This is a genomic window from Shewanella ulleungensis (assembly GCF_014648315.1).
Taxonomy (GTDB): domain Bacteria; phylum Pseudomonadota; class Gammaproteobacteria; order Enterobacterales; family Shewanellaceae; genus Shewanella; species Shewanella ulleungensis.
On sequence record NZ_BMQW01000008.1, the window covers coordinates 115,343 to 199,316 of the forward strand.

Sequence of the window (83,974 nt, forward strand, 5' to 3'; positions counted from 1 at the left end):
CTTGTTGTATATGCCCACCACGTTGCCCAGCGTAAGTGCAGGTAAAGCGGCTGAAATTTTACAGCAAACAGACAGGTTAATTAAAACTATACCAGAGGTTAAACGAGTATTTGGTAAAGTCGGCCGAGCACAAACCGCCACCGATCCTGCACCATTAACCATGCTCGAAACCACCATTATGCTTAAACCCACAAGTGAATGGCGCCCTGGGGTAACCTTAGAAAGCATCATTGCAGATCTGCAAAAAACCGTGCGTATCCCAGGTATGACTAACGCCTGGGTACAACCGATTAAAACCCGAATTGATATGTTATCCACAGGGGTTAGAACCCCAGTAGGTATTAAAATTTCGGGCTCTAATGTAGAAGAGCTACAACGCATTGGCAGTGAAATTGAAGCCGTTGTCAGTAAATTACCCGGAACGCTATCAGCCTTTGCTCAACGCAGTAGCGGTGGGCGCTATATTGATATCACACCCGATCTCAAAAATGCTGCTCGCTATGGTATGACACTAAAAGACATTCAAGATGTGGTACAAATGGCCATTGGCGGTATGACCGTTGGTGAATCGATTCAAGGCCAGGAACGTTACCCAATTAATATTCGTTATCCACGAGAGCTACGCGATAACATCGAAAAATTGCGAGAGCTTCCAGTACTGACAAAAACCGGTAAATACTTACCCTTAAGCTATCTAGCTGAACTGACAATTAGCGATGGTGCACCAATGCTTGCCAGTGAGAATGGCCGCTTAATTTCATGGGTGTTTGTCGACTTGAAAGATATCTCTATTGGTGAATACATTGCAAAAGCCCAAACTGCGCTCGATGAACAAATTAGTTTACCTGCACGTTATAGCTACAGCTTTGCTGGCCAATATGAATATATGCAGCGGGTTGAAGCTAAAATGACCCTGGTGATCCCGCTTATGATTGCGGTAATTTTTATCTTGTTGATGATGACCTTTAACTCCATGACTCAAGCATTAGTGATTATGTTGAGCTTGCCTTTTTCACTTGTCGGCAGCGCTTGGTTACTCTACTCGCTCGAGTTTAATTTTTCGGTTGCTGTGTCTGTTGGTATGATAGCTCTGGCTGGTGTAGCCGCCGAGTTTGGGGTGGTCATGCAGGTGTACCTCAACAACAGCATTGCCGCTTACAAACGAGAAGACCGTTATCAAACTAAAGCCGACTTAACCGCTGCGCTTATCGAAGGTGCGGTAATGCGCATACGTCCAAAAGCCATGACGGTTGCCACCATCTTTTTTGGATTATTACCCATTATGTGGGGCAGCGGCACCGGTAACGATGTCATGCAAAAAATTGCAGCGCCAATGGTCGGCGGTATGGTCACTGCTCCCTTATTATCGCTATTTGTGATACCCGCGATTTATTTACTGGTTTATGGTCGACGACTGCCCGCATAATCATTGGCAGTATTGACGTTATAAACCAAAAATCCCAAACAATGCATTGTTTGGGATTTTTTATTATCACTTTATAACCTAGGATAGGCTGAGGATAGTTGAGGTTAGTTGCGCTTAAGTGACTCATTAAGTTGATCAGCTTCATCTTGTTTCTTCTTACGGCATGCAGCGATGTCATCAGGATGACCGTGTTTGCATGGATCACTAGCTAAAATCGCCATAGGTAGATTGAATATCATATAATCTGTATCATTTTTATTATCGTCTGCATTGCCAGCATTGCCTAAACGGTTAGGCGACGTGCCGCTACAGGCTGTTAAGACAAATAAACTAGACAAAATCAGACTCGATAAGAGGGTTGATTGAATAAACTGCTTTTTCATTATTGAGTTACCCTTTGTTTTTCACGCGCTAAACTCATCATCCTAAACATTCCCCACGCCATAATCGCGCCACCAATAACCAACATTGCATTAATGATCATTGGGTGAGCCAGCATAGGTAAAAAGCCTTCGTCAAAGCCGGCAAAAATGCCGTAAAGCCCCAGACCAAACAATAAGGTACCGGGAAAATCGATGATGGCCACCATCAGCATACTGCGGTTAATTCGTGCTAATGCTGTTTGTGTTGTTTCTTGAGTCATAAATTCATCCTTGGGTGTATTCCTTATGTAACGCTTATCACTCTGACATCGATTGTTAATTTGAGTTCAAATAGTAACCCGAACTCGGGATAATAAAGACTATGCTGCTGGGTCCAATAGCGAAATAATCGAAAAAAATCCGCCTTGAGGATCATTGAGTACCGAAAAACGTCCCACATTGGGGATATCAGTGGCAGGAACACACACTGTCGCGCCCAAGCTTTTGGCTTTAGCCACTGAGGCATCACAATCTTCAACGGCAAAATAGTTCATCCAATGCGAAGGTGCGTCGCCCCACTCTTCGGTCATCTCCATCATGCCACCTATCGCTTGCTCACCCACATACCATTCGGTGTACTCAAAATCGGCCATGTCTGCTAATTTCGTGTGATAGCCTAATACCTCACCATAAAACGTTTTAGCAGCATCACTATTTCGACACGCTAACTCAACCCAGCATAAGGTATTTGGCTCTTGAGCACGTTTAATACCAATATGATCTTGCCCCTGCCACAGTGCAAAGCGACTACCTTCGGGGTCGGTACATAACGCCATAGAGCCTGCATCACCAACGGCATGTGGCCCAGCTATCACTTGCCCGCCGCCTTTTTTGACTAACTCAGCCGTTACAGAGACATCATCAACAGCAAAGTATACTGTCCAGTGTGTCGGCAAGGATTTCATATTGTCTGGCATTGGATACATGGCACCAATATCATCACCATCTATTTGCAACATAGTGTAGTGACCTTCTGGCATAGGCATATCGTCTGCGTCCCAACCAAATAATGCCTGATAAAACGCTTTACCCGCATCCCAATCATGCGTTGCCAGTTCTAACCAGCATGGTTGCCCTTGTTGATATTGTTGTACTTTCATTATTGTTATCCTGTTGTCGCAATTGCTGCTCCGTCATGGTTATAAGTTAAGTTGATATCACCAAAAAAGCAAAAAGCCTTCAAAAGAAGGCTTTTTAAAAAATGCACTGTTCAAATTAGTTTATTTAAATACCGGTAAAATGTCAGCCATTGCTAGTAAGTGACAGGTTGCGGTAATAATACCAAACAACACAACAACCACGATTAATGGAGTACCACCGGGCACTTTAAAACCATTTGACTCCGGGTACAATTGACGCACTTTATAGGCTAACAAAGCCGGTACGATCACCGCCCAAACGGTTGCGGCTAATGCGGCAAAACCAATGGCAATAATAAAACCATTAGGAAATAATAAGCCCAAAATTGTTGGTGGAATAAAAGTCACCGCTGCGGTCTTAATTCGGCCTGAGCGTGAATCATCAAAACTAAATAAATCGGCAAGATAATCAAATAACCCTAAGGTAACCCCTAAAAACGATGACGCTACTGCCAAGTTAGCAAATAACGTCAGCATATTGTTCAGCCACTGGCTTGCCATTGCACCAGACAATGCCTCAACGAGTACTCCAATGTTACCGCCTTTAGCAATAACATCAGCAAATTCGCTGCGTGGAATATTTCCCATGGTCGCAATCAGCCAACATACATAGATAACCAGCGCGATACTGGTACCCACCACGATGGCTTTTACAATGGTATTAGCATCTTTACCATAATATTTAACTAAGCTAGGCACATTACCATGATAACCAAAACTGGCTAAACCAAAGGGGATAGCAGCAAATAAATACGGCAAGTAACGGCTTTCACCATCTGGCAATATTAGCTTAGTGCTGTCAATTTCAATCAATAGATTACCGATTGCCAAAAAGAAGGTAATCACCATACCGCCGAGCATGATGGTGGTAATACGGTCAACCGCTTTAGTGCTAATCAATACGATGAACGCTAACACTGCAGCAAACACTAAACCAGCAACGCTTTGAGGTAAGGTTACACCAAGCGCCGATAAGCTATGATTAACAATTGAACTGCCACCACTGATATAGGCGTAGGTCAAAATGTACAATACAAACGCAATGGATACGCCATTTATAACACGCCAGAATTGGCCTAAAGTTTCGCGGGTTAACGTGTCAAAGCTAGCACCTGGTTCAAAATGCAAATTAGCTTCAAGCAGAAGTAAACCCGACATTAACATGCAAAACCAAACACCTAATAGCATGGCTATCGAATAGCCAAACCACATTCCCGCCCCAACGACCGGCAATGAAAACATGCCCGCACCTACGGTTGTGCCGGCAATAATCATCGCGCCGCCCAATAAGGATTTACCTTGTGGACGGTGCTTGGCAGCATTCATATGGTTGGCCATTATTGTCCATGCTCCGCTTGCACACTATCAACAATGGTTTGTCTTACAGATGAGCTCAATAATTGGTTAGCATGGTCGCGAATTCGAATGACTTCAGAACGGTGCTCAACACTGCATAGATAACCTAACTCTTTAAGCTTAACGCTTAGAGTATTGTAGAGTTTCTTATCGTAAAACTCTGGTGCTGTAATACCATGCAATGCACCTAATCGCTGTGCTAAAAGGTGACTGTCAGTTTCTAGTTCTGAGCGCTCTAGATCAGGCTTTATTGCCAGTAAGTTAAAAATAATGGCATAACGCTGCAATGTTTCACTGATGGTTTCTGCTAGCAATAATAATTGTGCGGTGTAGTGAGGAGCCACTTCAAATTGTGTGTCACCACTGAGCAAACCCTGTTCAACCATAAAGTCTAAAATATTATCGATATGTTGTGGCAGGTCTTCTATACCCATGAATAATTCGGCTTTTAACAAAGGATAAAAATCCATCACAACTGCATGGATTTTGTCTCGCTCGCAAATATCATATTGGACCAAACAGCTCGCCACTAGAGACGGTACAGCCATTAAATGAATGATATTGTTTCGATAGTAACTCATGGTAATAGCGATTTTTTCATCTACTGAAATAATCTCACCAATGGCATCTTTTGTACTAACAAACTTATTCAGTGATAAACAATGATCAACAATAGTTTTACCATTCCCTTCTGCCACAGAAGCATAATTTGTATAGGGTACGGTTTTAAGCATTGCTAAATACAAATCTAATTGACGCTCTAACAAGCTACGCTCTAATGCGTTACGCTCAGATGCTAACAAGACTAAACTGGTTAATGTCACTGAACTCGCGGCTGCGGCACCGTTAATATTAGTCATCACACGATTAGCCAATAAATTAACTGATGGTGTAAACCAGGTTGGTTTTTGTTCAGGATCGTTAGCTACTTCTTCACGCCAATCTGGAGCCTGTTGATTTAAAAAGTTTTGTAGGTTAATTGGTTCGCCAAAATTTACGTATCCTTGACCAAAATTACCTAACTTACGAATGGCACCAAACAATTGCCAAACTGACTCTTTTTGCTTTTTCTTACCGCTTAACTCTTTATGATAAGTGGCAACTTCCATCACATGGTCATAACCTAAATATACAGGCACAAGCGTTACTGGACGCTCAATTCCGCGCAATACGCTATTGATGGTCATGGCTAACATGCCCGTTTTAGGCGCAAGTAAACGTCCGGTGCGAGAGCGACCACCTTCAGTGAAGTATTCAACCGAGTAACCTTTAGCAAATAACTGGTCTAAATACTCGCGAAACACCGCGGTGTATAGCTTGTTACCATTAAAGCTACGGCGAATGAAGAACGCACCGCCACGGCGGAACATTGGGCCAGCAGGCCAGAAATTAAGGTTGATCCCTGCTGCAATATGCGGTGGGACCATGCCCTGATAATACAAAATGTAAGAAAGTAGTAAGTAATCCATATGACTACGATGACACGGTACATATACAATTTCGTGACCATCATGGTGTAATTGACGGATCTGCTCTGCACCTTTGATATTGATACCACTGTATAACTTGTTCCATAACCAAGTAAGAAAGCGCTCTGCAATACGAATTAAACTGTCAGAATAATCTGTGGCAATTTCGTCCAAATATTCAATCGCTGTTTCGCGGGCTTTCTCAGGTGACACTTTCTTATTAATGGCTTCTTCTTCAATCGCTTTTTTGATTGAATCCGATTTAAGTAATGAAGCAAAAAACATTTGTCTGTTGGGCAACTGTGGACCCGTCATCACTTTACGTTGGCGGCTAAAGTGCACGCGAGCAACACGCGTTAATTTATGGGCAATACTTTTATCAAATCCATGTTCATCTGCCATGTAGCGTAAAGATAACGCATTAGAGAACTGGACAAAGTTATGTCGACCAAGAAATAAAATCATTAACCATTTTCGTAACCACGTTGGGCTTTCACGCTCCAACACTGCCGCTTTCATGCTGTCGTCTTCTTTACCGGGCGTGCGCCCCCAGTACAAACTCACTGGTACTAGCTGTATGTCCAGTTCAGGACGTTGACGGTGAAGAGCTAACAAACTGGTAAAGCTGTCGATAAACTTTTCGCCACTTTCACGCTTGCCAAAAAGTGGTTTTCGCCCTTCTAAACACACAATCCGGGGTACTTTTAGGCCATCAACGATGAGTGGGTCATATGGACTTGGCATCCCAAAGCCCTCAGTGATTTCGCTTAGTGCAGCGGCATCACTGATTGACTCTGTTTTCATGACATAAACCAATGGTTTATTCGGATCTAAATTAAGATCATCAAAAGGGTCATGTGGTACAACAATGGTTTGAACCATCCATTTTTGTACCCATTTTAATGCACGTAAAAATATTGAATTTGGTTTTGACATAGTTACTTTCGCAATATAAGCCACTGTAATATTGCTGCATAGGATACCAGAAACCACCCTTGATACACTATCTGGCTGTTTTATCTTTACTTTGTGAACCGCCTTGAACTCAACAACTTAATTAAAATCTAGAATTAAACCGATATAAAACATTAGGATAGGTAACAATGCCGTAACAAAAAACAAAAAACAGTTGGTTAATACTTGCGCGAACAAAAACACTGTATATAATGACAGTCACTGTATAAAAAGACAGGAATCATCATGAGACCGTTAACGCCGCGCCAAGCAGAAATTTTAGACTTAATTAAAAACAATATCGCCGAAACAGGTATGCCACCGACTCGCGCTGAAATTGCAAACCGTCTTGGCTTTAAAAGTGCAAATGCTGCCGAAGAGCATTTAAAAGCACTCGCCAAAAAAGGCTTTATCGAGATCATGCCTGGCACTTCGAGAGGTATTCGCCTGCCTCATGAAGAACAACAAGAAACAGGGTTGCCGCTTATTGGCCAAGTCGCTGCTGGTGAACCCATTTTAGCGCAAGAGCATGTAGAGCAATATTATCAAGTCGACCCAAACATGTTTAAACCCGCTGCCGATTTTTTACTACGAGTTCGTGGCGACAGTATGAAAGACATTGGCATTTTAGAAGGCGATTTACTTGCCGTTCACAAAATGCAGCAAGCACGAAATGGCCAGGTAGTTGTGGCCCGTGTTGAAGACGACGTTACAGTTAAACGTTTCGAGAAAAAAGGCAATGTTGTTTATTTGCATGCCGAGAACGAAGCATACAATCCTATAAAAGTAGACTTAAGTTGCCAAAGCCTAACCATTGAAGGGCTTGCCGTTGGTGTTATCCGTAATGGAGATTGGTTATGAACAAACTAATGGGCACTGCCCCGCGCCACCCAGGCTTATGGGTAGATTCAACAGAAGCAGAATTGCATGGCAATCAAACCATTCAAACATTAAAAAGCGTAACTCAAGGTGAGTCAGAATTAGGGCAACTCTGTAGCCAGTTAGCAAGTTTAAGCCGACAAGGGCGCTGGATAGTACTAATTAGCCCACCACATATTGGTTATAAACATATGCTTGCAAGTGCTGGCGTAAGAATGGACCGAATCTTATTAGTACACACTAAAGATGAAGTTGAAACTTTATGGGCAATGGAAAAAGCGTTAACCAGTGGCACTTCAAGCGCGGTAATTACCTGGACTAGCTCATTAGACGCCCGTGATAGCCGTCGTTTAGAAATTGTTGCAAAAAGTGCACGCGCTTTCGGTGTTGTGATTGAAGATGTGAACACTCACTTACCTGAAAAGCACCAAATAGTTAATCCAGTTATGCCATCTGCGACAAGTAATTTTTCAGCATTTCATTAAGCACGAACCCTTCAACACCAAGCCCTGCATCCAATTCAGGGCTTTTTTTTACCTTTTTTCAGCAAATTAGCTAACAAAGTGATCTTGATCAATGTTTGATCTACACGTAATGTTGTTAACAAGGATGAAACATTTTTTATCCTTAATCTGACGTTATTTGGCAGACACTATTGCCATCGATGGGAATACGTCAACATAGATTGATTAGTTCAGTCGTAGGTACAAGCGTGGTATTCAGCTAACAATAAAAACGTAGGCTGCCAGTTTACAACCACCAAGGTACTTTGAGGTCATCAAACTTTTTTGGGAACCGAAGAGTTTGCATAGAGCAGAGACTTACTGTGTGACTCTTCTTTGTAGTTGCTATTTGCAATTAGCAGAGGAGAAGTCTTGTGAAGCAATGGTGGTATTGTTTATTGGTTGTGCTGTTAGCACTTCCGCTAGGGGCAGCAGAAATGCCCCTCAACATGACTCAGGGCGTAACAGATATTAGTGGTAAGGTTTACGACCTCCACATGACCATTTTGTATATCTGTTGTGCTATTGGGTTAGTGGTGTTTGGGATCATGATTTACTCAATGATCTATCATCGCAAATCTAAAGGCGCTGTCGCGGCCAATTTTCACGAAAGTACCAAAGTGGAAATAGCCTGGACAGTCATCCCGTTTATCATATTGATTGCTATGGCCATTCCGGCTACTAAAACTCTAATAGCAATGGAAGATCCTAGCAATGCAGATCTGACTATTAAAATCACCGGATCGCAATGGAAATGGCATTACAGCTATTTCGACAAAGACATCGAGTTTTACAGCACACTCTCAACCCCAAGAGAACAGATTGATGGTGATCAAACCAAAGGTGAAAATTACCTACTTGAAGTAGATAAGCCACTGGTACTGCCAATTAATCGTAAAGTGCGTTTTTTAATGACCTCTGACGACGTTATCCATTCTTGGTGGGTTCCCGCATTTGCGGTTAAAAAAGATGCTAATCCAGGTTTTATTAACGAAGCATGGACACGTATTGATAAACCCGGCATCTATCGCGGTCAATGTGCTGAACTGTGCGGAAAAGATCATGGCTTTATGCCCATTGTGGTCAATGCGCTCTCTGAAGCGGATTTTGACAACTGGTTGATTGAGCAGAAACAGTTGGTTAAAACCGAAGCTGCAGAAGCTGCAGCGTCTATGTCGCAAACCTTATCTCTTGTAGATTTAAACCAACAAGGTGAACAAGTATATCTTGCGCGCTGCGCGGCTTGCCATCAGCCCAATGGCGCAGGTCTTCCTGGTGTATTTCCGTCTCTTATCGGTAGCCCTATTATTAAAGGTCCGGTAGAAGAGCACCTAAATATTGTTATCAACGGCAAGCCCGGCACAGCCATGCAAGCCTTTGCCAAGCAAATATCGGCTCAAGAAATTGCCGCAGTCATAACCTATGAGCGCAATGCATGGGGCAATGATAGTGGCGATGTAGTACAAGCAGCCGATGTTGGCAACTTCTCAAATAACAGTGCAATTTCGCCTAAGCCTGCTACAGAAGCAGCCGACACAGCAGCCATTAACAATGTCGCAGAAACGCTAACTGAAACAACGCCTCAAGCAGCCGAAGCTATAGGCAAGATTGTGACCCCAGAGGAATTACCCACACTCACCATGGAACAGCTTATGGCTGAAGGTGAGCAAGTTTATGCTGCCACTTGTGCTGCTTGCCACCAACCGACAGGCACAGGAATCCCAGGCGCTTTCCCTTCACTCATTGCCAGCCCAGTAGTAACAGGGCCGATAAGCGGGCATATCGATATTGTTATGCATGGTAAACCCGGCACAGCAATGCAGGCATTTAGTCGTCAACTCAGTCCACAACAAATGGCTGCTGTGATTACTTATGAACGCAATGCGTGGGGCAATAATTCTGGCGATGCAGTTCAACCTGCCGATGTCGCAAGCCATGGACAATAGGGGAAAACCAATGAGCACAACAACGCACGATACAATCGATACTGCGCATGATGAGCATCACCACGGTGCCCCTAAAGGGCTTATGCGCTGGGTTCTAACCACAAATCACAAAGACATTGGCTCCTTGTATTTATGGTTTAGTTTCATCATGTTTTTAACGGGTGGCGCAATGGCAATGGTCATCCGCGCAGAACTATTCCAACCTGGTTTACAACTAGTTGAACCAAACTTTTTTAACCAAATGACTACAGTTCATGGCCTGATAATGGTGTTTGGCGCTGTTATGCCTGCCTTTACAGGGTTAGCCAACTGGCTAATACCTATGATGATAGGCGCGCCAGATATGGCACTACCCCGCATGAATAATTGGAGTTTTTGGATTTTACCGTTTGCCTTCACCATGCTCCTTGGTTCGCTATTTATGGAAGGAGGTGGACCTAATTTCGGCTGGACATTCTACGCACCGTTATCGACGACTTACAGTCCAGATTCGACAGCATTGTTTGTTTTCTCCATCCATATCATGGGAATAAGCTCCATTATGGGAGCGATTAATGTAGTCGTTACTATCGTAAATATGCGTGCACCAGGTATGACATGGATGAAGTTACCGTTATTTGTATGGACCTGGTTAATTACTGCATTTTTATTGATAGCGGTAATGCCCGTACTCGCAGGCGCGGTAACGATGGTGTTAACCGACAAGTTTTTTGGTACCAGCTTTTTTGATGCGGCAGGTGGCGGCGACCCTGTCATGTTTCAGCATATCTTCTGGTTCTTTGGCCATCCAGAAGTGTACATCATGATTTTACCGTCTTTCGGCATTATTTCTGCGATTGTGCCAACCTTTAGCCGCAAGCCGCTATTTGGGTATTCTTCAATGGTGTATGCAACCGCAAGCATTGCTGTTTTGTCATTTTTGGTTTGGGCTCACCATATGTTTACCACGGGAATGCCTGTATTTGCCGAGCTGTTTTTCATGTACTGCACCATGCTTATTGCCGTGCCGACTGGGGTAAAAGTGTTTAACTGGGTTGCTACTATGTGGCGAGGCTCAATGACGTTTGAAACCCCTATGTTATTTGCCGTCGCCTTTATTATTCTCTTCACCATTGGTGGGTTTTCAGGGCTGATGCTTGCCATTACCCCTGCAGATTTCCAATACCATGACACCTACTTTGTGGTGGCTCACTTTCATTATGTGCTGGTGACAGGCGCCATCTTCTCCATTATGGCTGCTGCGTATTACTGGTTGCCCAAATGGACCGGAAATATGTATAGCGAAACCTTAGGACGTTGGCATTTTTGGTGTTCGGTTATCTCGGTTAATGTGCTGTTTTTCCCTATGCACTTTTTAGGCTTAGCAGGTATGCCGCGACGTATTCCAGACTATGCAATTCAGTTTGCAGATGTTAATCAAATAGTTTCAATTGGTGGATTTGCCTTTGGTTTATCGCAATTAATATTTCTGGCAGTGGTACTTAAGTGTATTAAAGGCGGCAAGCCCGCTGGGGATAATCCTTGGCAAGCGGCTGATGGTTTAGAATGGTCAATTCCAAGTCCAGCTCCTTATCATTCATTTACCACTCCACCGGAGATTAAATGATATGAGCCCAACGCCAAAATCAAACCGTAAATTACTCACCATGCTTATATTAGGCTCAGTCGGGATGTTTGGGTTTGGGTTTGCATTGGTACCGCTATATGACGTGCTGTGTGACACTTTGGGAATTAATGGAAAACCTCAAAATAGCGCCAGCACTTATGAAGCTGTGGTTGTTGATAAAAAGCGCACAATCACCATCGAATTTGTTACCCAAGTGCAGTCGGGTATGCAATGGGAATTTGCCCCTAAAGTGAATCACATTAGTGTGCACCCTGGCGAGCTTACCCACGCTAAATTCTTGGTTAAAAACCTCTCGTCAAAAAATATTATTGGCCAAGCGATCCCTTCGGTGTCGCCAGGTCAGGGCGCAGCATATTTTAATAAGACAGAATGTTTTTGCTTCAATCAACAGCCGCTTGCCGCATTAGCTAGCGCTGAACTCCCATTGATTTTTTACGTGGACCCAGACTTACCGGCGTCCATTAATACATTGACTCTCTCTTATACCCTTTACGATATCACTGACAAACTCGCGGTATCGGCAAAGCAAGGAGCAGCAAGATGACAACAAAGTATCAAACGTATTACGTCCCAGCTCAAAGCGGCTGGCCTATTATTGGCGCTATCGGCTTATTTTTAATCGCCTTCGGCGCGGGTAATTATATTCAACAATTAGCCACAGAAAAAACCTCTGGCGGTTACATTTTATTAGCCGGTATTGCTGTGATTATCTTTATGATATTTGGCTGGTTTAAAACCGTCATTGACGAGTCAATGGCAGGCTTATACTCGCCACAAATGGACCGGTCGTTTAGACAAGGGATGAGCTGGTTTATTTTCTCTGAAATTATGTTCTTTGGGGCTTTTTTTGGTGCGTTGTTTTACGCGCGAATGATATCAGTACCTTGGTTGGGCGGTGCATCAAATAACGCCATGACTCAAGAAGTTTTATGGCCTGCATTTGAGGCGGTATGGCCTTTAATCAAAACACCAGATGGCACTACAACAGAAGCTATGCCGTGGACCGGATTACCCCTAATTAACACGATTATTTTACTGACATCGTCTATAACACTGCATTTTTCCCACATTAGTTTAGAAAAAGGCAAGCGCAAACCATTAATTATTTGGCTGGGTTTAACGGTCATTTTAGGTGCGGCCTTTCTTGGATTGCAGGTAGAAGAATACAGCCATGCTTATCAGGAAATGGGACTCACTCTCACCTCTGGTGTTTATGGCAATACCTTCTTCTTGCTCACCGGCTTTCACGGTATGCACGTCACCATTGGCACCCTATTTTTGATTATTTTATTGCTCAGAATCATCAAAGGCCATTTTACCCCAGATAAGCATTTCGCCTTTCAAGCGGGGAGTTGGTATTGGCACTTTGTCGATGTGGTGTGGTTATGCTTATTCGTCTTTGTGTACGTGTTGTAATTACAGATTAATAAGGTCGGGAGTTGGGTTGAATATAACCCGACCCTAAGGCCACCAGCAGAATCAAGATCACTACCACAGAAAATAAAACGCGTCGGCCTAGATAGCGACTCATGGGTTGTTCATGCTGACCTTTAACCATAATAAACAATGCTCTACCTAGATTAAAAACTATGAATATAAGCAACGAGACTAAAACTAACTTAACAATTAATGGGGCTGTCACAGGCAATCCTTTGAGTAGTGTGAGTGTGTCTCGAGTGTTATTGGTTTTAATTACAGTGAGCGTGTTTTGGGTTTTGGTCAAGCTTGGGTTTTGGCAGTTGGCAAGAGCTGAGTATAAACATCAATGGCAAGCAACATTGGCCGAACGTCAGCAACAAGCGCCTCTAGATTATCAGCAGCTGCTAACATTAATTAAGCCCAATAAACCAGCAGACATAACACCTGAAACAGCCTTGCTGACGGGGTATCGTTTATCGGTAAAGGCAACGCCACTCCAGCAACCATTGTTACTGTTAGACAATCAAGTGTATCAAGGTCAGGTGGGATATTTAGCTTATCAAATATTTGAAGTAACGGCCGAAAATCCCTGGATTCTCGTAGAGTTAGGCTTTATCCCCGCGGGCAATGATCGTCAAGAGTTACCTGCTTTAGCAGCAATTTCGGCAGGACAATATGAATTAACGGGTCGAGTTTATCAAAAGCTGGCCAACCCTTTAAGCGATGAGCTCCACCCAGAAATACACGCAGACAAACCTATACGCTTTCAAAATATAAATATACCTGCCTTAGCATTGCTATTGAAACACGACATTGCCACAGCGGTATTGCAACCAGATAACGTACCGCAACACTCGTTACCTCAGCCATGGGTGCCTATCCCACTGTCTGCACAAAAACACCAAGGTTATGCCTTGCAGTGGTTCACCATGGCAGCGGTGTTTTTAGGGTTAATGGGGTGGATTGCATATAAACAATATCGTAATGATACGAGGAGATAGAATGAACTCCCAACCTAAAAAAAGTAATAACACATTAATCTTATTATTGGTTGTGTTTGTGTTACCTGTCGCGGCAGCCAAATTAGTACTGAGCCTTGAGCTGTATCAAGGTGGCGCGACGAATAAAGGCGCCTTGATGTCATCTAACATTAATTATTCAACCTTAGCCATGCCCAACCCCAAACCACACACGTGGCAAATGTTGTATCTATTGCCAGAGATCTGCGAGCAATCATGTCAAGACAGATTATACGTGTTGCATCAGAGCTATATCGCCCTAGGCAAAGACCGCGACAGAGTCAGCCCGATCATTTTAATCGGCAGTAACAGTGACATTAACTCGCTAAAAAAAATGGATATTTCTTTCCTGCAAGTACCCGTCAACAAAGCGCTAGCGGCATTATTGACCCAACAACAACTGGTGATTGTCGACCCACTGGGTAGCCTAATAATGCAATACAATGATGTGACAGGCCGTGATGCCAATATCGCTCAGGGCAAAGCCATGATTGCTGATTTGAGAAAAATGCTCAAGTTATCGAGGGTCGGCTAATGGCAATTCAAAGACTCATTAAGTTCACTTTAGTTTTTACCCTCGCGGTTATTTTAATGGGTGCCTATACTCGTTTATCGGACGCGGGCTTAGGTTGCCCTGATTGGCCAGGATGCTACGGGCATCTAGCAGTACCAAGTGCCAGCCATGACCTTGCTAGCATTGAACAACGTTTTCCAGATATGACCATCGAGCCAGAAAAAGCCTGGCTTGAAATGATTCATCGTTACATTGCTGGCACACTTGGATTAATGGTATTAGCCATTCTCATTATGTGTTTTAAGCAAGCCAATGCGCCTAAAAAGCTCCCCAGCTTTATTGCATTATTGATTATATTTCAGGCCGCACTTGGCATGTGGACCGTAACAATGAAACTCATGCCTATAGTCGTCATGGCACACCTTATTGGCGGTTTTAGCCTATTCGCCTTGCTCTTATTGCTGTATTTACGCCTTAAACCCCTGCGGATCCCCGGTGGCGATAGCCATGCACGCAAATTAATGCCCTTAGCGTTAGTGTGTTTAGGGGTGTTGATTATTCAGATAATGTTAGGCGGTTGGACATCATCAAACTATGCGGCACTGGCTTGCACCTCATTACCGATTTGCGAAGGTAACTGGGTTGATAACTTGCGTTTTGCCGATGCATTTTCACCCTTTCAAGGTGAACACCCCAGTTTTGAATTTGGCGTATTAGACTACCCGACACGGATGACCATTCATATTAGTCACCGTATTTGGGCGGTAGTCACAGCGATAATGCTTATTTGGCTCGCAATGAAATTACGTTTTTCACACTCACATATTATGCGTAATAGTGCTTATTTATTACTACTACTCGTTGTTATTCAAGTCGGCCTAGGGATAAGCAATGTGGTAATGAATTTACCACTGGGTATTGCCGTGTCCCATAACGCGGGGGCGGCATTATTGTTGCTCACTTTAGTCTTTATTAATTACGCTCTGTGGCGTAAAGCATAAACGAGGATTGACCATGACAAAACCTCTTACTCTAAGCCAACCACAACAGAAACTGACGATCTCTTGGCGTGCCTATTTTGAAATGACTAAACCCAAAGTAGTGGCATTAATGCTACTGACGGTCTTAGTAGGCATGTGTTTAGCCGTGCCTGGAGTTGTGCCTTTACAGCCCTTAGTCGCCGGAATGGCTGGTATTGCTATGATGGCGGGAGCTGCTGCTGCATTTAATCATTTAATCGATCGTAAAATTGATGGCTTAATGGCGCGCACTTATAACAGGCCGTTGCCTAAAGGCAAGATCTCGACAACCAAAGCGGCAGTATTTGCAATATCACTGGGAGTCATGGGTTTTGTCGTTCTATATACATTGGTTAATCCGCTTACCGCTTGGCTAACATTTGCCAGCCTTATTGGCTATGCACTGGTTTATACCGCTTACCTTAAGCGGGCTACCTCGCAAAATATTGTCATAGGCGGTTTAGCAGGGGCAATGCCTCCATTACTTGGCTGGACAGCCGTCACTAACGAGCTACATGGCTATGCATTATTGCTCGTTATCATCATCTTCACCTGGACCCCACCGCACTTTTGGGCGCTGGCAATTCATCGCCGTAAAGAATACGCTAAAGTTGACATTCCTATGTTGCCCGTGACCCATGGGGTAGAATTCACTAAAACCTGCATTTTGCTGTATACCATTTTATTGGCAATTGCATGCTTATTACCAGTATTAGTCGGCATGTGTGGGCCGGTTTATTTAGTGGGCTCAACCATCTTAAGTTGTGGGTTTATTTACAAGGCATGGCAGCTTAAATATTATGATTACCCAGGCTTAGCGATGAAAGTATTTACTTTCTCAATCTACCATTTAATGGTGTTATTTATTGTACTGTTGGTTGACCATTATTTTTGGGTTACCCCATAGAAAGGACATTTGTATTGAAAATACTCATTGCTGCAGCTTTATTACTGCTCACAATCGCCGGGATATTTGCCTTTAAAGCAACTCAAGATAAATCACTCGATTTGGCAACTAGTTATGTATTTGAGCAGCCAAGAGCATTAGCGCCTTTTACACTAGCAGACCAATATGGCAATCCATTTACCAACCAATCCTTACAAGGTAAATGGAGTTTGTTTTTTATTGGCTATACTGCCTGCCCTGATGTATGCCCTACCACCTTAAATAAATTAGCGGCGGCGTATCCTAAATTACAAAAGATATCAGATTCGTTTCAAGTGGTGTTTGTCTCTGCAGATCCTGAGCGAGATACCCAAACGAAACGTCTCGATTACATCAACTTTTTTAATAAAGAGTTTAAAGCTGTTAGTGCAGAACACAGTGCGTTGTTTCCATTTAGTCGCGATTTAGGTTTTGTCTACGCTATGGTTGGAGAAGATAGCGACTATCAAGTCGATCATAGTGCATCGTATGTATTAGTATCTCCTCGCGGAGAGAAAACAGCGGTATTTAAAACCAAGCCTACACCAGGTCAACTGCCACAAATTCTCAACAGCGAACTGATTAATGACGTTGACCAGATTGTTAGCAATTGGCGCTAGAACAGGAAAATGTAACTGGCAGTAATGGCGTTATTCTTGCGGCCATTTGCCGTCATCTTTTGGCCTTATCCACATTTGCGAAAACCAATAATAACCCGTGCGGGTTTTGCTTGGCACAGTGCAATTATAACGCGAACGACCAGGCGCCATATCAGCAGGAGCCTGAATACTAAAGGTATCTTCCTCTATCCATATCGGCTTTTTAGCACCTTGCCCTTGGATAAAACACATTAATTGATGTGGGTACAAGTCCGTGGTGTCCAGGGTGATAACCAACTTAGGCCTAAATTTGCCAGAGGTTAACACTGGCTCACTGATATTCTGCTTCAACACTGGCATCGGCAAGCTTGAAAACTTCACAGTTAAGCTCGATAAATCGGCATAAGCATTCGCTACCGGAAATCGTGGTAAAGCTGTAATAGACGAGTACTCTCCTGCTGCACCTGATTGCTGGCCGAAACCAACAAAACCGTGTTTTTCCAAAATGGCTTCTAATTGCGCAGTGTATTCACCATAAGGATATGCAAACATTTTCGCATTTTGGCCAGTTTGTTTAAGTAACTCAGCTTCCGTAGCTAAAATATTGCTTTCCACTCGGTCGTGCCATTGTTCCACAGTTTCTTTGGGTAAACGACGAATAAGATGTTCATGCCCCCAACTGTGATTTGCAATGGTTGCGCCTTGCTCGATTAAGGTATTGATATCTTGCCAGCTCATCATGCCTTCATAACCTGCAATAATAGGCGCGGGTGATATAAACACCGTAAATGGGAACTGATGCGATGCAAGAATAGGCGCAGCATTTGTGATGATGCTTTCATAGCCGTCATCAAAGGTAATCACAATACTATTACTGGCTATTGCCGTGTTATTCTTTAGCGCATCTACGGCATCAGCTAATGGCATCACCGTAAAGTGATTGTCAGCTAAATACTGCATCTGCTCTGCAAATTGTGCTGGAGTCACACTCGTGCTTTTGGGTGTGCTATCTGAAACATGATGATATTGTAAAATCACCACCGCTTGTGCGTTAAGGTGAAACAAACTAAAACAGATAACCATCAAGCCTAAAACTATTTTTTTAACCATGATTACTCATACCTATGTCAGTTAGCGCATTACTCTTAAATCGCCATAAACATCGTCAATTATTGGCATTAGCGACACCGATGATACTGTCGAATATCACTATCCCACTTTTAGGGTTAGTCGATACCGCAGTGATTGGCCATTTAGGTCAAGCTTACTATCTCGGTGGCGTTGCACTTGGCAGCACAATTATCACCTTGATGATTTGGTTGCTCGGCTTTTTACGTATGTCGACAACCGGACTCGTCGCACAAGCTTATGGTGCAGACGATAAAGTAACTCAACAACAATTGTTGTTACAAGGTTGTATCTTAGCATTAACCTTAGGGTTTGCCTGCGTTATGTTGCAGTCTCCCATCGTAAACTTTGCGCTAAGTCTCAGTGATGCCAGCGAACAAGTGATGCTTTATTGTCGTCAATATGTCGATATTCGCATCTGGTCACTGCCGTTCGCGTTAGTCAATTTGGTGTTATTAGGTTGGCTCCTCGGGCGTCAAGCCCCAAAAGCCGCCATGTGGCAGCTCATTATAGCTAATTGTATCAATATCATCCTCGATATTGTCTTTGTTATGGTATTTAAATGGGACGTAAGAGGTGCCGCGTTAGCTTCTGTTATCGCCGATATTTGTGCATTCTCTGTGGCGCTTATTATGGTTAAACGCCACCTTGTTAATATGGGTAACTTTGATTTAAAACGCAGCTTAAGCCAGCTAACATTACGCGGATACGGCCGATTATTGTCCCTCAATCGCGACATTTTCATTCGTAGTTTGTGCCTGCAAGCAGCGTTTAGTTTTATGACATTCTACGGCGCAGGATTAGGCGATAACATCATTGCTGCTAATGCGGTGTTGCTTAATCTGTTAATGCTGATCTCTTACGCACTTGATGGCATAGCTTATTATGCAGAAGCCGAAGTCGGCCGCGCATTTGGACAAAAAAATCCTAAACTGTTACATGATAGTGTTGTGCTCGCCTTTTGCTGGTCAGCAGCAACAGCGGTACTGTTTAGTTTGTTATTTTGGGGCGCGGGAGAATGGATAATTCAACTCCTAACCAATGTTGAAACCGTACAGCACAGTGCTAACCAGTACCTTATCTGGCTAATAGTCATGCCCATTTTAGCATTCGGCTGCTACCTATTCGACGGGGTTTATATTGGCGCAGCCCAAGGGCAAGTTATGCGCAATAGCATGATTGTCTCAACCTTTACGGTGTATTTCCCATGTTGGTATTTTTTGCAGACCTGGGGGAATAACAGCCTATGGGCGGCCATGTCAGTATTTATGCTAAGCCGAAGCATTACCTTAGGTTGGCACTATTATTATAAGCTTAGATACAGACTAGCTTCCGCATAATAATCATTGATGGCGACAATGCAAAAATGTAACATGCTGACAACATTTTGTTTTTTAAAACGGATTTTTAATGAAAAGGATTTTATGGCTTTTAGCCATTACATTTACTCACCTCTCAAATATTGCCCTAGCCGCCTCCCTACCTGTTGAAGCTTTTGCCAATCTCCCAGATGTGCGCTTTGTAACCTTATCGCCTGATGGCACAAAAGTCGCTTCATTAATCAGGGTGAGTACCCCCACACTCGACGGGCAAATGCTGAGTATTCGCGATATAAACAACAATAAAGATATTTTTCCTGTTCAAACCGACAATCAAAAGTTTGTGATTTTATCGCTCACATGGGCAAACAACGATATTGTCTTAATCAAAGCCAAATACCCTGCCACCCGCCGCGGCGTACCCACAACAGAAACACGCTTAATGAAATACAGCTTAAGCGACGATAAAATCTCTAGTGTGTTTTCTAAGCGGACCTTTTCCCGCTTCCAATTTGTGCCTCAAATACAATCGTCTATTGTCGATTATCTTGATAACGATCCAGACCATATTCTTATGCAAATAAGTGGCTTAGGCTCTAAGATGCAATATGAAAGCGTGATTAAAGTCAGCTTAAAAAGCGGTGGAATAAAAATAAAACAACACGCACAGAAGTACATTGAAAATTGGTTAACAGACAGGCAAAACCAGGTACGTATTGGTATTTATCGCGACGATACAAGCTACCGTATTTATGAGCAACAAGAAGCCGATGGCGACCTGCGCTTATTATGGGAGTTTGAAGCCTTAGGTGAAAATGCAATTTGGCCTATCGGCTTTGATCATGACCCAAACATCCTTTATGTCAGCGCTTACTATCAAGGGTTAAAAGCCATTTTTAAAGTGAATTTAACCGACCCAAATCTCTCCAAAGAACTGGTATTTCAAAACGAAAATTATGATGTTGAAGGTCAGCTAATTTATTCCAATTTAAAACAAAAAGTCATCGGTATTGATACCAATATTGAAGGTGAGTTTATCTTTTGGGACAACGACTACATCAAGCTCAACAATGGTTTGAACGACGTATTACCAGAATCACACAACGTCATTAATCAATTAAGCGACGATGAACGCCGTTACCTAGTTTATAGTACTGGCCCAATAGAATCTGGTACTTACTTTTATGGCGACAGAGACAAAAGAGAGCTGTATCCAATCGCTTATCGTTATAGTCAATTGCCGCCAGAAGTATTATCTAAACCTAAAAAGGTTAATTACACTACCCGTGACGGCTTGGCCATCGAAGCCTTTTTAACCACACCAAAAGACACGGAAGCGAAAAACCTCCCAACCATTATTTTTCCCCATGGCGGTCCGATTAGTTACGACTCCACCACGTTTGACTACTGGGCACAGTTTTTCGCTAATCGCGGCTATGCCGTCTTACAGATGAACTTTCGTGGGTCTGCTGGGTATGGTTATCAGTTTATGAACTCAGGATTAAAAAACTGGGGTCTTGAAATGCAAAATGACATTGAAGATGGTACTCATTGGTTAGTAAGTCAAGGTATTGCAGACCCTAAACGTATGTGCATTGTAGGCGCAAGCTATGGTGGCTATGCAGCATTAATGGGGGTAGCCAAAACGCCTGATTTGTACAAATGCGCGATCAGTATTGCAGGCGTGACAGATCTTGAGAGTTTAGTGAAGTCATCTCGTAACTACGACAACAGTAAAATTGTTAAAAAACAAATTGGCGATGATTATGATGACTTATACCAACGCTCACCAATAAGTAAAGCCGCCAGTATAAAAGTGCCTGTATTGTTAATCCACGGCACTAAAGATCGCGTCGTTAAAGTAGACCACAGCGAAGAAATGTACGATGAACTTAAAGGATTAAATAAACCAGTTAAGTACGTTGAACTTGAAAATGGCGACCATTTCCTCAGCAACAATGAACACCGCTTAACAACATTTGTTGAAATAGAGCGCTTCTTAACAACCCATATTGGGGTAAAATAACCTCAAGTAATGACAAGTAGGCCCTAAGATAAAAGAGAATATCATGACCCAAGAATTGATCATCACCGACCTTGAAATCGGCACGGGCAAAACGGCTGTAAAAGGCGCATTAATTACCACTCGCTATAGTGGATGCTTAGCTGATGGCACTCAATTTGATGCATCGGATGCTTTTCAATGTGTCATAGGTACAGGACGTGTGATTAAAGGCTGGGATCAAGGCATTATTGGCATGAATGTCGGCGGTAAAAGGCAATTATCAGTACCGGCACACCTCGCCTATGGCGAACGACAAATTGGTGACCGTATTCCAGCGAACTCAGATTTGTTTTTCGAAATCGAATTAATTGAAGTGCTGACTCGAGATGATTAATCAGTAATTGATTACTCCGATTAATACGAAATAAAAAACGCGACTCAAAAGGTCGCGTTTTTATTATACGATTAATATAAAGTATTAAGCGTAAGAATGTTCGCCATGCTGGTGATCTGTTACGTCACGCACACCGGTTAATTCACCAGGGAACATATCTAATAACTGCTTTTCAATACCATCTTTTAAGGTAATATCGACTTGTGAACAACCGTTACATCCACCGCCAAACTGCAATACAGCAACACCGGCTTCAGTAATTTCTACCAACATGATATTACCGCCGTGACTGGCAAGTTGTGGGTTAATTTCTGACTGAATAACATATTCAATACGTTCAACTAATGGTGCATCACCAGACACTTTACGCATTTTGGCGTTGGGTGCTTTTAACGTTAATTGTGAACCTAATTGATCTGTTACAAAATCGATGCTGGCATCATCTAAAAATGGTGCGCTTTTTTCGTCAACCATGGCGCTAAAGCCATTAAATGGTAACTCAACATCGTCAGCTTCTACCGCATCTGGTGGGCAGTAAGACACGCCACACTCAGCTTGTGCTGTGCCTGGACTTATAACGAAAACACGAATGTGAGTGCCTTCTGGCTGATCGGCCAATAATTTAACGAAATGGGCCTGAGCTGTATCGGAAATGGTGATCATGAAAACCTGCTCCCTCAGGGTATACCCGAGTAATTTAGTAAGAATTAGGCACATGATACTCTGTGTTGCATTTTCTTTGTAGTCTCGACACGCTTTGATCTTAAAAAAATGATCGAGCTCAAGGTTTTTTAACATTCAAAGCCGAGTTCAAGCCAACATGTTTATCCCGACCTTTTAAAATAGTTGATTGTTTTTGTTAGAGAATAATATTGTTATTACTCAAATCGATTTAATCTAATAGCCCCGGAGCTTCCGCACGAGCTAAACACCAAGTTTGTACATAAATAAATTGCTGACTAAATAACCTCGCAATTTCATCTACGGTGGTGCCAGTTGTGACCACATCGTCGATTAACGCAACCCGCTGATACGAAACATTACCGCTCAACTTAAACGCATTATGACAATTTTCACGGCGCTGCTTACCCGACAAATCGGCTTGGGGTACGGTATCAACCACTCTGGTTAAACAGGTGTCATCTAACGGAATATTAAGTGTCTTGCTTAGACGCTCCGCAATCAACCAAGCTTGATTAAAACCACGTTGACGCAAGCGATTTGGATGTAAAGGAACCGGAATTAGCACTTGAGGCGCACGAATGAGTTTATGCTCAATTAATTGATTAATACGTGTGGCAAGCTGTTGGGCAATAGCGTTAATGGGTGCACATTGTTGTTGATATTTAATTGCCGCAATCAATGGCCCTAACCCCTGGTGATAACTGCAAGGCGCAATAATCAACATAGGGGTATGTTTCAAGCATTTACCACAATAGGCTTGCAACAGTGGTATTTCGCGCCCACAGCCTAGACACACTTCATGCTGGTATAAGCTTGCGGCTAAGCACACCTGGCAAATTCCAGTCAGTACCTGGTTAGGAAATAACTGCTGATAATCAAGCTGCTCAATTCGATGCTGGCACAGCTGGCAACGGTTGGGTAAACTGCCAAGCAATGCCACATGAGCATGTTGATAAACAGACCTACTGTGTTTTAGCAAATCCATTATGTTTCGTTTAAATACAGACATAGGCTATTCATTCCATTAAATAGTCAAATACGAGGGGTTAACGTGAGCTTTCCTGCACTGCATATCGATACTGTTGGCACCCATGGGCCAGATTTAATCCTACTGCATGGTTGGGGGGTTAATAACGCCGTATTCAGCCCACTAAAAAACGCATTACACCAGTATAGAGTGCATTATGTTGATTTGCCGGGATTCGGTTTAAGCCCCAATATTGATGGTGATATCAACCAATGGGCTCAAGCACTCGCACAGCAATTGCCTAAACACGCTATTTGGATTGGCTGGTCTTTAGGTGGGCTAATTGCCAGCAAGGTAGCAATTGATTACCCTGATTCGGTCGCAACACTGGTGACTATTGCGTCATCTCCGTGCTTTATGGCTAGAGACGAATCAATAACCATGCCTGCTTGGCCGGGGATTTTACCCGCAGTATTAGCACAATTTTCAGCACAACTTAATCGTAATTTACCACGTACAGTTGAACGCTTTTTAGCGATTCAAGCCATGGGAAGCGATAACGCAAAAGCCGATATTAACCAAATAAAACAACTAGTACTCAGTAAACCCTTACCAAGTAGACTGGCACTCTCACAGGGTTTAACCATGTTGGAAGAAGTGGATATACGAGAGCGGCTGAGCCAAATAACGCAACCCTGGTTTCGGATGTGGGGCAAACTCGATGGATTAGTGCCTCGCAAAGTTATTCAGCAAATGCCACAAGCAGAAAACATTAACGACATATTGCTAAACAAAGCCTCACATGCACCGTTTATTTCACATCAAGATGATTTTTTGCACCACTTATTGCCTTGGATCATAAAATATCAGCAATAGCGCTTTAGCAATGTTCACTTTTTGGCTATAATTTAGCCACGGTTTAATCTCGTAGCGACCTATAATGATCATTACCACTCATTATCCGCAAGTCCCGCTAGCAACATCGAATGTTGCGACGGATCTTGCACGAGTGGACAATCAACAAAAACCGCCGATTATTCCACCGCAAGAACCCAGTAAAGGCCATGAAGAACGCGCGTTTAATCCACAAAATGAACGCGCACCAACATACGTTGTGGCAGAAAAAAAACAACAGCAAGACCAATCACAACGTCAGCAACAAAACTTAACCCAACAATCTGTCGACCCTAAGGCGTTATTGCAACAACCCACTCGCCAACAGGCGCAGCAAAAGCAAACGTTACGCGTAATTGCGAGCAACACACCTGCGCTGCAACGCAAAGACATTCAAGTAAAATCGCAGTCAACGCCAGTAAAAAACCAAACGGAATCTAAACCGCGCCAAACTGACAACATGACCAGCGCCAGCGCTCAGCAATTTGGTATGCGGATTGGCCAATTTTATCAGCAACAATCCGCGCCTAATCTCGAATCGCAATTACAAATATTAGCGTGACACTTTCTTTACATTTTTAGCGGAAACGAGTGTGTTCCTTCCTGTTTTAAATAGCATTTTGTTGTACGCCAAACTCCCCCACAACGCCCAACCCAAAGCCGTTTCAGCTTGTTTACTATCGAGTTCTTTAGGGATTAAATGCTCACTGGCAAAGTCATACGTAAAGCTTTCTGCTGGTAATTCTGGCTGTAAAATAGTGACCTGGTTACCCTCTAATAAGCCAAAGTTTTTGTCATATTGCATCATCGCCCGCCCCTTCCAATCGCTTGGAACCTGGGTTAAATCTCGACCTAACATTGGATAACTGTCAGACACGCCCATCAGCGACAATAATGTGGGTGCCATATCGATTTGGCTTGTCACCCGTGAGTCACGTTTAACGTCAATACCTTCGCCTAAAATCAGCCCTGGGATCCTAAAGCGAGAAACTGGCACTAAGTCTGAACCACTGACACGGCTGTCATGATCTGCCACAACTAAAAATATTGTGTCTTTCCAATACTCTGATTTTTTTGCTTTTTTGAAAAACTCGCCCACAGCATAATCGGCATATTTTACTGCGTTATGCATGGTGTATTGTGGTTGCTCATAAAGCTCAATCCGATTGTCTGGGAACTCAAATGGATCATGATTACTTGAGCTAAACACTAAACTAAAGAAAGGTTTACCTTGTTTATGCATTCGCGAAAACTCTTCATCAGCTCTGAATAACAAGTCTTCGTCTGACACTCCCCAAGACGCAATAAATGCAGGATTTTTATAATCACCTTGATCAACAATATTGGTGAAACCATTACCTAAAAAGAAACTGCGCATATTATCAAAATGACTTTCACCACCATAAATAAATTGGGTTTCATAACCATGTTGCTTTAATAAATCTGCAATCGTAAAAAAGCCTGTCTGACTCTTACCTAGCTTAACCACTGCTCGCGCTGGTGTTGGTGTAAAACCAGTAGTAATCGCTTCAATCCCTCGCACCGAGCGAGTACCTGTGGCGTAAAGGTTTTCAAAAAACCAGCCTTCCTGCGACAACTTATCGATATTGGGTGTTAACGGTAACCCACCTAAACTTCCCACAAAACGTGCCCCTAAACTCTCTTGTAAAATAATCACCAAGTTTTTAGGTTTACCACTATAACTGGCTTGATTAAACGACAATGATGGAATATCTGCTGAGGTAAATGCACTCATGGATCGGCCACTTTCACGGCGCACAATATCAATAATTTTATCGGCAGATAGTTTGCCATACACTTTTGAAGCATCTTCTTCGTTATTCATTTGCGAAATTGCAAACATTAATGAAAACGATGAATTAAGCACTAATGAATTGACTAATGGGTCATTGGAAAACGCCACTAACGAAGGGTTTAACGGGCGGTGTCCTAAAGATGAACGCGCGCCTAATAAAGTCACGACTATGACTAATATGGTTAATACAGGGCGCCAATACCATTTTGGGTATGTAATTTGTTGCGTTAAACGGCCACCGAGCCACCAACCACCAGCTAACGTACCAATTGTGATAAGTGAAGATAAAATAAGCTCAGCTTTGCGCCCAGCCCATAACATCGATAAGACTTCTTTTGGATATATCAGATATTCAACATATAAACGGTTTGGCCTAAAACCATATTCGGCGATAAAAGACGGCGTAGACACTTCTAAAAATACCAGTACCCATAAACCGAGCGTAAGCCACACACGTAAAATGACTAACCAGACACGGCCAACAATATGTTCACCCGAAAAAATAACAGTACCCAGTGCTGCAATGCCAAAAACCCAGCAGATAGAAGCAATATCAACCCGTAACCCCTGGCTTAAAATATAACCCCAACCTTGCGCATCGGTGACACGCTCGGCTTGCCATATCGACAAACCTATACGGCTTAAACTCATCACGATAAGCGAAATAATGCTAAAAGCGAAAATGGCTTTGAATAAACTGGGTGAGAAGTATTGTTTTTGTGGATTATGATTAACACCCACACCTGAGAAGCTAGTCGTCATTTAGACTCCATTATTATTATTTTTTATGCTCTTAACCAAATTTTGTGCGCAAAAAGCTAACCCTAAATAACAATGGTTATTAGGAAAATCTCATCAGCGACTATTAAAAAGGCAAAAACGTTAACAGTACCAACAACTTTATTTTTAACGGCAAAACAAGTTCATTTTTATCGTTAAAAAAGTCTACTGGGTAAATTTCAATATTTTTATGTATTTCAATTGCTAAAAAGAATGTGACCCTTTTTAACGATATACTCATAAAAAATTGGCACCAAAAGTAGTTAAACTTAAGACTTACGTTTAGGTAAAAAGTTCACTCTCAAGGCCGTTTTATTAACATTTATTTTACATTTGAGCTGGGGCTGGTTTTATTTTAAATACCATGGTTTGCGCCTATAAGTGACTTAATCTACATTGGGAATGTGAACAGTAAACTTAATCCGGTCTTCTGCCATTAACCCAAAACTAAATACAAAACCATTTACCTTGGCGATATTTTCCACAATCGCCAAGCCTAATCCATGACGCTCGGTATTAGTACGCGACTGTTCAGCCTGGAATAACGGTTGAGTTAGGCGCTCTAAATCATCGGTTTTTAAACTGGTTAGAAGTTGATTTTCTACACTCAGGGTTACGCCGTTAGCGTCACTGCTTAATCGAACGGTTATTACCGACTTTGGTGGACTGTAATACAACGCGTTATCAAATAAATTAGTAAGAATAAGATGTAATGAAAACTCATCGACCAAAACACTGCTATTACGCAGATAATTTTCCACCTGCATACGCTCAGTTATGGTGTTGTACTTAAATGTTAAGGCTTCAATAATTCGATCGACTAAATCGGTAACATCAAGCTGCTGTCGATGCAGATGCATATTTTCAGACGAAGCTTGCTGCAGCAGTAATAAGTTACTCACAATGGTCTTCATCCGCAGACTAATATTAAGCACATCTTGTTTATAAGTATCACCAATACGCTGATCATCCGGGTAGCGAATATAAATCTCACTTAAACTAATAAGCTCACTAATGGGTGTTTTCAGTTCATGGGCAATATCGGCGGTGATCCGCTTTTCAGTTTGCAAATATTGCTGGCTAATTTTAACGAACTTATTCAATTCATTACGTATCGGTTCAATCTCAAGATAACGCTCAGACTCAGTTGATAACGGAATATATTTTTGGGTGACATCAACACTTTTTAATGCGTTATTAAGTTCATTTAACGGCACTAAACCCCGAGATATCACCTTGACCACCGCCCAGCGCATCAACACAATTACCAGTAACAAACCAATGGCTAAACTGGAATCAATTATCACCAAAATTTGAGTTAAATCTTCAGAACTAATTGCCACGGTTAACCACATTGGCTCAACCGAGTACCCCACCACATTACGTAATGCATTTGGCACTTGAGGTTCAAAATATGACACCATTGCACGCCCTGAACGGCCGTCGGGTAATTCTACGTCAGCAAAAACAGCACTATTAATTGGTATGTCTTTTTTGAGTAAATCAATACCCGGAAAATGACCCAACGACTCCGAACGCTCAAATACGGCATCACCTTGCCATAGTTGAAAAAAGCTGGCTTTAGTTGAGGTGCCAAATTCAGGCATAAATTCGCCCGCAAAATCAAACTCAGTACCTTCAGGGGTTACTTTTACTAACGTTTTTAAATAATTAGATTTATCAGTGAGTGCATTATCAAACTCAACATCAACCCAATTATCGATACTGATATCAATCGCCAAAAATACAATAATTAAAATTGCTGTCACCACGTAGGTCATGGTGTTCATTAGTTTAGTCGTTAATGACTTCATGCTTGAACATCCACAAAATACCCAAAACCACGCTTATTTTTAATCGGTAACATTGCCCCTACAGCTTTGGCTTTTTTACGCACCGACGATAAATGCGCTTCAATCGTATTTTTAGATAAGTGATTAAACGATCCCACCACTGCCTCGCTGATTTGTTCAGGATTTAACACTTGTTTAGGGTTGTTAAATAAGTATTCCACTATCTTAAATTCGTTTTTAGTCAGATCGATAAAATGACCATTAACCCGCAAAGACTTATTGCTACTATCAAGCACAAAATCGGCGATGCTAATTGTTTTTGCTTGTTGATTTAACTCACCACGGCGCCCCATGGTAATTAATCGGGCCTGGAGCTCATCAAACGAAAATGGTTTGGTTAAATAGTCATCCGCGCCAGACAATAATCCGTTAACGCGGTCTTCCGCCTGAGATTTAGCCGATAAAATAATGACCTTAGCTTGATTACCTAGCTTACGGATACTTTTCAATAAGCTAATGCCATCGACATTAGGCAGCATTAAATCCAAAATAATAAAGTCATATTGATTGGTGAGCGCCATGCTCAAGCCTTCAGAACCGTCACCGGTTTCATCAACGGTATAACCCAAATGGTCTAACCCAACCCGAATACCACGGCGAAGTGCCTCAGAGTCTTCAATTAACAACACTTTCATTGAGCATCCTTTATCATTTTTATGCTTTATCCATGAAACTAACCACTATTTTGGCACATCGGTGTTCAGCCGTTACGAATAGTTTATGGCCATAAAACCGCCCACCAAATAATCGCAGCCATCAGCATGCTCACAAACACAAACGCTGATGAGATGTCCTTGGCCAAACCTGATAACGTATGAAACTCAAGGCCAATTCGATCGACAACGACCTCTATAGCAGTGTTAACCAGTTCGGCAAACAATACAAACAGTAGCGCTAAAACCAACATAGTAGTTTGTAGTGCTGTGATATTTGCCATACATGCAAACACTGTCAATGGCACAAACAGCATCAACTCTTGTTGAAAAGCCGCCTCGTTACGACACATCCACTTTAAGCCGTTAAAGGTATGTTTACAGGTATATAGTAAGCGCATTAGCCCTTGGCGCTTAACCACTATTTTAGGCGATTCAGTTGATTGAGCTTTATTTGCCGAGCTTGATGATGTCATGGAGCGTTCCTAATTCAATTTACAGTTGCTGGTGATATCTAATTTAGCATCACGCACCGAGGTATTTACGCCATAGAGGCCTAGCAAGCTGTGAAACAAGTTGTCGTGTGAGTAGCTTGCTGTTTGGGCATGCTCGGCAATACATTCACGGTCGACACCTTTTGCTTGGGTATAATCTTGCGGCAACCACATAAACCAAGGCACATGTGTTTGCTGGCTAGGCGCAATGCTGTAAGGCGTGCCGTGTAAGTACATGCCGCTTTCACCTAATGATTCACCATGATCAGAAAGGTAAACTAATGCCACGTTATATTTATCTTGATATTGCTCGAGTACCTTAATGGTTTGAGCCAACACAAAATCGGTATAGGCAATGGTATTGTCGTATACGTTGATGATCTCTTGGTCACTGCAATTTTCAATATCGCTGCGGCTACATGCTGGTGTAAATGATGCTTTATCCGCAGGGTAACGTTGCCAGTAAGTTGGCCCATGGCTGCCAATAGTATGTAACGCAATCAATTGGTTCGCTAACCCTTTACTCGACGTTGTACTAGCCAGAGCATCTTGTTGTAATTTTTGGTTCAGTTTTTCAACTAAAATCTCGTCGTAGCAACTTAAGCCATCACACAATGGGTTGTTTTCGCTAGGTGAAATATCAATTTTGTTAATCCGCGCGCCAACCGCTTTGTCGCCACCATCATTGTCAAACCAGGTCACTTCAACGCCTGCTGCTTTGATGACATCAAGCACATTATTTTGCGCATCGGCGGTTTCACGGTTGTAAGTGTTGTGCGTTAAATTTGAAAACATACAAGGCAGTGAATGCGCCGTAGCGGTGCCACACGACGACACATCTTGTAGCGCGATAATACCTAGGTTTTCAGTGTATGGGTTGGTATTACGCTGATAACCGTTATAAGCCATATTTTGTGCACGTGCGGTTTCGCCGACCACCAATACCATTAAGGTTGGTTTGTTATTGGCCGTTGGCACCAGTTGCGCATCGTCACCGATAGGGTTAAAGGTCAGTTTTTCTGTAAAATAGCGTTGCTTAACAAACTTAGCGGTATTGTAGATATGTGCCGGAATAATCATCTTGTTAAGGTACTTATTATTACGACCTACTGATGCGTAATCCTTGTAAAAAAACACAATCATTGCACCAATAACGGCCAAACCTAATACCACAAAGCCAACGCGACGAAATACGGTTTTAGCCACCGAAGCGCGATCAGTTACATTCGTGCTCAATAACCAAATCGATGGCAATACGCCAAACACCAACACATAACCTACTGAGTAGGCATTAATGTATGAGTATGCCTCGCCAGAGTTAGTCTCAAAAATATTTTCAATCATGCTGTAATCAATCATCACGTTGTACTTGAGCATCGCGTACATCGCCGCAGATGAGGTCAGCAGTAACACAACCATAACGGGCTTAAACACAAATCTAAACGTAAATAAACTGAAAATAACCATAAAGCAGCCACTGAGCAAAATAGCTGGAGAGAGCGAAAATAGCACATGGCCCTCTGTCGATAATTGGTAAATTTTACGAATAATAGGGAAGTTTAATACCAGGCCAAAATACACCGCAATAATGAGCGTCATCGCTTCATAACTGATGCTTTTGGGGGTAATGCGTGAAAGTGTTTGGGTTAATAATTTCAAAATTGCCACTCGCGTTAAACTCAACTGGCGCTGATATTCAACTAAAACACTTAAGATCCACTGAATAAAAACTGAATTATTGCTGACTGTAGAAGTTCAGTTTTCTAAGGCAATAAAAAAGCCCCTGCATAGCAATGCAAGGGCTTATTAATCAATAGCTTAATTCAGCTCAATCTTGTGTAAGCATAGGCAAATTATTTCTTAAGTTTGGCAAAGGCATCAGCAAAGGCATTACCCATCGCTGCATTCTGAGCGGGTTTTGCAGGTTTATTAGCCTGTTTTTGCGGTACTGCTGACTTAGGTTTACCACTATTAGGTTTACCACTAAATGAAGTCTTCTGTGAACCCGATTTTGCTTGGCCCATTTTGGCAGGTGTAGGCTTTTCATCAAGGCGCATACTTAAGGCAATGCGGCGACGCTCAACGTCCACTTCCATCACCTTCACTTTCACCACATCGCCAGCTTTCACCACGGTATGAGGGTCGCTAACAAACTTGTCGGTTAACGATGAAATATGCACTAAACCATCTTGATGCACACCCACATCGACAAAAGCACCAAAGTTAGTCACGTTAGTGACCACACCTTCTAAAATCATTTCAAGCTTGAGGTCTTTTAACTCCTCAACGCCGTCTTTAAAGTTAGCCGTTTTAAACTCACCACGCGGATCACGACCTGGCTTATCTAACTCAGCCAAAATATCGTTAATGGTTGGCACACCAAAAGTATCAGTGACAAAGTCAGCGGCATTGATGTCGCGCAATAAATCTGTGTTACCAATAAGCTGTGCAACCGGATGTTGTTTCGCTGCGGCAATGGCTTCAACTAAACTGTAAGCCTCAGGGTGAACCGATGATGCATCAAGCGGGTTGTCGCCATTGCGGATACGTAAAAAACCTGCTGCTTGCTCAAATGCCTTTGGCCCAACGCGCGGCACACTCAATACTTGCTTACGGTTAGTAAACTGGCCATTGGCGTCACGGTAATCAACAATGTTTTTCGCGAGGGTTTTATTTAACCCCGCTACTTGAGTCAATAACGGCGCAGACGCCATATTTAAATCCACACCCACACCGTTTACACAGTCTTCGACGACCGCTTCAAGTGACTGTGACAACATACTTTGGCTAACATCATGCTGATATTGACCGACACCAATCGCTTTAGGTTCAATTTTAACCAGTTCGGCTAAAGGGTCTTGTAAACGACGTGCAATCGATACGGCACCGCGAATAGACACATCTAAGTCAGGAAATTCATTAGCGGCAAACTCTGATGCTGAATAAACAGATGCACCCGCTTCGCTCACAATAACTTTAGTTAAATTAGGTTGCGATTCTTTTACTGCTGCAATGAGCTCACCAGTTAATTTATCTGTTTCACGCGAGCCTGTACCATTACCAATAGCAATAATCTCGACCTTATGCATCGCCACTAAGTTACTTAAGGTACGAATTGATTTATCCCATAAGTTTTGCGGTGCATGCGGAAAAATAGTGGTATGCGCGACCAGCTTGCCAGTGTTATCAACAATCGCTACTTTAACGCCTGTACGGATCCCAGGATCTAGGCCCATGGTGGCTTTCGCACCAGCTGGCGCCGCCATTAATAAATCACCCAAATTGCGAGCAAACACTTTAATGGCTTCTTCTTCAGCACTTTCGCGCATCTTAGAAATAAACTCAGTTTCCATTTGCAAGGCCACTTTAATTCGCCATGTTGAGGTCACTACAGTCTTTAACCAGGTATCCACACTAGAATCAGTTAACACTAACTTAAAATGATCGCTAATAATCACTTCGCAATAGCTGCCTTGGCTAGCTTCTGTGTCAGGATCGGCATTCATCGATAAACTGAGTACACCTTCATTGCGACCACGCAGCATGGCTAAGGCGCGGTGCGATGGGATTTTACTCATTAGCTCATTGTGTTCAAAATAGTCGCGGAACTTAGCGCCTTCTTTTTCTTTACCTTTCACCATACGGCTCTCAAGCACCGCTTGCTGGCTTAAGTGCTGGCGAACTTTACGTAATAGCTCTGCATCTTCAGCAAAACGTTCCATTAATATATAACGTGCACCGTCTAATACTGCTTTAGCATCGGCAAAACCGGCTTCTGGATTTAAAAACGCTTCAGCTTTACTGTCTATGTCCAATGTGCGGTCAGCTAATACGGCATCAACCAATGGTTCAATGCCCGCTTCAATTGCAATTTGACCTTTAGTACGGCGCTTAGGTTTATAAGGCAGATATAAATCTTCAAGGCGGGTTTTACTGTCGGCTTCATTAATGGCTTGAGCCAATGCAGGTGTTAGCTTTCCCTGTGCCTCAATACTCGACAACACCACCTGGCGGCGATCATGTAATTCACGCAAATAACCTAGGCGAGAAAACAAATTACGCAACTGAGTGTCATCTAAGCCACCGGTGGCTTCTTTACGGTAGCGGGCCACAAACGGTACTGTTGCACCATCATCTAAAAGCGCTATGGTCGCAGTGACCTGTTGCTCACGAACGTTAAGCTCTTGAGCGATAATCTGGGCAATATTATGCATAGTTGTTCGAATTCGGCATGGATTAAAATAAAATTATGCCAAAGATACCATAAAGACTACTAATTCGCTGCTAGTACGAAAAGCTTTATGATCCTTAGCAAAGAACAGACAATGCACAGCCTACATACTGATGATATGATTCACGCAAATACTGTCTTAAAAATGATACACAGATAAAAGAGTAGCAAAAGTGAAAACCAAGCTAATTACCCTCGAAGGTTACAACAAACTCAGACTTGAGCACGATTACTTGTGGAAAGAACAACGCCCTGAAATCACTAAAATTGTAACCTGGGCTGCCAGTCTTGGAGACCGCTCAGAAAACGCCGATTACACCTTCAACAAGCGTTTATTAAGGCAAATAGACCGTCGTGTTCGCTATTTACGCAAATTACTGCCCGACTTAAAAATTGTTTACTACGCACCAGAGCAAGAAGGCAAAGTCTTTTTTGGTGCCGTGGTTGAAATTGAAAACGATGCTGGCGACATCAAAACCTTTAAAATTGTCGGCCCAGAAGAAATCTACGACGAACGCAAAGATTACATCTCTATCGACTCCCCAATGGCGCGCGCACTTCTCAAAAAAGAAGTCGATGACGAAGCCGTCGTCAGCACACCTCAAGGCGATAAAACCTGGTACATTAATAAAATTACCTATACCAAAGACTAAAAGTACTTTAGTGTTCCCCAACCGATAACTGATAATTATCAGTTGGTTAAAAAAATTTTAAGTACTTACCATTAACACATCATTCCAGATGACTGCGTTTATCAAGATACTTTTATCGCTTTGCATTCCTAAATAGGTGTCAGTTTGAATAATACTAAAGGCAGTCTCTACATGGTGCTTGCAATGGCCGCTTTTGCCATTGAAGACATGCTGATTAAGTCCGCAGCGCAAACCACCTCTTTAGGCCAAATCCTAGCGCTATTTGGTCTCGGCGGCATGCTGGTTTTTATGCTGCTCGCATGGCGTAAAGGTCAAAAGATACTGCATCCTGCCATACTCACTGCGCCCATTTTAATTCGCGCAGTCTGCGAAGTGACTGGTCGCTTTACCTTTGCTTTAGCCATCACTCTCACCCCACTCTCTAGCGCCTCAGCAATATTACAAGCCACGCCGTTGATTGCCATGATAGGCGCGGCATTATTGTTTGGTGAACATGTTGGGATTAAACGATGGATTGCCGTACTGGTGGGGTTTATCGGAGTATTAATGATTATCCGCCCGGGACTTGCTGGGTTCGAAGCTAACTCACTATTCGCAGTCATCGCCACATTAGGCTTTGCCGGTCGCGATTTAGCCACTCGCGCAGCGCCGCCTGTGTTATCGAACATGCAACTTGGGGTATACGGATTTTTTGTATTAATCCCCGCAGGAATTGCCATCCAGCTATATCAAAATGAACCCGCACAACTCAATACCACAGCATCACTGCAAATCATCGGCGCAATTATTTTTGGTGTCGCAGCTTACAATGCCCTTACCATCGCCATGCGCGCTGGAGACGTGTCGGTCATCGCCCCCTTTCGCTACACCCGCTTATTATTTGCATTAGCGTTGGGTATATTCATATTCGGTGAAACACCCGACACCATGACGCTACTCGGCAGCCTACTCGTGGTGGTCAGCGGTGTTTACACGCTCAACCAAACACGTAAAAAGGTCACTTCGAGAGTGGTGAATAGTGAAGCTTAATGGGCCGTGTAAGATATGGACTATGGATATGAAGGCAGTGGTGCTTCATCTACGCCAGAGACTGACTCGTTTTGACAAAGCTTGTAATTACTTTCTCATCGTCCCGACGAGTTTAATGAAGTTGCATTTAATAACGTTGAAGTGAACCAGAGTAACATTTATCCAACTCTGGAGTCTGCGAAGCACCACGACGTTAGTCGCCGTCGGCCATAAAAGGCCTAAGCAACCATAATAATTCAACTTGCCTCTGCTTCGCTTAATATCCTTTATTGTTTACCGTTAAGCTTAATCGCCATTGTTCTCGAAAGTCTTTTTGGATACGTGAATGGATAAGCAGCGTTATCACCATCGCTAACAATCCACCCAGGCTGGCGAGTGCCATATCCTTATGCGCATCCCAAATATCACCCTGGGTACCTAAATACGCCATGCCAAGCTCGCCACCAAATACCTCTGCGGCGCCCCACTCCACTAACTCATATAACATCGATGTCGACATAATCAGGTTTAACGGCGTGAAATAGCTCCAAAAGCCTTTCACGGCAGCAATCTTGCAATACAGATCTCTCACTGGGTACGCCAGTAAAAAACCGTATGCGAAATGAATCAATCGATCAAAATTATTGCGATTCCAGCCCATATATTCATTAAGGCTAACGTTAAAATACGACAGTAGAAATTCATCATAGGGAACATTGGAATAAGTATAATATGAGCCGATTTCATGCAAGCTCATAAAGATAAATCTCAAGCTATAAGAAAGTCGCGATAATGGGCATTTTTTATAGGTAAACACCACAAAGATGACAGATAAAACAACTAATACATTCTCAAGCGCCCAATCGGCTCTGTTATAAGGATTGATAGAAATAACAATAAATTCAATAATAAAAATGATTGAAAGCAATAAAAAATATCGTTTATGTTCCATAGTATGTTGGCCATTGTGAATTAAAGATATTTTATGGCATGTAACGGCTTACTTGAGGCTTGCCTCTCAACATCACCGATTAAACACATCTGATGACCGATAGTCACGGATGAATACTGCTAGAAAACCATAAGCAACAAACACCTACGACTCACAGATTGAATTTATCACTGCGTCATTATTGATGATACGCTTTATTTTTATACAATAAACCCATACCGCAATATTTCAATGGCCAATGGTTTATTTAACACGACGTATCATCTCTGATTGTAAACAAGAATAAACCTTAACTCTTTACCTCAGTGTGGGGAAATGCCACGACCTTGTGGCCGCAACAAAAACAAAAGCTAACACCTGGATCCCGGCTCAAAAACATTGCCGGGAAGACGAATTTTATGAAGACAGGTTTAATGAAGTCGAATTTAGTGAAATTGAATGGAATTGAATGGAGTCAAAGTAACATTTGTCCATGCTCTGGAGTCTTCGAAGTGCGACGATGTAGCGCTAGTAGGTCTAAAATAACCGCAACCAAACCATAAACAAAAAGCCACTCCGACATACACTGCCGGAGTGGCTTTTTAGCTATCAGCTCTTAGCTGTCAGCTAATCCATTATGACTAACGTAATAGTAATAATGGGATTTTGCTTTTGCTGATCATTCTGGTGGTGTTGCTACCGACAAAAAACTCGCGAATACGCGAATGGCCGTAAGCACCCATAACCATTAGATCGATATTATGCTCGATTTGGTATGCTTCTAACGCCGCTTGAACTTCACCCTGACACACAGCAGTGCTTACGTTAAAATCTGCACTGCTTAAGGTGTCTGCTGCCGCAGCAAGCTCAGCACTGGCTTGAGTTTGATTGTCTGATACCATCACTAAATGACATGCTAGGCCTTTAAGCAACGGACTGGCTGCAACACGAGCAAGGGCTTTTTTAGCCGTTGCACTGGCGTCGTAAGCAAAGATAAAACGCTCAGGCGCGGTAAACTCTGCCATTACGACTAAAATCGGTTGCTTAATAGTACGGATAACACTCTCAATATGGCTACCAATCGGTTGGTCTTGGTGCTGTTCACCTTGACGTCCCATAACCACTAACCTTGCATTGGGCTCTTGTTCTAACAAGGTTTCAATTAAATCGCCGTGGCGTTGTAAAGTATCGACTGACACTGTCGCTTGTTGGTCAGAAACCCGCGTTTTAGCATCTTCGAGCATATATTTACCTTGCTCGAGTGCCAGTTTGCTTCTGCGCCCTTCAAGCTCAACCATTTCGTCGAGTAGGTGTTCACGCGTACCTAAACCAATGCTGCCAGATAAATTCAATTGTGTTGGATACACAGATTTATCTAATACATGTAACAAGGTCACTGGGGCTGTCATTTGAGTCGCAGCCCACACGCTGGCATCACAAACCGCTAAGGTGGCTTTTGAACCGTCGATACAAGCAATCACATTTGTCATTATTGTTCTCCTTTTGTGGTGTTGCTCAAGGTTAGTGACCAGACATCATTTTTTCGACTTCTTCAGGCTTATCGTGCACCCCAAATTTATCAACGATGGTCGCACTAGCTTCATTTAGGCCAATTAAATCAACCTCGGTGCCATCACGACGGAATTTAATCACCACTTTATCGAGTGCCGATACTGCGGTGATATCCCAAAAATGCGCTAATGATAAGTCGATAGTCACTTTATCAACCACTTCTTTAAAATCAAATGATTGGCTGAACTTGTCGGCAGAGGCAAAAAACACCTGACCAACGATTTGATAATGACGGCCAGTTTCAGCGGTAATCTCTGAACTTTTAACCACCATGAATCGGCCCACTTTATTGGCAAAAAATAATGAAGCCAATAACACCCCTACAAATACCCCAATCGCCAAGTTATGGGTAGCAACAACCACCACAACCGTGGCCACCATCACAAGGTTTGTCGACATTGGGTGATGTTTGAGGTTACGGATTGAATCCCAAGAGAAAGTACCGATAGACACCATGATCATTACCGCGACTAATGCCGCCATAGGAATAAGCTTTAACCATTCACCGAGGAATACGATTAAAATCAGCAAAAACATACCCGCTGCAAACGTTGATAAACGCCCACGACCACCCGATTTTACGTTGATAATCGATTGGCCAATCATGGCACAACCCGCCATGCCGCCCATTAAGCCTGCACCAATGTTGGCAATACCTTGACCTTTACACTCACGGTTTTTATCACTTTGAGTGTCGGTTAAATCATCCACAATGGTGGCTGTCATCATTGATTCAAGCAAACCAACAACCGCAAGGCCTGCTGAATATGGCAAGATGATCATGAGGGTTTCAAGGGTTAATGGCACTTCTGGCCATAGGAAGATTGGTAAAGTGTCGGGCAGTTGGCCCATGTCACCTACGGTACGCACATCAATGCCCATAAAGACTGCAAAAATGGTTAAACCAACAATACACACTAACGGTGACGGTAATGATTTACCAATAACCGGAATCAGTGGGAATAAGTAAATAATCCCAAGGCCTGTAGCGGTCATGGCGTACACATGCCAGGTCACGTCAATCAGCTCAGGCACTTGCGCCATAAAGATTAAAATCGCTAAGGCATTCACAAAGCCAGTCACCACCGAGCGCGACACAAAGCGCATTAAGTTACCCAGCTTTAAGTAGCCTGCTGCAATTTGGAATACACCGGTTAATAAGGTAGCAGCCAATAAGTACTCAAGGCCGTGCTCTTTTACTAAGGTCACCATTAACAGTGCCATTGCACCCGTTGCGGCAGAAATCATCCCTGGGCGGCCACCGGTAAATGCAATCACTACCGCAATACAGAACGAAGCATATAGCCCCACTTTAGGGTCTACACCTGCAATAATAGAAAAGGCAATCGCCTCTGGAATTAACGCCAGCGCAACCACAAGACCGGCTAATAGGTCTCCGCGAATGTTGGAGAACCATTCTTTTTTCATGGTTTGTATCATGTTATTCACTCTGTTTAAAATTCAGTCATTTATTTCAATAGTACGTGCTTATCCGAAACTGAAATATCGCCTACAGCTTCTAAGATGTTGATCCGTCATGCAACGAGATGCTATTAAATATGGGGTAAAGCAAAACAGCCACTACAGATGGATTGTAGCAATCCAATAAGGGAGGGTTTAACTAATGCGGCTTAGTTCATGCAAGATTTTACTTTGAATACACTGATGCACCTCAAAGCAGCGACAAAGAATATAGTTCAGCCCGTTGAAAGTCAAAATCTGTCAGTAAAATAGTCAACATTTCGCCTTTAGCGCCTGATTTAGTGACCCTTGTTACCAATATCGTTAGCGCTCGACTTGATACTCAAGCGAAGCGTTGATGACAGGAGTTACCTTTAAGTAGCTCACAGTTTTTTGAGCGCTTAATGTGCTAATGATCACGATTCTACCTTTATTAAGACCAAAAACAGTGAACAATTGGTTAAATTTGTAAATAAATAGCTTAATTTATGTGCTTTTTCAGGTTTATTTAATCTTTGCGCGGTTTTACTGACCTTAACTACTTTCAATTAATAGCCGCTTCTTGTTATTCTCCTGCCGTACAACAACTCGCAGTGTTTTAATGCGACTACCAATTCTTTTACGCTCAGGCGGAAACGTTTTTTGAATCCAACTCTTTGCCAAAATTTTGTTACGCAGCTAAGTCGCATAGCAAGATTGTCCAAACTGAGTAAAGCACATTTAACTTTGTGTTTCGGATTACTATTGCTGCAACCTTTAGCCGATGCCTTATCGATTTCGGTTGGTCACTTTATTGATATTAGTGAATTTATCGCTATAGCCGACAGCCTACTGGCTGAGTTTGTAGGCGCTGGATTGCTCAGCTTGATTATTCTTAACCCTATGGTTATTGAACAATTTTGGCGCTTGTTTCATCTCAATTCTAAATTTAGCAATCTGCTTGAACTCAGCGATGCGCTAAGTGCATTATCTCCTGTTATTCCTAAATCGTTAGACTATACGGCACATGGCTGCCGCGCCCCTCCTCGTTAATTTTCGTTTTAGCTCAACTCTGACAACAGGTTATTCATAACACGTTGATGTTATATCAACGTGATCAGCGATTGCTCATTTGAGCCTTGCTGAATGCCACCTGTTGCTTTCAATCTGTCACAGGTATCTCACTGGCAGCGTAGTAAGTTATTAAGGTTAGAGGAATCTTCCTTTGTTTATTCGAAAATTAAGTACAGCAATGCTGGCGGTTGGCGCATTAATGCTAGCCGGCTGCGAAGGCGGCGTGCTCGACCCTAAAGGGCAAGTCGGCATGGATGAGAAACATCTCATCATTGTGGCAACATTATTGATGCTGATCGTGGTGATTCCGGTTATTTTTATGACGCTCTATTTTGCGTGGAAATACCGTGACGGACGCGATCACGAAATTTATGCGCCTAAATGGGCTCATTCAAAAACCATCGAAATCGTGGTGTGGCTCATTCCGGTTGTGATTGTAATTGTGTTGGGTGTTATTACGTGGAACTCAACCCATAAACTCGACCCTTACAAGCCGCTTGACCACCACGCTAAACCGATTACCGTGCAAGTAGTATCACTCGACTGGAAATGGTTATTTATTTATCCAGAACAAGGCATTGCGTCAGTTAACGAATTGGCTTTCCCAGCCAATGTACCGGTTAACTTTAAAATCACTTCAGACACGGCAATGAACTCATTTTTCATCCCACAGCTAGGCAGCCAAATTTACTCAATGGCAGGCATGGCAACTAAGTTGCACCTTATTGCCAACGAACCTGGCACATTTAAAGGTATTTCAGCTAACTACAGCGGTGCTGGGTTTGCAGGTATGAAATTTAATGCCATCGCCACCCCAACAGCTGAAGACTTTGACGCATGGGTCGCCATGATTAAACAGCAAGAAACAACCTTGGATGTTGCGCAATATAAGCTACTGGCAAAAAAGAGCGAAAACAACCCTGTGCAGTACTTCGGCTCAGTGCAAAAAGGCATGTTTAATTACGTAGTAATGCAATACATGGACCCGAACTCAAACATGAAATCGATGGGCAGCATGGAAGATATGGACCACGATCAACACATGCAACATATGAAAGACATTGATGCTACACAACATTCTGAACACTCAATCCCAACACACTCAACCACAGAGCCGTCATCGACTGTTTCTGGGGAGGCGGAGTAATCATGTCATTTTTTGGAAAATTAACTCTCGAGTCCATTCCGTATCACGAACCCATTATTATGGTGACCCTTGCGGTTGTCGGCGTGATTGGATTGGTTATTGCTGCGCTCATTACAAAGCATCAAAAATGGGGCGTACTTTGGCACGACTGGCTCACGTCGGTTGACCACAAACGTCTTGGTATTATGTACATTCTGTTGGCATTAGTAATGCTTATCCGTGGTTTCTCTGACGCAATTATGATGCGAACCCAACAGGCGCTTGCCACTAATGGCGCTGCTGGATATTTACCACCAGAACATTACGACCAAATCTTCACAGCCCATGGCGTGATCATGATTATCTTTATGGCTATGCCATTTATGATTGGTTTAATGAACTTAATATTGCCGCTGCAAATTGGTGCCCGCGATGTGGCGTTCCCGTTTTTAAACAACTTAAGCTTTTGGCTCACCACATCTGGCGCGGTGTTAATTAATATTTCGCTTGGACTCGGTGAGTTTGCTAAAACGGGTTGGGTAGCATATCCACCATTATCTGAGCTGGCTTACAGCCCGGGAGTGGGGGTTGATTATTATATTTGGGCCTTGCAAATATCGGGCATAGGGACAACCTTAACTGGGGTTAACTTTATTGCCACGGTATTAAAAATGCGCGCCCCAGGCATGAAGCTAATGCAAATGCCGATTTTTACCTGGACCTGTACCTGGGCCAATATATTAATTGTCGCCTCGTTCCCCATTTTAACCGCGGTGTTAGGCCTATTAACCCTAGACCGTTACTTAGATTTCCACTTCTTTACTAATGATGGTGGCGGTAACGCCATGATGTACATCAACCTGTTTTGGGCCTGGGGACATCCTGAAGTATATATTCTGATTTTACCGGCATTTGGTATTTTCTCAGAAGTGATCTCAACCTTTACCTCAAAACGCCTGTTTGGCTACAGCTCAATGGTATGGGCCAGCGGCGCGATTTCTATCCTTGGTTTTATTGTTTGGTTACACCACTTTTTTACCATGGGCTCAAGCGCCAACGTCAATGCCTTCTTTGGGGTAATGACTATGGTAATTGCGGTGCCGACCGGGGTAAAACTGTTTAACTGGTTATTTACCATTTACCGTGGTCGTTTACGCATTACGGTTCCGGTATTGTGGACATTAGGCTTTATGGTCACCTTTACCATTGGCGGCATGACCGGCGTATTACTTGCGGTACCAGGGGCGGATTACGTATTACACAATAGCCTATTTTTGATTGCTCATTTCCATAACACCATTTTAGGTGGCGCAGTATTTGGGTACATGGCAGGCTTTGCGTTTTGGTTCCCTAAAGCGATGGGCTTCCACTTAAATGAGCGTTTAGGTAAAGCGTCATTCTGGTGTTGGCAGGTGGGTTTCTACGTGGCGTTTATGCCGCTGTACGTACTTGGATTCCTAGGGATGACACGTCGTATTAACCACACAGACAATCCAGCATGGAACTTCTGGATTTACTTTGCTGCGGTAGGTGCCTTTATCATTTTAGCCGGCATCATTTTACAGTTTGTTCAATTGTATGTGAGCTTTCGCGACCGTGAGCAAAACTTAGATACTACTGGCGACCCGTGGAATGGCCATACTTTAGAGTGGTCTACCTCGTCACCGCCGCAGTTTTATAACTTCGCAAAATTACCCCATGTCACAGACATTGATGCCTTTACCGATATGAAAGAAAAAGGCCAGGCGTATCAACGTGAGCAAGCTTATCAACCAATCCACATGCCTAAAAACACTGCCAGCGGTATTTTCATGGCGGCGTGTATAACCGCTGTTGGTTTTGCCGCTATTTGGCATATTTGGTGGTTAGCTATTGCTGGACTTGCCAGTGCATTTGTACTGTTTTTAGTGCGCGCTTACGACAACGATGTCGACTACTACGTGCAACCTGATGAAGTCACACGCATTGAACATGCACACCTAGATAACGTAGTGAGGGGCTAATTATGAGCATTGCTATCCAAGCAGATTTACATGTGGCTCATTCTGATGAACATGAGCACCACGACACTAGCGGTAATACCTTGTTCGGTTTTTGGATTTATCTGATGACCGACTGCATTTTGTTTGCCTCGGTTTTTGCCACCTACGCAGTATTGTTTATGAACACTGACGGCGGCGTATCGGGCAAAGATATTTTTGAACTCGACTTTGTACTTATCGAAACCGCCGCGCTATTGGTCAGTAGCATTACCTATGGCGTAGCAATGATTTGCGCTAAACACCAAAAGAAAGCGGCAACCTTAGGCTGGCTATTAATCACCTTTGCGTTAGGTTGTGTGTTTATTGGCATGGAAGTGTACGAATTCCACCACTTAATTGAACACGGTAACGGCCCTGATCGCAGCGCCTTTTTATCGGCCTTTTTTGCCCTAGTCGGTATGCATGGTTTACATGTCACCGCAGGCTTAATTTGGATGCTGATTATGATGGTTGAGGTATTAACAACCGGCTTAACCAATCGCAGCGTGACTCGTTTGAGCTGCTTAAGTTTGTTTTGGCACTTCTTAGACATCGTTTGGGTGTGTGTGTTTACCGTTGTTTATTTGTTAGGAGCCTTGTAATGAGCCATGCACATTCAAGCCATGATGTTGGCGATTTTGCAGCCAGCATCAAATCGTATGTTGTCGGTTTTGTATTGTCGGTAGTATTAACGGCTATTCCATTTTGGTCGGTGATGACACACCAGTTTGATCATGCAACCACCATATGGGTCGTAGTGATAACCGCAATAGTGCAAATTGTGGTGCACTTGAAATACTTCCTCCATTTAGATTTCTCTAAAGAAGGTAAGCTCAATACATTCTCATTCTTATTCACCGCCTTGATTATTGTCATGGTGGTGGGGCTGTCTGTGTGGATTATCTACGCAGCTAACGAATTGATGATGTAACCCAAAGCACTAATGAACAATCAAGGTCAACTTATGTCAGCACAATTAACCTCACGCTTACGAGGATATGTTCAGGTCACTAAACCTGGCATCATCATGGGCAATTTAATTTCTGTCGCGGGCGGTTTTTTACTCGCGGCTCAAGGTAATGTTGATTTGACCTTGATGTTTGCCACCATGATAGGTTTGTCTTTGGTGGTGGCGTCGGGTTGCACAATCAATAACTGTATTGATCGCGACATCGACGCCAAAATGCAGCGCACCTGTAAACGCGTTACCGTAACAGGTGAACTGTCCATTTCATCGGTATTGATGTTTGGGTTAGGCCTTGGCGCAATTGGATTTGCTATGTTGGCAATATTTACCAACAGCCTAGCAGTACTGTTTGCCGCCATTGGCTATGGGGTTTATGTCGGCGTGTATAGCCTGTACATGAAACGCAACTCGGTTTACGGCACCTTAGTGGGCAGTTTTTCGGGTGCTGTGCCACCGGTTGTGGGGTATTGCGCGGTTACCGGGCAAATGGACATGGGCGCAGGTATCTTGCTGCTGATGTTTAGCCTATGGCAAATGCCTCACTCGTATGCAATTGCCATTTTTCGCTTTGACGACTACGCCGCGGCTAACATCCCGGTGTTACCCGTAGCAGAAGGCATGGCTAAAGCCAAATTACATATTGTGTTATACATTGCCGTATTTGCCTTAGTGAGCGTGTTACTGCCATTAGCCGGATACACTGGCATCGCCTTTACTGCAGTCACTTGCGCCACCAGTTTTTGGTGGTTAGCTATGGCCCTTAAAGGCTATCGCCAGGACATCAATTTGCAGTCTTGGGCCAGGCAGGTATTTGGATTTTCTATTATCACCATTACCGCATTAAGCGTCACCATGGCATTAGATTTCCAGGTTGCAGCTCAAGCGCCACTGCTGACATTAGTACCTTAACCTGACACCCCTATTTGCTTTAACATAAAGCCCGTAAGCCTATGCTGCGGGCTTTTTATTTGCTTAATCAGCAATATTGACTAGGGTTAAAGCTCATTTAAATTACCGCATGATTAAAGCCACTCTAAAACATAAAAGGATATTATGTTTACCGCGTTAACAACACAATGGCTTACTTGCCTCATCAAACCTGCTTGTTGGTTATTGCGTTTATGTATGCTGTGCATAGCGTTACAACTGTCACTAGCGGCAACCGCTAGCGCGACATCGCAAACATTAGCCTCAAATGTTGAACCCGCCCTATTTGGTAATTGGATAATCGACACGCCTGAGCGGATTAGCTTATTACAGCTAAACCCAAACCAAAGCTACTTATACATTGAATTTAACTTGCTAGCACCACACCAAAGCGTGGCCGAATGGGGCCGACTCGCTATTGCGCCTAATGGCGTGCGCTTTATTGCCAGTTATACTAATAATCCACACGAGGGTTTCGTGGCTCACCACTTTACTCATCCCACACACCAAATGACACTCACAAAAAGCAACACGGACTTACTGCTCAATGTCGATAGCAATGCCGATAGCGTTACTGATAAACAATATCGTTATAACCGCAACACAACCCACCCCGTCTATGGCGTGTGGCACCAATTGTCGACTCCCGCGTTGAGTAGCTTAGTACTGCTAAACAACGGTTATTACGCCTCAGTGCACATTAACTTGCATCAGGATCCACATACCGATGCCCACATTACTCACCTACAATGGGGCCGCTTTGAACTACACTCACAACAACTCCATTTACAGCCTATTTTTAATAGTCATCCACAGCATATATCTTCATTGCCTCGCACCATTAACAGCACGATTTCTCAATCTAACAGACAGCTGGCACTATCATTTCAGTTAGACGGCAACACGAATGACATTGAAATAAATCGTCGATATGGGCATTAATACAAAGAAATGATGAGGCGAAATAAAATGAGGTTAAGCACGGCTTAACCTCATCAAAACTTAATAAGTTGTGTAACTGTTTGCATCGTCTAGCTGAGCTAAAATGGACTTCACTAAACTATCACGCGCCACCAAGTTAGGATCCATTGCAGCAAACTGCGCTAACATTGGCTCGGGTAAGTTGTCGAAAAAGATAATATATGGCTGGGTAAAGTCGAGTGTCGGCACAGCCTGTTTTAAAGACGTATTAGTCGCGCTAAAGTGACTACTATCTTTAACCCATTGTTGCATCACTTCTGCCCACAATGGTTGCTCACTTAGCTGGCTCAGGTAGGTTTCTGCATCTTGTTTACTTAAAAATTGTTCCGCTTTTACATCATAGATATATAACGCAGGAAACTGTGGCTTAGTCGTTTGCGTCGACACTTCAGAATAAAATGCCTCTTTTAAGTGATGACCTAAAGGCAATACATCTGCTGCACTTGCAAAACTACTTGTGACTAGCAATAAACCAGACAATAAAGTGGCATAGTTAATTTGCATCATTATGTCTCCAAGCGTTGCATGACGACATAAAATTAAGAAAGGTATAAGGCGACGAAATTTTTGCAGAGAACGGGAGTAACATAGCAAATCCTTTTGTAAGTACATAATAAATTGAGCTTATCGCCATTAAAGCTTATAGGCTGTTTTTTTTGTGTCAACAAAGAATTAGCTTATTTTTCAAACAAACAATAAGTGCTTTACTTACATGGTTTGATTAGATTAAATGGATAAAACGATATAAATGGAATTATAAAATGTTTGAAATCCCAAAGGATAAAAACCGTTTTACGCATATAAAAACGCTCTCAATTATTATCATTACGTGTTTATTACTAGGTTTAATTGCGTTATTTTTCGGTAAAAATGCCCTCTCCAACTCATCATCAAATTCGCCGAGTGCACTCACCGAAGCAAATCAACAGCCGATGCTCGTGACAGTTTCAGGCTATGGCAAGTTGGTTCCCAAAATCCAACGGGGGATCAATACCATCAGTAGTGGCCATATCGTCGAGGTACTGCAACAGCCCGGTAATGTCGTCAATGAGGGTGATGTGATCCTTAAGCTGAACAATCCTAAATTACTCCGGGCTATGGAAACCAGTGAACTGGCGTTACTCGAGGCGCAGTCTAATCTAACGTTAATTACAGCAGAGTCTCGCCAAGCATTAGATGATCAACAGGGAAAAATGCGCTTGGCTAAAGTGCGCTTAGCCTTAGCTCAAGCAGAGCTTAGCGCACATGAAAAGCTTAAACAAAATCAGGTTATTTCTGTTTTAGACCTGCATAAAGCTCAAGTTGCTTGGGAGCAAGAAAATGCTATTTTACAAATGGAAACCAGCCGCCTAGAAACCTTACAACAAACCCGTAAAGCAATTAATGACTCAGCACAGTACCGATTAGAAAAAGCGCAAAAACAACGAGAGCTACTGGTGTCTGAAGTCGATCAGTTAGCCATTAGTGCCAGTATGGATGGCATGCTAACAGAACTGGCTAACGACCTAGACATTGGAAGGTATTTAGACGAAGGGCAGATAGTCGGCATGATTGCTGACTTATCTCAATACTATGCCCGCATTAACATTACCGCCAATGATGCTGAGTTTGTAACCCCTGGCTTACCCGCTCGCGTTGCGATTAAAGGCATTGATATTGTCGGAAACGTTACCCGTGTGGAACCCACCGTCAATAATGGCAGCGTTGAAATTGATATTAGTTTTAACGGTGATTTACCCTCGTCGGTTAGACCTAATATTGATGTTAATGCCGTTATCGAAATTGCCTCACATCAAAAAACCTTAGTGATAAAACGCCCTATTGGCGTCATTAGGGGTCATCGCCAGTATCCATTATTTGTACTTAATGAAGAACTTGAACAATTTGAAATGCGTCAAGTTAGCATAGGTGACATTGCCGGGGAGCAAGCACAAGTTATCGCAGGGCTACATCAAGGAGAGCGTTTGTTATTGCAAGTACCGCCGCACCTGCAAAATAGCGTTCAATTTAGTCAGGGAGCACTACATGAATAATAACGTCATCACCTTATCTGGACTGAACAAATCATTTAAGCATCAATCAGGTGATAACCCAGTCTTAAAGCAAATTAACTTACAGATAAAAACTGGTGAAATGATTGCAATTTTGGGCGCGTCTGGCAGTGGTAAATCGACTTTGTTATCAATCCTTGGTTTACTAGATATAGCAGATACGGGTAATTACAAACTATGTAACCAAGACGTTAGCGCATTGTCAGCTTATCAACTCAGTCAATTACGTAACCAACATATTGGTTGGATATTTCAAAACTTTAATTTAATTGCAGACATGACTGTCGCTGAAAATCTAGCCGTGCCACTACGTTACAATACTGCCGTCAACTCAGCACAATACGCTGAACGCATCAACAATGTGCTGACGCTCGTTGGGTTAGCAGATCGAAGCTCTTTTTATCCAGATGAACTCTCTGGTGGACAACAACAGCGCGTTGCCATTGCGCGGGCACTCATCTGTGAACCTGACATTTTATTATGTGATGAACCCACGGGCAATTTAGACTCAAGCAATGCCGCAAAAATCATGTCCTTGTTAGGTGACTTGCACAAAAAAGGCAAGACCATTCTCATTATCACTCATGACAATACTGTCGCAGAGTGCTGCGAAAAAGCTTATAAAATGCATGATGGCGAGCTCTCACCTCTTGAAGATGAGGAATACAAACGTGCTGTTTGATCTAAAATATGGATGGAGAAAATGGCGAGGACAACGGGGCATTTGGGCCGTATTGATTGTCAGTTTATGCTTATTTTGCAGTTTAATTGGCTTTGTAACGAATCTACTTTGGTTATTAAGTAGTGATAGACCTCTGTGGGTAAGCCAAAAATCACCATTAGTGACCATCGCGAACCAAGATTTTAATGCTAATTTACAGCCTACATCTGAATTCGATATTGCCTTACTAAAGCAGTTATCGGTGGTGAAATCGGTAGCCAGTATCGCGATACAAACAGCCACTGTATCGGTTAACACAAAAGAAGTGCCAGGCTTACGTATAGGCTTTTATTCTGACACGTTACTGCCCGTGCTAGGCTTACCTAAACCGTTTACACAGCAAGGCTTTGAAGCCAAAAACGTCATCTTGTCGTCTCAATTCTGGCACCAGCACGCCAATTCAGGCGATATCTCTCTTCTATCGATGCATTATCTCAACCAAGCTTTGCCTATTGCTGGCGTGGCCCCTACATCAATGGATAAAATTGGCAATCTTCAAATAGACCTATGGTTACCTGACAGTTATTTACTGCTCGATGTGCCGCAAATGTTTGCTGATAATCCAACGCTCTATATCAATAGCAAAACCGATCGCTATGGTTTTGCATTATTACAACAAACCGTTCCAATTGCTCAATTGCAGCAAGCTTATTCAACCTTAAAAAAACAAACACCTCGCCCACAAGGTGGTTTTATCGACAGTCAGTTTACTTCATGGCTCATTGACGGGGTAGAACTGAAACCCGTTGAACGTGATATGTTACACAAACAAGCATGGATATTATTGATTCTTATCGCTTGTTTTGGCTTTATTGTGTTCAGCGGTATCGTATCAGCATATTTACAACATGGCATAGTGCGCCAATCTGAAATGCAACTAAAACTGGCTTTAGGAGGTGACAAAAAACAGCTAATAATCCAACTGTTTAACGAAAACATCCCAGCCTTTCTTGCGCTTATTATTGTCGCCCCTCTGCTCGGCTATGGCATTGGGCAATATGTTAGTCAAATTCCGGTTTATCTCAGTTATTTTGATGATGGTTTGTCATTTAACCTTGGTTTATGGACCGCTGCAGTGGCCATATCTATAACACTATATTGGCTATGCTCCCAAATTCCGATGCTCGGTATTATGACGACACAATTTAGTCGAGGTCGGCATGGACAAATTAGCAAGACACAAAAACGTATGGGGCAACTCACTTTAATTGCTCAACTCACAGTCATTATCAGCGTCATCATTTTGTGTTTGGTATTATCAGTTTCAGAGTGGAAAAAATACCAAAAAGTCAGCATCCCAACCGACCTATATAGTTATGAGCCCAAAGTCACCAGCCCATTATCACTCGCACTGACTGCCGAGCAAATCGAAGGTAAATGGCAAGTGGATGGTAAATCGATTGCGCTATCATCAGCGATGTTTACTGCTCTAGGGGAGCAAGATTTACAATATAAAACACTCAATAGCCCAGGGGCAACCAAGCCTGTAAACAGTCTTTATGTGTCTAGCAACTTTTTTGAGTTACTTGGAATAACAACACTTGCTCACACCAAACTAACCGCCACAGGCTTAATAATAAACAAAACAATGGCAATGCAACTCGCTGACGAACTAGGCTTTAACAATTGGCGAGATGTAAAAGGCACAACACTTAGCGTATCTGGATTTTATTACCAGAAACAACTCACCGTCCAAGGGATCATTGAAGATCAATTGCATTTTGGTCTTAATCAAAGCCCGACACCGGTTATGTACTTACATTTAAGCATATTTAATCCGTTGTTTGCTCACCGTATTGCGCCTGTTTTCTATAGCAGAACGGCCATACCAGAACTTACTGCATCACGAATAAATGAGTGGGCTTCGTTACAATCGCCTCATTTAACTTATGCTTTTGATGGCAGTCTAGCGCAACAAATTGTTAATACTAACTCTGCAGGTAAACTATTATTTATCACTTCGTTTGCAATGGCTGTGATGATAGGTTTACTGGTTATTTTTACCTTGTATTACCGCTTTCACTTCGCTGTTAAAGTGCAACAACTCAAATTGGCCATTTTGCTCGCTGTCGGAGGTCAAAAAAACACGTTAACGCTACAAATTATCAAGATGAACATACTGTTAATGTACATTGCGGTTTTATGTTCAGCGCTACTGATGTTCAGCGTTGATGAATACACTATTGACCTACTTGGGATGTCGATGTTGCAACCAATATTATGGTGTTGCGCCGTTATTTTTTGCACTTTATTAATAGTTGTTATTACCTTTTTGGCGACTAAACGCATATTACGCCACAGCATCAGTCGCTTATTACAAGGATAAATATACCTTCGATATCGACCACACCACTGATCATTTGCCGCTTTTTAAGCAATAAAGCGGTATTTACAGCTATTTAGTTACAATTTCTGCTGCAATCAGCTATTCAAATTCAAGTGATTACACTTCATACTGAACCATTGCTGGTATCAATTTAGTGTTTAAAGGATATTCCATGGGCCAAGAAACCTCTAAAATCCTCGTTGTCGATGACGACATGAGATTACGTTCATTATTAGAACGTTACCTGCTTGAACAAGGCTTTCAAGTACGTAGCGCTGCCAATGCTGAACAAATGGACCGATTACTTGAGCGCGAAAACTTTCACCTTTTAGTACTCGACTTGATGCTACCCGGTGAAGATGGCTTATCCATTTGCCGCCGTTTACGCCAGCAAGAAAACCCAATTCCTATTGTGATGCTCACCGCGAAAGGCGATGAGGTAGACCGTATTATTGGCCTTGAACTGGGCGCCGATGACTACTTACCTAAGCCCTTTAACCCACGTGAGTTATTAGCACGAATTAAAGCGGTAATGCGCCGCCAAACTGCTGAGGTGCCGGGCGCGCCTGCACAGCAAGAAGAAATGATTGAGTTTGGTGAGTTCTCGCTTAATTTGGCCACGCGTGAGATGTTTCATAACGAAGAAAGTATTGCCCTGACTAGTGGCGAATTTGCCGTATTAAAAGTCCTGGTTAACCACCCTCGAGAGCCATTATCGCGCGATAAGTTAATGAACCTCGCTCGCGGCCGAGACTACTCAGCCCTTGAGCGCTCTATTGATGTGCAAGTGTCACGTCTACGTCGTTTAATTGAAAAAGATGCCGCCAACCCGCGCTATATTCAAACGGTTTGGGGTTTAGGTTATGTGTTTGTACCCGACGGCACCACGCGTAAGTAATTCATGGAACTAAAGTTAAAATGGTGGCAACGCTTCTTACCGCGAAGCGCCTTTAGCCAAACGGTATTGCTGATTGGCAGTTTATTACTGATAAACCAATTAGTATCGTATTGGTCTGTCGCCGTTTACTTTATCAAACCCAGTTACGAGCAAATTAACCAACTGATTGCACGCCAAATAAACATATTATTTGTTGATGGTGTTGATGTGGGCCGCGAACATCTCACTATGGTTGACGCCTTAAATGCCAAGGTACGTGACGATGGCATGACGGTTTACAATCAAAAACAAGCCCAGGAGGCCGGACTCGGCCAAGCCACCTATTACAGTTTTTTATCTGAACAGATGTCAGTGTATTTGGGCGGTGAAGCAGAAGTACGCTTTTCTCAGGGCGAAAATCTCGACGTGTGGATTAAGCCACCGCAAGCTCCTACATTATGGATTAAAGTGCCGTTAACCGGCATTAACGAGTCTGACTTATCACCTTTAACCTTATATTTATTAGTGATCGGTGCGCTTAGTGTCGCCGGCGGCTGGTTATTTGCTCGCAGGCAAAACAGGCCACTAAAACGCTTACAAAAAGCCGCTGTTGCGGTATCTCAAGGCGACTTTCCGCCGACATTGCCGTTAAGCGGCTCAACTGAAATTGTTGAAGTAACTCATGCGTTTAATCAAATGGCGCATAGCATGAAGCAACTTGAACAAGACCGCGCCTTACTCATGGCAGGTATCTCGCACGACTTGCGCACGCCACTGACACGAATTCGGTTAGCGTCTGAAATGATGGTTGAAGAAGACCAATATTTAAAAGAAGGCATCGTTACCGACATTGAAGACATGGATGCCATTATTAACCAATTTATTGCCTATATTCGCAACGACCGTGAAGGTGTCCGCGAGCCCGATCAAATTAACCGTTTAATTCAAGAAATTAGTCAACAGGAATCTCACCGCGAAGAAACAATAGAGCTATCACTAGCCAACTGTCCAGACATTGCCATGAATAGCGTTGCGATTAAACGTGTATTGAGTAACCTGGTAGAAAATGCGTTTCGTTATGGAAATGGTTGGATCAAAATCAGCTCGTACCGCCAGGAAAAATCTGTCTGTTTTAGTGTCGAAGATAATGGCCCAGGCATTGATGAGTCTAAGATCGAACAGTTATTTCAACCATTCACTCAAGGCGACTCTGCTCGCGGCAGTGTAGGCTCAGGCCTAGGGCTGGCGATTATTAAGCGGATTATTGACCGACACCATGGCAAAGTAACACTGTCTAACCGCCCCGAGGGAGGATTAAAAGCTGAGGTTTGGCTGCCATTAATGGATACAAAGCTCGCTGATAATTAATATCGACAAGTACTGAACTGTCTAGATACCAAAACACTGAGCATTGCTGTTGAACCCTTACCAGTTTGTCAACCAATGACAACCGGGTAATGACCATACATTAAATTGCACTACTTACCGCTTAACGCAGCTTAACACTCCCCTCCTTTTTATCATTCATACAAAATACAACAAGACATTGATATAAAAGAAAATAATTCAAAACGCATGGTTGTAAAATATGCCCGACAGCACACGATAAACTGTAATATTAGTGCCATAAAATACTCACAATGGAAATTGTTTGAGTTTGATTAAATGAAAATATCAACCTTATCACTTGGTGCATCGGCGTTATTATTGATCCTCGCAGCCTCACTGGCTGCGACCGTGCTATGGAGTAATCAACAACGGCAAGCAAGTGAGCAACTCAATCAAAGTCTGCAGAGTATTCAACACACATTTCAATATGATATACGCCGTAATATCGACAATTATTTGCAAACGGGCCAAAGTAATTACCTAGAACAGGCTCGTGCAGACATTAGTAACATTACAAGCAACATCAATGTATTACAGCAAGCACATCCACAACTCGACAGCGCCTCGCTGACCCAATTAATGGTACAACTCACACAAGATTTAGACACAAAATATCGCGCAGCAGGTAAATTAGCCGGCAATCCACGGCAATTACTGGCTTATGCAGAATCAGAAATGCTTAGTCACAGCAAAAGCTTAAGTCGTTACGCGCAATCGGCGCCGCAAGATAATAGCGCGGCACAACAATATCTCACCCTGGGCACAGAATTGCCCAGCCTGGTGTATCAATTATCGCAGCTCACTCAAGCTTTATTAATTGAGAAAGATACCGGTGTTAGCAACAGCGTAAACTTCACCATTGATGCGTTAAACACCTGGCACGATCAATTACAGCAACTGCCTTTGCTCGGCATTTATCGCACCGAAGAAGTCGACGAGTTTGCCTTAGGTGATGACGAACCTGAGCAGATTGAAATTGGTGAGACACCCCGAGCAGAATTACTCAGTTTGACCCAACGCTATAGCAAAGAGGTCAGCAACACCGAAAGCATGCTTGAAGAGAATCAAACGGTCAAAAATGCGTTAATTAATGCCACCAGCCAGGTAGAGCAGCAACTCGTTACATTAGCTGAAACGCAAAAGCAAACAGACCAACAGTTAAAGCTCCGCTTACAGTGGTTACTGTATGGCATGGTTGGCGTGTTAGCACTATTTGCTGTCTGCTATCTTATTTTGCAGCAGCGCCGTGTAGTCACACCATTGAGGCACTTAAATCGTGCATTTTCCATGTTGAGCGAATCAAATCAGCGCGAACCTCTAGCAGTAACCAGCCAATGCGAAACTGGCCAAATTGCGACACATTTTAATCGCTTATTACAGCGGTTTGAACAAGAGGACGAGCAGCAAAAACACAATATGGCTGTCGTCTCTAAGTCACTACGCGACTTAGTCATTCAAATTAGCTCACTGTCAAATAGCACCCAAAAAACACAAACGGTAGTTCAACAAGCTCAAGGGCAAACAGCTGATTTAATTGAATTAGCCAACCAAGTAAACCAGTCGTCTAGTGAGTTAACAGACCAAGCTCAACAAACCATGACAGACATGTTAGCCAGCCAGCAAGAAGCTCAGGGCGTATTAACGGCAACCGAACATACATTGTCTACGGTCAACAAATGCAATCATTCACTTAATCAACTGAGTACCTCGGTGAATGATGCTGCTAAAATTGTTGATGTGATTGGTAATATTGCCGACCAAACTAACTTACTGGCATTAAACGCAGCCATTGAAGCTGCCAGAGCTGGCGAGCAAGGTCGCGGTTTTGCAGTTGTAGCTGATGAGGTGCGTAACTTATCTCATCGCACCCAGTTGTCACTCAAAGACATTATGGCAATATTAACTCAGCTAACCACATCGAATACTGCATTAAGCCACAGCGTAAATGACATAAGCGCTGCCTCTGAACAACAAAAAGTACGAGCTCAAAGTCTGCTGACTGTAGCCAAACAAGTGCAACAACAAGCCAGTGGCATGGCAAACAGTGCCAACCAGGGCAGCACACATGCTAAGCAGCAAGTCCACTATCTTGAAGAGTTTGTGTTAGCGATGGATAGCTTAATGCACCGAGCGAAAGATGCTTTTGAACAAAGCGAAACCATTGCGCTTGAGGTGAGTAACAGCGTCGATAATATTGAGCAAAACCTCGGGATAGGCGAAACCAAAGCGTAGACCTTTTATGTTTACCCATAAAAATGGACGCCACATTGGGCGCCCATTTTTATTCAATCTAATTATGAGTAGCGGTTTACAGCGCAGCCATTACTGCTTCTGCGGTGCTCACTTCAAATGATTTTGGTGCTTCAACATTTAATAATGTCACCACGCCGTTGTCGATAATCATCGCGTAACGTTGTGAACGCACGCCGCCAAAACCTGCGGTGTCCATTTCTAGACCAAGTGCTTTAGTAAAGCTTGCATCGCCGTCGGCTAACATCATTAACTCAGAGGCATTTTGCGCTTCGCCCCATGCTTTCATTACAAATGCATCGTTAACTGATACACAGGCAATAAGGTCAACACCTTTAGCTTTAAACTCGTCAGCTTGTACCACAAAGCCTGGTAAGTGAGCTTCTGAACAGGTTGGCGTAAATGCACCTGGTACAGCAAATAACACCACTTTTTTACCGGCAAATAATTCAGTTACATCGTGATTAACCATACCGTCTTTAGTCAGTTGGCTTAATGTAGCTTTTGGTAGAGATTGTCCTTTAGCGATCATAATCATATTTCCTTAAGGGTGAATAAATCGGTTATCTAGGGGCCAATATTTTACGGCAACCCACGTACAGAATGGATAATACTGACTCACACAAAATTGAGATCAACAGCCCAAGTAACATACCTATAGCAATGGCTTCGGGCTTTAATAAAATCACATGCGAATAATTTTTCCATACTTCAGCTTGAATGTCTGTTTGCGGTGCAAGGATCACTTGCTGATATGGGCTGTAACTGTGTTGACGAAAACGTGTTAATGCATCAGTTAACGCCACGTAACGTTGATAAATTGATTCAATGCTTTCACCACCCGCGCTGAAAACTGGATCATTATTTTGCCGATAATGGTGAATGAGCTTGCTGATATCGCCACCGAAAAAACGGTCGGCGTCGTGTTGAAATTCGGCCAAACTTTGCTTGGCTTCTAGCTGATGCGCTTCTAAGCGTTGGCCATATTGATCGACAAAACCAGGAACTTGAATACCAATCAATACGCCACAAACAAACAGCACTAAACGCAAGTAGTCCATTAAATGTTTAATCATGATGTCATCGGTTGAGATAGAGAAAATTAACAAGCGCCACAATATCACCAATCAGTTAACTACGCATCTTGTATAAACGGATGTTAATTTATTGCCGCTGATTACAGGGTTAATCTGGGTTGAATAAATTCAATAAATGCCGAGATCCTGCGTGCCACGGTGGATGACTTGTAATACATCGCATTAACTTGCTCGCGATCGGCGACATTAATTTTGTCGTGATTGAGCAAGCTAACTAATCGCCCAGCGGCTAAATCGTCGTTAATCATAAAGCCCGACAAACACGCAATACCATTACCGCTCAATGCCAGTTGGCGCAGCGTTTCACCATTACTGCTACTGATATTCGGCGTAATTTCCTCGCGGCCTTTTACCGGCCATTGGTTAAGCACTTTTGGCTCAGTAAAACCTAACAGCTCATGGTTACTTAGGTCGGCCACTTTTTGCGGCGCGCCTCGGTGGGCAATGTAGGCTGGTGAAGCAACGATGTGTAAGGCGCTTTTACCTAATGGCCTGGCATACAAGGTGGAGTCGTTTAATTTACCAATACGAATCGCCACATCAGTACGTTTTTCAAGTAAATCGACATAACCCTCGTTAGAGGTGAGTTCTAGCGTAATATCTGGATATGCTTGCCTAAAATCGTTCATGAGTGGCACTAACTGATGAAACACAAATGGGCTAGCGGCATCAACACGCAATCGCCCTTGCGGTAATTCACCTCGGCTCACTAGCTCATCTTCTGCCCGTTGTAATTGCAGTAAGCCCGTTCTCACTGACTCAACAAATTGCCTGCCTTCGTCGGTCAGCTCAATACGCCGAGTGGTACGGTTTAATATGGTCACCCCAAGTTGCTGCTCAATTTTACTCACAGCCCGCGACACGCGCGCCACCTGAATATTTAACGTATCCGCCGCCGCAGAAAAGCCGCCACTGTCGACCACAGTTAATAAAATATCAAGATCATCTGAGCGAGTCAGCATACACACCTCGGGTTAACGCACTGCTTAATTACATTCATTTTACACAAATATCATTTGTTAAAGACACTGTTTTTTACAACTAAATTACCGTGAATAATAGCCAGCATTAAGCAACACACATTCATCTTATTGAAATTGAGGAACACATCATGCCGTTAGCCCTACTCGCATTGACGCTAAGCGCCTTTGCCATCGGTACCACCGAATTTGTCATTGTGGGATTACTGCCCACCATGGCTCAAGACCTTAATGTTTCATTACCCTCAGCAGGCTTACTGGTTAGCTTGTATGCTCTAGGTGTTGCCATTGGTGCACCGGTATTAACGGCATTAACAGGTAAATGGAATCGTAAACACGTGTTATTAACCGTTATGGCACTATTTGTTGCAGGTAATGTATTGGCCTGGCAAGCCCCCGGCTATGAAACCTTAATTGTCGCGCGCATAATCACAGGCCTAGCCCATGGCGTGTTTTTCTCTATTGGCTCAACTATTGCGACTGGATTAGTGCCCAAAGAAAAAGCCGCTAGCGCTATAGCAATCATGTTTACTGGTTTAACAGTGGCATTGGTGACAGGCGTGCCATTGGGTACCTATATTGGCCAAACATTTGGTTGGCAAGCCACCTTTTTAACTGTGGCGCTGTTAGGTCTTATTGCACTGATAGGCAGTAGTTTATTGGTGCCAAACAATTTACAGCAACCTGCGGCCACTAAAATATCAGCTCAACTTAACGTGTTAACTCAACCACGCTTATTATTAGTGTATGCCATTACCGCATTGGGCTACGGTGGCACCTTTGTCGCGTTTACTTTTTTAGCGCCCATTTTAGAGCAAGTGTCTGGTTTTGAGTCTCACGCGATTGGTCTAATTATGTTGGTTTACGGCGTGTCGGTGGCTATCGGTAATATTTGGGGCGGTAAAATGGCCGACAAATTAGGCCCAATCAAAGCGCTGAGTATTATCTTTATCGGTTTAGCCGCTATTTTAGTGGTATTTAACTTTACTGCGGTTAACCCTATTGCAGCGGTTATCACCATTTTGGTGTGGGGCGCATTTGCATTTGGTAATGTACCGGGTTTACAAGTTTATGTGGTTAAACTAGCAGAAGAACATACACCTAATGCGGTGGATGTGGCATCTGGCCTTAACATTGCCGCGTTTAATGTGGGCATAGCATTAGGCGCATGGGGCGGCGGAATCATTGTTGAACAAGCTGGCTTAATGCATACCCCATGGGTCGGCGCGGTGATTGTATTATTGGCATTAGCGTTAACACGCTACAGTGGCTCACTAGACAATAAAACCAATAGCGCTGCGGTATCTCGGGCAGCGGCATAAGCTAGAGATCGTTCATTCAAGGGTATAAGTCTATGCCCTTGAGTGCTTCTAACTCAAGCCCCAATCAATGTTAGGCAAGTGTTCAATAAACCACTCAAATCCGCGGCCTTGATGCTCTTTATGCCAGGCAAGATACAAACTCTGGTTAGGTCGTGGAATTGAGCATTGTTTTTCAATCAACTCACCGCTATCAAAGTAACCTTGCACCATGTGCCGCGGTAAAAAACCAATCCCCAAACCTTGGCGCTGGGCAGCTATTTTGGTTTCCATGGTGTTCACTTTAATCACTTGCTTGCTTTTAAACAGACCACTGCTGCGGGTGGGTAACACTTGCGCCGTATCGGCTACCACCACCGAGGCATATTCTGTAAGCTTGTCGGCTTCTAATACACCATCGACAAATGCCAATGGATGATGTGGTGCTACCGCAAATACAAACTCGATCTCACCTATTTTATGGGTTTTAAATACACCTCGAGGTAACTCGCCAGAAGCGCCAATTACAATGTCGGCACGGCGACTGTGCAACGCATCCCAACCACCACCGACAGCTTCAACATCTATCGTAATGTCTACCGAATGTTCGAGCTGGTTAAATTGCTCTATTAACTCAAACAGCGGCGCTTGCGGGATCACCGTATCGCGCGACAACCTAATTTCGGCTTCCCAACCAGACTCTAACTGCTGCACGGAATCAATCAGCCGATTAGTCGCCAGTAAAATCTGACGTCCTTGCTCCAGCACAATTTTGCCTGCTGGAGTCAGTTGTGCTCTTTGCTTTGTGCGGTCAAATAAAGCTGTGCCCATATCGTCTTCAAGTTTTTTGATGGTATAGGTTAATGCTGATGGCACTCGATACAAGGATGACGCCGCAGCAGCAAAACTGCCCTTTCTCTCGATGGCGTCTAATGCGCGAAGAGCATCAATGGTAATGGCATGGTGCATGAATCAATCCTTATTCAAAAAATTTGAACTAACAACTCAGTTTATTCCGATTTTTTATTCAATCAAGTCTCAATATACTTATTATCAATCGCTGAGACAGGCTAAATCAGTCTTTATTAGCCATCATTGAATCATTTAAAAATATTGAGGATACATACCATGAAAGCTCTCATTAAACGCCTAACACACTCTACAGCAGGCTTTAGCACATTAGCATTACGCTTGCCTGTGGGGATTATATTTATGGCCCACGGCGCCCAGAAATTATTTGGCTGGTTTGGCGGTTACGGTCTGGAGGGAACCGGTCAATGGATGGCGTCAATGGGAATGGAGCCTGGTGTGTTAATGGCTTTTCTAGCGGGCAGTGCTGAATTTGTTGGCGGTCTCTTCATTCTACTGGGTTTACTGACTCGCCCAGCCGCTGCTGCACTTGCTTTTACCATGGTGATTGCCATTGCCAGTGTTCACCTAAGCAACGGTTTATTTATGTCTAACAACGGTTATGAGTATGCCTTGGCATTATTAGCGGTAAGCGTGTCACTGGCCTTATCTGGTTCAGGCAAACTGGCCATCGATAACGCGATTACGACTCGATTGACTAAGTAACCCGAGTTGCGATGAATACCAATCAGATTAGAACAAAGATCTGATTGGTATAAACATTTATATTGAGCTTTAGGAGAACATCATGATCACTTTACGTCCTGCAAACGAGCGTGGCACCGCCAACTTTGGTTGGTTAGACAGCAAGCACAGTTTCTCATTTGGCAGTTATTATGACCCACAGCATATGGGCTTTTCCGCCTTGCGAGTGATTAACGATGACACAGTAGCCCCCGGCGCAGGTTTTGCCACTCATGGTCATCGCGACATGGAAATTATTAGCTATGTGCTGCAAGGCTCAATTGCCCATAAAGACAGTGAAGGTAATGTTGAGATATTGCCCGCAGGAGAGTTCCAGCTGATGTCAGCGGGTAGCGGCATTAGCCACAGTGAATACAATGCATCTAAAATCGACCCATTGACCTTTTTACAGATTTGGATCCAGCCTAACACCTTAGGTAATGCACCGGGATATCAGCAAAAAAACTTTGGTCAAGCATTAGGGTTAACCACTATTGCCACGCCAACAGGTGAAAATGGCACCTTGCAGATCAAGCAGAATGCGACCTTGTCACAATTGATTTTAGCACCACATACAGAGCTGACTTACACGATTTCAGCTGGGCGAAAAGTCTATGTACATCAAGTTGCAGGTGGGCTGCAGATCGAATCTGAAATACTCGCGGGCGGTGATGGCGCTAAAATATCTGATCGTCAGACTATTACCTTAAAAAACACTCAAGACGACCAGTCTATTTCATTAATATTTGATTTACCTTAGCGCAAGAAAAATCTGTAGCCTGTGATAATAATATCGCAAGCTACAGTCTATTTATTACGCGTAAAACATCTAAGCTATTACGCATTTAAGTATTTAATTAATAAGTGGGTGGCAAATATTATCGGAGGAATTAACGTGCTTCTGATCTCTCAGCTTTAACGCACTACATACGCCAATAGCGGCCATTAAGCCCATCGCCACTTGCACGCCTATCACTGCGGTAAAACCGTTTTGCCACAGGGTAATAATCTGCTCAGAAAACATCAGCCAATCGGCCGTTAACGTCATTAATAATAGCGCGCTGGTGAGTAATAATAAGCGGCTAATATGACGTTTAATATTGCTAATGTTAATGCTTACTAACATGGTCACTAACAAAGTCACTACAAAGCAGGCAACAAGCCAATCTCCGCGGGCTGTTAAGGTTGCAGGCAGTAGTCTTTCGCATAAAAAGCCAACGGCTGTCGCCACAATAATACCACCACATCCGCCCATAGTTATGGCGCTTGCAATAGCAATGCTTCGCGGCGAAGCGTGACGTTGCGCGCGACGTTTATTAATCCACAACATATTACCTGCAACAATCATCGCGCTGATGGCCATGGCTAAAAGGAAATATAAAATACGTACATCCATACCGGCAAAATCACCAAAATGCAGCGTCACTAACACATCGCGTCCCTGACGAAATACGTTGTATTGTTCGGCATTGACCTTATCGACTACGGCACCATTAGCAATACGATAAGTCACTTCGTCACGTTGGCCGAAACGGGCTGTATCACTGCCGCGCACTTGTACTAGTGCGTTATCGGCGCCGTAATGATGAAAAATAACATTGCGCAATTCAAAATTGTCTTGCTGCCGCGTTTGTTCAATCAACTTAAAAGCATTATCCATCGCCATTGGAGTTTGGCTGCGAGGCTCAACGACTCGCTTAAAGCCTGCATCATTAAACAAAGCCTGTTGATCGCCTTGATAAATAAACATCGCAAACGCCAATTGAAACACAATGGCTAAATTAAGCACTAAACCGCTCAAGGCATACATTAAGGTAAACGGCAGCGTCATGACGCCCACCACAGTATGTAAATCTAATAGATTATCGCGCCGCTGCTTATCAACTCTGTACTGAAAAAAGTGCTTGAACAGTTTACGTGCATGAATAAATACCCCTGAGACCAGGGCAAACAAAAAGACTAATGTAACAATTCCGATGAGATAGCTTCCGCCGGGTAAATGTAGGTTGTAATGCAGTCGATAAATAAATTGCGATAGTAAAAAGTCATCTTTGCCAGCAACGGTTTCACCGGTTTTAGGATCGACCAAAATAGCCAAAGACTGACGACCGTTTTCGGCTAAATCATCAACAATCTCCATATAGAAAATATAATAAGGTACAAGTTCAGTGGGCATGTTAATCCGAAAACGCCCATTTTGATCAACCGGATATTCAGCCTGCTTTTGTTCGACTAAGGTTGCAAGTGGTAAATCTTGTTGACTACTTTGCACTGGGTGATGTGGCGTAATGGCCCACTGTGCGACTTCATCATGGAACAGCGTAATTGCACCTGCCCAAAATACGATAAACAATAATGGCGAAATGATCAGTCCAAGCCAGCTGTGAGCTTCGACGAGGTTTTTAATCACTTTATGTGGGGAGTGAGCGCGAGGATTCATTGAAGACTTCATTAATAAACAGGAATATAAAACAACAACACATTGGCAACGGCAGTTACGGCAAACCATTTACCACATACAATACTGGCGGCTTTAGCGGTATTGCGACTGTAGCAATACGCCATCACCGTAACCCATAAGCAAAAGCCAAGCAGCATGCCAATCAACAGTTTTGTATCTACACCCAACGGCAATAAACGAAACACTAATAACACGAGGCAGACGGCCAGTAATAACCCCCAGACAAAAGCTGCAAGCGACTTTAACCACATTTGATTTTACCTTATTGAATCCTGTGCAACGGGTTATTTAACGCCAACCAACATAATACTGACAAATAAGGCGAAGCCTAATGAACTCACCCACATGCTGCGGCCTTTGAAGTGTGCCGCTAGCAACACCATCATTATCCACATGGTCATCACACAAATAACAACCAACAAGCAAGCCACCAGCAAACTGTAAGTATGGCTAAAGCCCCATACAGCAAATAGCATGGCTGCAAAGCCTAGGCTCCACGCGAGTAGTTTAGGTAATGGTAGGCTAATAAGTTGCTGTTTATCAGACGCCAAATAAGCAAACAAACACCCTAACCATAAAGAAGAAACGCTAATGAGTTCCATATTTAGCTAATCCGCTAATGCAAATGATAATAGTTTACATTATCGTAAATTGATCGGTTAAATACAAGTAGATAATGTCAAAGTGAAAGTAAACATAGAGTAAAGCGTTATAACGCTAGACCAACATCGAATAGCGTAGTGAGACGTTAATGTCGATAATAACCAAATTGATTGAATGTTCAACTAAAGGATAATGCAGCTAACTCCGCAGATTAGGGCAACATGCTAAAAATAAAAAAATCGATTATTAAACAAAGTATTAACATGTTTGCTGCGACCATTAAATGCCATGTATTCTCAGCTAAATATGCTGTATTATTTTAATCTAATAAATGGTTAATATTATAGCTGGACAAAGCGATATGCATTGCTAAGCTTAAATATTAAGCCGAGATTACTACAGGGAATGTGCGATGAGATATTCCCTTCTTTTATATCATTTTCACTTAAAAAATAAGGCAATGTAATATGCTAAAACGCATCGTTTACAGCGTTTCTGGCGCTGCCATTGTAGGACTAGGCTTATTTATTATTTATGCTTGGCAACCCGCGATAGATCCTGTCACCTCTTCAACAATTAATAGCTATTCTCCAGAGGTTATCGCACAAGGTAAAACCTTGGCCGCTGCAGGTTACTGTAGCACTTGTCATACGCCACCAGGCGGTATTGCTTATGCCGGTAACTACGAAATGCATACGGAGTTTGGCACCATTTATTCAAGCAATATCACCCCAGATGTGGAAACCGGTATTGGTAATTGGTCAGAAGAAGCCTTTATGCGTGCAATGCGCACAGGCGTGAGCCGCGATGGCCACCATTTACTGCCAGCCTTTCCTTATGAGCATTTTAATAAAATGACCGACGATGATATTACCGCAATTTATGCCTATATCATGACGTCAGTACCGGCGATAAACCAAGTCAAAAAAGACAATGGTATTCCGTTCCCGCTTAATATCAGCATGCTACAAGCAGGTTGGAAATTGCTCTTTGCCGATACCGACTCATTTCAGCCAAATAGTGCTAAATCTGCAGAGTGGAATCGCGGCGCTTATCTTGCTGAAGGCATCGCCCACTGTGGTGCATGCCATACTCCACGTAATGCATTAGGCGGTGAGCAATATAGTAAAATGTATCAAGGAGCACCAATCGACGGTTGGATAGCACCATCATTAACCTCAACAAGTACCTCACCTATTCCGTGGCGTTCGCAAGACTTTTATGAGTATCTCACCACAGGTAATTCGCCATACCACGGTAGCGCCGCAGGTCCTATGGCACCTGTAATGCACAAAGGTTTATCAGCATTGCCAGACAGCGACATGCAAGCCATCAGTGGCTACTTTGGCGATCTTGCGCGCACTAACGATACAGACGAGCCAGACACGAACACAACCTTACAAGCTGCCATCGCCGCGCAGCATACTCAGCCTAATCACCAAGTCGATGAAGGAGCACGCCTATATGCCACAGCATGCCAAGCCTGTCACTACAGTAGCGACCAGCTCGTAAAAGGCCGACCACTACTGACGATTGGCTCTGCAACACATTTAGATGATCCAACTAACCTTATCAACGTAATACTCGATGGCGTCAGAGCAGATCAAGGGATCAGCGGTATTGTAATGCCCGGTTTTCGAGGTGCATTGAGTGATGAAGACATTAGCGCAATTGCAGCATATTTGCGTCAATCAGCTGGGGAAAACACCTGGCCAAAACTACAACAGAAAGTGGGCGAGATCCGTAATCAACCCCGATTTGAGCACTAATTCACTGGAGAAGTGACCAATGGCAAAATTTATTTTAAACGGCAAACCGATGACTGCCGACGTAGAAAGCGACACCCCGCTACTGTGGGTTATCCGCGATGAACTCGACATGACCGGCACCAAATTTGGTTGTGGCATTGGCACCTGCGGTGCATGTACCGTACATGTGGGTGGCCGTGCAACACGTTCATGCATTACCCCTATATCATCAGTTGAAGGCGCTGAAATTACTACGATTGAAGGCCTATCAGAAAAGGGCGACCACCCTTTGCAAATTTCTTGGCAAAAGCTGCAAGTACCACAGTGTGGCTACTGCCAGTCGGGGCAAATAATGCAAGCCGCTGCATTATTAAAAGACATCCCAGAGCCTACAGATAAAGACATTGATGCCGTAATGGGCGGAAACCTATGTCGCTGTATGACCTACGTGCGTATCCGTAGTGCTATTCATGAAGCCGCAAACTCAATCAAGGAGAGCAACGATGAGCAGACTGCCTAAACGAGGATCGGCTGGCATGACCCGCCGCGGTTTTTTAATTGCCATGACAGCGGTTGGCGTCAGCTTTGGCTTTCCACGCCACTTGATGGCGGCCATGGACCCTGCCAGTCCAGACGGCAAAGTATTACCAACTGAAGGCGATATTTATGAGCCGTCTTTGTGGTACTCAATCGACACCGCAGGCAAAATTAAAGTCAACATTATGCGCTCAGAAATGGGACAACATGTAGGTACAGCTATTGCGCGTATTCTTGCTGATGAGCTTGAAGCCTCGTGGGACGATATTGAAATTATCCACGTAGACAGCGACCCACGTTGGGGTTACATGGTCACGGGTGGTAGTTGGTCTATTTCACAAAGCTGGCCAGTATATCGCCAAGCGGGTGCTGCTGGTCGTACTGCATTAATTGAAGCTGCCGCTAAAAAATGGGGCATTGCCCCTGCTGACTGTAAAGCCAGTAACGGTAAAATCGTATCAAACAAAGGCGAATTGTCGTTTGGCGAATTGGTCAAAATGGGCTTAACCCGTCAATTTACCGAAGAAGAACTCAAGCAACTGCCGCTTAAACCAAACGCAGACCTTAAATTAGTTGGTCAACAAGTAACCTCACTTGATATCGCCAATAAAACTAATGGTAAAACCGTATTTGGTATCGACGCCAAAGTCGATGGCATGGTGTACGCCAACCCAATTTTGCCACCAACTCGTTATGGTTCCAAAGTGGTTAAGTTTGACGACTCTGCAGCCAAAGCCGTTAAAGGTTATCAGCAAACTATCGTGTTAGATGATGCCAGTGGCAGCGTACCAGGTTGGTTAATGGTTATCGCCAGCAGCTTTACCGCCGCACAAAAGGCCTCAAAATTAGTCAAAGTGACCTGGAATGCAGGCGAAACTGCGAATGTGTCTGAAGCCGATATTATTGCCCATGGTAAAAAGTTACTCAGCGACGCCAGTAAAGGCGGCATTTTAGACACAGGTAATGTTGAAACAGAACCTGCTTTTGCCAGTGCAAAAAGCACCATTGCTGAAGAATATATCACTAGCACAGTACTACATGCGCAAATGGAGCCGTTAAATGCCTTGGTATTTAAAAATCCAGATGGTATTTGGGAAGTGCATTCAGGATGTCAATGGCAGTCACTTACTTTGCCTGTACTCGCGACAGCACTAGGTGAAGATGAGGCCAACATTGTTATCCGTAGCTACATGCTAGGTGGTGGTTTTGGCCGCAGACTCAACGGCGACTACACGATTCCTGCTGCACTCACCTCTAAAGCATTAGGTGGTAAGCCAGTCAAAATGGTGATGATGCGTCCGCAAGATATGTTGTTTGACAGTGCGCGCTCTGCGTCAGTGCAGCAGTTAAAAATGGCGTTCAATGATAAAAAAGCCGTTACCGCGATGGAACATCACGCGACTGCAGGTTGGCCAACACAAGTACTCGCGCCAGGCTTTATGCCAAAAGGGGTTAATGGTCAGCCATTTGATCCGTTCTCAATTGCAGGTGCCGACCACTGGTACAGCGTAGGCGCACAAAAAGTACGGGCGGTGTCTAACGATTTAGCCATTGCCACCTTTAGACCAGGCTGGTTGCGTTCAGTGGGGCCGGGTTGGACCGGGTGGGCGGTTGAAAGCTTTATGGACGAGGCCGCGCATCATGCCGGAAAAGATCCACTACAGTTCCGTCTAGACATGTTGATCGCCGAAGGCCGTAACGCAGGCACCACTCCAGTGGCTGCCGGCGGCGCTGCACGTCAAGCTGTCGTACTGAAGAAAGTCGCAGAAATGATTGAATGGGGCAAACCACAAGCTGAAAACACCGGTTTGGGCATTGCCTCTACCTTTGGTCAAGAACGCGATATGCCAACCTGGGTGGCTTGCGCTGTTCAAGTGCATGTAGACAAAGCCCGTGGCAGCATTGATGTACAAAAACTGTATATTGCGATTGATGCTGGGATTATTGTTGACCCTAATGGCGCTGAAGCACAATGTCAGGGCGCAGCATTATGGGGATTATCAATGGCGATTCATGAAGGTACCGAACTACTTAACGGCCAGTATAAAGACTCAAACTTTGATACTTATACACCATTACGTATCGGCCAAACGCCAGAGATAAAGATTGAGTTTATTCCGAGTACTCAGCCACCGTCAGGCTTAGGTGAACCCGCAGTAACACCAGTTGCGCCAGCCATTGCCAACGCAATTTATAATGCGGTGGGTGTGCGTTTACGCAAACTACCAATGAAGCCAGACGAGCTAAAAAGCAAACTCACAAACGCATAATACTTTCATGTGACACTATAAATAAAAAGCCCAGTTACCTAGGTAACTGGGCTTTTTATTTACTCTGTAATCTTCACCCCACAACGTAAAATAGATTCATGGGGTCGCCATTTTTTGCAAAAACTCTAAACGCTGTATTTCTTGCTCATCAGGCTGCCAAGGTTCGTCAGACAATTGCTCAACGGCAAATTCGCCTAAGTCATAACTGGGTTCATTACTGCGACCATAACGTGTTAACTCACCAGGTACAGCGGGTCGACGCTCTAGTACAAAACTCCCAAGAGTAAACTCACCATCTTGCTTAGGCAACACGCCCTTATAAGCTTTGAGATCCATTTCAACCGCGCCCTCAGACAATTTTTTCGATGCGGTTAACAGTGCTACAGGCTGCTGATTTGTCGTGTATAAATTAGCTCTTACTCGATAATAACCTGCTTTCTCTACTGTTATTTTTAGTGGAATGAGCATATCACTCCCTTCAGCTCGTACTTCACCGATACCGGTAATCGTCGCGGTAGGGTAACTATATTCAATCCCAGTGGTTAAGGTCTGCTTTTTACCTTTAGCACTAAATGTCACATTAACTTCCATCGGCCCATCCCACTCCTCAGTGGCATCAAGTTTTACAGTCCACTTTCCATTTTGGTCGGCCATATCTCCTTTAGCTAACACTTCGGTATTGGCAGACAATTCACTTTGAAGAGCGGCACTGACTCCCGTTACAGTTAGGCCATCAACTTCTAATGTGATGATCACAGGCTCAGGAAAACTAAAGCGATATTTAGGCATCACAATACTGGCACTAGCACCACCCTCTAGCATCACAGGTTGCGCCACATACTGATTAGGATTTAAAAGATGCTCATCGTTAACACTTAACGGCACTGAATATGCTGGCAGAGTAAGTTCTTCTGCATACGCATCAGCAAGCAACGAAAAACGCTCGCTCACCGACTCGGGTAAGGTTTCTTTTACCATAACTTGCTTAGACTGCATCGGCTTTACCACTTGAGATTGTTGGGTCGCGACTACAGCTTGCACCGCTGATGTTTCAACCTGAGCCAGCGCAGGTGCTGGCTCAGAGGAGAAATACCAATATCCGGCACATCCACCAAGCAAGGCGACTACATAGACAACTTTTTTATGCTTCATAGATTAGCCCGTACTGAGAGATAATTAATTTGCGGCCTGGTAAACCAATGACGACATACTGGTTTTATTTGAATTACTCACCACTCTATAACGCGAACTAAAAATCCACCAGCCGCGTTTTTCGTCATAGGTTGTAAACTTAATATTGTCGCCATTTAGATAAGCTGAGCTGTTGTTGGCCGTGGTCACTTCGTCTTTAGCGCTACTGCCAATAGTATCGTTATGGCTATAGCCTTCACTCATCAACATTGGGTAGTGGTATGGCATAAACGCACTTGGACCATCGACAGAGGTTAACTTACCGTCAAATGCGACACCACGTGAACAACTGTTATAACTGGTTGCTGAAGCGGCGCCACAGCTTGAATGACTCGCCACAACACCGTCATCTTCGCCCGGTAAAAAAGCCCCAGTAGCGCCTAAAAAGTCCGACCCTGCGCCAGCAAAACGTAATCGTGGCACACGACTATCTGGAAATGAGGCTAACTGACGCGCCGTATTTACCCGTAAATCATTTAACACCCCAATGTTAGATGATGACGGCGTAGCGCCAAGCCATAATGATACTGCGAGTTTGACAGCAGAATTGATTAAACCTGAACCGTTAGCCACATTGACGGCTAAATCAGCTAATTCAACACCGCCACCAGCGCCAGCAAAGTCAAATGTCGCAACAATATTAAGCGGCTGCAAGCCGGCATTTTGTAACCATAAGGCTTGGTTATCAATAATGTATCGAGTCACTAAATCGCCAGTTGAGTGAGTCACAAAGACACAACCATTGGAGCATGTACCGTCGCGCGACATTTGTTGTAATTTAGGCCACACGTACTGGCTGGTAATTTTATTGGCAATGCGTTCTTGCGACGGCCAATCAATACGCTCGTCCGCTCTATCGCGCCAATACTGCGCCCAATAATCGGCACCATTACTCGTCACCTGCCCCCCAGTAGGTTTACTTTGCAAGTTGTCCGGCTGAAAACCATGGATTAGCACCACGGGATAGCCACCAACAGCCGCTTGCGCTGCGCCACTGAATAAGCCAGCTAACAGCAATAAAATCGATTTTTTCATGGGTTGTCCTCATTTTTTATCTGCAACCGCAATACACAGATTGTTATTTTTTGTTTGTATTTTTGTTATCGCATTCATGCATTTTGTTACAACTGAGCACTCAACATAGAGCAGATAAAAAACAATGCAAGCCTAAAAAAGACTAGAATTTACACAGAACAAACCCAATAATCAGCATCTTGTTTGAATTAATTACAATCGACAACGTCAGGATACGTAAGAGCTTCTACCACTCGCGGTAAGTGAGCGTTATCGCCAGTACCAACATTGGCACAGGCGTTTTAAGCTTTTACTCCAACTATTTTTATCATCAGCATTTTTTATTTGGAGGCGGCTTTAAAAAGCTTACAGATTGATTTATATAGCTAATCATTCTGTAAAAATGCCATGAAACTATAAAAAATTTATGCTTATACTAAAATGTTCTTCAAAGCTAACTCACAACGGACTGGTGAAAATGATGGCTGCGGTACCAATAAAACTGAAACAATATTGTCTCTTCATCATCCTAACCACATTGTGTTTATCGAGTGAAATCACGGCCGATACGCTTGAACTCTCAACACTAGAGTGGCCGCCGTTTTCGGGTAGCGAGTTACCTGAACAGGGCATCAATAGCCAAATCATTAGCAAAGCATTGAGTTTCGAGAATCACACACTTGCGATTGCAGTTTTACCTTGGAACCGAGCGGCTCGCAGCGTGACAACAGGCCAAACTATAGGGTATTACCCAACCTACTATAATCCTGCCAATGGATTATTGTTTTCAGACCCAATAGGCGCCAGCCCTATTGTGTTAATAGAACGCAAAAATAATCCGATTATTTGGGACAAGGTGAGCGATTTAAATCAATATGAATTAGGGGTACTCAAAGGCTATATTAATACTGTTGAAGTAGATGAAATGATTGCTAATGGTAGCCAAAAATTTGAAACCGGCATTGATGAAAAACAAAATATCTTAAAGCTAGCCGCTGGCCGAATCGATACCATCATCATGGACGTTAACGTGTATCAATATCTAAAGTCAGATCCACAAGTCGCTAAGGTAACTCATCTTTTGCAAGTTAACCCAAAAGTGCTGCAAGATAAAACCTTACACATCACTTTTAACAATAATCAAGAAGGTAAAAAATGGTGCGACATTATTAATCAAGGTTTAGCGAAATTAGATGTTAACGCCATGCAAAATGCCGTATTACCCCCAACAAAGTAACCATTTATAGACATTGGTTTAGGGCCTGAAATAGTTAGTCTACGCATACTATTTAATTATGATGGGTGATGCGCAAAAGGTTAACGTTGATATTTCATCCACAATTTATAGTAAACCGCATTACATGCAGGGTTGCTGTCCATTTTACCATCTCTATCACAGTCAGATCCTGTTAGCGTCTTCATCACATCACTGCCGTATTGTTCTATGTCATCAGCTTCAGGCGCCACAAACTCGGTCACTTTAGGCGAGTGCTCAATAAAATCGGCTACATTTTGATAAGATAAAAACTCTTCTTTAGAAATAATGTCACTGATATCGCGAATAGGTGATTCAGACGCCGTTACCGACAATGACATCAGCATTAACACGCCACTAAAAAAAATATTCAACACTCTCACACTAATCTCCATCACCTTACCAAAACAAAACCTTTGCTACGCTCCAGCTGACTCAACATTAATCAGCCGATACTGAATATAAATTAACGGCCCCAATCTTCATCTAATATATCTTTTCGCTTAGCTTCATACTCTGCGGTAGTGAGTAAACCATCAAGATAGAGTTGCTCCAAATCTCGTAACCTTATGGCGTAATCATTACCTTTTTTGACGTTTACAGACGGACGATGCTGAACATCTTCGAGCTGTAAATCATGATCAGTCTCTTCATGATGGAGACTTTTATTTGAAAATATAGAGTTTCGGTAAGATTGATAAACTTGAGCGCAAACTCCACCCACCCAAAAAACCATAAACACTTTACCTGCGCCATGCATCTCAGAGAAATCAAATGCCATAAACACAACAAGCAACATACCAATGCTAATAAACAAGCCAACAGTCGAATTGTACTTAGACTCTTTGGTTTTTGATGTTCCGCGCAATCTCATTTAACACTCCAATTAAATGGTCAATCTGTATTTATTGATGTTCAGTTAGATATTGTATGGCTTTTTTATTGCCAGATTCAGCACTTTTTTTAATCCACTGCTCACCAGCAGTTTGTTGTTGATTTGCGATCATATCTTGACCCAAAAGATATTGAGCTTCATTTTGCCCTCGCTCAGCCGCTTTAGTTAACCAACTAATACCAAGATCGCGATCAACAACAACACCTTCACCGTTTAAATAAATTTCACCTAAATTGATCATGGAGACAATGCCACCCCATTCAATAGAAGCCTGATAAAGTGAAATGGCTTTATCAATGTCTTTGGCCACACCATTGCCTAAACGGTACATTTCGCCTAGGTTATTGGCGGCCTGACTTTGATTATTGGCGACCGCCTTCTCATAGTGAAAAAGGGCTTGTTGATAATCTTGATCGACGACTTCACCAAAAAAATATAAGTTGCCAAGAAGCTCATCAATATCGAATTTTTTTAGTTTGGCGAACTCATGATACAGCGCTAACCCCTTATCGATATTTTGGGGCACGCCTTTACCTTGTAAATATAATCGAGCCAGCCGAATGCAAGAGTACGGGGTTGAAAGACTTTGTTGATACCAATAAACGGCTTTTTCAAAATCATGATGTGCAGGGCTTTCTGTTTCATAAATCCAGCCTAAGTAAGAGGCTGCATCTTGACGACCGAGCTCATACGCCTTTTCAAAATATGTAATAGCCTTATCAAAATCAGGCGTTACGGTAGGGCTTTTTGAGTAAATGATGCCGATATAAAAAGCCGCACTCTTGTCATATTCAGTAGACGCTAACAAATAAGTTAACGCTAGCTCATCGTTTTTTTCTGTACCAATCCCAAGGTGATAACTTTTACCTAATTGAAAATATGCAGGCGTAAAACCTAAGTCGGCGGCTTGTTTATAGTATAAAAATGCTTTTTTATCGTCTTGTTCAACACCATTGCCAAGGCGCGACATGGTACCTAAATTAATTAACGCATTGGGATTACCTAATGCCGCGGCTTGGTAAAACAACGGCAGTGCAATTTGTAAATCTCGCTCAACTTTGTCACCGCGTAAATAAATAGCAGCAATATTATTGAGCGCAATGGGATGACCTTGATCGGCTGCCAAAGTATAAAGTTGCAATGCGGTATTAATATCTTGGGTGACATGTTCACCCTTTTCATACATCAAGCCTAAATTGACTTGAGAGTCAGCATCACCTAATTCTGCCGCTTTATGGTAAAGCTCTACCGCTGCTAATTTATTTTCCGCTACATCCCAACCATAATCATATTTTTGAGCCAAATAGCCTACCGCAAGCGGAAAGTTTTGTTCGACTGCAATTGCCAAATACTCATTTCCTAATGCAATATTTTTGGTCGTGCCAACCCCGTTTAAATACTTTAACGCGATATTGTACTGAGCAATTGCAGAGTCACTGTCAGCCGCCAGCTTGTACCATTGAAAAGCCTTTATTTGATCATTTATGTCAAAGTCATACAGGTAAGCCAACCCCAAGTAACAAGAAACTTGTTTTGACTCGGCTCCCGCAAGAAAGTAACGCTCAGCTTTGTGTAAATCTTGATAATCGGGTTCATCTAAATACAGATAACCTAACTCACAATTTGCCATAGCAAACTGCAGATTGATCGATTTTTTATAATAAGAAATGGCAGTATCGGGATTCTTTTCGACAAACTCACCCATACGGTAGAACGAGGCTAAATTAACCAACGCTTGCGGGTCATTTTGCTGTGCCGCTTTATTATACCAATCTAAAGCGAGTGCATTGTCTTCGCTCACACCTAAGACACCAATGTCATAAATCAACCCCAGTTCTCCCTGAGCCCTTGGGTGCCCTTGCTTGGCTAATTGTTGATACAGCGCTAATGCTTTTTCAGGTTGGTCATCTTTGTAGTATGACTGTGCTAACAGTATTTGTTCGTCACCATATTGAAGTTCAGCCGGAGTCATAGCCGGACTATTATTGGTCGATGTAGAAGCGCAAGAGATGAGCGAGCCAATACTCATAAGGATGAGAAGTAAGCGATACATGTTATTCCTTTAACGATTATTTAACCTTTGGCGTATCATAACGTTTAATATATAAAAATACAGTGGAGATAAGTCATTCGTCGCAATACTTTAAAGATACCTTTTCAATGACTTTACTTGAGCTTATCTTTGTAGCTGCATTATTTCTTATCCAGAAAAAAAACATTAACTTAGCTCGACATCACCGACGACACGTTTAACCCGCTCATGTATTTCATTGGTGGGTTTTTCATGACTTTTTTGAACATGGTAATAAAGGCGCTGACTGACTCATAACCTAATAATTCAGAGACTTGTTGGACACTTTTCTTGTTTGATAACGCTTGCAATGCGGTAATAATATCAATTTGTGTACGCCACTTGCCAAATGTCATGCCGGTTTCTTTTTTGATTAAACGCGCTAATGTGCGTTCAGTTAATGCAAACTCATCGGCCCATTGCGGCAAGGTTTTCCTGGCACTCGGCTGACTTATCAATTGCTGGCTCATAGCCTGAATCACAACGTTTTTCGACAACACTACATCTAAATACTGAATAGGCATGTCACTCAACTGGTCAAATAGCACTTGAGCCAAACGCGCGGTTTTACTGGCTAGGTCATAGTGCTGATCATACGCTGCCAGCTTACACATTAGCTCTTTAACTAAGGGCGTAATCGCCAAGGTGCAAGTATGTTGCGGCATGCCTTGCATATTGCTATTAATAAACACATGACACAATTGTGCATGATCTGAGGCGCGATTACTGTGTAGTTTATTTGCCGGGATCCAGATAGCGCTATGGGTTGGGACCATCCACATTTTTGCCGATACTTCACATGTCACGTAACCGTGCAAAGCAAAAATTAACTGACCTTTAGGGTGAGTGTGTAACGGGATTTCATGGCTGGCACAAGCTTGTTCAATTTTAGCGATGACAGGTTGCGGCATCGATTCAAAGTTGCTGATCTCGTCCCACCCTACTGGCTTAAACATAGACTTGTCTGTTTTAAGATATTTAATGTCACTATATCTAAATTATATCGCCTGGCAAATCTTTATACTGTCGAGCATTATTAAGTGAAATCTAAAGCAGCAAATGACATTACCAATCCATAATAAACCGCAATCGCGCTTCTCTGGTGTATTACTCGTGATGGGTATCTTACTGATTGCAGCTAATTTACGCGCGCCTTTTACCGGCATTGCACCTGTGTTAGATCAAATTATTAATCACTTTAATTTAAGTGGTTCACAGGCTGGATTTATTACCACATTACCGCTTATCGCCTTTGCGATTATCTCACCAATGGCAGCAATGTTTGCCAGAAGGCAAGGCTTAGAACATGCCTTGTTTGCTGCATTAATACTGATTTTATTAGGTATTTTGACGAGGTTTATCGACTCATCAACCATGTTATATGTGGGTACTACCGTTATCGGGATCGGTATTGCCATTGCAAACGTGCTGTTGCCCAGTTTAATCAAACGGGATTTCGCCACAAAAGTAGCATTGATGACCTCCGCTTATGTCCTCACTATGGGCATGGCATCCGGTGGGTTTTCTGCTTTGGTATTTCCGCTAAGTCAGTTTAATGGCTTGGGTTGGCAATTGGCATTGGGCTCGTCGGCAATGTTAACGGTAGCGGGTTTGATTGTGTGGACAGCACAATTAGGCAAGCACACTAAACCCGCGAGCATGTCGCAATTTACTCCATCGTCAAAAAGTGTATGGCGTTACTTACTCGCGTGGCAAGTGACCTTGTTGCTCGGCTTAAACTCATTTTTGACTTATATCATCATAACCTGGCTGCCAAGCATATTAACTGATACGGGCCACTCAGCAGTTGAAGCTGGGGCATATCATGGCGCATTTCAAATCTCGACCGCACTGCCCGGCTTAGTATTGATACCGCTACTGGCTAAGTTAAAAGATCAAAGTGCGCTGAGCTTTATATTGGGATTGCTCAGTGCTGGCAGTGCAATCGGACTGTTATACATGCCTAACTTGGCTTTTTTCTGGACGATAATGTTAGGATTTTGCTCTGGAGGCTGTTTTATCTTAGGGCTATCATTTATTAGTTTACGCACAGATGACCCGTACCAAGCGGCATCGCTTTCTGGTATGTCACAAAGTGTCGGTTATTTATTAGCGGCGATAGGCCCTATGATGGCAGGTGCGCTACATACTTCAACAGGCAGCTGGGAAGCACCACTATGGTTATGCATTATTGCTGCGCTATTGTGTGCATTATGCGGCTTCGGTGGCGGCAGAAACACCACTCTGAATAAGTCTGCCGAGGCGTAATTTATGGTGATGAGGTGATAAGAACAAACAGCTTACTCATCAACATAGTGAGCAGAGGCAACTCATTTTAAGATGACTTGCTTAACTGCAAGTCTAACTTAGTCGTAAACCCAATTCAGTTTGCTTTTTCTTACTCAGAGCAGAAGCGACAATACGGTAGGATTCAGCTAAATAATAGGTTAATTCTTCGTCTAATCTCCCAGATGTTTCAATTTGTTGAATCCACTTCATTCCACGGCTGGCAAAGTAAGGCGCGGGATGATACCCATCATTATTTTTTAAAAACTCAAAATTGAGCGGTGAGGTTTTGAATGTAAATGCCGGATCGCCATTTTTAGTTGTGAAACCAATCGCAAATACCTTACCGGCCACTTTCCAAACATGCGAACAGCCCCATTGCATAACATAAGTTGATGCAGGTAAAGCTTCACAAAATTGATTAAATTCACTGTGCTTCAAAAATTCATCACCGTTTATCATGCTAGCAAAACAAAGATCTCGCTTTATGATCAGAGCCTTGGGCGCATAGCCAATAAACAAACACCAATGAAGTGGTAATTAATGCATTCATCAGATTTAACGATAGACTGCGCTTTCCAACCATGCTCAACATCATGCAATCAATACGTTGAGTTAGGCGTGCTTTCAGGATTAATGTCGCCGTAAACCTCTTCTGGATCGATATCATTTATCAATAACATCTCCCTAACGGTCTCAATGTGATCTAATGTTTTTTGGTAATTATCACCATATTCGTATTTAGTCACTTCAATTGCTTTTGGCATATAGGTAAACGCAATTTTCAATGCCTGTAATGCTGACTCACTCATTTTGTCACTCATGTTGCACTCCTTATTTTATGGCTTCATATATCGCTAGGTGCAGTAATCAAAAATACCGTGTAAGACTGAGTTTAATACCATTATTGAATAGCTAATTTGCATATTGCGAAACGATGTTTAACCAGGTTTTTTCTATTTCAGGCAGTAACTTCTTAAAGGCCGACGCCTCAGTTGTCACTCGCATATCATCTACCGCATCTGAGGTACTCCACACACTAGCGCTGCTACTTTCTTTGGTGGTGGCTTCGGCCAAACCATATAAATACTCGGTTCGAACATCAAAAAATGCTGCTGATACCGTGGTGGTCACCGACACTTGTTTGTTTTTCAAAAAACCGAGTGAGATAACATTCAGCGGAGCAAATTTCTGCTCACCAGCATGGAAGGAAGTATCGAAGGTGTAGATAAGAAGAATATCAGCTTTGAGCCGAGCGGCAGCTTCACGCAAAGCGCTAATGGAATCGAGGTTTGTAGGTAAAAGAATTCGGTTTAATGGTGCTAAACCAGCAAGATTCGGCATTTTAGCCAACCGATTAAAATCTTCATCGGACTCGACTTCTCGGGTCGTCACTACGCTATACCGCCCAGTGCCAAAACTGCTTAGGGCATAGGATTGATAAGCCGGCGCCTGTATTCTGGCGACGGCGATATTGGCAGGAAAGACGGCTGCAGGCTCTTTTGACATTAATTCATGAATATTGGTATCGGACAATTCACTAAACTGAACACCGCCGCCTGGCGTGGTGTAAGAAGCGCACCCGCTCAATATCACTATAATGCCTAACATAATTATTTTAATAGACTGCATTATGACTCCAGTGTTGATAATTTATGCCCAATCCTAAGCGAAATGCATAGATAACAAGTCCTTGAATTATCTTTTAACTGCACATCGAAATTGAACGAGAAATACAATATAGAGGTTATATCAAAAAATCCAGTAAACCTCTGAGCAGGTTTATTATTTGATTATTAACAAGCGGCGCGATCATTTAAACATAGCTCACTAATTATACAGATATAAGTTTACCTCAACCAAATATTTACTTTGATAATCAAACAACATAGAATCGAGAATTATTTGATAATCAAACTAAGATGTTATGAACAATATTGCCGCTAAGTATACCCACCACCACAATTTTGCATCCGTTAACGAGCAAAATGTAAAACGTACCTGGTATGTACTTATCATCACTGTCATCACTATGGCTGTTGAGGTGGTCGCTGGCACCCTATATGGTTCGATGGCGCTGCTCGCTGATGGCTGGCATATGGGCACTCATGCCGCGGCTTTTTGTATCACACTCTTCACCTATAGCTATGCCAGAAAACATGCGCAAAGCGATAAATTCTCTTTTGGCGTGGGCAAAGTGGGCGTACTTGGCGGGTATACCAGCGCTATCGCGTTAGGGATTGTTGCCATCATCATGTTAGCCGAATCGTTACATCGCTTGTTGTCACCCGTTGACATCCAGTTTAATCAATCGATTTTGGTGGCGGTTATCGGGCTTGTCGTCAACATTGCCAGTATGTTTATTCTAGGTCACGACCATCATGGACACGACCACAGTCATGATCATAGTCATAATAGCCACGCGAATCATCATGCACATAATCACGATAACCATGAGCATCATGAACATCATGAACACGAACACGAACACCATGAACATCACGAACACGAACACGAACACGAACATCATAATGGCCACGATCATAATCTCAAGGCGGCTTATTTCCATGTATTAGCAGACGCATTAACCTCTGTGTTAGCTATTTGTGCACTGTTAGTCGGTAAATATCTTGGCTGGTATTGGTTAGATCCAATGATGGGAATAGTCGGTGCAGTTATTATTACTAAATGGGCGTTAGGCTTGATGAAACAAACCAGCCCTATTTTGTTAGATGAAAACATCGACAAAGCATATCAGGCAGAAATTGTTAACACGATTGAAGATGAAAACACTCAAGTGACTGACATCCATATCTGGAAAATCAGTGCCGACCACTATTCTGCTTCAATTGCAGTGTGTACCTCAACAGAGGCTAATGCGGAATCAATTAAACACGCTTTACATAAGTTTGATAAGCTAAGCCACTTTACTATTGAAGTGAATCGCTGCTGAGGCCCTTTATGCATTCTTTGAATAACTTAATTATCGAGTTTTACGACAAATTATCTTCATGGGAGCAATCTGTCGTCAAAGATACCGGTTATTCATTGGCGCAGGTACACACAATAGAAGTGTTAGGCTCTCATGGGCCCATGAGAATGAAAGAATTAGCCGACAGGCTTGGTATTACCACCGGCACATTAACGGTACAAATTGAGAAATTAGTCAATTTGGGCTTAGTGAATCGCGCGGCACACGAAGACGATAGGCGTTCAATATTAGTCGGACTCACTAGCGAAGGCACTAAGCTTCATGCACATCATAATCGTATGCACATAGAGCTGACAAAAGACATTACTCGTAATCTAGATCAACATTCTATCGACGTACTGAAAACCTGTTTTGAAAAAATGAACCGAGAGTTTTAACCCTGCCACAGGCATAACAGCTATGCCTGTGCTGATAAACACCAGCACAACAAACAACTTTATATTCAAATATTTAAATTTTATATAACGTTTAAATATGGATGTATTACCCCTTACTAGCTTTACCCTTTTTCAATGCTTAACAATGGATCAATAATGCGTTGCCAATCTGCCAACCTTGATTGGTGATTAATAGGCACATTACCGCCATTATTGATAAAAACAGTTGGGGTTGCCCATACCGATTTTGTCGCGGCATAGCGAATCGGGGTTCTGGCTAAAGTGTAAATGTCACCGTCATTCATTCTACTGAGAAATTGTTGACGATTTAAACTCATACATTCTTCGGCCTTATCAGCAATAAGCTGTTGTAAATCGTGGTGAGTTTTATGCATAAATGCTGCATTGTAAAACTCATCCTGTCGTTCATATAAATAGGTGGCAAAGCTGTAAAATCTATCTGCATCACCATCCGCTAACGCAAATAGTCCCAGGCTCATGTCCCAAGCTTGTCGATGATTACTTAACGTTATTAAATGAACTTTAAGGCTAACCGCTCTGTTTTCGTAGTGTTTTATCACGCTAAGCAACGTCGGCCACATAGCACGCGAATGGGGGCATTGGAGATCCACAAAAGCATCTATCGTAATTTCAGCCGCTTTATCGCCGCGTAGTACGCCGCTTGGGCGCAAAGGTATTGGTGTTGTCATAATGGTTTAATCCTACTATCAATTAAGGTTAATGATGTTGGCTGACACATATTGTCACTACAACCGTCACTTAGGGAGAGACAAGACAACCCTCGTCAGTCAACAAGAATTCAACAAGAATAAACAATCAATGTTATCTCACTAGATCAACCCCCTCTAACGCCAGAGATACAACTAAAAGCTCATCGCAATGTATGGGTGCTGTGTACAGACGTGTCGCTGGAAGTAAAGCCTGACATAGGCAGCCTCAAGTTTTCAATAGCTTAGCTAACAGATATAACCAGAGCCTGACAAATTGAAACAACGCTTGATGGCTATAATGATGAATTGTCATTCTATTACAACTGAAAGTAGACCTTTTGCAGACTCATTTTTGGACAACATAAAGCTAGGGTTCAAGCTTTATAGCTGACTGTAGGCATTAGGGAATCTATAGCTCTCGGATATACGGTAACGCCCGCATTTGCGGCTGGTTTGGAGCGCAGCGGAAAACCAGTCCGACTACATGCGCTTGTTTAAGCATTTGACACTTGCTCCAATATTGATGGAGGGCATGCGCTATTTTTGTATAAAAAAGACCACTCTTGAGATGAGCCAAGCCCCATACTACCTGAAATGCAAAGGTAAGAATTAACTGAGGTGTTTAGTGAGAGGCACAACTCTTCAACTACCTCTCTGTTTGGGCCGCTTATAGAAAATGACGAGTGTTCCCAGCGAGGGTCGTTATGAATTTCAATTGTTACTTCAATTTTTGTATTGCGATTTTTGAGGAATGTGTAATTTGTCAGATCAGTACAGTCTTTAATTAAAGCACTAAGCTCGTTTACACCACCTTTAAACTTTTTAGGTGGATCGTTCTTTCCAGCATTCGATATCTCGAAATCAGGCCGAACAAAGGCAGAAGCAATAAGATCAATCGCCTCTTCTTTAGGAGTTTCAAAATAGTTGTACGCTACATATTCCATATTTTTGATGCTTAACGAGACTGTAGAATAACTCTAACAGTCAAATTCAATTAAAAAATGAGCTCCTCAAATCAATCCTAAGCGCTTTTAAGACACTAGGTAATGCATTTGGAACCCTAAAAAATGGCTACTTTTGAATAAAAAGAGAAATTCTACAGCCTCAACGCCCGCTTAAGCCAACTGTTGGCGTTCCGTTTATAGCGCTTTTTAAATGCTATTTCAATTAGAGAAAATGGTTTTACTAAATGCTACTTTTCCAACTCTAATTTGTTCATCACCAACCATACTTATAAGATTGTTGACTAATTTAATAGCTTGCTCAATTTCAGTATGCTCATACGGGTAAAATGGATTGCTCCCACAAGGCAAGGGAGAGTCCCCATAGTGCTGGTAATTTCTCGATTTCCCATCTGAATGTGCAATTGATGTATCCCGTTTTTCTATTATTCTTTTATGGAACTTTTCCAACACCGTATCTTGCTTTTTTATCATTGTTTGCCGAAATTGCCCAAAATCATTACTAACACTTTCTTTAAATGAACGATCGACAGTATTGGATGTTGTAAATACACGACCATAAGATACTACGAATGAAACAAATAATGATTCGTAAATCGTTCTTTCATTCGTAAATGCTTTTCCAATTGGAAGTTTCAACATCATTTCACAATAACGACGGCACCTAAGCAAGTCATCTAGAGCCATTGTAATTCTATCGTGATAATACTGTGACTGGTTCATATTCACCTTGGCATTTAACGCTTACATAAGCGGAAAATTATAGTTGGCTAAAATTTTTGAGGAACGAAAAAAGCCAACTGTAAATTTTCCGTTTAATGTTCTTGTTATATTACGTTGCCGCTACACGACAACAATTGCACTT

80 protein-coding genes (1 of these 80 only partly in view) are annotated in these 83,974 nt (G+C 42.9%); 42 read left to right on the plus strand and 38 right to left on the minus strand.

All coding sequences use genetic code 11. From position 1 onward, the window contains the following. Positions 1–1,426, plus strand: the 3' end of a protein-coding gene (locus IEY40_RS15150; RefSeq protein WP_188957608.1) for an efflux RND transporter permease subunit. The gene continues 1,706 nt to the left of window position 1, outside the view; 1,426 of the gene's 3,132 nt are visible here — the last part of the coding sequence; its start codon lies off the left edge, out of view; it ends in the stop codon at positions 1,424–1,426. Between the two features lie 104 nt (positions 1,427–1,530). On the opposite strand, the gene IEY40_RS15155 is transcribed toward IEY40_RS15150, so the two are convergent. The 5 genes from IEY40_RS15155 to plsB all read right to left on the minus strand — a co-directional run bounded on the left by IEY40_RS15155 (position 1,531) and on the right by plsB (position 6,748). Continuing rightward, positions 1,531–1,809 carry a hypothetical protein gene (locus IEY40_RS15155; RefSeq protein ID WP_188957609.1) on the minus strand — a complete coding sequence of 93 codons (279 nt, stop codon included), beginning with the start codon at positions 1,807–1,809 and terminating at the stop codon, positions 1,531–1,533. Next, complete coding sequence (locus IEY40_RS15160) at positions 1,809–2,069, minus strand: hypothetical protein (RefSeq protein ID WP_188957611.1); 261 nt, start codon at positions 2,067–2,069, stop codon at positions 1,809–1,811. The genes IEY40_RS15155 and IEY40_RS15160 overlap by 1 nt, the downstream gene beginning before the upstream one ends. 99 nt (positions 2,070–2,168) lie before the next feature. Further along, positions 2,169–2,948 carry a VOC family protein gene (locus IEY40_RS15165; RefSeq protein ID WP_188957613.1) on the minus strand — a complete coding sequence of 260 codons (780 nt, stop codon included), beginning with the start codon at positions 2,946–2,948 and terminating at the stop codon, positions 2,169–2,171. Positions 2,949–3,068: 120 nt separating this feature from the next. After that, a complete protein-coding gene (gene mtr / locus IEY40_RS15170; protein WP_188957615.1) occupies positions 3,069–4,325 on the minus strand; it encodes a tryptophan permease in 1,257 nt (418 codons plus the stop codon). Then, entirely contained in the window at positions 4,325–6,748 is a 2,424-nt protein-coding gene (plsB, locus tag IEY40_RS15175; RefSeq protein WP_188957617.1) for a glycerol-3-phosphate 1-O-acyltransferase PlsB, read from the minus strand. The genes mtr and plsB overlap by 1 nt, the downstream gene beginning before the upstream one ends. Positions 6,749–7,012: 264 nt before the next feature. Here plsB and lexA point away from each other — a divergent pair, with 264 nt between their 5' ends. From lexA to IEY40_RS15205, 6 genes are all read left to right on the plus strand, one after another. Then, on the plus strand, positions 7,013–7,627 hold the full coding sequence (gene lexA / locus IEY40_RS15180) for a transcriptional repressor LexA (protein WP_188957619.1): 615 nt from the start codon (positions 7,013–7,015) through the stop codon (positions 7,625–7,627). Then, positions 7,624–8,130 carry a cell division inhibitor SulA gene (locus IEY40_RS15185; protein ID WP_188957621.1) on the plus strand — a complete coding sequence of 169 codons (507 nt, stop codon included), beginning with the start codon at positions 7,624–7,626 and terminating at the stop codon, positions 8,128–8,130. The genes lexA and IEY40_RS15185 overlap by 4 nt, the downstream gene beginning before the upstream one ends. Positions 8,131–8,522: 392 nt before the next feature. After that, on the plus strand, positions 8,523–10,094 hold the full coding sequence (gene coxB / locus IEY40_RS15190; protein WP_188957623.1) for a cytochrome c oxidase subunit II: 1,572 nt from the start codon (positions 8,523–8,525) through the stop codon (positions 10,092–10,094). A gap of 10 nt (positions 10,095–10,104) precedes the next feature. Further along, positions 10,105–11,700, plus strand: a complete 1,596-nt coding sequence (gene ctaD / locus IEY40_RS15195; RefSeq protein WP_188957625.1) for a cytochrome c oxidase subunit I — start codon at positions 10,105–10,107, stop codon at positions 11,698–11,700. Between the two features lies 1 nt (position 11,701). Continuing rightward, the gene (locus IEY40_RS15200; protein ID WP_188957627.1) at positions 11,702–12,265 is read left to right on the plus strand and encodes a cytochrome c oxidase assembly protein; all 564 of its coding nucleotides are present in this window, start codon (positions 11,702–11,704) and stop codon (positions 12,263–12,265) included. Next, entirely contained in the window at positions 12,262–13,137 is an 876-nt protein-coding gene (locus tag IEY40_RS15205) for a cytochrome c oxidase subunit 3 (protein WP_188957629.1), read from the plus strand. The genes IEY40_RS15200 and IEY40_RS15205 overlap by 4 nt, the downstream gene beginning before the upstream one ends. Positions 13,138–13,144: 7 nt before the next feature. On the opposite strand, the gene IEY40_RS15210 is transcribed toward IEY40_RS15205, so the two are convergent. Then, the gene (locus IEY40_RS15210) at positions 13,145–13,363 is read right to left on the minus strand and encodes a DUF2909 domain-containing protein (protein ID WP_188957631.1); all 219 of its coding nucleotides are present in this window, start codon (positions 13,361–13,363) and stop codon (positions 13,145–13,147) included. Between IEY40_RS15210 and IEY40_RS15215 the strand changes: the two genes are divergently transcribed. The 5 genes from IEY40_RS15215 to IEY40_RS15235 are packed head-to-tail and all read left to right on the plus strand — an operon-like array spanning position 13,311 to position 17,237. Then, positions 13,311–14,141 carry an SURF1 family protein gene (locus IEY40_RS15215; protein ID WP_188957633.1) on the plus strand — a complete coding sequence of 277 codons (831 nt, stop codon included), beginning with the start codon at positions 13,311–13,313 and terminating at the stop codon, positions 14,139–14,141. The genes IEY40_RS15210 and IEY40_RS15215 overlap by 53 nt on opposite strands. A 1-nt stretch (position 14,142) precedes the next feature. After that, a complete protein-coding gene (locus IEY40_RS15220) occupies positions 14,143–14,694 on the plus strand; it encodes a redox-active disulfide-containing membrane protein (RefSeq protein ID WP_188957636.1) in 552 nt (183 codons plus the stop codon). Next, entirely contained in the window at positions 14,694–15,674 is a 981-nt protein-coding gene (locus IEY40_RS15225) for a COX15/CtaA family protein (RefSeq protein WP_188957638.1), read from the plus strand. The genes IEY40_RS15220 and IEY40_RS15225 overlap by 1 nt, the downstream gene beginning before the upstream one ends. 13 nt (positions 15,675–15,687) lie before the next feature. Continuing rightward, positions 15,688–16,599, plus strand: coding sequence for a heme o synthase (cyoE, locus tag IEY40_RS15230; protein WP_188957640.1), 912 nt, complete (start codon positions 15,688–15,690; stop codon positions 16,597–16,599). Between the two features lie 14 nt (positions 16,600–16,613). Next, a complete protein-coding gene (locus IEY40_RS15235) occupies positions 16,614–17,237 on the plus strand; it encodes an SCO family protein (RefSeq protein ID WP_229777128.1) in 624 nt (207 codons plus the stop codon). A gap of 30 nt (positions 17,238–17,267) precedes the next feature. On the opposite strand, the gene IEY40_RS15240 is transcribed toward IEY40_RS15235, so the two are convergent. Beyond that, positions 17,268–18,326: a polysaccharide deacetylase family protein gene (locus IEY40_RS15240; RefSeq protein ID WP_188957642.1), complete on the minus strand. Its 1,059-nt coding sequence runs from the start codon at positions 18,324–18,326 to the stop codon at positions 17,268–17,270. A 14-nt stretch (positions 18,327–18,340) separates the two neighbouring features. Between IEY40_RS15240 and IEY40_RS15245 the strand changes: the two genes are divergently transcribed. The 3 genes from IEY40_RS15245 to IEY40_RS15255 all read left to right on the plus strand — a co-directional run bounded on the left by IEY40_RS15245 (position 18,341) and on the right by IEY40_RS15255 (position 22,062). Further along, the gene (locus tag IEY40_RS15245) at positions 18,341–19,684 is read left to right on the plus strand and encodes an MATE family efflux transporter (RefSeq protein WP_188957644.1); all 1,344 of its coding nucleotides are present in this window, start codon (positions 18,341–18,343) and stop codon (positions 19,682–19,684) included. 70 nt (positions 19,685–19,754) lie between these two features. Then, the gene (locus tag IEY40_RS15250) at positions 19,755–21,689 is read left to right on the plus strand and encodes an alpha/beta hydrolase family protein (RefSeq protein ID WP_188957645.1); all 1,935 of its coding nucleotides are present in this window, start codon (positions 19,755–19,757) and stop codon (positions 21,687–21,689) included. A 43-nt stretch (positions 21,690–21,732) separates the two neighbouring features. Further along, positions 21,733–22,062: an FKBP-type peptidyl-prolyl cis-trans isomerase gene (locus IEY40_RS15255; protein ID WP_188957647.1), complete on the plus strand. Its 330-nt coding sequence runs from the start codon at positions 21,733–21,735 to the stop codon at positions 22,060–22,062. Positions 22,063–22,146: 84 nt separating this feature from the next. On the opposite strand, the gene nfuA is transcribed toward IEY40_RS15255, so the two are convergent. Both nfuA and IEY40_RS15265 read right to left on the minus strand, forming a co-directional pair. After that, complete coding sequence (gene nfuA / locus IEY40_RS15260; protein WP_160052014.1) at positions 22,147–22,725, minus strand: Fe-S biogenesis protein NfuA; 579 nt, start codon at positions 22,723–22,725, stop codon at positions 22,147–22,149. Positions 22,726–22,954: 229 nt separating this feature from the next. Next, positions 22,955–23,731, minus strand: a complete 777-nt coding sequence (locus tag IEY40_RS15265; protein ID WP_229777129.1) for a ComF family protein — start codon at positions 23,729–23,731, stop codon at positions 22,955–22,957. A 66-nt stretch (positions 23,732–23,797) separates the two neighbouring features. Between IEY40_RS15265 and bioH the strand changes: the two genes are divergently transcribed. Both bioH and IEY40_RS15275 read left to right on the plus strand, forming a co-directional pair. Further along, a complete protein-coding gene (gene bioH, locus IEY40_RS15270) occupies positions 23,798–24,589 on the plus strand; it encodes a pimeloyl-ACP methyl ester esterase BioH (protein ID WP_188957651.1) in 792 nt (263 codons plus the stop codon). Between the two features lie 64 nt (positions 24,590–24,653). Continuing rightward, complete coding sequence (locus tag IEY40_RS15275) at positions 24,654–25,169, plus strand: hypothetical protein (RefSeq protein ID WP_188957653.1); 516 nt, start codon at positions 24,654–24,656, stop codon at positions 25,167–25,169. Here IEY40_RS15275 and IEY40_RS15280 read toward each other — a convergent pair. The 6 genes from IEY40_RS15280 to IEY40_RS15305 all read right to left on the minus strand — a co-directional run bounded on the left by IEY40_RS15280 (position 25,161) and on the right by IEY40_RS15305 (position 34,417). Further along, positions 25,161–27,185, minus strand: a complete 2,025-nt coding sequence (locus IEY40_RS15280) for an LTA synthase family protein (protein ID WP_188957655.1) — start codon at positions 27,183–27,185, stop codon at positions 25,161–25,163. The two genes, IEY40_RS15275 and IEY40_RS15280, sit on opposite strands and share 9 nt — an antisense overlap. A gap of 404 nt (positions 27,186–27,589) precedes the next feature. Further along, positions 27,590–29,017: a sensor histidine kinase gene (locus IEY40_RS15285; protein ID WP_188957657.1), complete on the minus strand. Its 1,428-nt coding sequence runs from the start codon at positions 29,015–29,017 to the stop codon at positions 27,590–27,592. Continuing rightward, entirely contained in the window at positions 29,014–29,691 is a 678-nt protein-coding gene (locus IEY40_RS15290; RefSeq protein ID WP_188957659.1) for a response regulator transcription factor, read from the minus strand. Before IEY40_RS15290 ends, IEY40_RS15285 begins: the two co-directional genes overlap by 4 nt. 83 nt (positions 29,692–29,774) lie before the next feature. After that, entirely contained in the window at positions 29,775–30,185 is a 411-nt protein-coding gene (locus tag IEY40_RS15295; RefSeq protein WP_188957661.1) for a diacylglycerol kinase, read from the minus strand. A gap of 9 nt (positions 30,186–30,194) precedes the next feature. Next, positions 30,195–31,862, minus strand: coding sequence for a phosphoethanolamine transferase (locus tag IEY40_RS15300; protein WP_188957662.1), 1,668 nt, complete (start codon positions 31,860–31,862; stop codon positions 30,195–30,197). Between the two features lie 194 nt (positions 31,863–32,056). Then, positions 32,057–34,417, minus strand: a complete 2,361-nt coding sequence (locus IEY40_RS15305; protein ID WP_188957664.1) for a Tex family protein — start codon at positions 34,415–34,417, stop codon at positions 32,057–32,059. A 190-nt stretch (positions 34,418–34,607) separates the two neighbouring features. Between IEY40_RS15305 and greB the strand changes: the two genes are divergently transcribed. Both greB and IEY40_RS15315 read left to right on the plus strand, forming a co-directional pair. After that, positions 34,608–35,087: a transcription elongation factor GreB gene (gene greB / locus IEY40_RS15310; RefSeq protein WP_188957667.1), complete on the plus strand. Its 480-nt coding sequence runs from the start codon at positions 34,608–34,610 to the stop codon at positions 35,085–35,087. A 144-nt stretch (positions 35,088–35,231) separates the two neighbouring features. Further along, complete coding sequence (locus IEY40_RS15315; RefSeq protein ID WP_229777130.1) at positions 35,232–36,116, plus strand: DMT family transporter; 885 nt, start codon at positions 35,232–35,234, stop codon at positions 36,114–36,116. A 256-nt stretch (positions 36,117–36,372) separates the two neighbouring features. Here the strand turns inward: IEY40_RS15315 and IEY40_RS15320 are convergent, their stop codons facing one another. The 3 genes from IEY40_RS15320 to IEY40_RS15330 form a co-directional block, all read right to left on the minus strand. Further along, the gene (locus IEY40_RS15320; protein WP_188957669.1) at positions 36,373–37,047 is read right to left on the minus strand and encodes a DUF2238 domain-containing protein; all 675 of its coding nucleotides are present in this window, start codon (positions 37,045–37,047) and stop codon (positions 36,373–36,375) included. Positions 37,048–37,667: 620 nt separating this feature from the next. Then, positions 37,668–38,516 carry a universal stress protein gene (locus IEY40_RS15325; protein ID WP_188957670.1) on the minus strand — a complete coding sequence of 283 codons (849 nt, stop codon included), beginning with the start codon at positions 38,514–38,516 and terminating at the stop codon, positions 37,668–37,670. Between the two features lie 31 nt (positions 38,517–38,547). Further along, positions 38,548–40,038, minus strand: a complete 1,491-nt coding sequence (locus IEY40_RS15330) for a SulP family inorganic anion transporter (protein ID WP_188957671.1) — start codon at positions 40,036–40,038, stop codon at positions 38,548–38,550. A gap of 765 nt (positions 40,039–40,803) precedes the next feature. Between IEY40_RS15330 and IEY40_RS15335 the strand changes: the two genes are divergently transcribed. From IEY40_RS15335 to IEY40_RS15365, 7 genes are all read left to right on the plus strand, one after another. Further along, positions 40,804–41,091 carry a hypothetical protein gene (locus tag IEY40_RS15335; protein ID WP_229777131.1) on the plus strand — a complete coding sequence of 96 codons (288 nt, stop codon included), beginning with the start codon at positions 40,804–40,806 and terminating at the stop codon, positions 41,089–41,091. 172 nt (positions 41,092–41,263) lie between these two features. Beyond that, the gene (cyoA, locus tag IEY40_RS15340; protein WP_188957672.1) at positions 41,264–42,259 is read left to right on the plus strand and encodes a ubiquinol oxidase subunit II; all 996 of its coding nucleotides are present in this window, start codon (positions 41,264–41,266) and stop codon (positions 42,257–42,259) included. Between the two features lie 2 nt (positions 42,260–42,261). Beyond that, positions 42,262–44,241, plus strand: a complete 1,980-nt coding sequence (cyoB, locus tag IEY40_RS15345; RefSeq protein ID WP_188957673.1) for a cytochrome o ubiquinol oxidase subunit I — start codon at positions 42,262–42,264, stop codon at positions 44,239–44,241. Between the two features lie 2 nt (positions 44,242–44,243). Further along, the gene (cyoC, locus tag IEY40_RS15350; protein ID WP_188957674.1) at positions 44,244–44,861 is read left to right on the plus strand and encodes a cytochrome o ubiquinol oxidase subunit III; all 618 of its coding nucleotides are present in this window, start codon (positions 44,244–44,246) and stop codon (positions 44,859–44,861) included. Continuing rightward, a complete protein-coding gene (gene cyoD, locus IEY40_RS15355; RefSeq protein ID WP_188957676.1) occupies positions 44,861–45,190 on the plus strand; it encodes a cytochrome o ubiquinol oxidase subunit IV in 330 nt (109 codons plus the stop codon). Before cyoC ends, cyoD begins: the two co-directional genes overlap by 1 nt. Positions 45,191–45,202: 12 nt before the next feature. Next, complete coding sequence (gene cyoE, locus IEY40_RS15360; protein WP_188957678.1) at positions 45,203–46,135, plus strand: heme o synthase; 933 nt, start codon at positions 45,203–45,205, stop codon at positions 46,133–46,135. A 144-nt stretch (positions 46,136–46,279) separates the two neighbouring features. Beyond that, complete coding sequence (locus IEY40_RS15365; RefSeq protein ID WP_188957680.1) at positions 46,280–47,095, plus strand: C15 family peptidase; 816 nt, start codon at positions 46,280–46,282, stop codon at positions 47,093–47,095. A gap of 60 nt (positions 47,096–47,155) precedes the next feature. Here IEY40_RS15365 and IEY40_RS15370 read toward each other — a convergent pair whose 3' ends face one another. Then, positions 47,156–47,641 carry a hypothetical protein gene (locus tag IEY40_RS15370; protein WP_188957682.1) on the minus strand — a complete coding sequence of 162 codons (486 nt, stop codon included), beginning with the start codon at positions 47,639–47,641 and terminating at the stop codon, positions 47,156–47,158. Between the two features lie 254 nt (positions 47,642–47,895). On the opposite strand from IEY40_RS15370, the gene IEY40_RS15375 reads away from it, so the two are divergent. The 6 genes from IEY40_RS15375 (at position 47,896) to IEY40_RS15400 (ending at position 56,730) form a co-directional block, all read left to right on the plus strand. Beyond that, complete coding sequence (locus IEY40_RS15375) at positions 47,896–49,167, plus strand: efflux RND transporter periplasmic adaptor subunit (protein ID WP_188957684.1); 1,272 nt, start codon at positions 47,896–47,898, stop codon at positions 49,165–49,167. Next, a complete protein-coding gene (locus IEY40_RS15380) occupies positions 49,160–49,867 on the plus strand; it encodes an ABC transporter ATP-binding protein (RefSeq protein ID WP_188957686.1) in 708 nt (235 codons plus the stop codon). Before IEY40_RS15375 ends, IEY40_RS15380 begins: the two co-directional genes overlap by 8 nt. After that, positions 49,857–52,232: an ADOP family protein gene (locus tag IEY40_RS15385; protein WP_188957688.1), complete on the plus strand. Its 2,376-nt coding sequence runs from the start codon at positions 49,857–49,859 to the stop codon at positions 52,230–52,232. The genes IEY40_RS15380 and IEY40_RS15385 overlap by 11 nt, the downstream gene beginning before the upstream one ends. A gap of 172 nt (positions 52,233–52,404) precedes the next feature. Beyond that, positions 52,405–53,130, plus strand: a complete 726-nt coding sequence (gene ompR, locus IEY40_RS15390) for an osmolarity response regulator transcription factor OmpR (protein ID WP_188957690.1) — start codon at positions 52,405–52,407, stop codon at positions 53,128–53,130. Positions 53,131–53,133: 3 nt separating this feature from the next. Further along, on the plus strand, positions 53,134–54,477 hold the full coding sequence (envZ, locus tag IEY40_RS15395) for a two-component system sensor histidine kinase EnvZ (RefSeq protein ID WP_188957692.1): 1,344 nt from the start codon (positions 53,134–53,136) through the stop codon (positions 54,475–54,477). A gap of 297 nt (positions 54,478–54,774) precedes the next feature. Then, a complete protein-coding gene (locus IEY40_RS15400; RefSeq protein WP_188957694.1) occupies positions 54,775–56,730 on the plus strand; it encodes a methyl-accepting chemotaxis protein in 1,956 nt (651 codons plus the stop codon). Between the two features lie 76 nt (positions 56,731–56,806). On the opposite strand, the gene IEY40_RS15405 is transcribed toward IEY40_RS15400, so the two are convergent. The 3 genes from IEY40_RS15405 to IEY40_RS15415 form a co-directional block, all read right to left on the minus strand. Further along, complete coding sequence (locus IEY40_RS15405; protein WP_188735965.1) at positions 56,807–57,280, minus strand: peroxiredoxin; 474 nt, start codon at positions 57,278–57,280, stop codon at positions 56,807–56,809. Between the two features lie 31 nt (positions 57,281–57,311). Continuing rightward, positions 57,312–57,824: a DUF2937 family protein gene (locus IEY40_RS15410; protein WP_188957696.1), complete on the minus strand. Its 513-nt coding sequence runs from the start codon at positions 57,822–57,824 to the stop codon at positions 57,312–57,314. Positions 57,825–57,925: 101 nt separating this feature from the next. Continuing rightward, positions 57,926–58,807 carry a LysR family transcriptional regulator gene (locus IEY40_RS15415; RefSeq protein ID WP_188957698.1) on the minus strand — a complete coding sequence of 294 codons (882 nt, stop codon included), beginning with the start codon at positions 58,805–58,807 and terminating at the stop codon, positions 57,926–57,928. 149 nt (positions 58,808–58,956) lie between these two features. On the opposite strand from IEY40_RS15415, the gene IEY40_RS15420 reads away from it, so the two are divergent. Then, positions 58,957–60,147: an MFS transporter gene (locus IEY40_RS15420; protein WP_188957700.1), complete on the plus strand. Its 1,191-nt coding sequence runs from the start codon at positions 58,957–58,959 to the stop codon at positions 60,145–60,147. 48 nt (positions 60,148–60,195) lie between these two features. Here IEY40_RS15420 and IEY40_RS15425 read toward each other — a convergent pair whose 3' ends face one another. Beyond that, positions 60,196–61,092 carry a LysR family transcriptional regulator gene (locus IEY40_RS15425; RefSeq protein WP_188957701.1) on the minus strand — a complete coding sequence of 299 codons (897 nt, stop codon included), beginning with the start codon at positions 61,090–61,092 and terminating at the stop codon, positions 60,196–60,198. A 159-nt stretch (positions 61,093–61,251) separates the two neighbouring features. Here IEY40_RS15425 and IEY40_RS15430 point away from each other — a divergent pair, with 159 nt between their 5' ends. Continuing rightward, complete coding sequence (locus IEY40_RS15430) at positions 61,252–61,698, plus strand: DoxX family protein (RefSeq protein WP_188957703.1); 447 nt, start codon at positions 61,252–61,254, stop codon at positions 61,696–61,698. A gap of 82 nt (positions 61,699–61,780) precedes the next feature. After that, complete coding sequence (locus IEY40_RS15435) at positions 61,781–62,476, plus strand: pirin family protein (RefSeq protein WP_188957704.1); 696 nt, start codon at positions 61,781–61,783, stop codon at positions 62,474–62,476. Between the two features lie 93 nt (positions 62,477–62,569). Here the strand turns inward: IEY40_RS15435 and IEY40_RS15440 are convergent, their stop codons facing one another. Genes IEY40_RS15440 through IEY40_RS15450 form a run of 3 tightly spaced genes read right to left on the minus strand, consistent with a single transcriptional unit; the run spans position 62,570 to position 64,779 of the window. Then, positions 62,570–64,156 carry a PepSY-associated TM helix domain-containing protein gene (locus IEY40_RS15440; protein ID WP_188957705.1) on the minus strand — a complete coding sequence of 529 codons (1,587 nt, stop codon included), beginning with the start codon at positions 64,154–64,156 and terminating at the stop codon, positions 62,570–62,572. Positions 64,157–64,167: 11 nt separating this feature from the next. After that, the gene (locus IEY40_RS15445; protein ID WP_188957706.1) at positions 64,168–64,428 is read right to left on the minus strand and encodes a hypothetical protein; all 261 of its coding nucleotides are present in this window, start codon (positions 64,426–64,428) and stop codon (positions 64,168–64,170) included. A gap of 33 nt (positions 64,429–64,461) precedes the next feature. Beyond that, positions 64,462–64,779, minus strand: a complete 318-nt coding sequence (locus tag IEY40_RS15450; RefSeq protein ID WP_188957707.1) for a hypothetical protein — start codon at positions 64,777–64,779, stop codon at positions 64,462–64,464. A gap of 468 nt (positions 64,780–65,247) precedes the next feature. Here IEY40_RS15450 and IEY40_RS15455 point away from each other — a divergent pair, with 468 nt between their 5' ends. Genes IEY40_RS15455 through IEY40_RS15465 form a run of 3 tightly spaced genes read left to right on the plus strand, consistent with a single transcriptional unit; the run spans position 65,248 to position 69,335 of the window. Beyond that, entirely contained in the window at positions 65,248–66,549 is a 1,302-nt protein-coding gene (locus IEY40_RS15455) for a cytochrome c (protein WP_188957709.1), read from the plus strand. Positions 66,550–66,568: 19 nt separating this feature from the next. Further along, entirely contained in the window at positions 66,569–67,048 is a 480-nt protein-coding gene (locus IEY40_RS15460) for a (2Fe-2S)-binding protein (protein ID WP_188957711.1), read from the plus strand. Continuing rightward, positions 67,032–69,335: a xanthine dehydrogenase family protein molybdopterin-binding subunit gene (locus IEY40_RS15465; RefSeq protein WP_188957713.1), complete on the plus strand. Its 2,304-nt coding sequence runs from the start codon at positions 67,032–67,034 to the stop codon at positions 69,333–69,335. Before IEY40_RS15460 ends, IEY40_RS15465 begins: the two co-directional genes overlap by 17 nt. 96 nt (positions 69,336–69,431) lie before the next feature. On the opposite strand, the gene IEY40_RS15470 is transcribed toward IEY40_RS15465, so the two are convergent. Continuing rightward, the gene (locus IEY40_RS15470) at positions 69,432–70,487 is read right to left on the minus strand and encodes a hypothetical protein (protein WP_188957715.1); all 1,056 of its coding nucleotides are present in this window, start codon (positions 70,485–70,487) and stop codon (positions 69,432–69,434) included. A gap of 24 nt (positions 70,488–70,511) precedes the next feature. Further along, complete coding sequence (locus tag IEY40_RS15475) at positions 70,512–71,561, minus strand: hypothetical protein (protein WP_188957716.1); 1,050 nt, start codon at positions 71,559–71,561, stop codon at positions 70,512–70,514. 457 nt (positions 71,562–72,018) lie between these two features. Between IEY40_RS15475 and IEY40_RS15480 the strand changes: the two genes are divergently transcribed. Continuing rightward, positions 72,019–72,777, plus strand: a complete 759-nt coding sequence (locus IEY40_RS15480; RefSeq protein WP_188957717.1) for a substrate-binding periplasmic protein — start codon at positions 72,019–72,021, stop codon at positions 72,775–72,777. 80 nt (positions 72,778–72,857) lie between these two features. Here IEY40_RS15480 and IEY40_RS15485 read toward each other — a convergent pair whose 3' ends face one another. The 4 genes from IEY40_RS15485 to IEY40_RS15500 form a co-directional block, all read right to left on the minus strand. After that, positions 72,858–73,178 carry a hypothetical protein gene (locus IEY40_RS15485; RefSeq protein WP_188957718.1) on the minus strand — a complete coding sequence of 107 codons (321 nt, stop codon included), beginning with the start codon at positions 73,176–73,178 and terminating at the stop codon, positions 72,858–72,860. A gap of 83 nt (positions 73,179–73,261) precedes the next feature. Then, positions 73,262–73,669 carry an SHOCT domain-containing protein gene (locus tag IEY40_RS15490; RefSeq protein ID WP_188957720.1) on the minus strand — a complete coding sequence of 136 codons (408 nt, stop codon included), beginning with the start codon at positions 73,667–73,669 and terminating at the stop codon, positions 73,262–73,264. A 31-nt stretch (positions 73,670–73,700) separates the two neighbouring features. Next, positions 73,701–75,743, minus strand: a complete 2,043-nt coding sequence (locus IEY40_RS15495) for an SEL1-like repeat protein (RefSeq protein WP_188957722.1) — start codon at positions 75,741–75,743, stop codon at positions 73,701–73,703. 170 nt (positions 75,744–75,913) lie between these two features. Then, positions 75,914–76,717: an AraC family transcriptional regulator gene (locus IEY40_RS15500; protein ID WP_188957724.1), complete on the minus strand. Its 804-nt coding sequence runs from the start codon at positions 76,715–76,717 to the stop codon at positions 75,914–75,916. A 103-nt stretch (positions 76,718–76,820) separates the two neighbouring features. On the opposite strand from IEY40_RS15500, the gene IEY40_RS15505 reads away from it, so the two are divergent. Further along, complete coding sequence (locus IEY40_RS15505) at positions 76,821–78,029, plus strand: MFS transporter (RefSeq protein ID WP_188957726.1); 1,209 nt, start codon at positions 76,821–76,823, stop codon at positions 78,027–78,029. Positions 78,030–78,122: 93 nt separating this feature from the next. Here the strand turns inward: IEY40_RS15505 and IEY40_RS15510 are convergent, their stop codons facing one another. The 3 genes from IEY40_RS15510 to IEY40_RS15520 all read right to left on the minus strand — a co-directional run bounded on the left by IEY40_RS15510 (position 78,123) and on the right by IEY40_RS15520 (position 79,679). Continuing rightward, positions 78,123–78,488: an MmcQ/YjbR family DNA-binding protein gene (locus IEY40_RS15510; protein ID WP_188957728.1), complete on the minus strand. Its 366-nt coding sequence runs from the start codon at positions 78,486–78,488 to the stop codon at positions 78,123–78,125. A gap of 161 nt (positions 78,489–78,649) precedes the next feature. After that, positions 78,650–78,871 carry a penicillin-binding protein gene (locus tag IEY40_RS15515; protein WP_188957730.1) on the minus strand — a complete coding sequence of 74 codons (222 nt, stop codon included), beginning with the start codon at positions 78,869–78,871 and terminating at the stop codon, positions 78,650–78,652. A gap of 91 nt (positions 78,872–78,962) precedes the next feature. Beyond that, positions 78,963–79,679: a hypothetical protein gene (locus IEY40_RS15520; RefSeq protein WP_188957732.1), complete on the minus strand. Its 717-nt coding sequence runs from the start codon at positions 79,677–79,679 to the stop codon at positions 78,963–78,965. 295 nt (positions 79,680–79,974) lie between these two features. Between IEY40_RS15520 and IEY40_RS15525 the strand changes: the two genes are divergently transcribed. Further along, entirely contained in the window at positions 79,975–81,000 is a 1,026-nt protein-coding gene (locus tag IEY40_RS15525; protein ID WP_188957734.1) for a cation diffusion facilitator family transporter, read from the plus strand. 8 nt (positions 81,001–81,008) lie between these two features. Then, positions 81,009–81,416 carry a MarR family winged helix-turn-helix transcriptional regulator gene (locus IEY40_RS15530; protein WP_188957736.1) on the plus strand — a complete coding sequence of 136 codons (408 nt, stop codon included), beginning with the start codon at positions 81,009–81,011 and terminating at the stop codon, positions 81,414–81,416. 122 nt (positions 81,417–81,538) lie between these two features. Here IEY40_RS15530 and IEY40_RS15535 read toward each other — a convergent pair whose 3' ends face one another. The 3 genes from IEY40_RS15535 to IEY40_RS15545 form a co-directional block, all read right to left on the minus strand. Continuing rightward, entirely contained in the window at positions 81,539–82,126 is a 588-nt protein-coding gene (locus IEY40_RS15535) for a DsbA family protein (protein ID WP_188957738.1), read from the minus strand. A 515-nt stretch (positions 82,127–82,641) separates the two neighbouring features. Then, positions 82,642–83,091, minus strand: a complete 450-nt coding sequence (locus IEY40_RS15540; protein WP_188957740.1) for a hypothetical protein — start codon at positions 83,089–83,091, stop codon at positions 82,642–82,644. Between the two features lie 219 nt (positions 83,092–83,310). Continuing rightward, positions 83,311–83,796 (minus strand): hypothetical protein, encoded by a 486-nt coding sequence (locus tag IEY40_RS15545; RefSeq protein WP_188957742.1) that lies wholly within the window; start codon positions 83,794–83,796, stop codon positions 83,311–83,313. Between the last annotated feature and the right edge of the window lie 178 nt (positions 83,797–83,974).

What these genes read in the sequence shown, in the direction of transcription:
- IEY40_RS15435 (WP_188957704.1), top strand. Translation starts at nt 61,781, where the DNA reads ATGATCACTTTACGTCCTGCAAACGAGCGTGGCACCGCCAACTTTGGT.
- IEY40_RS15530 (WP_188957736.1), top strand. Translation starts at nt 81,009, where the DNA reads ATGCATTCTTTGAATAACTTAATTATCGAGTTTTACGACAAATTATCT.
- IEY40_RS15475 (WP_188957716.1), bottom strand. Translation starts at nt 71,561, where the DNA reads ATGAAAAAATCGATTTTATTGCTGTTAGCTGGCTTATTCAGTGGCGCA.
- IEY40_RS15320 (WP_188957669.1), bottom strand. Translation starts at nt 37,047, where the DNA reads ATGGAACATAAACGATATTTTTTATTGCTTTCAATCATTTTTATTATT.
- IEY40_RS15495 (WP_188957722.1), bottom strand. Translation starts at nt 75,743, where the DNA reads ATGTATCGCTTACTTCTCATCCTTATGAGTATTGGCTCGCTCATCTCT.
- IEY40_RS15275 (WP_188957653.1), top strand. Translation starts at nt 24,654, where the DNA reads ATGATCATTACCACTCATTATCCGCAAGTCCCGCTAGCAACATCGAAT.
- IEY40_RS15460 (WP_188957711.1), top strand. Translation starts at nt 66,569, where the DNA reads ATGGCAAAATTTATTTTAAACGGCAAACCGATGACTGCCGACGTAGAA.
- IEY40_RS15200 (WP_188957627.1), top strand. Translation starts at nt 11,702, where the DNA reads ATGAGCCCAACGCCAAAATCAAACCGTAAATTACTCACCATGCTTATA.
- IEY40_RS15240 (WP_188957642.1), bottom strand. Translation starts at nt 18,326, where the DNA reads ATGGTTAAAAAAATAGTTTTAGGCTTGATGGTTATCTGTTTTAGTTTG.
- IEY40_RS15545 (WP_188957742.1), bottom strand. Translation starts at nt 83,796, where the DNA reads ATGGCTCTAGATGACTTGCTTAGGTGCCGTCGTTATTGTGAAATGATG.
- IEY40_RS15525 (WP_188957734.1), top strand. Translation starts at nt 79,975, where the DNA reads ATGAACAATATTGCCGCTAAGTATACCCACCACCACAATTTTGCATCC.
- plsB (WP_188957617.1), bottom strand. Translation starts at nt 6,748, where the DNA reads ATGTCAAAACCAAATTCAATATTTTTACGTGCATTAAAATGGGTACAA.
- IEY40_RS15325 (WP_188957670.1), bottom strand. Translation starts at nt 38,516, where the DNA reads ATGACAAATGTGATTGCTTGTATCGACGGTTCAAAAGCCACCTTAGCG.
- cyoD (WP_188957676.1), top strand. Translation starts at nt 44,861, where the DNA reads ATGAGCCATGCACATTCAAGCCATGATGTTGGCGATTTTGCAGCCAGC.
- mtr (WP_188957615.1), bottom strand. Translation starts at nt 4,325, where the DNA reads ATGGCCAACCATATGAATGCTGCCAAGCACCGTCCACAAGGTAAATCC.
- IEY40_RS15420 (WP_188957700.1), top strand. Translation starts at nt 58,957, where the DNA reads ATGCCGTTAGCCCTACTCGCATTGACGCTAAGCGCCTTTGCCATCGGT.
- IEY40_RS15380 (WP_188957686.1), top strand. Translation starts at nt 49,160, where the DNA reads ATGAATAATAACGTCATCACCTTATCTGGACTGAACAAATCATTTAAG.
- IEY40_RS15245 (WP_188957644.1), top strand. Translation starts at nt 18,341, where the DNA reads ATGTCAGTTAGCGCATTACTCTTAAATCGCCATAAACATCGTCAATTA.
- IEY40_RS15285 (WP_188957657.1), bottom strand. Translation starts at nt 29,017, where the DNA reads ATGAAGTCATTAACGACTAAACTAATGAACACCATGACCTACGTGGTG.
- IEY40_RS15215 (WP_188957633.1), top strand. Translation starts at nt 13,311, where the DNA reads ATGAATATAAGCAACGAGACTAAAACTAACTTAACAATTAATGGGGCT.
- envZ (WP_188957692.1), top strand. Translation starts at nt 53,134, where the DNA reads ATGGAACTAAAGTTAAAATGGTGGCAACGCTTCTTACCGCGAAGCGCC.
- IEY40_RS15540 (WP_188957740.1), bottom strand. Translation starts at nt 83,091, where the DNA reads ATGGAATATGTAGCGTACAACTATTTTGAAACTCCTAAAGAAGAGGCG.
- lexA (WP_188957619.1), top strand. Translation starts at nt 7,013, where the DNA reads ATGAGACCGTTAACGCCGCGCCAAGCAGAAATTTTAGACTTAATTAAA.
- IEY40_RS15425 (WP_188957701.1), bottom strand. Translation starts at nt 61,092, where the DNA reads ATGCACCATGCCATTACCATTGATGCTCTTCGCGCATTAGACGCCATC.
- IEY40_RS15465 (WP_188957713.1), top strand. Translation starts at nt 67,032, where the DNA reads ATGAGCAGACTGCCTAAACGAGGATCGGCTGGCATGACCCGCCGCGGT.
- cyoE (WP_188957678.1), top strand. Translation starts at nt 45,203, where the DNA reads ATGAACAATCAAGGTCAACTTATGTCAGCACAATTAACCTCACGCTTA.
- IEY40_RS15205 (WP_188957629.1), top strand. Translation starts at nt 12,262, where the DNA reads ATGACAACAAAGTATCAAACGTATTACGTCCCAGCTCAAAGCGGCTGG.
- IEY40_RS15295 (WP_188957661.1), bottom strand. Translation starts at nt 30,185, where the DNA reads ATGACATCATCAAGCTCGGCAAATAAAGCTCAATCAACTGAATCGCCT.
- IEY40_RS15220 (WP_188957636.1), top strand. Translation starts at nt 14,143, where the DNA reads ATGAACTCCCAACCTAAAAAAAGTAATAACACATTAATCTTATTATTG.
- IEY40_RS15255 (WP_188957647.1), top strand. Translation starts at nt 21,733, where the DNA reads ATGACCCAAGAATTGATCATCACCGACCTTGAAATCGGCACGGGCAAA.
- IEY40_RS15365 (WP_188957680.1), top strand. Translation starts at nt 46,280, where the DNA reads ATGTTTACCGCGTTAACAACACAATGGCTTACTTGCCTCATCAAACCT.
- nfuA (WP_160052014.1), bottom strand. Translation starts at nt 22,725, where the DNA reads ATGATCACCATTTCCGATACAGCTCAGGCCCATTTCGTTAAATTATTG.
- IEY40_RS15515 (WP_188957730.1), bottom strand. Translation starts at nt 78,871, where the DNA reads ATGAGTGACAAAATGAGTGAGTCAGCATTACAGGCATTGAAAATTGCG.
- IEY40_RS15375 (WP_188957684.1), top strand. Translation starts at nt 47,896, where the DNA reads ATGTTTGAAATCCCAAAGGATAAAAACCGTTTTACGCATATAAAAACG.
- IEY40_RS15480 (WP_188957717.1), top strand. Translation starts at nt 72,019, where the DNA reads ATGATGGCTGCGGTACCAATAAAACTGAAACAATATTGTCTCTTCATC.
- IEY40_RS15290 (WP_188957659.1), bottom strand. Translation starts at nt 29,691, where the DNA reads ATGAAAGTGTTGTTAATTGAAGACTCTGAGGCACTTCGCCGTGGTATT.
- ompR (WP_188957690.1), top strand. Translation starts at nt 52,405, where the DNA reads ATGGGCCAAGAAACCTCTAAAATCCTCGTTGTCGATGACGACATGAGA.
- ctaD (WP_188957625.1), top strand. Translation starts at nt 10,105, where the DNA reads ATGAGCACAACAACGCACGATACAATCGATACTGCGCATGATGAGCAT.
- IEY40_RS15430 (WP_188957703.1), top strand. Translation starts at nt 61,252, where the DNA reads ATGAAAGCTCTCATTAAACGCCTAACACACTCTACAGCAGGCTTTAGC.
- IEY40_RS15165 (WP_188957613.1), bottom strand. Translation starts at nt 2,948, where the DNA reads ATGAAAGTACAACAATATCAACAAGGGCAACCATGCTGGTTAGAACTG.
- IEY40_RS15500 (WP_188957724.1), bottom strand. Translation starts at nt 76,717, where the DNA reads ATGTTTAAGCCAGTAGGGTGGGACGAGATCAGCAACTTTGAATCGATG.
- IEY40_RS15535 (WP_188957738.1), bottom strand. Translation starts at nt 82,126, where the DNA reads ATGACAACACCAATACCTTTGCGCCCAAGCGGCGTACTACGCGGCGAT.
- IEY40_RS15410 (WP_188957696.1), bottom strand. Translation starts at nt 57,824, where the DNA reads ATGATTAAACATTTAATGGACTACTTGCGTTTAGTGCTGTTTGTTTGT.
- IEY40_RS15225 (WP_188957638.1), top strand. Translation starts at nt 14,694, where the DNA reads ATGGCAATTCAAAGACTCATTAAGTTCACTTTAGTTTTTACCCTCGCG.
- IEY40_RS15250 (WP_188957645.1), top strand. Translation starts at nt 19,755, where the DNA reads ATGAAAAGGATTTTATGGCTTTTAGCCATTACATTTACTCACCTCTCA.
- IEY40_RS15330 (WP_188957671.1), bottom strand. Translation starts at nt 40,038, where the DNA reads ATGATACAAACCATGAAAAAAGAATGGTTCTCCAACATTCGCGGAGAC.
- cyoE (WP_188957640.1), top strand. Translation starts at nt 15,688, where the DNA reads ATGACAAAACCTCTTACTCTAAGCCAACCACAACAGAAACTGACGATC.
- IEY40_RS15505 (WP_188957726.1), top strand. Translation starts at nt 76,821, where the DNA reads ATGACATTACCAATCCATAATAAACCGCAATCGCGCTTCTCTGGTGTA.
- IEY40_RS15305 (WP_188957664.1), bottom strand. Translation starts at nt 34,417, where the DNA reads ATGCATAATATTGCCCAGATTATCGCTCAAGAGCTTAACGTTCGTGAG.
- IEY40_RS15280 (WP_188957655.1), bottom strand. Translation starts at nt 27,185, where the DNA reads ATGACGACTAGCTTCTCAGGTGTGGGTGTTAATCATAATCCACAAAAA.
- IEY40_RS15470 (WP_188957715.1), bottom strand. Translation starts at nt 70,487, where the DNA reads ATGAAGCATAAAAAAGTTGTCTATGTAGTCGCCTTGCTTGGTGGATGT.
- IEY40_RS15265 (WP_229777129.1), bottom strand. Translation starts at nt 23,731, where the DNA reads ATGGATTTGCTAAAACACAGTAGGTCTGTTTATCAACATGCTCATGTG.
- IEY40_RS15370 (WP_188957682.1), bottom strand. Translation starts at nt 47,641, where the DNA reads ATGATGCAAATTAACTATGCCACTTTATTGTCTGGTTTATTGCTAGTC.
- IEY40_RS15490 (WP_188957720.1), bottom strand. Translation starts at nt 73,669, where the DNA reads ATGAGATTGCGCGGAACATCAAAAACCAAAGAGTCTAAGTACAATTCG.
- cyoC (WP_188957674.1), top strand. Translation starts at nt 44,244, where the DNA reads ATGAGCATTGCTATCCAAGCAGATTTACATGTGGCTCATTCTGATGAA.
- IEY40_RS15155 (WP_188957609.1), bottom strand. Translation starts at nt 1,809, where the DNA reads ATGAAAAAGCAGTTTATTCAATCAACCCTCTTATCGAGTCTGATTTTG.
- IEY40_RS15160 (WP_188957611.1), bottom strand. Translation starts at nt 2,069, where the DNA reads ATGACTCAAGAAACAACACAAACAGCATTAGCACGAATTAACCGCAGT.
- IEY40_RS15405 (WP_188735965.1), bottom strand. Translation starts at nt 57,280, where the DNA reads ATGATCGCTAAAGGACAATCTCTACCAAAAGCTACATTAAGCCAACTG.
- IEY40_RS15450 (WP_188957707.1), bottom strand. Translation starts at nt 64,779, where the DNA reads ATGGAACTCATTAGCGTTTCTTCTTTATGGTTAGGGTGTTTGTTTGCT.
- IEY40_RS15520 (WP_188957732.1), bottom strand. Translation starts at nt 79,679, where the DNA reads ATGCAGTCTATTAAAATAATTATGTTAGGCATTATAGTGATATTGAGC.
- IEY40_RS15400 (WP_188957694.1), top strand. Translation starts at nt 54,775, where the DNA reads ATGAAAATATCAACCTTATCACTTGGTGCATCGGCGTTATTATTGATC.
- cyoB (WP_188957673.1), top strand. Translation starts at nt 42,262, where the DNA reads ATGTCATTTTTTGGAAAATTAACTCTCGAGTCCATTCCGTATCACGAA.
- IEY40_RS15455 (WP_188957709.1), top strand. Translation starts at nt 65,248, where the DNA reads ATGCTAAAACGCATCGTTTACAGCGTTTCTGGCGCTGCCATTGTAGGA.
- IEY40_RS15440 (WP_188957705.1), bottom strand. Translation starts at nt 64,156, where the DNA reads ATGAATCCTCGCGCTCACTCCCCACATAAAGTGATTAAAAACCTCGTC.
- IEY40_RS15415 (WP_188957698.1), bottom strand. Translation starts at nt 58,807, where the DNA reads ATGCTGACTCGCTCAGATGATCTTGATATTTTATTAACTGTGGTCGAC.
- IEY40_RS15445 (WP_188957706.1), bottom strand. Translation starts at nt 64,428, where the DNA reads ATGTGGTTAAAGTCGCTTGCAGCTTTTGTCTGGGGGTTATTACTGGCC.
- IEY40_RS15185 (WP_188957621.1), top strand. Translation starts at nt 7,624, where the DNA reads ATGAACAAACTAATGGGCACTGCCCCGCGCCACCCAGGCTTATGGGTA.